Source organism: Phaeobacter sp. BS52 (genome assembly GCF_045040595.1).
Classification (GTDB): Bacteria; Pseudomonadota; Alphaproteobacteria; order Rhodobacterales; family Rhodobacteraceae; genus Phaeobacter; species Phaeobacter piscinae.
In genome coordinates, this window is sequence record NZ_CP090662.1 from 2591536 (window position 1) to 2706878 (window position 115343).

At 60.3% G+C, this 115343-nt stretch carries 88 protein-coding genes, 2 tRNA genes and 13 pseudogenes (2 of these 103 only partly in view); 49 read left to right on the plus strand and 54 right to left on the minus strand.

What is annotated here, in order from left to right; genetic code table 11:
• The 19 genes and pseudogenes from L0Z65_RS12510 to L0Z65_RS12600 form a co-directional block, all read right to left on the minus strand.
• Positions 1-627: the beginning of a phospholipase D-like domain-containing protein gene (locus L0Z65_RS12510; RefSeq protein WP_405108055.1), read on the minus strand. It extends 690 nt beyond the left edge of the window; 627 of the gene's 1317 nt are visible here — the first part of the coding sequence; its start codon is at positions 625-627; the stop codon falls past the left edge of the window.
• 69 nt (positions 628-696) lie between these two features.
• Complete coding sequence (locus L0Z65_RS12515; RefSeq protein WP_405108058.1) at positions 697-2505, minus strand: DUF2326 domain-containing protein; 1809 nt, start codon at positions 2503-2505, stop codon at positions 697-699.
• A complete protein-coding gene (locus L0Z65_RS12520; RefSeq protein ID WP_405112546.1) occupies positions 2495-2746 on the minus strand; it encodes an ABC-three component system middle component 8 in 252 nt (83 codons plus the stop codon). Before L0Z65_RS12520 ends, L0Z65_RS12515 begins: the two co-directional genes overlap by 11 nt.
• A 2-nt stretch (positions 2747-2748) precedes the next feature.
• A complete protein-coding gene (locus L0Z65_RS12525) occupies positions 2749-3705 on the minus strand; it encodes an ABC-three component system protein (protein WP_405108061.1) in 957 nt (318 codons plus the stop codon).
• Between the two features lie 239 nt (positions 3706-3944).
• Positions 3945-4019: transfer RNA gene (locus L0Z65_RS12530), tRNA-Phe, on the minus strand.
• An 81-nt stretch (positions 4020-4100) separates the two neighbouring features.
• Complete coding sequence (locus L0Z65_RS12535) at positions 4101-4283, minus strand: DNA gyrase inhibitor YacG (RefSeq protein ID WP_014881230.1); 183 nt, start codon at positions 4281-4283, stop codon at positions 4101-4103.
• Positions 4280-5302, minus strand: a complete 1023-nt coding sequence (locus tag L0Z65_RS12540; protein WP_405108064.1) for a ribonuclease E/G — start codon at positions 5300-5302, stop codon at positions 4280-4282. Before L0Z65_RS12540 ends, L0Z65_RS12535 begins: the two co-directional genes overlap by 4 nt.
• Complete coding sequence (locus tag L0Z65_RS12545) at positions 5299-5880, minus strand: Maf family protein (RefSeq protein ID WP_405108067.1); 582 nt, start codon at positions 5878-5880, stop codon at positions 5299-5301. Before L0Z65_RS12545 ends, L0Z65_RS12540 begins: the two co-directional genes overlap by 4 nt.
• Before the next feature lie 200 nt (positions 5881-6080).
• Positions 6081-6299 carry a translation initiation factor IF-1 gene (gene infA / locus L0Z65_RS12550; RefSeq protein WP_005978431.1) on the minus strand — a complete coding sequence of 73 codons (219 nt, stop codon included), beginning with the start codon at positions 6297-6299 and terminating at the stop codon, positions 6081-6083.
• Positions 6300-6383: 84 nt separating this feature from the next.
• Positions 6384-7262, minus strand: coding sequence for a carbon-nitrogen hydrolase family protein (locus tag L0Z65_RS12555; RefSeq protein ID WP_405108071.1), 879 nt, complete (start codon positions 7260-7262; stop codon positions 6384-6386).
• 23 nt (positions 7263-7285) lie between these two features.
• Positions 7286-7876, minus strand: coding sequence for a GNAT family N-acetyltransferase (locus tag L0Z65_RS12560; protein ID WP_405108074.1), 591 nt, complete (start codon positions 7874-7876; stop codon positions 7286-7288).
• A complete protein-coding gene (locus L0Z65_RS12565) occupies positions 7876-8271 on the minus strand; it encodes a ketosteroid isomerase-related protein (RefSeq protein WP_405108077.1) in 396 nt (131 codons plus the stop codon). Before L0Z65_RS12565 ends, L0Z65_RS12560 begins: the two co-directional genes overlap by 1 nt.
• The gene (locus tag L0Z65_RS12570) at positions 8268-8726 is read right to left on the minus strand and encodes a low molecular weight phosphatase family protein (protein ID WP_014873302.1); all 459 of its coding nucleotides are present in this window, start codon (positions 8724-8726) and stop codon (positions 8268-8270) included. Before L0Z65_RS12570 ends, L0Z65_RS12565 begins: the two co-directional genes overlap by 4 nt.
• Before the next feature lie 3 nt (positions 8727-8729).
• Positions 8730-9209: a UPF0262 family protein gene (locus tag L0Z65_RS12575; protein WP_405108080.1), complete on the minus strand. Its 480-nt coding sequence runs from the start codon at positions 9207-9209 to the stop codon at positions 8730-8732.
• 162 nt (positions 9210-9371) lie between these two features.
• Positions 9372-10674: pseudogene (gene hisD / locus L0Z65_RS12580) on the minus strand (histidinol dehydrogenase).
• 69 nt (positions 10675-10743) lie between these two features.
• A complete protein-coding gene (locus L0Z65_RS12585) occupies positions 10744-11283 on the minus strand; it encodes a GNAT family N-acetyltransferase (RefSeq protein WP_405108083.1) in 540 nt (179 codons plus the stop codon).
• A complete protein-coding gene (locus L0Z65_RS12590; protein WP_405108086.1) occupies positions 11283-11759 on the minus strand; it encodes a DUF2948 family protein in 477 nt (158 codons plus the stop codon). The genes L0Z65_RS12585 and L0Z65_RS12590 overlap by 1 nt, the downstream gene beginning before the upstream one ends.
• Positions 11759-13032: pseudogene (murA, locus tag L0Z65_RS12595) on the minus strand (UDP-N-acetylglucosamine 1-carboxyvinyltransferase). Before murA ends, L0Z65_RS12590 begins: the two are co-directional and overlap by 1 nt.
• Positions 13033-13038: 6 nt before the next feature.
• Positions 13039-13218 carry a hypothetical protein gene (locus L0Z65_RS12600; protein ID WP_096870393.1) on the minus strand — a complete coding sequence of 60 codons (180 nt, stop codon included), beginning with the start codon at positions 13216-13218 and terminating at the stop codon, positions 13039-13041.
• 85 nt (positions 13219-13303) lie between these two features.
• On the opposite strand from L0Z65_RS12600, the gene L0Z65_RS12605 reads away from it, so the two are divergent.
• Together L0Z65_RS12605 and L0Z65_RS12610 are read left to right on the plus strand one after the other, a co-directional pair.
• A tRNA-Thr gene (locus L0Z65_RS12605) sits at positions 13304-13378 on the plus strand.
• 1133 nt (positions 13379-14511) lie between these two features.
• Entirely contained in the window at positions 14512-15132 is a 621-nt protein-coding gene (locus tag L0Z65_RS12610) for a hypothetical protein (protein ID WP_405108089.1), read from the plus strand.
• Between the two features lie 7 nt (positions 15133-15139).
• Here L0Z65_RS12610 and L0Z65_RS12615 read toward each other — a convergent pair whose 3' ends face one another.
• Both L0Z65_RS12615 and L0Z65_RS12620 read right to left on the minus strand, forming a co-directional pair.
• Positions 15140-16246 carry a DUF3131 domain-containing protein gene (locus L0Z65_RS12615; protein ID WP_405108092.1) on the minus strand — a complete coding sequence of 369 codons (1107 nt, stop codon included), beginning with the start codon at positions 16244-16246 and terminating at the stop codon, positions 15140-15142.
• A gap of 152 nt (positions 16247-16398) precedes the next feature.
• Positions 16399-17466, minus strand: coding sequence for a hypothetical protein (locus L0Z65_RS12620; protein WP_405108095.1), 1068 nt, complete (start codon positions 17464-17466; stop codon positions 16399-16401).
• 398 nt (positions 17467-17864) lie between these two features.
• Between L0Z65_RS12620 and L0Z65_RS12625 the strand changes: the two genes are divergently transcribed.
• Positions 17865-21275 (plus strand): glycosyltransferase, encoded by a 3411-nt coding sequence (locus tag L0Z65_RS12625; protein ID WP_405108098.1) that lies wholly within the window; start codon positions 17865-17867, stop codon positions 21273-21275.
• 100 nt (positions 21276-21375) lie between these two features.
• Here L0Z65_RS12625 and L0Z65_RS12630 read toward each other — a convergent pair whose 3' ends face one another.
• The 7 genes from L0Z65_RS12630 to L0Z65_RS12660 all read right to left on the minus strand — a co-directional run bounded on the left by L0Z65_RS12630 (position 21376) and on the right by L0Z65_RS12660 (position 29801).
• The gene (locus L0Z65_RS12630) at positions 21376-22701 is read right to left on the minus strand and encodes an ABC transporter permease (protein ID WP_096870389.1); all 1326 of its coding nucleotides are present in this window, start codon (positions 22699-22701) and stop codon (positions 21376-21378) included.
• Positions 22698-23618: an ABC transporter permease gene (locus tag L0Z65_RS12635; RefSeq protein ID WP_040171588.1), complete on the minus strand. Its 921-nt coding sequence runs from the start codon at positions 23616-23618 to the stop codon at positions 22698-22700. The genes L0Z65_RS12630 and L0Z65_RS12635 overlap by 4 nt, the downstream gene beginning before the upstream one ends.
• 13 nt (positions 23619-23631) lie before the next feature.
• Positions 23632-24744, minus strand: a complete 1113-nt coding sequence (locus L0Z65_RS12640; RefSeq protein ID WP_040171590.1) for an ABC transporter ATP-binding protein — start codon at positions 24742-24744, stop codon at positions 23632-23634.
• A gap of 153 nt (positions 24745-24897) precedes the next feature.
• Complete coding sequence (locus tag L0Z65_RS12645; RefSeq protein ID WP_040171592.1) at positions 24898-26022, minus strand: PotD/PotF family extracellular solute-binding protein; 1125 nt, start codon at positions 26020-26022, stop codon at positions 24898-24900.
• A gap of 306 nt (positions 26023-26328) precedes the next feature.
• A complete protein-coding gene (locus tag L0Z65_RS12650; RefSeq protein ID WP_040171594.1) occupies positions 26329-27168 on the minus strand; it encodes a DMT family transporter in 840 nt (279 codons plus the stop codon).
• Between the two features lie 39 nt (positions 27169-27207).
• Positions 27208-28884 (minus strand): Na/Pi cotransporter family protein, encoded by a 1677-nt coding sequence (locus L0Z65_RS12655; RefSeq protein WP_405108104.1) that lies wholly within the window; start codon positions 28882-28884, stop codon positions 27208-27210.
• A 98-nt stretch (positions 28885-28982) separates the two neighbouring features.
• Positions 28983-29801: a DeoR/GlpR family DNA-binding transcription regulator gene (locus L0Z65_RS12660; protein ID WP_405108107.1), complete on the minus strand. Its 819-nt coding sequence runs from the start codon at positions 29799-29801 to the stop codon at positions 28983-28985.
• Positions 29802-30006: 205 nt separating this feature from the next.
• Here L0Z65_RS12660 and L0Z65_RS12665 point away from each other — a divergent pair, with 205 nt between their 5' ends.
• Positions 30007-31584 (plus strand): sulfatase-like hydrolase/transferase, encoded by a 1578-nt coding sequence (locus L0Z65_RS12665; RefSeq protein ID WP_405108110.1) that lies wholly within the window; start codon positions 30007-30009, stop codon positions 31582-31584.
• Positions 31577-32851, plus strand: coding sequence for a glycerate kinase (locus L0Z65_RS12670; protein ID WP_405108113.1), 1275 nt, complete (start codon positions 31577-31579; stop codon positions 32849-32851). The genes L0Z65_RS12665 and L0Z65_RS12670 overlap by 8 nt, the downstream gene beginning before the upstream one ends.
• 9 nt (positions 32852-32860) lie before the next feature.
• Here L0Z65_RS12670 and hpaR read toward each other — a convergent pair whose 3' ends face one another.
• Positions 32861-33295 (minus strand): homoprotocatechuate degradation operon regulator HpaR, encoded by a 435-nt coding sequence (gene hpaR, locus L0Z65_RS12675; RefSeq protein ID WP_096870384.1) that lies wholly within the window; start codon positions 33293-33295, stop codon positions 32861-32863.
• Positions 33296-33524: 229 nt separating this feature from the next.
• On the opposite strand from hpaR, the gene L0Z65_RS12680 reads away from it, so the two are divergent.
• The 7 genes and pseudogenes from L0Z65_RS12680 (at position 33525) to L0Z65_RS12710 (ending at position 40944) form a co-directional block, all read left to right on the plus strand.
• Positions 33525-34937 carry a pyridoxal phosphate-dependent decarboxylase family protein gene (locus tag L0Z65_RS12680; RefSeq protein WP_405108116.1) on the plus strand — a complete coding sequence of 471 codons (1413 nt, stop codon included), beginning with the start codon at positions 33525-33527 and terminating at the stop codon, positions 34935-34937.
• Positions 34938-35075: 138 nt separating this feature from the next.
• Entirely contained in the window at positions 35076-35846 is a 771-nt protein-coding gene (locus tag L0Z65_RS12685; RefSeq protein WP_405108119.1) for an HpcH/HpaI aldolase/citrate lyase family protein, read from the plus strand.
• A 142-nt stretch (positions 35847-35988) separates the two neighbouring features.
• A pseudogene (locus tag L0Z65_RS12690) lies at positions 35989-37175 on the plus strand (substrate-binding domain-containing protein).
• A gap of 92 nt (positions 37176-37267) precedes the next feature.
• Entirely contained in the window at positions 37268-38044 is a 777-nt protein-coding gene (locus tag L0Z65_RS12695) for an ABC transporter ATP-binding protein (protein ID WP_405108122.1), read from the plus strand.
• Positions 38037-38786, plus strand: coding sequence for an ABC transporter ATP-binding protein (locus L0Z65_RS12700; protein WP_405108125.1), 750 nt, complete (start codon positions 38037-38039; stop codon positions 38784-38786). Before L0Z65_RS12695 ends, L0Z65_RS12700 begins: the two co-directional genes overlap by 8 nt.
• Positions 38787-38845: 59 nt before the next feature.
• Positions 38846-39877 carry a branched-chain amino acid ABC transporter permease gene (locus L0Z65_RS12705; protein ID WP_040171613.1) on the plus strand — a complete coding sequence of 344 codons (1032 nt, stop codon included), beginning with the start codon at positions 38846-38848 and terminating at the stop codon, positions 39875-39877.
• A complete protein-coding gene (locus tag L0Z65_RS12710; RefSeq protein WP_405108128.1) occupies positions 39874-40944 on the plus strand; it encodes a branched-chain amino acid ABC transporter permease in 1071 nt (356 codons plus the stop codon). Before L0Z65_RS12705 ends, L0Z65_RS12710 begins: the two co-directional genes overlap by 4 nt.
• An 8-nt stretch (positions 40945-40952) precedes the next feature.
• Here L0Z65_RS12710 and L0Z65_RS12715 read toward each other — a convergent pair whose 3' ends face one another.
• From L0Z65_RS12715 to L0Z65_RS12730, 4 genes and pseudogenes are all read right to left on the minus strand, one after another.
• Positions 40953-42626 (minus strand): DUF4139 domain-containing protein, encoded by a 1674-nt coding sequence (locus L0Z65_RS12715; protein WP_405108131.1) that lies wholly within the window; start codon positions 42624-42626, stop codon positions 40953-40955.
• Between the two features lie 127 nt (positions 42627-42753).
• Positions 42754-43089, minus strand: coding sequence for a hypothetical protein (locus tag L0Z65_RS12720; protein WP_405108134.1), 336 nt, complete (start codon positions 43087-43089; stop codon positions 42754-42756).
• Between the two features lie 129 nt (positions 43090-43218).
• Positions 43219-44241 (minus strand): aspartate-semialdehyde dehydrogenase, encoded by a 1023-nt coding sequence (locus tag L0Z65_RS12725; RefSeq protein WP_024095654.1) that lies wholly within the window; start codon positions 44239-44241, stop codon positions 43219-43221.
• 78 nt (positions 44242-44319) lie between these two features.
• Positions 44320-45497 (minus strand): annotated as a pseudogene (locus L0Z65_RS12730) (MFS transporter).
• 174 nt (positions 45498-45671) lie between these two features.
• Between L0Z65_RS12730 and L0Z65_RS12735 the strand changes: the two are divergent.
• Positions 45672-46826, plus strand: a complete 1155-nt coding sequence (locus tag L0Z65_RS12735) for a DUF3095 domain-containing protein (protein WP_405108138.1) — start codon at positions 45672-45674, stop codon at positions 46824-46826.
• A 33-nt stretch (positions 46827-46859) separates the two neighbouring features.
• Here L0Z65_RS12735 and L0Z65_RS12740 read toward each other — a convergent pair.
• Positions 46860-47511, minus strand: a pseudogene (locus L0Z65_RS12740) (carbonic anhydrase).
• Positions 47512-47649: 138 nt separating this feature from the next.
• On the opposite strand from L0Z65_RS12740, the gene L0Z65_RS12745 reads away from it, so the two are divergent.
• The 3 genes and pseudogenes from L0Z65_RS12745 (at position 47650) to L0Z65_RS12755 (ending at position 50594) form a co-directional block, all read left to right on the plus strand.
• Positions 47650-48045, plus strand: a complete 396-nt coding sequence (locus tag L0Z65_RS12745; RefSeq protein WP_192870574.1) for a hypothetical protein — start codon at positions 47650-47652, stop codon at positions 48043-48045.
• Between the two features lie 296 nt (positions 48046-48341).
• Positions 48342-49737 (plus strand): annotated as a pseudogene (locus tag L0Z65_RS12750) (leucyl aminopeptidase family protein).
• 11 nt (positions 49738-49748) lie between these two features.
• On the plus strand, positions 49749-50594 hold the full coding sequence (locus tag L0Z65_RS12755; RefSeq protein ID WP_096870373.1) for a C40 family peptidase: 846 nt from the start codon (positions 49749-49751) through the stop codon (positions 50592-50594).
• 37 nt (positions 50595-50631) lie between these two features.
• On the opposite strand, the gene L0Z65_RS12760 is transcribed toward L0Z65_RS12755, so the two are convergent.
• Positions 50632-50976 carry a DUF2794 domain-containing protein gene (locus L0Z65_RS12760; RefSeq protein ID WP_405112549.1) on the minus strand — a complete coding sequence of 115 codons (345 nt, stop codon included), beginning with the start codon at positions 50974-50976 and terminating at the stop codon, positions 50632-50634.
• Between the two features lie 68 nt (positions 50977-51044).
• Positions 51045-51746 carry an ArsR/SmtB family transcription factor gene (locus L0Z65_RS12765; RefSeq protein ID WP_405108142.1) on the minus strand — a complete coding sequence of 234 codons (702 nt, stop codon included), beginning with the start codon at positions 51744-51746 and terminating at the stop codon, positions 51045-51047.
• A 163-nt stretch (positions 51747-51909) separates the two neighbouring features.
• Here L0Z65_RS12765 and L0Z65_RS12770 point away from each other — a divergent pair, with 163 nt between their 5' ends.
• The gene (locus tag L0Z65_RS12770; protein ID WP_405108145.1) at positions 51910-52458 is read left to right on the plus strand and encodes a c-type cytochrome; all 549 of its coding nucleotides are present in this window, start codon (positions 51910-51912) and stop codon (positions 52456-52458) included.
• 27 nt (positions 52459-52485) lie between these two features.
• On the opposite strand, the gene L0Z65_RS12775 is transcribed toward L0Z65_RS12770, so the two are convergent.
• A complete protein-coding gene (locus L0Z65_RS12775; RefSeq protein ID WP_096870370.1) occupies positions 52486-53109 on the minus strand; it encodes a TetR/AcrR family transcriptional regulator in 624 nt (207 codons plus the stop codon).
• A 358-nt stretch (positions 53110-53467) separates the two neighbouring features.
• Here L0Z65_RS12775 and L0Z65_RS12780 point away from each other — a divergent pair, with 358 nt between their 5' ends.
• The 7 genes from L0Z65_RS12780 to L0Z65_RS12810 all read left to right on the plus strand — a co-directional run bounded on the left by L0Z65_RS12780 (position 53468) and on the right by L0Z65_RS12810 (position 59961).
• Positions 53468-54406 (plus strand): AEC family transporter, encoded by a 939-nt coding sequence (locus tag L0Z65_RS12780; protein ID WP_405108149.1) that lies wholly within the window; start codon positions 53468-53470, stop codon positions 54404-54406.
• A gap of 177 nt (positions 54407-54583) precedes the next feature.
• Positions 54584-55417: an S-formylglutathione hydrolase gene (gene fghA, locus L0Z65_RS12785; protein ID WP_405108152.1), complete on the plus strand. Its 834-nt coding sequence runs from the start codon at positions 54584-54586 to the stop codon at positions 55415-55417.
• A gap of 3 nt (positions 55418-55420) precedes the next feature.
• Positions 55421-56914 (plus strand): Si-specific NAD(P)(+) transhydrogenase, encoded by a 1494-nt coding sequence (sthA, locus tag L0Z65_RS12790; protein WP_102897844.1) that lies wholly within the window; start codon positions 55421-55423, stop codon positions 56912-56914.
• Complete coding sequence (locus tag L0Z65_RS12795) at positions 56914-57366, plus strand: YaiI/YqxD family protein (RefSeq protein WP_096788418.1); 453 nt, start codon at positions 56914-56916, stop codon at positions 57364-57366. The genes sthA and L0Z65_RS12795 overlap by 1 nt, the downstream gene beginning before the upstream one ends.
• Positions 57367-57446: 80 nt before the next feature.
• Entirely contained in the window at positions 57447-58412 is a 966-nt protein-coding gene (locus tag L0Z65_RS12800; RefSeq protein ID WP_405108157.1) for a DMT family transporter, read from the plus strand.
• An 11-nt stretch (positions 58413-58423) separates the two neighbouring features.
• Positions 58424-59044, plus strand: coding sequence for an HAD family hydrolase (locus tag L0Z65_RS12805; RefSeq protein WP_405108159.1), 621 nt, complete (start codon positions 58424-58426; stop codon positions 59042-59044).
• Entirely contained in the window at positions 59041-59961 is a 921-nt protein-coding gene (locus L0Z65_RS12810) for an ornithine cyclodeaminase family protein (RefSeq protein ID WP_405108162.1), read from the plus strand. The genes L0Z65_RS12805 and L0Z65_RS12810 overlap by 4 nt, the downstream gene beginning before the upstream one ends.
• A gap of 18 nt (positions 59962-59979) precedes the next feature.
• Here L0Z65_RS12810 and L0Z65_RS12815 read toward each other — a convergent pair whose 3' ends face one another.
• A complete protein-coding gene (locus L0Z65_RS12815) occupies positions 59980-61221 on the minus strand; it encodes an MFS transporter (protein WP_405108165.1) in 1242 nt (413 codons plus the stop codon).
• Positions 61222-61445: 224 nt separating this feature from the next.
• On the opposite strand from L0Z65_RS12815, the gene zapE reads away from it, so the two are divergent.
• Positions 61446-62516 (plus strand): cell division protein ZapE, encoded by a 1071-nt coding sequence (gene zapE / locus L0Z65_RS12820; protein ID WP_405108168.1) that lies wholly within the window; start codon positions 61446-61448, stop codon positions 62514-62516.
• A 127-nt stretch (positions 62517-62643) separates the two neighbouring features.
• On the opposite strand, the gene L0Z65_RS12825 is transcribed toward zapE, so the two are convergent.
• The 4 genes and pseudogenes from L0Z65_RS12825 to L0Z65_RS12840 form a co-directional block, all read right to left on the minus strand.
• A complete protein-coding gene (locus tag L0Z65_RS12825; protein ID WP_405108171.1) occupies positions 62644-63912 on the minus strand; it encodes a bifunctional folylpolyglutamate synthase/dihydrofolate synthase in 1269 nt (422 codons plus the stop codon).
• A gap of 95 nt (positions 63913-64007) precedes the next feature.
• The gene (accD, locus tag L0Z65_RS12830; protein WP_040171652.1) at positions 64008-64952 is read right to left on the minus strand and encodes an acetyl-CoA carboxylase, carboxyltransferase subunit beta; all 945 of its coding nucleotides are present in this window, start codon (positions 64950-64952) and stop codon (positions 64008-64010) included.
• 62 nt (positions 64953-65014) lie between these two features.
• Positions 65015-65935, minus strand: a complete 921-nt coding sequence (locus L0Z65_RS12835; RefSeq protein ID WP_405108175.1) for a CPBP family intramembrane glutamic endopeptidase — start codon at positions 65933-65935, stop codon at positions 65015-65017.
• Positions 65925-69145: pseudogene (locus L0Z65_RS12840) on the minus strand (ABC transporter transmembrane domain-containing protein). Before L0Z65_RS12840 ends, L0Z65_RS12835 begins: the two are co-directional and overlap by 11 nt.
• A gap of 257 nt (positions 69146-69402) precedes the next feature.
• On the opposite strand from L0Z65_RS12840, the gene L0Z65_RS12845 reads away from it, so the two are divergent.
• The 3 genes from L0Z65_RS12845 to L0Z65_RS12855 all read left to right on the plus strand — a co-directional run bounded on the left by L0Z65_RS12845 (position 69403) and on the right by L0Z65_RS12855 (position 71390).
• Positions 69403-70047, plus strand: a complete 645-nt coding sequence (locus tag L0Z65_RS12845; protein ID WP_405108178.1) for a hypothetical protein — start codon at positions 69403-69405, stop codon at positions 70045-70047.
• Between the two features lie 182 nt (positions 70048-70229).
• Complete coding sequence (locus L0Z65_RS12850) at positions 70230-70991, plus strand: DUF6478 family protein (protein WP_096870357.1); 762 nt, start codon at positions 70230-70232, stop codon at positions 70989-70991.
• 21 nt (positions 70992-71012) lie between these two features.
• The gene (locus L0Z65_RS12855; RefSeq protein ID WP_405108181.1) at positions 71013-71390 is read left to right on the plus strand and encodes a hypothetical protein; all 378 of its coding nucleotides are present in this window, start codon (positions 71013-71015) and stop codon (positions 71388-71390) included.
• A 61-nt stretch (positions 71391-71451) separates the two neighbouring features.
• Here L0Z65_RS12855 and L0Z65_RS12860 read toward each other — a convergent pair whose 3' ends face one another.
• Entirely contained in the window at positions 71452-72384 is a 933-nt protein-coding gene (locus L0Z65_RS12860) for an ABC transporter ATP-binding protein (protein WP_096870355.1), read from the minus strand.
• 71 nt (positions 72385-72455) lie between these two features.
• Here L0Z65_RS12860 and L0Z65_RS12865 point away from each other — a divergent pair, with 71 nt between their 5' ends.
• From L0Z65_RS12865 to polA, 4 genes are all read left to right on the plus strand, one after another.
• The gene (locus tag L0Z65_RS12865) at positions 72456-72638 is read left to right on the plus strand and encodes a zinc-finger domain-containing protein (RefSeq protein WP_096870354.1); all 183 of its coding nucleotides are present in this window, start codon (positions 72456-72458) and stop codon (positions 72636-72638) included.
• 210 nt (positions 72639-72848) lie between these two features.
• Positions 72849-74525: a diguanylate cyclase domain-containing protein gene (locus tag L0Z65_RS12870; RefSeq protein WP_405108186.1), complete on the plus strand. Its 1677-nt coding sequence runs from the start codon at positions 72849-72851 to the stop codon at positions 74523-74525.
• Positions 74443-74904: an EAL domain-containing protein gene (locus tag L0Z65_RS12875; RefSeq protein WP_405108189.1), complete on the plus strand. Its 462-nt coding sequence runs from the start codon at positions 74443-74445 to the stop codon at positions 74902-74904. The genes L0Z65_RS12870 and L0Z65_RS12875 overlap by 83 nt, the downstream gene beginning before the upstream one ends.
• A gap of 240 nt (positions 74905-75144) precedes the next feature.
• On the plus strand, positions 75145-77958 hold the full coding sequence (gene polA / locus L0Z65_RS12880; RefSeq protein ID WP_405108192.1) for a DNA polymerase I: 2814 nt from the start codon (positions 75145-75147) through the stop codon (positions 77956-77958).
• Between the two features lie 209 nt (positions 77959-78167).
• Here the strand turns inward: polA and L0Z65_RS12885 are convergent, their stop codons facing one another.
• The 3 genes from L0Z65_RS12885 to L0Z65_RS12895 all read right to left on the minus strand — a co-directional run bounded on the left by L0Z65_RS12885 (position 78168) and on the right by L0Z65_RS12895 (position 80233).
• The gene (locus tag L0Z65_RS12885) at positions 78168-78437 is read right to left on the minus strand and encodes a DUF2798 domain-containing protein (protein ID WP_405108195.1); all 270 of its coding nucleotides are present in this window, start codon (positions 78435-78437) and stop codon (positions 78168-78170) included.
• A gap of 148 nt (positions 78438-78585) precedes the next feature.
• The gene (locus L0Z65_RS12890; RefSeq protein ID WP_096870351.1) at positions 78586-79338 is read right to left on the minus strand and encodes a hydroxypyruvate isomerase family protein; all 753 of its coding nucleotides are present in this window, start codon (positions 79336-79338) and stop codon (positions 78586-78588) included.
• Between the two features lie 277 nt (positions 79339-79615).
• Positions 79616-80233, minus strand: a complete 618-nt coding sequence (locus L0Z65_RS12895) for a DUF1285 domain-containing protein (RefSeq protein WP_405108199.1) — start codon at positions 80231-80233, stop codon at positions 79616-79618.
• Positions 80234-80297: 64 nt separating this feature from the next.
• Here L0Z65_RS12895 and L0Z65_RS12900 point away from each other — a divergent pair, with 64 nt between their 5' ends.
• The 4 genes and pseudogenes from L0Z65_RS12900 to L0Z65_RS12915 all read left to right on the plus strand — a co-directional run bounded on the left by L0Z65_RS12900 (position 80298) and on the right by L0Z65_RS12915 (position 87217).
• Complete coding sequence (locus L0Z65_RS12900; protein WP_405108202.1) at positions 80298-81305, plus strand: AAA family ATPase; 1008 nt, start codon at positions 80298-80300, stop codon at positions 81303-81305.
• Complete coding sequence (locus tag L0Z65_RS12905; RefSeq protein WP_405108205.1) at positions 81302-82225, plus strand: DUF58 domain-containing protein; 924 nt, start codon at positions 81302-81304, stop codon at positions 82223-82225. The genes L0Z65_RS12900 and L0Z65_RS12905 overlap by 4 nt, the downstream gene beginning before the upstream one ends.
• Positions 82222-85140, plus strand: a pseudogene (locus tag L0Z65_RS12910) (DUF4159 domain-containing protein). Before L0Z65_RS12905 ends, L0Z65_RS12910 begins: the two are co-directional and overlap by 4 nt.
• A gap of 15 nt (positions 85141-85155) precedes the next feature.
• Positions 85156-87217 (plus strand): annotated as a pseudogene (locus L0Z65_RS12915) (hypothetical protein).
• A 34-nt stretch (positions 87218-87251) separates the two neighbouring features.
• Here the strand turns inward: L0Z65_RS12915 and pbpC are convergent.
• Both pbpC and L0Z65_RS12925 read right to left on the minus strand, forming a co-directional pair.
• Positions 87252-89279 (minus strand): penicillin-binding protein 1C, encoded by a 2028-nt coding sequence (gene pbpC, locus L0Z65_RS12920; protein WP_405112552.1) that lies wholly within the window; start codon positions 89277-89279, stop codon positions 87252-87254.
• 59 nt (positions 89280-89338) lie between these two features.
• Complete coding sequence (locus tag L0Z65_RS12925; protein ID WP_405108208.1) at positions 89339-94648, minus strand: alpha-2-macroglobulin family protein; 5310 nt, start codon at positions 94646-94648, stop codon at positions 89339-89341.
• A 309-nt stretch (positions 94649-94957) separates the two neighbouring features.
• Here L0Z65_RS12925 and L0Z65_RS12930 point away from each other — a divergent pair, with 309 nt between their 5' ends.
• Positions 94958-97252 (plus strand): response regulator, encoded by a 2295-nt coding sequence (locus L0Z65_RS12930; protein WP_405108211.1) that lies wholly within the window; start codon positions 94958-94960, stop codon positions 97250-97252.
• A 27-nt stretch (positions 97253-97279) separates the two neighbouring features.
• On the opposite strand, the gene yaaA is transcribed toward L0Z65_RS12930, so the two are convergent.
• The 3 genes and pseudogenes from yaaA to L0Z65_RS12945 form a co-directional block, all read right to left on the minus strand.
• The gene (gene yaaA, locus L0Z65_RS12935; protein WP_405108214.1) at positions 97280-98044 is read right to left on the minus strand and encodes a peroxide stress protein YaaA; all 765 of its coding nucleotides are present in this window, start codon (positions 98042-98044) and stop codon (positions 97280-97282) included.
• A gap of 29 nt (positions 98045-98073) precedes the next feature.
• Positions 98074-100154 (minus strand): annotated as a pseudogene (gene recQ / locus L0Z65_RS12940) (DNA helicase RecQ).
• Positions 100155-100378: 224 nt separating this feature from the next.
• Entirely contained in the window at positions 100379-100666 is a 288-nt protein-coding gene (locus tag L0Z65_RS12945; protein ID WP_014873231.1) for a YggT family protein, read from the minus strand.
• 134 nt (positions 100667-100800) lie between these two features.
• Between L0Z65_RS12945 and L0Z65_RS12950 the strand changes: the two genes are divergently transcribed.
• The 11 genes and pseudogenes from L0Z65_RS12950 to L0Z65_RS13000 all read left to right on the plus strand — a co-directional run bounded on the left by L0Z65_RS12950 (position 100801) and on the right by L0Z65_RS13000 (position 111028).
• The gene (locus L0Z65_RS12950) at positions 100801-101421 is read left to right on the plus strand and encodes an acyl-CoA thioesterase (protein WP_405108218.1); all 621 of its coding nucleotides are present in this window, start codon (positions 100801-100803) and stop codon (positions 101419-101421) included.
• A gap of 43 nt (positions 101422-101464) precedes the next feature.
• On the plus strand, positions 101465-102829 hold the full coding sequence (locus L0Z65_RS12955) for an MFS transporter (RefSeq protein ID WP_405108221.1): 1365 nt from the start codon (positions 101465-101467) through the stop codon (positions 102827-102829).
• On the plus strand, positions 102826-103749 hold the full coding sequence (gene mepA / locus L0Z65_RS12960) for a penicillin-insensitive murein endopeptidase (RefSeq protein WP_118069419.1): 924 nt from the start codon (positions 102826-102828) through the stop codon (positions 103747-103749). The genes L0Z65_RS12955 and mepA overlap by 4 nt, the downstream gene beginning before the upstream one ends.
• On the plus strand, positions 103722-104651 hold the full coding sequence (locus L0Z65_RS12965; RefSeq protein WP_405108224.1) for an esterase-like activity of phytase family protein: 930 nt from the start codon (positions 103722-103724) through the stop codon (positions 104649-104651). The genes mepA and L0Z65_RS12965 overlap by 28 nt, the downstream gene beginning before the upstream one ends.
• Positions 104652-104821: 170 nt before the next feature.
• Complete coding sequence (locus L0Z65_RS12970; RefSeq protein WP_405108227.1) at positions 104822-105454, plus strand: queuosine precursor transporter; 633 nt, start codon at positions 104822-104824, stop codon at positions 105452-105454.
• A gap of 365 nt (positions 105455-105819) precedes the next feature.
• Positions 105820-106239: an alternative ribosome rescue aminoacyl-tRNA hydrolase ArfB gene (arfB, locus tag L0Z65_RS12975; RefSeq protein WP_096870338.1), complete on the plus strand. Its 420-nt coding sequence runs from the start codon at positions 105820-105822 to the stop codon at positions 106237-106239.
• A 66-nt stretch (positions 106240-106305) separates the two neighbouring features.
• Positions 106306-107068, plus strand: a pseudogene (locus L0Z65_RS12980) (SDR family oxidoreductase).
• Between the two features lie 125 nt (positions 107069-107193).
• On the plus strand, positions 107194-108231 hold the full coding sequence (locus tag L0Z65_RS12985; protein ID WP_405108231.1) for a P1 family peptidase: 1038 nt from the start codon (positions 107194-107196) through the stop codon (positions 108229-108231).
• Positions 108232-108385: 154 nt separating this feature from the next.
• A pseudogene (locus L0Z65_RS12990) lies at positions 108386-108853 on the plus strand (c-type cytochrome).
• A 258-nt stretch (positions 108854-109111) separates the two neighbouring features.
• Positions 109112-109660: an isopentenyl-diphosphate Delta-isomerase gene (gene idi / locus L0Z65_RS12995; RefSeq protein ID WP_096870334.1), complete on the plus strand. Its 549-nt coding sequence runs from the start codon at positions 109112-109114 to the stop codon at positions 109658-109660.
• A 102-nt stretch (positions 109661-109762) separates the two neighbouring features.
• Complete coding sequence (locus L0Z65_RS13000) at positions 109763-111028, plus strand: flavin-dependent oxidoreductase (RefSeq protein ID WP_405108234.1); 1266 nt, start codon at positions 109763-109765, stop codon at positions 111026-111028.
• Positions 111029-111111: 83 nt separating this feature from the next.
• Here the strand turns inward: L0Z65_RS13000 and glpK are convergent.
• From glpK to panB, 3 genes and pseudogenes are all read right to left on the minus strand, one after another.
• A pseudogene (glpK, locus tag L0Z65_RS13005) lies at positions 111112-112597 on the minus strand (glycerol kinase GlpK).
• 67 nt (positions 112598-112664) lie between these two features.
• Complete coding sequence (panC, locus tag L0Z65_RS13010) at positions 112665-113522, minus strand: pantoate--beta-alanine ligase (protein WP_405108237.1); 858 nt, start codon at positions 113520-113522, stop codon at positions 112665-112667.
• A 7-nt stretch (positions 113523-113529) separates the two neighbouring features.
• Positions 113530-114393, minus strand: a complete 864-nt coding sequence (gene panB, locus L0Z65_RS13015) for a 3-methyl-2-oxobutanoate hydroxymethyltransferase (protein WP_405108240.1) — start codon at positions 114391-114393, stop codon at positions 113530-113532.
• Positions 114394-114553: 160 nt separating this feature from the next.
• Here panB and L0Z65_RS13020 point away from each other — a divergent pair, with 160 nt between their 5' ends.
• A protein-coding gene (locus L0Z65_RS13020; protein ID WP_405108243.1) for an ABC transporter substrate-binding protein crosses the window boundary here: on the plus strand, positions 114554-115343 show its 5' portion. Its footprint extends 689 nt past the window's final position; 790 of the gene's 1479 nt are visible here — the first part of the coding sequence; its start codon is at positions 114554-114556; the stop codon falls past the right edge of the window.

Here is a 115343-nt window from a genome sequence, read left to right on the forward strand (position 1 = left end):
CACCTCGTCGTATTTGCGACGAAAGCTCTGGATGAACGAACGTTCCTTCGTTTTCTTCTCACTCCCCACGACGACACTTGTTGGGGCTGCAGGTTTCACAAAGTTATGAATGAACTTTTCAAACGCTTCTTCGCCCTGCGGCTTTTCCTTCGATTTGAACGCCTTGGTATACTCGCGCAGCACTCCCTCGTTTAGGACGTCAGCATCACTCCACAAGTCATCGAAGATTTGGGGTAAATCGTAGAATGCCTCGTCACGGTCCTGCCTCAACAGAACGGATAGTTCGCGGTTCGCCTGCAAGCCACTTGTCGTGAGATTGGCTGACCCAACAAGGGCCACGTCATCGACGATGTAAAGCTTAGTGTGAAACTTTGCATCGGTGAAGTATCTCACTTTCACCTTCGGGTTTTCGAACGCAGCGCGCAGGGCCTCTGGTGTGGTGGCCGGAGAGAACCTGACAACAAGGCGAACTTCGCAACCCCTGTTGGTCAGCGCGTCGATGGGTGCTGTTGTCGTGAAGAACGGAGCGGCCAGAAGCCCTGCTCTTGGATTTATGCCCGCTTCCATAAAAAAGCTTATGGTGAAACCGGTACCAGAAGTGTTGCCGTAAAAATCCCTCAGCGCCATAGTATCCCCGTTGCATTAGTCTATTCACGGTATTGCAGGTGGATTTCAAAATTCAGAAATCGCAGTCAGTCAGAATTCGGCCATTTTGAACAAGCGACCATCCCGACCGTCATCATGCAGTCGCGCTACAACCTCTTCGTCCGAGAACCGAATGGGTTTGTCCTCCAAGTCACGAGGTAAATCAGTGTCAATTAGCGTGAAAATGTATTGGCATTTCGCAGACGCAATCTGTTCTCGAATTACGGCTAATAGGCTGTTTTTCTTTCGATTATCTAAACCTTCGAACACACCGTCATGGTACACAAACCGAAAGAATGGTGCATCCTCATACACTTTTAGAAGCGCTAAATCGAAAAGAACACAGATCAGTTTCTGGTAGCTTGTTCCGTCTGACAAGTTGGATGTAGTGGTTGAACTTCCTTGCAATGACAACCCAACCTCATAATCGAAATTGTTTTGCTTGTTGACGCGGAAGTAGACTATCCCGTCGTGGTTCAACACACGCTTGCAGTAAGCATTGAAGGTATCTCTAAAACGTTCGAAAAGAGGGTTAGCTCTTTCAATCATTACCTTAAGTTCATCCGCAACTCGGCCACGTGTCCGTTCAACTTCACGTAGGTCCCTCGCTGCTTCTGCAACAAATTCTAGTTTACGCTTTTGCTCCTCCAAGTACACCAATCGGGCCTTGTGTTCGGCAAGACCTTTTTGCAATTCCTTGAATTTTTCAAACGTGTCGGTAGCCTGCATGAATTGTAGCCGGTGCGACCGCTGCGCATCCAGTTCACGCTTCCTTTCAGACAGCGCCAGCCTTTTGTCCTCAAGGTTTGTTCTTTGCTTGCGAAGTGCGGTATTTCGCTCTCTAGTAATCTTCCTATTGAATGCCACCAGCTGCTCATAGTCGCGAGATAGTTGCTCCGGGAAATGCAGTTCAACTTCCTCGAAAATGGATTTCACATCATTCAGGTCAAACTTGTCTTTGTGGCTTAGTGCCTCGTCGATCTGCCGAATATCAAATCTCAAGTTATACAGAGATGATGAAATTGCAGAGATTTCGGTTTCGATCTCATTTACTAGATCACGAACCAGTTTCTTCTCTTCCTCATCGAAACTGAAAGCGTCCAACGCCTCTTCGCTCGATCTAATATCTTGAATTAATGATGAAATTTGTGCATTCAGTTGGGGCAGCTGATCCTCTGAAAACTGCACTTCTCCTTGGAGATGGTCTAGTTTTGCTTTTTGCTCAGAGTACTCTTCGTCTAGACTATATTTCTGCTGCACTAACTGATCATTGAAGGCAAAAAGCCTAGCAATGAACGGCTTCCAAGTTTGGTCCTTAGAAGATGCGAATTTCTGGAGCTTAAGCTCATCATCCCAGTCACTTTGAGCGCGTAGAAAGTAGGTTATTGCCTTTCTGTAGGTGAATGGTTTCAGAATACGCAGATCGAGCCAGCTATCCAAAATAACCACAGCATCGCCTCTACTGAGTTCAAAATGATCCCAGCCGTCTTCCGAAACATCAATAAATGATTCCTTTGGTTCGTCGTGTAGAGCAAGCGAAACCAAGTTTGGATCATCCACCCCACGGCGCACGGTCGCAAATTGCCCACTGTTCAGCGCAATCTCAATAAAGAACTCAAAGCCTTCGAACAGATTCTTGTTTTTAAAAAGAAAGTGGCCCTGCGACATACCTTTCAACATCAGAAAGTCGATTAGATGAAGAAGCGTAGTCTTTCCAAGATTGTGGGAGTCACGAGCATCATCTGACGGGTGGCGAATTTCGCCGAGGACGGCGTTTAAGCATGTCGCGTCTTCCCCAAAATTGAACTCGATGGGAGTGAAGACTTCATCACGGTTGCTGTACAAGCGGCTAATTTGCATTAGCAACTCCTACTAACTCGACCACATCGTTCTTAGTGTGGTACTCCACGCGCCCTAGCAGAAACAGAAAGCGCAGCGCTGGTAGAAACATCAGTTCACCATCTTCGCCGACGCGCCGTACGATCAGCTTTCGCAGCCCTTCAAACGTGGCGGCACCTTTGCGCTTTAGTTCCTTCAGGATCACACCGGCTACACGGACCAGAGAAGTATCGAGGTCCAAATGTTTTTCAGCTGTCAACATCGTCAAGCCACCAACTCTTCTTCGCTTTTCACGCCGATATCGCAGTTGCAGTACATGTAGTGCAAGAGGATACCTACGAGCCTTCGTTTGCCTCGCAGGGCCATTCTCTGGCTCTGCACCTTGTCATAGAGAAAGGTGAACACCCTGTCGAAATCCTCAAAGTGCACACGTTCTGCGATAATCTTCTGTTTCAGTTCGTCAGCGGCATCATGATACAGCTCCCTGAACTCTGAGTTTCGCGGGTTTTTTAAGAAGCGTTCAATTTTTCCGAAGTGCAGCATGGATTCAGCTTCAATTACCTGCTCATAAAACTCTTTAGACAGGCCGTTGATGGGGTTTTTCTTCGCCTTGATCGAAATGGTGTCAAACGACTGGGCGCTATCGAAAGCCTCATCGATATGACCGTCAGAATAATCATGTAGCGCTGAAATCACTTCTATTATTTCGTCTGGCTCGAACGAGAACGGCTGTGTGTCTCTAGCGTTAGGCAAAGATTTTGCCAAATTTGGTTTGTTTTCAAGCTCTAGGTGCTGCCGCTCAAGGCTGATGATGTGCGCGGATTTCAATCCTAGGGCGATCAATTCGGCATGGATTTTTTCTTCCGCCCCCCCTGTCAACTTGCGGTTGGCGAAGAGAATGTAGTGATCGCACAACTCGTTTTCGATGAGCTTTTTGACACGAGGGTATTCCTTTACCTTCAATTCTCGTTGAAATGGCTTGTCAGAATATGAGGCTATCGGCGACGATGCATGCTTTGCTTGAAGGACTACTTTGCCTTCCAATGGCTTACTTCTGCTGGGGAACGAGTTTGCAGTACCAGTGAACTTTCCGTCCCGCCCTCCGTCTGGCCCTGCGGCAAATGGTGTTACACCTTCACCAAGCCATTCGACTGCTATCTTTACGATGAGATCTTCGAAGTCATCGTCACTCAGTTCGTACAGTCGAAAATCTCTGCGCATGTGTTACTCAAAAAATGATTTTTAGTTTCAACCATGACGTTAGAGACCCTAGACTCGTGCGGTCAAGTGGTTCAGCACAAATCTAATGCAGTCTTTGGGTGGGGGTTATGAAAAGCTTTGGGTGAGGGTTATGAAAAGCATCTGACCGAATTTTGCACCCATAAGGCACCCAGCCAATCGAGCGTTTAAGCGTTGCACATGTGAAAAAGTTGCAAGAACTTGTTTTCAATCGATTTAAATGGTGCCCGGGGGCGGAATCGAACCACCGACACGAGGATTTTCAATCCACTGCTCTACCCCTGAGCTACCCGGGCACGGAAAGGCTGTTCGCCTTGGGTGTGGGCCTTCTATGACGTGTGCATGACCGTGTCCAGAGGCTTTTTCAAAGAAATTCGCTAATGTTTCGTTTCGCGGGAATTTGCGGCTTCTTCCAGAGCGTTTTCAATGTCTTCCGGGTCCGTGCTCGGGGTCGCGTAAGCGCCGTTCAGCCACTTCGCAAGATCAATGTCAGCACAGCGGCGCGAACAGAACGGGCGGTAGTCCTTTTGGGTTTCCTCTGCGCAAATCGGGCAGCTCACGCCAAGACCTCCTTCAGCGGGATGCGGCCACGTTTCCGCTGCAACTCGAAGTGGCCAAGCGTGGTCCAGCCCACCAGTACCGTGTCTTCGCTATCGCTGCGGAAGCTGGCCCGCAGAGCCGTTTCAAAGGCGCGGCGATCCTTCTTGGGCATGGGAGCGGGATCGATCACAATCTGCCCCCCTAGCCCGCGCAGGCGCAGAGCCCGGGCGAGGGATTTGGCGCAGGCCATGTTCGCCTTCACCCCAGCGGCCAGCGAGGTGTCCGCGCCGGTGTTCACATCCACCGCAACCAGGGCGCGGGTCTGTTCGATAAACAAAAACGCGCCGCCGCTGAGAGGTTCGCGAATACCCCGCACTGTCTCCAGAGCATCTAGCACGCCCAGACGTTCAAATCCGCCAGCCTCGCGCTCAATATCTGCCGGATCGGTCCAGTCACGCCACGCCAACAGGTGCGGTGTATCGCCCTCTGCCAGGGCCTCTGGCCCGCTACCGGCATCCTCCAGCACCTGGGACGCCAGCGAAACCATAGCAAGAATGTCTTCTTCAATGTCAGCACTATCAGCGCCGTCGCAGGCGGATCGCAGGATCAGGCCATAGCCGCTGTCACCCATCGCGTCATGAGCAATTTCCAACAAGCGGTCACGCTCCTCCTCGTCACGGATCGAGCGGGAGATATTGAGCCCGGGAGCCTCGGGTGTGATGATGGCGTAGCGGCTTTTGAACAGCAGCTTTTGAGAGACAGGCAGTGCTTTGCCCGCTTCGGCATAGCCCGTCAGCTGGACCAGCAACTCCTGTCCGGGCGCCAGACCTTTGACTTGGCGTAAAAAGGCAGGACCATCCGGCGTTGTCAGGAACATGCCTCCCTGCCCCTTGACGGGTCGATCAGCCCGGGCACGGTAGATCGTCCCGGGGGTCGGCGCATCGCTGTCGATCAGCAAATCCTCAAGCTGGCCATCCACCATGAGTGCGGCGGCTTCGCGGCCGTCGATGTGGTCGAGAATGATTGTACGGCCCTTCATGCGGCGGCCTCCTTGTTTGGTGTCCAGCCCGCCCCGCGCAACAGGGCAGCAGTTTCGGCCAATGGCAGGCCGACAATTCCCGTAAAAGATCCATTGATCCAAGGGATAAGCGCCCCCGCAGGCCCCTGAATGGCATAGGCACCCGCCTTGCCATGCCAGTCCCCGGTCGCGAGGTAGCCGTTCAGCTCTTCATCCGAGAGCCGCTTCATCTTCACAGCACTCACCACATCGCGGGACCAGATCCGATCCCCCCGTCGTACGGCGACAGATGTGATCACCTGATGACGGCGGCCGGACAGGGCCAACAGAAATTGGGCGGCCTCTGCAGCATCTTCCGGCTTTCCAAGGATCCGACGCCCAAGGGCGACAGTTGTGTCGGCACAGAGGATCACATCCTCTGAAGCGGCAGAAATAGCCTCAGCTTTCTGGCGGGCAATGCGAGCGCAATAAAGACGCGGCAATTCCCTCGGCTTTGGCGTTTCGTCGATGTCCGGCGGGCAGACCGCATCCGGGGTGATTCCCAATTGGGCCAGTAACTCCAGCCTGCGCGGACTGCCCGATCCAAGAATGAATGCCATGTCTGGCCCTTTTGTCCTATGGCGCAGCGGGGCTGCACTTAATGTTGGCTTTAGCCCAGTCATATCCGGTTCATCGAGGCTGAAAAACCCCAACTGGTCATCGCAGTGGGTGCGTTCAAATGACACTTGGTCGATTGCAGGCGCCCCAAAACAAAAGCCCGGCTAAGGCCGGGCTTGTGTTACTTGATGGATACCAGCGCTTATTTGAAGCGATAGTTGATCCGTCCTTTGGTCAGATCGTATGGTGTCATCTCGACCTGTACCTTGTCGCCAGCCAGAACGCGGATGCGGTTTTTGCGCATCTTGCCTGCCGTATGTGCGATGATCTCATGGCCGTTTTCCAGCTCGACCCGAAACGTCGCATTGGGCAGGAGTTCCTTCACGACACCGGGAAATTCGAGCGTATCTTCCTTGGCCATGTTATCTCCATAATGATGGTTTCCCGCGAGTCTGCGGGACGTGCGCTTAAATGAGCGCTTTTTCCCTGATTTTCAAGGGCGCAATCACCGCAGCGGACATATTGTGACTGTTTTCCCCGGTTCGGACCTTTCATCCCAATGGGTTCGGTTGCGTACGACACCGTTGCGGCGCACCTCGGCGATTGCCTTGAGGTCGACATCAGCATAGGTCCAGCCTGGTTTGTTCAGCACCCCTTCGGCCAGCACGCCGGTGGCCGGGAATCCTGTGTCAGGGGGACCGAATATGCCGCCCATGCCAGTGTTCTGGTCCACCGCTTTGGACCAGTCAGCGGGGCCGACGATAGATGACATGACTGAAACACACTGGTTTTCAAGCGCGCGGGCCATGGCGCCAATGCGCACCCGCCAGTAGCCCGCCAGCGCCTCCGTGCAGGACGGCACCAGCAACAGATCCACATCTGCTAGCGCGCGGCCCAGCAGAGGAAACTCACTGTCGTAGCAAATCAGGATACCAATCTTTCCCAGTTCGGTGTCAAACACCCTGAGTGCATCTCCACCGGTCACATCCCAGGGGGCGCGTTCGAACATGGTCATGATCTGTTTGTCCTGAACTCCCTTGTGTCCATTCGGCGCATAAAGGGTCGCGCGGTTGACAGGACGTGCACCGCCATCAAAAACCGGCGCAGATGCACCAAGGATATGCACATTGAATTCAGCCGCGAGACGCAAGTGCAGTGCATCAACATCCGGTATGCGCCGGGAGACCGCATGCAAGGATCGCTCCAGATCGCCCGCCACCGCTGCGCCGTCCAAAGTTGACAGTTCCATCGCGCCATATTCGGGAAATACCAGAAGATCTGCGCCTTCCTCTGAGGCCTCCTGCACCCATCGGACGATCTTCGCCTCATAAGCGGACCAGTCATCGAACCAATCAAGCGGATAGGCAGCGGCAGCAATTTTCATCAAAGGGTCCATATTCGTTGGTGTCAGGTCAGACGGCGAGACCAAAACTGAAGCGGTTTTCGGGTCTCGTCCACCTCTCCCACATCCCGCCAGGAGAAACCGGCGACCACGCCGGGCATGGGTTCATAACCGCGCTTGCGCCAGAAATCATCCAGAGCGCGATAGTTCAGCGGTTTGGCCGGATGGTCAGCCGATCGCTGCACGCTGCAAAATGCCGAAACCGCATAGCCAAACTCCCTGGCATGCGCCTCCCGCAGGTCAAAGAACCGATGCCCCAAGCCCATTCCGCGATACTCCGGCAAAAGAACAGATTCGGCGCAATAAAAGACGTCCTTTAGCGCCAGACCTGTCCCCGCGAAAGCGGCTGCAAAATCATCGGCATGATCAATGAGAGGCGCGCCGGTTGAGGCCCCGATCAGCCGCTCCCCGTCCCATGCGCCGACCACCACAGACTGGTCACTGTCCAGATAGCTTTGAAGATAGCTGCGTTCATAAGCCAGATCCCCATCGTAGAGATAGGGCCAATCCCGGAATACAGCGATCCGCAGGCGGGCGACGTCGTCCATCACCTGCGCCAGCGCTGCGCCGCGCAGGCTCTGCAGACGCAGCCCCATCAGGCTGAGACCTGTGCCATCCAATCCGCAAGGTTATAGTACGTCGTCACACGCGTGATCTTGCCATCTTCCAGATCAAAGAACGACCCGGCAGGCAGGCGATAGGTTTGCTGACGCGCCTCCGGTAGCCCTGCATCTGTTTCAAGATAGGTGCCGTTCACGACATACTCGGCGGCTGCGCGTTTGCCATCTTCGTTGGCGAACACCACCATGTCGGTGAGGGATTCATCATAGCAGCGGCTCATGTGGTTGCAGAACTCCGCAAACAGCGCCTTGCCGATGCGGATCTTGCCCTCATTCACATGGTGGGCCACGTCGTCCGACAGGCAGTCAAGCATGGCGTCGGTGTCTTTTGCGTTGAAGGCCTCAAAATAGCGGGTGACGGTGCTGTTCATTTTATCTCCAACGGGTTGCCCCAGCGCTCTGTCAGGCGCTGGATAATCTGGGATCGGGTTTGCCTGTAACTGTCTAGCTTGGCGTCCCGGGTTTCCCCCAGTCCAGTTGGGTCCATAATTGGCCAATATTCGACATCAAGGTGGAAAAACCGCGTCAGTTCCAGCGCCCGGCGCTGACTGGCGGGGGACAGCGCCACCACCAGGTCGAAGGAGGACAGGTCGTCCCCCCACTGTTCCATCTCGTCGAAGGACCGTGACCGATGGCGCGACAGTTCCACACCGATCTCTTGGCAGACCGCGATGCAGAAGCCGTCAATCTCCATATCGTTCTTGACGCCGACTGACTGTACATAGGTGCCGGAGCCATAAAACTGTTTCATAATCCCCTCTGCCATCGGGGATCTGACCGCGTTGTGGTCACAGCAGAACAGGATCGACTGCGGCAACTCGCTCACGCTTCAGCCTCCAAAATGCAATACGCAAATCAGGGTGAAGAGACGGCGCGCCGTGTCGGTATCAATTTCCGCCTTGCCCTCCAGCCGCTCCTGCAAGACACGGCTGCCTTCGTTATGAATACCCCGGCGGGCCATGTCGATGGTTTCGATCTGACTGGGCGGCAGGGTTTTGACAGCCGTGAAGTAGCTCTCGCAGATCTGGTAGTAGTCTTTGACCACCTGACGGAACGGTGACAGCGCCAGGTGAAATTCCGCCGCCTTTTCGCCAGCCTCAGATGCAACATCAAAGACCAGCCGTTTGTCGCGGATGGCAAGCCCCAGATGGTAGGGCCCCTCAGGCGCCGCTCGCTCACCACGCACCGGTAGCGCAAAACTGTTGTCCTCGATCAGGTCGAAAATCGCGACCCGACGCTCCTGCTCAATTTCGGGCGTCGGCGGCGGCAGGTTGCGGTCATCAAGGTCGATTTTGCTGATGCGGCTCATGGGTCAGGTCTCTGTGCGCAGATTATGTGGATAACTGACTAGCCGATGGTCGGTGCCACGGCAATCCGCAGGGCACAGTTGTGCCGTAACGATGTGCCAGCGCCACCATCCATACACACGGGCAGCCCGCAGCCTGCCTCCCCGCACTCCTGCTCCCTATGCTCAGCGGTTCAGCCGATCCAGGCGCGCCCGGATTGACAGGCCATGCGCTTCCAGGCTTTCGCTTTTGGCCAGCGTTTCGGCTGCCGGGCCGATTGCGCGCAACGCTTCCGGCGTCATTTCGCTCAACGTGGTGCGCTTCAGGAAATCCATCACCGACAGGCCGGACGAGAACCGCGCCGATCGGGCCGTTGGCAGCACATGGTTCGGCCCGCCGATATAATCCCCGATCGCTTCGGGTGTGTACGGGCCAAGGAAAATCGCGCTAAGCGTGAATGGTTTTCTCACTGAGCGCACGAGCGTCTGCAACGCAGAGCTCCAGGTGTTCCGGGGCGATGCGATTGGACAGCTGTGCTGCCACATCCAGATCAGGCACAACGATCACCGCGCCGTAGTCCCGCCAGCTGGGGTCGGCGATGGCGGAGCGGTCCAGTGTCTGCAGACGCGCCTCTACCGCATCAGCCACAGACCGGCCAAATGCCTCGTCATCCGTAATCAGGATCGATTGCGCACTTTCATCGTGCTCTGCCTGGCTGAGAAGGTCGAGCGCAATCCAGTCGGGATCGTTGTCCTTATCCGCAATGACCAGAATTTCCGACGGGCCAGCAATCATATCGATGCCGACCTTGCCAAAAACCCGCCGTTTCGCTGCCGCGACAAACGCATTGCCGGGGCCGGTGATCTTGTCGACTGGAGCGATAGTCTCAGTCCCATAGGCGAGGGCCGCAACTGCCTGCGCGCCGCCGACACGGTAGATTTCATCGACACCGGACAGGCGGGCCGCCAGCAATACCAGCGGGTTTATCTGTCCATCCGGCGTGGGAACCACCACTGCCAGTCGTTCGACACCCGCCACTTTCGCCGGAACTGCATTCATCAGGACCGATGACGGATAGCTCGCCAGACCACCCGGCACATAAAGACCAGCCGCCGACACTGCCGACCAGCGCCACCCGAGTGAAGCCCCGGCGTCGTCCTGCCATTCGGCGTTCTGAGGCATCTGCCGCACATGATAGGCGCGGATACGCTCCACCGCCAGCTCCAGTGCGGCGCGTTCCTCAACCGATACGTCCTCAATCGCGGCATCAATCTCAGCGTCCGAAATGCGCAGTTGATCCGCAGTCAATGGCAAACGGTCGAATTTCGCGGTCAGCTCAATCAGCGCCGCATCGCCACGGGCACGCACATCCGCGATGATGTCGGCAACCACCGCATCCACATCGGGGCTGTCTTCGCGTTTTGCCCCCAGAAGGGTTGCAAACGCCTGATCAAAATCAGCATCGGACGCGTTCAGAAAAACGGGCATTATGGCTCTCCTTTGAGCCTGCAATATAGCCCCCTGCCCGCAGTCTCAAGATGGTTGCACATATTGACGTCAGTCGAGCGCCTGCCGCGCAAGCGACGGGATTGCATCTGCCGCCAGAGCATTATCCAACGGGCATAGCATCAGCACATCGTTTCTCGGCTGGCCCTCCACGACAACAGAGCGCGGGCGCAGGCCAAACGGACGGAACCCTGCGTCTTCATAAAGCCTCCGCGCCGCATGGTTTTCCTGATCCACGCATAACTCCACCTGCTTCAGCCCCCGCGCGCGGGCCTGATCCAGGACCCGTGTCAAAAGGGCTTTGGCCAACCCCCGACGCTGATAGGACGCTGAGATGTAGAAGGGGCCAAGATCCGCTGTATGCGAAAGGCGCGACAGCCCGCCCTGACGCAAAACCGCAAAGCCCACCAATTGATCGCCAAGAAACGCGCCCCAGTAAGCACCGCTCTCAAACCCGTTGATCAGGCTCGCATCCGGGATGCCATCCGCCTCTTCTGCAGTCATCAAGAACGAGGCCGGAAATGCGGTCAGACCTTCGCGCCACAAGACACGAAGATCGGCAAGATCAGCGCCCACCAACTGGCGCAGCATCATGTCTCGTGCCGAGGAGCCTGCCCGGACGGCGCCTGATAGGGACGTGTCACATCGCGCAGGGTGACCTCAACCGCCTCAACGGCAAGCCGGATGGCCCCATCACCGGCAAGGGTCAGAACAATATGCCCGTCGCCATCAGACCCCGGCTCAAAACTCAGCGACAGCAACGACAGGATCAGGTCGCGCTCCTTCCGATCGATGCCCTGCGAGGCCACCGACAACACCTGATCGACGACCAGCACACTTTGCACCCGTTCATAAGGTCGACCACGCTTTTCGGCAGAATCTTTGTCTTCCCACCGGAACCGGTTCAACAGCAACGCAAAGCGCCGCTCCGCAGGTCGCCAGCTGATCTCCGTCACCGGAAACACAGCATCCTGCGCGAGCGAGGCAATAATCTCCAGATCCTCAGCGCCAAGCGCGCCAAGGTTCAGCGGCGCCTCGCGCCCGTCGTCGAAGGTTGCATCTGACATTACTGCTCCTGGATCCGTTCAATCTTGGCACCGACCGAGGACAGCTTGCGCACCACATGTTCGTACCCACGGTCCAGATGGTAGACACGGCTAACGGTTGTCTCACCTTCAGCCGCAAGACCTGCAAGAATCAAGGAGACCGAAGCCCGCAGATCGGTCGCCATCACTGGCGCACCCTTCAGTTTTTCGACGCCCGTTACCGTGGCGTGACCACCTTGCACGTCAATCTGTGCGCCCATACGTATCAGTTCCGGCGCATGCATGAACCGGTTTTCAAAGATCTTTTCTTCCAGGACACTGGTCCCTTCAGCGGTACACATCAGCGCCATCATCTGTGCCTGCAAATCGGTCGGAAAACCGGGAAAAGGTTCAGTCACGACATCTACCGCTTTCACCCGGTTGTCACCACGGCGTACCGTCAGGCTGTTCTCATTCTCGGTAATTTCGACCCCAGCCGCCTCCAGCTTGTCGCAGAAGGCTTCGATCAGGGATCGTTTGCCGCCCAGCAGCTCCACCTCGCCACCGCAAATGGCAGGCGCCAACATATAGGTCCCCAATTCGATCCGGTCGGTGACAACCGGATGCGTGGCACCATGCAGGCGATCTACACCTTGGATCGTAATGGTGGATGTCCCCTCACCTTCGATCTGCGCGCCCATCTTACGCAGGCACTGTGCCAGGTCGACAATCTCCGGCTCACGCGCCGCGTTATTGATGACAGTCGTTCCCTTGGCCAATGTCGCGGCCATCAGCGCATTCTCAGTGGCGCCGACGGAGACCAGCGGGAAATCAATGACCCCGCCCTTCAATCCGCCCAGAGGCGCCTTGGCATGAACATAGCCATCCTTCAGATCCAACTGCGCCCCAAGCGCCTCAAGCGCCTTCAGATGCAGATCCACCGGTCGCGCACCGATGGCGCAGCCGCCGGGCAACGAGACAACAGCGTGACCATCACGCGCCAGCATCGGGCCCAGCACGAGGATCGACGCCCGCATCTTCCGCACGATATCGTAGTCGGCGGTGTGATTGTTGATGTCATGGCTCGACATGGCCAGCACTTGGCCATCCTGCAGTGTTGAAACCTCGGCCCCCAGTGACTGCAACAGCGTTGTCATGGTGCGAATGTCAGAAAGCCGCGGTGCGTTTGTCAGTGTCAGCGGCTCCTCGCTCAGCATTGTTGCTTAAGCATAAGCGTCAGGCAGGCGTTTTTTGCACCCGCGATAGGGATCTGCCCTTTCAGTGGGCCATTCCCCGTCACCAAAATCGAATCCATCTGCCCTTACTCCTTAGAACTGCCTGTTGTGGGGTCGTCTGCCGGACCGCCGGTTCCGTCATCTTTGACCGCACGCGCCTTCGCCTGGGCCTTGCGACGGCCCATATTCGCCTTCAATGCGGCCTTCAACCGATCTTCACGCGTTGACGCTGACCCGCCATGTTTTGCTGTTTTCTTCTCTGCCATAGATCTTCTGTACCGGAGTGTGAAAAAACCGTCCAGAATGCTCTTGCGCCCCAGTTCGTTTATGCCTAAAAGCCCCCTCACCGGCGCTGCTGTAGCTCAGAGGTAGAGCACTCCCTTGGTAAGGGAGAGGTCGAGAGTTCAATTCTCTCCAGCAGCACCAGTCTCCCGATCAAAGACATTTCAGATACTTAGATGATGACGCATCTATTCTGAGTGCTGATCGCCATGCGTGCTCATCTGCTTGCGCCCGGCGTTTTCCGGCCTTGGACATGCGGCACATATGAGACCGTCCGGACCAAGTGGAGCCAACCCCCACGCCCAGATCCGAATCGAGTTGACGCTGCAGCGACATTTGATTCGGGCAGACTGTTGTCCGCTCAGAGACAACAGCCCAGCTTGCTCATGACTGTCAGCGGTTAACCGCCGTTGAATCAATTTATTTGCAATTTCCAGCTCTCGAATCGCACCGGTTAAGGCCGATTTTAATTTCCATCCGCCAATCTGGATCCCGCAGGCTCACCCCTTTGCAAGTCGGGGCGGGTGCGAGGCCGCAACGATATTTGGTGCAGGAGGGTTGAATGACAGATGCAAAACAACATTGGCCGCCTGCGCCGAGACTGCGGATATTGACAGTTTCGCTCGGTACCAAACGCCAAACTGAGAAACTAGGTCATTTGAGTCACGCAAAAAAATGGGGGCCGCTGCAACGGTTTTCCAAGCACTATGCCACACGGCAGATCATACAGGCACATACTCAGTGGCTCTGGCCACTCACTAATTTTGACACGGACAAAGGCGTCTGGCTGTCGAAGATCTGCGGCCCTGACGACGGGGCGGATCTGCTCAGATCGCCAAGGTTATCTCGCCTCAGATCATGCTGGAAACGACGACGGTGCTGCACCGTGTTTGCCAAACGACAAAAAGATCAAGTGGCCTCCTGAAGCTGCTCCGCCTGAAATCCGCTTATCCATTGGAAAGATCCCGCCAAGTCCAGCGGGCTCCCTTTGAGCGCGATGCCACATCCGGTGTATCCGCTTTGCTTCAGTCGTAAGGCGCTGAAGGTCCGCCCCACCACAAGGGGCAGATCAACGCCTCGCGTCCGAACTTCTGCAGGATCGGTCTTCAAGCCACCAAAAGACGCAAATTACCGCCGACAGGGCACAACCAAACCCGACCGCCACCAAGATGAGCCGACAACCGGTCGGCCAGCCTGGCGATCAATAGAGACACCAGTGCGCAGCCTGAACCAGGCAAGCGCGAGAACCCGAGGCCGCCCTCGATAAGGAACATGTCATGTCGACGATATGGAACTCCATTTTCAGAAAAACCGCCGTGGCCGCTGCTGCTCTGACCGTGATGAGCGTTTGCGCCGGTATGCTTCCTGCACAGAGCATCAACAACAATATCAAGAGCCAACTGGACCAGTTTGTTCGCCGTGGTACCGAAGTCAGATTTGAGGGTTATCTGACGGGCTATAGCTATTGGGATAACACACCCCCTGGCAGTGCTGCCATCGCGCGCCCGGTCTTGCGGCGTCAGGCCGGTGGCACCGGGACTTATAGTGACCCGGTCACCATCGCCGTGGGCCATGCCATCCGGCGGGGACGCCAGACGTTGGATTTTCCGGCAGGCACGCGGTTCTACATAGAACGCCTGCGCAAATACGCGATCGTGGAAGACGTCTGCGGTGACGGTCATCAACCCCAAAATGGCCCCTGTCATACCGGCAAGAATGGCCGCCCGTGGCTCGATATTTATATCGGGGGCAAGCGGAATTCCGTCCGCGACACCGAAAGATGCATGAACCGACTGACCGGGATGCAGCCGATCCGCCTCAACCCCCGACGCGGCTACCCGGTGGCACGTGGTGAGATTTCAGCCAGCGGATGTCAGGTTTTTGGCCCGGTGAGCTGACACTGCTCTAGCGGGTGCGGCGCTTCAGATGCGCCAGCGCCTGCAAGACGATCCCATTTGTGTTAAGGTCGGCATGGTTTTTCATTTGGGCATACCCATCAAGGAACAAGCCACTGCTCATGCCAAAACCATCAATCCGGGCGTGCTCTTGTGCCATATTCAGCATTTTACGGGTGTGCCTACAGGGTCTGACCGCGTACCAAAGATAAGCTGCCTTGGTCGAGAAAATTCCATACGGGCTGCTGGCAACCGGTTCAAACACCACCTCGCGCTCCTTCCGATAGCTGACGTTCCAACGCGTTTCATGACCCAAGTCGAAGCCTTGGTAGACAAACCAGGGTGACGTGTCGATTGGCGTCTCAGATGGTGCAAGCAGCTGCCCGGTCTGGTCAAAGTGGTGCTTCATCGCACCCAGAAAGACATCCGTTAGCACGGCGCATTCCGCAGATGGCCCCAGCTCCACATATTCGAGCAACAGCGGCTCAGTTGGCAAGATGCCAATTTTGTCGACTGCATAGAGCAGGCTGACCGTTCTATCAGCAACGGTTTCGCCGACAAACGCCTCCCGGTAAGGAGAGCGGGTTTCCGACTGGCCCAGAGCTGGCAAAACCCGGGTCTGATAGTGCGCACAGTGTGACTGATAAGATGATTGAATACGTGTCTTAAGGATATTGTTAAGGACACCCCCCTGCATCAAACCCGCAATCCGCCATTTCCCAATCAATTGCGAGCAGGCGTCCCCAAGGGCGGTGTGCTGCGCTGCCCGTGTCACTGCGCTGGTAAGCCGGGCGAAATCACAGGCGTCGAACCCTCGTCTTTCGATCGAGGCATCCCGGACATTGATCAACGTCGGCGGGTATGCTGCGTCGCCATCCTGAATAACCGGCAGCGACGCCATGATTTTTCTGATCCGGCGATAAATCCTGTCAGCTGGCGCCAACTCCAACTCAACTGCTGCCAACAATCCAAGGATCAGGCTCCCGACATCCCACATCGTGATTTCGGAGTTGTTGAAGGACTTGCCGTTGATCTGCTTTCTAACCGTCAACGCCAATCCGGTGGCATTCATTTCTGCCTGTTCAAGATAGCTATAGGCCAGCTCGGCATCAGCCATCATAGCCGCATCGAAAACAGGTGCCTCCGGCGCCAGGCTGCTCTCACGTAGCGTGTCACGTGCCTCAAGCAGAAGCTCATGAGCGGGATCAACTATTCCTGTAGGATAGTTGAGACAGATACCATTGGCTGCTAAGCACTTTGGCAGAGAGCCTAGCTGATCGTCTGCGCTTTATGGACAAAGACCGCATCCGGATGGCGCACATCTCCACGTTGCGGGGCGACATCATCTGCAAGAAAAATAGGACCTTCGATCGGCTCTCCATCAGGTCCCAACCCTGGAGCCCCAAGCCGACGCTGCTCTCCATCACGGGTTTCGACCAGAAATGTGCCATCGGCCCGACGTTCCCCGCCACGCACCAAGGTCACACAGTCGGTGCCCAGCCGCGTCCGCGCCTGATCCAGCACCCCGTTGTATCCCTCCGCATCACCCGGAAACTCAGGCAAGATAACATAGTGTCTGGAGTGGTTCGGCAAGAAGGCACAGCACCGTTTGTAAATTTCGCGCGGCAGAACAGACAGAAGATATCCTGATAGCCGCGCCCGGTTAACGCTTGCGGCAATGCGCTGACCAACCTCATAGGCACGCGCCGGGTCAATCGGCAACTCGGCAACATCCACGGCAAGAACAGTGCCATCCCCCAATTGGGAAAACAGCCCTGATGTCATCCTCTCCTGCGCGGACCTCAGATCCAGGCGCGCCTTCAATGGCAACATCAACACGGCAGCAGGGCCAAGCAGAGCCTCGCGTTCAGCTGCCTCGACCGCATCATAGATCACGGTCGTGCACCCCCCGGTCCGCAGACCGTCCTGCCGCAACTCGCCCTCAAGCTCATTGGTCGACACCGTCGAAAAATGCGCTGGCTGAGCGGCGGCCGCCATGGCACCGGGCAGCTGCTGATCGATTTGCGAACGCAGCCCCCAAAGGCTCCGCGCCTTAAAATAACCCGTCTTGCGCATCAGATTCCGCGATGCAGGAACGATCTCGACAAATGTCCGATTTTGGGAGGCGGTGTCACTCAGCATCGCCAGAAGGGGATGGGTGCTATCCGGTGTGTGCTTGGCAAAGTCTTCGAATGCGACCTCAACGGATAGGGCGACCCCCTGTGACAGAAACGCAAAAATCAGAGAGCCAAGCGCATTTTCCGGCAGCGATGGATGCACGCCGGTCAGCAATATGGAAAACGCACGTATCCCCTCGGCCCGCTGGGTCTGCGCCAAGGCTAAGCCAGGTCGTGCTTAGCAGGCCACCCGAGGCCAAACCCAGAAACTCACGGCGTTTCCACGACATTACTTGTCCAACTTTCTGGTCCCGGCAGTGTTTACCATAACCTGAAGGATCTACGATGCCCATCTTGAAATATCATTAGGACTTTGTTAAAAACTTAATGAGCGGACGCGGAATCGAAATGGTTCGCGCGAAAGTCAATCTGGCGAAAATCGCCTGCCCCCCAAACGAGTGAATGAAAAAGTAACACGTTATTTGAACGGGTTGGCAAGTGATGCATACGACGACGAAAAATCGGACGGCGCCAGTGGCAAGGAAACGCAGATCAAAACCGTCTGCGCCCAAGGCCCGTGTGCACAAGACATTTCCGACTGAAATTTTACCGGCAGAGATGACCATCTCCACCGACGCCCAAAGGCAGATTTTCAAGGCCGGGACGGCAACCCGCCCGTTTCTCGCCGCGTTGTTTTTCGTGTTGGGATTGGCCCTGGCTGCGGCCATGATCATCGCGGTCACACAGAGTGTCATCACCGAGTTTAAACTGGCCCGCTCATTGTTTCAGAACAATGCGCCGACAGATGCCGTCAATGCGGACTGGCGCCGGTTCTTGCCGCAAAGCGACAATCTTGAGGGTGATGGTGGCTATGACAAGCTGGACAGCGATGGTCCGGGCGTCGCAACGGCGACGAAAAATGCCTGCCAGACACATACATCCGCAGCCCGCAGCGCCAGCAACAATCCTTCAACGCTCTATGCCTTCGTGACAGCCGATCTGGAAGACGTGTCCAACTCCGTTCAACGGACCTGCGACACGATCAATGTGTTTGTTCCAGAGTGGTTGATCATCAGTGACGAGGGGATTGACTGGCTGCAATCCGGCAATCAGGATTTTGGCACGCCTTACGTCGTGCGAACCAATCAATTTGGCGATCATCCGATTCAGCCGTTGATGCATGTTCAGGCCACCGCACTTGAGGATGGCGGCAGCCGTCACTGGTCCAAGGCTGCAGAGCTCGCAACACGGCACGGATGGTCCGGTCTGTGTTTCGATATGCGCCGGTTGGAGGTGCAGAACCTACAGAAGGCGCTGACCCATTTGGATGGCGTGCAGGATGATTTCGCGGCCAGAAACCTTGAGTCCTGTGCCGTCATTGCTCCTGATCAGATTGAGGCCCTTTCCTACGGGATCGCCTTACCTGACCGGGTCATTCTACCGGCGGTTCAAAACAGCTATCGACTCGGAATATATGAAGAGTCACCGGCCCCTCTGGATTGGTTCCAGACCGTTCTGGAACGCGCGCGCAGCACCATTCCCAAGGAAAAACTGGTGATCGGCATGGCGGCTGGCGGGGTGCATTGGACAACTGGCGCGCTTGCGCCCGAATTCATCAGCTACGCAGATGCGATGTCTCAGGCGGATCAATACGGGGCCTTTGCAGGCTATGCGCCTGAGAAAGGCCATGGGCTTATTTCCTACATGGATGCGCGCGGCGAGCGGAACATGATCTGGTATCTGGATGCCGTGAGCCATTACAGCCAACTTCTGAGCATTGCGGAGGCCGACATCGACGGCGTTGCAATTTGGGGTTTGGGGCAGGAAGATCCCTCCATCTGGCCGCTGCTCGCCGAAGAAGATATTCTTTCGGACAGTGCCTTTGACACCCTACGCGACATTGATCTGAACAGCTTCGTCTCATATCGCGGCACTGGGCCCTTCCTCCGGTTCGCTCAAAAAGAGATCCTTGGCCGCCGTCATGTCACGCGGGATGCCGAGACCCTGATGGTGACCGATGCGGTCACTGATCCTTTGCCGCTGCCGGTCATTGCTGACCGCTACGGTACCCTTCCGGAAAAATCTATCCTTCTCACATTCGATGATGGACCCGCCCAGGATCACACGCAAGATATCCTCGATATCCTGAACGACGCCAAGGTGCCCGCAACCTTCTTCATGGTGGGCAATCAGATGTTCGAGCAGAAGAATGTCGTTGACGCGTTGGCCCGGTCCGAGTTCGATTTTGGCCTCCACACCTTTTCTCACCCTCGGCTCGATCGAGCTTCTCCGGCACGGGTTCAGGTTGAACTGGCGTTGCAGTCCCGGATCTTCTCCTGGCTGACAGGTCAAACACCTGTGGTGTTTCGCGCGCCCTACATGCGCGGCCCCGGGCCGCTTGAGGGGGATCTAGCGCGCCGGCTGAAGACCATCATTGACCAACGCTACCACCTTCTCGGCGCCGATATCGTGCCACCCGACTGGCGCAGCCTCAGTCCCAAGCAACTGGTCGACTACACGCTGGACGCATTGGATGGCAGCGGTCAGGCCCTGCTGCTGCATGACGGCGGCGGCGCCCGAAGTAACACGATCAGCGCACTACGTCTGCTGATCCCTGAGCTGAAGGCGCGCGGCTATCAGTTTCTAACATTGAAACAAGCCATGGCAGGGGTCGGCAGCCCCTATGAAACCCGTCAGGCCGCCAGTCTCGAACCGTTTGAGGCGCTTGCCTTCACCGGTTTTGGAAACAGCGCAACATGGGTGGCCTTCCTGGTGCCCTTCGCGGTGCTGCTCGGGGTCATTCGTGCTCTTGTATTGTTTGTAATGGCGATCCGGTCCCGCCGGGCTGACCGTGCCGACCTCCGCCATCGCACGGGTGATTTCTCCGCCCCGGTCACGGTTGTGATCCCCGCTTACAACGAAGAGAAGAGCATTCTGAAGACAATCTACAGTGTGCTTCAATCAGACTACCCAAATCTGTTGGTGCTAGTGGTGGATGACGGATCAACCGACGACACACATGGGCTGGTGAGCAAGACCTATAAAGACAATCCAAACGTCCAGATCCTGCGCCAACCCAATGGCGGCAAGTGGAAGGCCGCCAATCTCGCCTTCTCGCATGTGACAACGGATTATGTCGTCGCAATCGACGCCGATACCATCGTCGGACCGGATGCAATCCGCCGTCTGATGCAACCCCTGCGCAACCCCAAGGTCGGCGCTGTCGCCGGCAAGATCATGGTGGGCAATTCAAACAACCTGCTGACCAAGCTCGAAAAGCTGGAATACACGGTTGCTCAGAACATTGACCGTCGCGCCTATGAGACGATCAATGCGATCATGGTGGTCCCCGGCGCCTTTGGTGCCTGGCGCACTGAAGCAGTGCGCAAATGCGGCTACTACTCCAGCCAGACTTTGGCGGAAGACACCGATCTGACGATATCGCTTCTAGAGCAGGGCTATGAGGTCCGCGCGGCCGAGCGCGCCTATGCCTACACCGAAGCGCCAGCCTCTGTTGGCACCCTGATGAAGCAGCGGATGCGCTGGTCCATTGGTATTCTGCAATCCGCATGGAAGCACCGCAGCACCATCCGCAAGGGGCACGCCGTCGGGTTGGTCGGGCTCACCGATCTTGTGATCTTTGGGGTGATCATGCCCCTGCTTGGCCCGATCATCGACTTGCTGCTGGTGCTCATGCTGGTGCGGTTTGTCTCCAGTTTTGATGGAACCACCTTTGATGCCTTCACAGTGCGCGATTACGCCGTGCTTTCTATCTTCCTGGCGTTGCCGCTGCTGGAAATGATCATGGCCGACTATGCCGTGCGGTCAGAGCCGACCATGCCGCGGTCGATGGTGTTGTTGCTGTTGCTGAACAGATTCATTTACCGCCAGCTTCTGATTATTAATGTCTACCGTTCGCTGTGGCGGATCCTAACAGGGCGGCTGACAGGTTGGCACAAGCTGCGCCGATTTGGGTCTGTTCAGGCGCCTGTCCGACCCACGGTTGCCGCCCGGGCGCGCCTCGGCTGACCCTGGCGCGCTGTTCCAGCAAGCTGCCAAGGCATTGCACATAGAAAAACCTGCCCAAGCATGAGGCCTGGGCAGGTTTGTTGTTGGCAATGACGACGTATCAGTTGTCGTCTGACGTGCTACTACCGGAGAGCGCATTTGGATCGAAGGCCCCTCCGAAGGCGGAGCTACCGCCTGTCGCGGGCGCTGGAGCGCTGCTTTCGTCTTCGCCCTCGGATGTAGCTGAATCACCGCCCCCGAGCGCGTTGGGATCAAAGACCCCGCCGAAGCCAGAGTTGTTCCCACCGCTGGGTGCGGGCTCAGATGTTGTTGCCCCACCAGCATCCGACGCACCGTTTTCGGCCTCTTCCGCAGCCCGGCGGGCCGCTTCATCGGCACGACGCTGGCGCAGTTCCTGAATACGCAACTCGGTTTCCAGGCGCTTCTGCTCTTTGACCTCCGCGATACATTGGGCCGGGCTATAAACAGTCGCAGTGCCGACAATCACGATGGTGAAACAGGCAACCCCAACCAACCCGAGAGCTGCCCAGTTGGAACTGAGAAACCCCGGAAGCCGCAGACGACCGCTCTCAAGCTCTTCTACCGTCGCATCCTTACGCGCAGCCGCCACAAGTTCCCGTCGACGAATTGTCGCCTCGTTGAACAGCGCGGCAAAAACTGTCAGCACAACAATAATGAATGCCAGGGCAGAGATTGCCGGTGTGATGCCATAGCGCACCTTCTGCGCCAGCTCGATGGTGAGCGTTGGATATTCTCCGAAGGTGAAGGTGGTGGTGTTGTAGTTCTCGAAGCTGGCGAGAAAGGCCAGGACTGCTGCTGATGCAATTGCAGGCTTCATGAACGGCAGCAGCACCTTGCGGAACGCCTGCGCATGGGTGGCCCCCAAATCAAGCGCCGCCTCGGTCAGCGCGATATCATAGCGCTGCAGACGGGCCACCAGCACCAGCATGCAGTAGCTGGCAATAAAGGTGGACTGACCAATGATGGTCAGGAACAAACCATTCGACAGGAAACTATCTGCCCCCAGCCCGACCATGCGATTGATGCGATCCCAGAACACCAGTGTTGAGATACCAATCACCACACCGGGGATCAGGATTGGCGCGATGATCACCGTGTAATAGGTGGCACGCAGCTTTGGCCAGATCTGGGTCAGCATCAGCGCCCCCGCTAGGCCCATCGCAACCGACAACACGACGGTACCCGCCCCGACCAGGATCGAATTCTTGATCCCATTCAGAATGCGTTCATCCTGGAACAGCGCAGAAAACCATTCGAATGTCAGACATTCCCATGGCGTCGCCTGCGGAAATCCAGGTGAGTTGAACGCCGTGACCGACATGATCACCAGCGGCCCCAGCAGATAGGCGAAGAAAATCGCCAGATAGAACCAGACGCTCAGGCGCAGAAAGGAGAGGTTTTTCATTTGCCGATATCTCCCATGTTCACCTTGAACAGGCGCATGACGGCCAGAACCAACAGGATACAGGTCACCAGAAGAACAACTGCATAGGCAGCACCCTGTGGCCAGTCGCTGTTGTCATTGAACTGCTGATAGATCAGCTGTGTGAACCACAGGGACGACGGACCGCCAAGGATCTGCGGCGCAGCCAACGCGCCCGCCGACAACATGAACACCATAGTGCAACCCGAGCTGATACCGGGCTTGGCATAGGGGATCACAACGCGCTGATGGATCTTGGTCCAACTGGCCCCCATATCACGGGCAGCCTCAATCTGGTTGCGGTCCAGACTCTCGATCACATTGTAGATCGGGAAAATCATCAGCAGGATGTAGGCATACCCAAGCCCTGCATAAAGCGCGATATCGTTCCGGATGAAGTCAAACGGGGTGTCAAACACTCCCATCCCGACCAGTGCGGTGTTCAAAACCCCGCTTTCGCCAAAGATGATGCGCAGCGCAAAGGCGCGCAGGATTTCGTTGATCCAGTAGGGAATGATCAGCATCAACGCGAAGATGCGGATGTGATTGCCCTTGGTCTGGGCTAGATAATAGGCAATCGGATAGCACAGGATCAGGTTGAACAGTGTCACACAGACTGCCGCGACCAGCGTGCGGAAGAACACGCGCAGATCCACCGCATTATAATCCTGGCCACCGCCCTCGGGGCCGAAAACCAGATATTTGTAGTTCTCCAGCGTATAGACGTCTTTCGGCCCGCCGATTTCTGGCGGCGGCAGGTTTGGCCGGAATGAAAAGTCGAGCATCGACAGCTGCGGCAGGATGATAAGACCAATTGTCCAGAACAGGACGAGCCCCAACATCAGAGAGCCCAGCCCATAGCCGTTGCGGTTAAAAAATTCCCTCAGGAATCTTGGCATGGTCCGGGCCTCCTTATTCTGCGGCCAGTTCACCCGCGGGTACGATGACAGCGTTCTGCGTCTCGTATTCCAGGGTGATTGTCTGACCTGTGTGATCTTCAAAGGACTGGCCAAGGTTGGGGATTGAAACCTTCAACTCCTTGCCCCCGTCGCCCTCCATGAAGATATTGAAGGCATTGCCCTCAAATTCCTCGTGGTTGACCTTGGCGCTGACCACATGGTCGCCAGTGGCGCCCTGCGGTGCCAGGGCAAAGGCCTCCGGGCGTATGAACATCATCGCGTCATCCCCCTCTTTCATCTTGCCCTGATTGGCAGAGGAAATTCGTGCGACCAGATCACCCGACCGGTTGGTCGCGATGAGTGCTTCGTTGCCCATCACCCGCTTGACCTTCCCCCGGAATACGTTGTTTTCGCCCACAAAAGACGCGGCAAAGGCTGTTGCGGGGTCGTTGTAGACCGCCTTGCCATTGCCAATCTGGTCGATCACCCCGGCGCGCATCACGGCGATATTGTCTGACATGGTCAGCGCCTCACCCTGGTCGTGGGTGATGTAGATGAATGTGATGCCGACACGTTGCTGAATCTCGCGCAGCTCGGTCCGCATGTGCTGACGCAGTTTCAGATCCAGCGCTGACAGCGGTTCGTCCAGCAACAGAACATCCGGTTCGGCGCATAGCGCGCGCGCGATAGCGACCCGCTGACGTTGGCCACCAGAAAGCTCCGAAGGCAGTTTGTCGCCCTGCCCCGGCAGCGCGATCATATCCAGCAGCTCATCTGCACGCTTGCGACGCTCCTTGGCCGAAGCCCCCCTGATCTCCATCGAAAACGTGATGTTTTCCCAGACTTTCATCAGCGGAAACAACGCAAGATTCTGGAAGATCAGGGCGGTTGGCCGCTTGTTCGGACCAATCCCGCGCATATTGTTGCCACCGATCAGAACATTGCCTTCGCTTGGCTCCAGAAACCCGGACACCGCACGCAAGATGGTCGTCTTGCCACAGCCAGACGGGCCCAGGAACGAAAAGAAATCGCCCCCATTGATTTTGACATTCGCGTCGCGCACCGCAACGAAATCTCCAAAGCGGATCCAGAGCTTCTCAAGATCTACGCCTACCCCAGCACTCATGTGGCCTCTCCCTCGGTGCAACCGTCCGTTCGGAGGCGAACCCCCGGCCGATGCAGATAGCATCCGGTTGATAATATGTTGAATTTACGCCCTCAGGCGTGTGGCTGGCCCCCGCATGAAACGGGAGCCAGATAGGGTCGCGCGATCAGGTAATCAGGCGCTCTTGAACTTGTTGACGAATTCGGTACGCACATCCGCATACCAGGGGGCCTCAGCAGGCCAAGGGTTCAGATTGGCCAGGCTGTTGCCCGGATAGGCTTCCGCGAAGTTTTTCTTGTAGACATCGCCGGAGTAATCATCGGCCTTCAGCACCGGTGAGTTGTAGCCGTGGCTGTCGATGGCCTTGCCCGCAGGTTCCTGCTCGTAAGCATAATCGATGAACGCATAGACCTGCTCTTCGTTCTTGGCACCAACCGGCATCGACATCCCGTCGACCCAGGCCATCGCCCCTTCAACCGGCGCCTGATAGTGCACAGGTTCGCCTGCGGATTTCAGCGCCAGCGGCGGACCATCCCAAGTCTGGCCAACAACGACACCTTCGTTCAGCAGACCATTCTTCTGCGAATCCGCATCGTTCCAGATCAGCTTGATGCGGTTTTTACGCGCCACGCACCAATCAGTGACCTGGCCCCAGACCTTGCGCATGGTCTCTTCGTCATCATAGGCCGCCCAGATTGAGCCCGGCTCCATTTCACCGGAGGCTTCCATATAGAGACCTGCGCCCAGCATCATCGAATGCGCGCGGCCCATGGTTTTGCCTGCGTTTTCTTCGCTCCAAACGTCGCCATAGGACGGTGCATCTCCAGAAGGCAGCCATTTGTCCGTACGGTAGGCGATGCCCTCAGTGCCCCAGATATGCGGCAACCAGTGCGCGCCATCATCGTCGAAGTTCCAGGCGTCGGTACCGATCTTGGCCATTGCCGGGTTCACCGCATCCATATTGACCTTGTTGAGGTCGAATGGCTTCAGCAGCTCCAGCGGCCCCCATTGCAGGGACCGGTTGTTGGTCGGCGAAACGATATCGAACCCCTGACCCTTCGTTGCCTTCATCTTGTTGATGATTTCTTCGTTCGACCCGATACCGGTGTAATTCACCTTGATCCCGGTTTTGCCCTCAAACCCGGCGATGAACTCGGGCGGCAGATAATCGGACCACATCAGAATGTTGATCTCACCTGAGGATGCCAGGGCGCTCTTGGAGTAGAGCGGTGCTGCCAGCGCTGCCGCGCCTGCCCCTTTCAGAATGGAGCGGCGGGTTACTTTGGACTTTGCAGTCATCTTGTCTTTCTCCCTATGGAACTGTTGGTCTTTTGTTTTTTGCTTTTGGTGGTGAAACTCTGCGGAACACACTCCTGTTGCTACAGTGACAGATTCAGAATTCGATAAGGCCAGACGATGTCGGGCAAAGACACTTATGGGGCCAGTTTTAGCGCTCCATCGTCAACGATCAGACCAAAGCGGTTACCCGCTTTTCGATGATGATGCCGACTCTCATGTTGTTTCACACGGATCAGTCTGCGCCTCGAAGGCCCCTCACGTCAACGCTGCAACACTGTGGAAGCGTTCACAAAATCGCCGGGCTGCTCAAACCGCCATGCCAATAAGCGCAACCCCGACCGCCATCAGGACAGCCGCCCCGAGGCGGCGCTTCCAATTGCCCTCTTTCAGGATCAGGAAACCAATCAGCGCGGCGAAGATGACCGATGTTTCGCGCAAGGCCGAGACCGCGCCCAGCGGCGCAAAGTTTTTCGCAAACAAGACCAACCCATAGGCGCACATCGACACCAGACCGCCCGCAATTCCCAATGCCCAAACTTTAAGCGGCAATCCCGGCAAGGTCTCTCGCTTTCGCAGGATGACAAACACCGCGACAAAGATGTGCAAAAAGGCACCCCAAGCCCAGTAGCTGACGGTATTCTGTGACAGTCGCACCCCGACACCATCAACCAACGAATATACCGAAATGCAGAACCCGGTGCCCAGCGCGTACCATAGCGCGCCCCGCCCAACACCGGATCGCAGCGCTTTCCAACTGCTGAGTTGGATTCCCACCGCAATAAGCGCAATCCCGAACCAAGCCTGTAAGGGCAGCATTTCCCCCACGAAAATCATCGCCCAGAGCGAAACCAATGCAGGCACAATTCCGCGCGCGATCGGGTAGACCACGCTCAGGTCGCCATGCTGATAGGCACGCCCCAGCATATAGAAATACCCGAAATGCACGACGGTCGAGAGGCCGATATAGGGCAGGCTCGCCACTGCAGGTAATGGCAGCGACACCACCATGACCGCCCCGGGAAGAACATGACCCAGCGCCACCAAACCCAATGTCGTGGTCCGATCTGTTGCGGTTTTGACAATGGCATTCCAGATCGCATGCAACAGCGCAGCCGACAGGATAATGGCGATCACAAATGGAGTCATGTCAGGCTTTCAGATCTGGCAGGTCGCTGCGGGGAGGCATCAGTCCATTTCCTCGGCAGGCATGTCTTGTATCAAGCGCGTTTCCAGCAACTGCCCGTTCCGATAGAGAATCGGATAGGCGATGGCAGCGATATGGCTGTTGAATTCCCGCAGTGCGCGCAGGGTCTCAAGATGGATATCAGAACTCTCGAAACTCTCCGCAGCCCCTCTCTGGAGTCTGCGCAGATGGCGTTTGCGGCTGTCGCGTTCCATACGCTTCACCTCGGTCTTCTCAAGGCTCAGCAGACGCGCGCTTTCCAGATCGTCCGAGATCAGCACGTTGGAGGCCAGCTGCATATTGGCGACAATGACCTCGTGCATACGGGTGATCTCTGCCCAACCTTCTTTCGAAAACCGCACGCCCTTCTTGTGCATTGACGTGGCAAGGGTGGCGAGACGTTCGTCCACTACATCCCCGGCCGTCTCCAGCCGGATGGCATATTCCACCAAGTCGCGGGCCACTTTGGCGTTTTCCTTGCCGACCCCCTCGCTCGGCATGCCCGCCACATAACTCCGGATACCTGACAGGCAATTGTTCACCTCCCGGTCCAACGCCTGCACCGCCCTGATCTGAGTGCGATCACCATGCTGGTAGAGGTCTGGAACAGGTCGGAACATGGCGCTGACCAGATCCGACATTCGCAACAACTCCCGCTTGAGACTGCTGATCGCCTGATTGGGCTGCCGATAGTCGTCCGTATTCAGCACACTAACAGGCATCCCATGCGCAGTATCCTGCGGCGTTGCCGGGTCCGGCACCAGACCTGTCAGAACGCCGTGCAACATACCGCAAAACGGCAGCGCCAAAATCAGCAGCGATGTGTTGAACAGCAAATGCGCATAGACCAGCGTCTGCCCGCCCTCAGGTGCGCCCAGAGCACCGGCTCGCAACGCCATATTGACACCAAACAGACACAGCACAGCCCAGCTCCCGCGCAGCCCCAGATTGGCCAGCGGTATTCGCCGTCCCGACGCTGGCATCCCGCGGCTCAGCCAAACGGGAATGAACGCAGAGCCGAAATTCGCACCCAACACCAAAGACAGGCCAGCCGCAAAGGGGATCGCATCAATCTGCACCAAGGTGACACACATCAAAATAGCCGCCACCGAGGAGTGCATGACAAAGGCGAGTGCAGCCCCGACAAGGAACGCGGTGATGTAGTCCCGCGCCAGGTATTCTGCAATCGCGGGCAGAAACGCGCTTTCCCGGATCGGGTCCATCGCCTCACGCAGGAAACGCAAGGAAATCAAAATGAACGCAATCCCCATCAGGATGCGTCCCATCTGACGGGCTTTTTTTGCCTCGACCTTGACGAACAGATAGCCACCAACCGCCAGCAGCACCGGCACCAGCCAGTCCAGACGGAACGACAGAAGCTGAATGATCAACGCGGAGCCCAGATCCCCGCCCAGCACAATCGCCAACCCGGAGGCAAAGGACAGCATCCCTCCCGCCGCGAACCCGGACGTCAACAAGGCAACCGCGGCCGAGCTTTGCAACACGATGGCCATGCCAACACCAACGAAACTGGCCTGCACGAGGCTGCGCTGTTCGGTCAAGAGACGCTGAAACGTGGCGCCATAGCTGCGTTCGATGCCCGTGCGCACCATACGCACCGCAAAAAGCAGCAGCATGACAGCACCGGCGAGGCTGGTAAGAAAGCTCAATATGGCCATAGGCTCGTGTCTTTTCCTTCTGTCGGGCAGTCTCTAACGGCTGCCGATCTTTATCTTGGCGCTCAACGGAACTCCGTCTGCGCAACTGTTCGCGCGGCTCACTCCATCGAGGGGGCCCGTTTCTTTGCCTTCACCTCGCTCGCCGCGTCAGCGTCCCGCGTCGGCGCCAGTTCGAGGCCAATTCCCCAGGTCTCCAAGGCACGGCGGTACTTTCGGCCCGGTAAGGCATCAGTCATCAGCAGGTCCAGCATCTCCGGTTGCGGCCCCCGGTGCGGCGCCATGTCATCGAATTTCGGATGGGCCAGCAACAACAGCGTCCGTTCGGCGGCCTGCGCAACCACCGCCGCAAGCTGGGCCTCTGTCGCACTGTGGTAGAGGGCGCCGTGTTTGGCAGAAAACGCATCAGCCGACAACACCGCCAGGTCCAATGCAAATGCACGTACCTGCTGTTCGGCAACATGGCCAAACGTGCCACGTTCATTACTTTGGATTTCCCCGCCGAGGAAATGCACCCTGTTGCCGTTGTGATTGGCCAGCGTCTGCGCGACGCCAATAGAATTGGTCACCACTGTCAGATTGGCGCGGCGACGCAGTTCCTTTGCGACAAACGCTGTGGTGGATCCCACATCGAGAAAGATCGCCATCCCGTCTGTGATCTGCGGCAGAACTCCGGCGGCGATGCTCTGCTTTTCTTCGGTATATTTGGAGATCCGCCGATAAAAGCTATCCGCCGTATCCGGCCCGCTCAGATAGGCGCCACCATGGACCCGCTGTACCAACCCCTGCTTGGCCAGTGCCTTGATCGTGCGCCGCACGGTTTCTTCCGAAACGCCCAGCACCTTGGCCAGTTCGCCACTGCGCGCCGAACCGCCCAGACGGCGCAAGGCCTCTAGCAGTTCAAGCTCGCGATGGGACATTTTCTGGTCTGCTGGCACCCGGGAACCTCTGTACAGGACTGATGAATCTACCGGGCAGTGAACCACAGCTCAATCAAAAAAATCAAACAGGAAAACACAAAAACCCACATTAGCGGTCAATTTCGACGGTGTTGAGCCCGAAAACCCTTTGCCACGAAGACACTTTCGGGCTTATCTGGCGTCAATTGCCGCGAGGAAGATCTCTATGAGCCGATGTTCAGACCAGCGCAGGAATGTCCTGTTCATCCTGATTGATCAGATGCGGGCCGACTGCCTGTTTGGCGCCTTAGCGGAGCATGTGGCGCTGCCCAATCTTCGGGCGCTGATGGGGGATGCCGTCACCTTTCAGAAGAACTACACAGTCGTGAACCCCTGCGGGCCGTCGCGCGCCTCTATCCTGACCGGCCAGTATGCGATGAACCACCGCTCCGTCCGCAATGGCACCCCCTTGCGGCATGACACACCGAACCTCGCCTCGGAGATGCGCAAGGCAGGTTATCTGCCGATGCTGTTTGGATATACCGACACCTCGCACGATCCCCGCGTTCACCACCCAAGCGACCCGGCGATGCAAACATACGAATACCCGATGAGCGGGTTTCATGAGATGTTGGAGATGCGGATGGAAATGTCGCACCCATGGCGCGCGCATCTTCTGAACAAAGGTTACACATTCGACCGCTACTGGGACATCTACAAACCGGTATCGCCAACCGGGGATGCCCCGCGTCTTAACGATCCGGCCCCGTATCGGGCTGAGGACAGTGATACCGCATTCCTGACCGACCGATTTCTGGCAACCCTGCCCGGCTACCGCGACCAGAGTTGGTTCGCGCATCTGACCTATATACGCCCGCATCCACCGCTTGTTGCGCCTGCCCCTTACAACCGGATGTATGATCCCGCGTCCCTGCCGCTTCCGCACCGTCTTGCCACTGTTGAGGACGAGCGCGCGGTTCATCCATTTTTTGATCCAGCCACCCGTGCCGCCTCCCCGGCGTCCTTTGTGGAGGGGTTCCCCGATCTTGAGCCCAGCGACGAGGTAATCCAGACGCTTCGCTCGATCTATCTGGGTCTTGCCAGCGAGGTCGACGCCCATATCGGTCGGGTTATGGAGTACCTCCGCGACAGCGGCCAGCTGGAGAACACGCTTGTGGTGCTCAGCGCAGATCATGGGGAAATGCTGGGCGATCGGCACAGCTGGGGGAAATTCTCGGTTTATGAGGCGGCCTATCACACGCCTCTGATCATTCGCCAACCGGGCAACGCAGCGCGCGCCGGCGCTGTGGTGCATGATATCACCGAATCCATCGACCTCGCACCGACCATTCTGGACTGGGTGGGCCAGCCTATTCCAAACGCGATGGACGGGCGCTCCCTGCTACCGCTGCTTGCCGGACACACTCCAGACAACTGGCGCAGCTACAGCTATTCGGAGTTGGATTTCGCCGAGCCTGAGCGCCCTAGCATCTGGCAGCAACATCTGGGCACGGATGCGAGCTGTTCCTGCCTTGCGATCCTGCGCGATGCGCGATTCACACTGGTGGAGTTTGCAGCCGACCTGCCGCCCCTGCTGTTTGATCACGATGATCTGGGCGAGGCCGTTAACGTAGCAGAGCACCCCGACTATCAATGCGATCTGGCCCGGCTGACGCGACAGATGTTGCGCCATCGTATGCGTAACATGGATCATACGTTATCGCTGGACACCATCACCCCACAGGGGCCGCGCAGGCAGCTGCGCCATAGGCCGACATTCGCTGCAGGCCACCAAGATGGCTGATCTGCGCAGGACTGCCCGCGCCCTCTTTGCGGCGGCTGTTGCCCGTGCCAACCCCGCCATGGCACTGGCCGAAAGCCTGCGAAAACACCCACCGGCCCTGCCGCAACCGGGGGGACGCCTGATCCTTGCCGCCCTTGGGAAAGCCGCCGTTCCCATGATGCGTCAGGCGATAGAGATGCTGCCGCCCCCGGATCGCGCAATCGCTGTGACCAATCCAGAGAATGTTGCGGACCTCCCTGATGTCGAGGTGTTGGCAGGCAGTCACCCTGTTCCGAACCACATGAGCCTGGCTGCGGGGGCCACCCTGCGCGCGGCACTCAGCAATCTGAACGCCAAGGACAGGGTCGTCGCGCTGATATCGGGCGGCGGCTCCGCTCTGGCGGTCGCGCCAGCGGGAGGTCTCACGCTGGCTGACAAAACCGCTGTGACGGATCTGCTGCTCGGGGCCGGTGTCGACATCACCCAGATGAACCTGATCCGCCAGCAACTGTCGGAGCTGAAGGGCGGCGGCCTATTGCGCGCGGCGCAGCCTGCACGGGTGTTCAGCTATATTCTCTCGGATGTGATCGGCGATGATCTGAGAGCCATCGCCTCAGGCCCCACAGTGGCACCGCTGGGCGCGCGGGCAATGGCGCGCGATTTTCTTCTGTCCCAGAACCTGTGGGACAGGCTGCCTCCCGCGGTTCAAACCCATCTGGCAACACCAGAAGACCCGCAACAATGCCCCGCGAACTCCAGCGTGGCGTCAGCCCATCTAATCGGGTCGAACCGCCATAGCCTGATTGCCGTGCGCGATCAGGCAAAGCGCGATGGCTGGGCCGCACATATCATCAACGATGCGCTTACGGGAGATGTTGAAGCGGCGGCCACGACCATTCTCTCGGCAACCAAAGCATACGAATCCGGTCACCCGACTGCGCTGATTTTTGGCGGAGAAACCACAGTGCAGCTGACTGGCAGCGGGCGTGGTGGGCGGAATCAAGAGCTGACTCTGCACGTGGCCCGCCTGGGGCGTCGCGCCCTCAAAGAGCGGTGGATCTTCCTCTCCGCAGGCACGGATGGTCGTGACGGTCCGACAGATGCGGCGGGCGGCATTGTCGACAGTGGTACCTGGCAACGGATCAGTGACAACGGCGGCAATCCCGATGCCCTCCTCAGAAACAACGACAGCAACGCTGCGTTGAAGCTGGCGGGCGATCTCCTGATAACAGGTGGAACCGGCACCAATGTAGCCGATGTCCAGATTATGCTGCTGTCACCGCAGTAGAACAGGCCCCTATTCGTCCAGTTGATGCAGCTCGTTCAGCAAATCCAGCAACGCCTCATAGCGATCCTCCCCCATTTGGGCACGGGTACGCTCAATAACGGCAAGGCTTGCATCCAGATTATCGTCAATGACCTGTGTCCCCGCCGATGTGATGCTCACAATCTGGCGGCGGCGATCTATCTGATCCTTCGTACGCTGGATCAGCCCCTTATCCTCAAGCTTCTGCAAGATGCGTGTCAGGCTTGGCAGCAGAAGGCAGGCCCGTTCAGAAATCTGCGTTGGGTCGATCCCTCCGGTTTCCTGAACAACACGCAGCACGCGCCACTGCTGTTCGGTCAAACCGGCGTCGCTCAGCAGCGCTCGGATAGGGCCCATTACACGCTCGCGGGCGCGCAGCAGGGCGATGGGCAAAGATCGGTCAGTGCTTGGTAACTGCTTGGTCATGGCCAATTATCGCCGCCCGGGCGCACAAAGGCAAATCTTCAATGTCAGCGCCAAGCAAGAGAGTGCTTCTGAAAACGGAACGATCAGGGAGGCGTCCGCAAAGACGAGCGAAATGACGCTCAAGCAATCGCATCTATTGATATAATTCCCCAAAGTAGACAGGTTTTAATACACATGTTAATCACATAATGTCTCATGGGTTTCCCCTCTCAGCGCAAAGGACGGCACAATGAACTGGACTGATTTTTCCCATTGGGGGCGCAAGATTGCCGACTGGACCCAACACTACCATCAGACGGTTGGTGACAGGCCGGTGCGCGCCAGAACCGAACCCGGTGACGTTCTGAATGCGCTTCCCGCCACGCCGCCCGAAGCTGGCGAAGGCATGGAGACCATCTTTGCCGATTTTGAAACCGTCGTGATGCCCGGGATCACCCATTGGCAGCATCCACGGTTCTTTGCCTACTTCACCTCCAATGCGGCTGCCCCATCGGTGCTTGCGGAATTCCTCACCTCTGCCATCGCGCCGCAATGCATGCTCTGGCAGACCTCTCCTGCGGCGACCGAAATGGAAACCCGCATGATGGACTGGCTGCGCCAGGCACTTGACCTGCCAGAAGAGTTTCAGGGCGTCATTCAGGACAGTGCCTCTTCCGCCACCCTGGCAGCCGTCCTCACGATGCGGGAAAAGGCGCTAAACTGGCAGGGCAATGAGCAGGGGCTATTTTCCCAGAAGACTTTGCGCATCTACTGCTCTTCGGAGGTGCACACCTCCGTCGATCGCGCCATCTGGGTTGCCGGTATCGGCCAGCAAAATCTTGTCCGTGTTCCAATCAAAGGGGACTGGCGCGGCATGGACCCGGACGCGCTGACCGCAGCAATTGAGGCCGACATCGCGGCTCTAGGCCACCAGCCCGCCGGGGTCATCCTCTGTGTTGGTGGCACGGGAGTTGGCGCCACCGACCCGGTCGATCAGATACTCGATATTGCTGAAAAATATGGTCTCTATACCCATGTGGATGCCGCCTGGGCTGGCTCCGCCATGATCTGCCCCGAATACCGCCATTACTGGCCCGGAATTGAGCGCGCAGACAGCATCGTTTTCAACCCCCACAAATGGCTGGGGGTGCAATTTGATTGCTCTGCCCATTTCTTGAAAGATCCCGACGATCTGCTCCGAACGCTGGCCATAAGCCCCGAGTATCTCAAAACCCATGGCAAAGACAGCATCATCAACTACTCTGAATGGTCGGTGCCCCTGGGCCGCCGTTTCCGTGCGCTCAAAATCTGGTTTCTGATCCGGACCTACGGTCTGGAAGGGCTGCGCCAACGGTTGCGCAACCATGTGACATGGTCACAGCAATTGCATGATCGGCTCCAGTTAGAGCCTGATTTCGAGATCGTAACGCCGCCAATGTGGTCTCTCTGGTCCTTTCGGTATCAACCCGATGGAGCCAAGGATCTGGATGATCTGAATCTGCGGTTGGTGAATGCGATCAACGACGATGGCCGCATTTACCTGACCCAGACCCGCGTCGATGGCGCACTGGTGATCCGTTTTCAGGCAGGGCAATTTGAAACAACCGAAGCCGATGTCATGATGGCACATGATGTCATCACCGAAATCGCCCGAACGCTATAGCACCGACCAACCCGCTCCGCCGAGGCTGGTGCGTGGCCGCTGGACAAGCTGCGGCGCGGGGCGATACCTTTTTTCCTCAGTCGTGACCGCTCCGAACAAACACAAGCGATCGCGCCCAATCCAGACCGGAGAGTTTCTATGCCCGCACACAAAAACACCTTCAAACAGGCGCTGGCCAACGGGGATCGTCAAATCGGCTGCTGGATGAGTTTTGGCGAAGCAGCCGTCGCCGAAATCATGGGGACCTGTGGCTTTGACTGGCTGGTGATCGACGGCGAACATGCCCCCAATGACATCCGCTCCATTCGGGATCAGTTGATGGCACTGGCAGCATCGGCCAGCCATCCGGTGGTGCGCGTGCCGGTGGGGGAGACATGGATCATCAAACAGGTGCTGGACGCCGGTGCGCAAACCGTTCTGGTCCCCATCGTGGAGGACGCAGATCAGGCCCGCGAACTTGTACGCGCCTGCCAGTACCCGCCACATGGCACCCGTGGGGTCGGCGCGACAGCAGCGCGGGCGACGCTGTTCGGAACGACCAGCGACTATATTCAAACCGCAGATCAGCAGATCTGCCTGCTGTTGCAGGTCGAAAACCGTAAAGGCATCGAAAATCTCGACGACATTCTGGCGGTGCCGGGTATTGATGGTATCTTCATCGGGCCCGCCGACCTCTCCACGGATATGGGACATCAGGGCAATTCGGCCCACCCGGAGGTGCGTGCCGTGATTGCCAACGCGCTGGCGCGGATCAAGGCCGCAGGCAAGGCGCCGGGCATATTGGGCACCTCACCCGAGGCCACACAGGCCTATTTCGACATGGGAGCGCAGTTTCTCGCCGTCGGGATTGACGTTATGCTGCTGGCGCAGAGCGCGCGCGCCCTCGCCACGAACTGGACATCGAAGTAGCCACCGGCACCCCAAGAGAGAAAACCGCGTGAGAAAATACGTATTTTCGCGCAATTGACCGGTTTGACACCCCGCCGCTAGCCTGCCACGACAGGAGCGAGACCGCGCCAGATAGCTTGGCGCGCCACGAGGGAGTTACAGGATGAAACGCACATTTGCTGCGGGGATGGTCTCCGCACTGATGCTGACGTCAGCTATGGCCACCGCCGCCTTTGCTGATATTAAAATCGCCCATGTCTATGGCAAAACCGGCCCGTTTGAAGCCTACGCCAAACAGTCACACGACGGTCTGATGCTGGGGCTGGAATACGCCACCGACGGCACCATGGAGGTGAACGGCGAGAAGATCGTGGTGATCGAAAAAGACACGCAGCTGAAGCCCGAGAATGGTAAGGCCCTGCTTGAGGAGGCCTATGGCGACGATGAGGTCGATCTGGCCATCGGGCCGGTCAGCTCCGGCGTTGCGCTGGCGATGCTACCGGTCGCCGAGGAATACGAAAAATTGCTGATTGTAGAGCCGCAGCGGTTGCTGACTCCATTACCGGGTCGAACTGGAACCGCTATATTTTCCGGACCTCTCGCAACTCCTCTCAGGATGCCGTAGCCAGCGCCATCGCTTTGGCTGGGGACAACGTGCATATCGCAACGCTGGCCCAGGACTACGCCTTTGGTCGCGACGGCATCGCCGCATTCCGCGAAGCCCTTGCCGCGCAGGGTCACGAGATCGTCCACGAAGAATTCGCACCGACCGACACCACCGACTTTACCGCGGCCGGGGAACGGATCTTCAACGCGATGAAAGATCTCGAAGGCGAAAAGAAGCTCTTCATCATCTGGGCCGGTGGCGGCAACCCCTGGGCCAAAATCAACGCCATGGATCCCAGCCGGTTCGGGATCGAATTTGCCGGTGTCGGCAATATCCTTGCCGCTCTCAAGGGGTTCAAGGATTTCGCGGGCATGGAAGGCGGCACGTACTACTACTATGAGCTGCCTGACAATCCTGTGAACGACTGGCTCGTCAAAACCCATTTTGAGCGGTTTGACAGCCCCCCGGATTTCTTTACCGCAGGCGGCATGGCCGCAGGAATCGCGGCTGTGGAAGCCATCAAGAAAGCCGGGTCTACCGACACCGAAGCGCTGATCACCGCAATGGAAGGCATGGAGTGGGAAACCCCGAAGGGCACCATGCAATTCCGGGCTGAAGATCATCAGGCGCTACAGCCGATGTATCACTTCAAACTACGCGTCGAAGATGATGTCGAATGGGCGATCCCCGGGCTGGTTCGCGAGCTGAGCATCGACGATCTGCCGATCCCGGTGCGCAACTGATCGTACCCTTCTCTCAGGTCCGGCGCATGTGGTGCCGGACCTGATGCGAAGCGGATAACCGCGATTCAATCCTACTCCACACGGATCCGTTCATGACCGCCCCCCTTCTGACCACCGATGATCTGACTGTACGCTTTGGTGGGCACGTGGCTGTCGATGCCGTTACTTGTGCCTTTCACGCCGGTGAACTGACCGCCATCGTCGGTCCCAACGGCGCTGGGAAGACCACCTATTTCAATCTGATTTCCGGGCAGATCCCTGCCAGCGCCGGACGCGTCACGCTGAACGGTCAGGACATCAGCTCCGCATCCGTCTCAGCCCGCACGAAGGCTGGTATCGGACGCGCTTTTCAGATGACCAACTTGTTTCCCGATCTGACCGTTCTGGAAAATGTCCGCCTGGTGGTTCAGGCCAAAGCCGGGCGCGGATTCAACCTTTGGTCCATGGTAACAGGCCACGCCGACCTTATTGATCAGGCCGAAGATATCCTAGCCCGTGTGCGCCTTCTGGAGGAGCGTAACCAGATCGTCTCAGAGCTGTCCCACGGCAATCAGCGCAAGCTGGAAGTCGCTCTGCTGATTGCCCTCGACCCGCTGATCTACATGTTTGACGAACCAACCGCCGGGATGAGCGTCGATGAGGCCCCGGTTGTGCTGGACCTCATCGCGGATCTGAAAGCGCAGAGCGACCGCACTGTCCTATTGGTGGAGCACAAGATGGATGTGATCCGAACGCTCGCCGACCGCATTATCGTTCTGCACAATGGCGCGCTGGCGGCAGATGGTGCCCCGGCCGAGGTGATGGCCTCGGACATCGTGCAAGAGGCCTATATGGGGCGCGGACTTGAGGGAGTACTGGATCATGTCTGATCTCCCTCACACTGAGACCATCGGCGATCCCATCCTTCGGATTGAAGGGATCTATACGAATATTGCGCAGTACCATATTCTTCAGGGCGTCGATCTCAACGTCCCGCGCGGCGGCGTTACCATGCTGCTGGGGCGCAACGGCGTCGGTAAAACCACCACCCTGCGCAGCGTGATCGGGCATTGGCGGGCTCATCGCGGGCGTATCCTCTTTGACGGCGATGACATCACTCGGATCCCCACCGCCAACATAGCGCGCTCAGGCCTGGGATTCGTCCCCGAAGACATGGGCATTTTTGCAGATCTGACCGTGGAGGAGAACATGGTGCTGGCCGCTGTCTCCGGCCCCATTGATCCCGCGCGTCTGGACTGGATCTTTCAAGCTTTTCCGCCGCTGAAGACATTCTGGACCTCCGAAGCAGGCAATCTATCCGGTGGGCAGAAACAGATGCTATCGATTGCCCGCGCCATGATCGAAGAGCGCAAGCTCTACCTGATTGACGAACCAACCAAGGGGTTGGCCCCTGCGATCATTTCCACGATGGCCCGCGCGCTCAAGGATCTAAAGGATCAGGGAGCCTCAATCCTGATGGTCGAACAGAATTTCGCCGTCGCAAAGGCACTTGGCGATACCGCCAACGTGATGGACGACGGCCGCGTGATCTGGTCCGGAGAGATGGCCGAACTGGTCGACGATCCCACCCTACAGGAACGGCTGATGGGCCTCAGCATGGAAGCGAAGTGAATGATGTCTGACGGTCGATACATATCCCGCAATGGCTGCATCGGACAGGAGATAACCCGATGAGCACAGCCCCTGAACACAGCCCAACAATGGCTCGGTCTTCGGTGGCCGACAGGCTGGCGCCTTATGCGCCGCTTATGCTGGTTCCGGTCTTGGCAATCGCCGGTCTGATCGCGGTGCAGAACCCGGCCAGCTGGCTGACCCTGACCGTGTCCGGTCTGGCCATGGGGATGATGATCTTCCTGATGGCGTCAGGGCTCACCTTGGTGTTCGGCCTGATGGACGTTATTAACTTCGGTCACGGCGCCTTTGTCTCGGTTGGAGCCTTCATCGGGATCTCCGTCCTGCTGACACTGGGTCATCTGACCAATGCCCCCTCGCTGGGGCTGAATCTGCTGGCAATCCTGGCTGCGGTTCTTGCCGCAATGGCTGCAACCGCCGTCATGGGCTGGGCTTTCGAACGGGTGATTGTCAAACCTGTCTACGGCAACCACCTCAGTCAGATCCTTGTCACCATGGGGGGGCTGATCATTGCAGAGCAGCTGATCATTGTCCTGTGGGGGCCAGAGGAAATCTACTTCACCCGCCCCGAAGCACTAAAAGGCGCGCTCACCTTCGGCGATGCCGCGATTGAGAAATACCGGCTGGTCACAGTCGGCGTTGGGTTGGCTGTCTTTGCCGCCATGCGGTTTGTCCTGCGCCGCACCAAGATCGGCCTGATCGTCCGGGCCGGTGTACAGAACGGGGAGATGGTCGCGGCGCTGGGATACCGGCTGAGGCTGGTTTTTATCGGTGTGTTCATCGCCGGATCGGCATTGGCCGGACTTGGGGGCGTTATGTGGGGCCTCTATCAGGAGGTGATCACCGCCCATATGGGCAATCAGGCGATGATCCTGATCTTCATTGTGGTGATCATCGGCGGGCTGGGGTCGGTTGAGGGCTGCTTCATCGGCGCGCTGCTGGTCGGGCTGCTGCAGAATTACATCGCCTTCGTAGAGCCGAAACTGGCCCTTGTTTCCAATATCGCCTTGATGGTGGCCATCCTGATGTGGCGGCCGATGGGCATGATCCCGGTGGTAAAGGCAAAATGATCCGTACCCTTCTCTCTGGCGATCTGCCGCGTTCCCGCATTCTGGCCCTGCTGCTTGCGGTTATCCTGATCTGTCTGGCCTTCGCGCCCTTTTTGTTTCCCGGCGTTCGCACCGTCGACACAGCCGCGCGCATCTGTATTTTTATCGTGCTGGTGGCGAGCTACGATCTCTTGCTGGGGTACGGCGGTATCGTCAGCTTTGCGCATACGATGTTCTTCGGCATGGGCGCCTATGGGGTCGCTCTCACCTCAACCCATATGGGGCGTGGCTTTGACGCGTTGGCAATCGGGTCTATCACGGGGGCGGCGCTCGCTGCGGTTCTGGCGCTGCTGATCGGGTTATTTTCCCTGCGGGTCCGAGCGATCTTCTTTGCCATGATCACGCTGGCTGTTGCCTCAGCCGTGGCGGTTCTGGTCAGCCAGCTTTCAGGACTCACAGGAGGCGAAGATGGGCTGACCTTCAAGACCCCACGCGAATTGGGGCCTGCGTTCAAATTCGGCAAAGAGACGTTTGACGGCGCATTGTTCGGGGTCAAACTGAACGGAAAATTGCTGACCTACTACCTGATTTTCGGCGGCAGCGCGCTGCTGTTCCTGGCTCTGTTGCGGGTTGTGAATTCGCCGTTTGGCCGCGTACTGCAGGCGATCCGGGAGAATGATTTCAGAGCGGAGGCGATTGGCTACCGTGTAGTCTACTATCGCGTCACCGCCACCTGCCTCTCAGCTGCGATCGCCGCGTTGTCGGGATCTCTCTACGCGATCTGGCTGCGCTATGTAGGGCCGGACACCACCCTGTCGATGACAATTATGATCGACATTCTGCTGATGGTCGTCATTGGCGGCATGGGCACCATCTACGGCGCGGTCATCGGCGCGACCCTGTTCGTGCTGGCACAGAACTATCTGCAAAACCTGATGGGCGTTCTCTCCAGCATGACCGAAGGACTGCCTCTGCTGCCCGAACTGCTCAGCCCGGACAGGTGGCTCCTGTGGCTTGGTGTGCTGTTCATTCTCAGCGTCTATTTCTTCCCCAGTGGCGTGGTCGGCCGCTTGCGCGGCCAACGTTAGCGCGCAGATCAGCGCAGGATCTGGCCTTCGGGCCAGCTCAGCTCCGTCTCGATCTCGATCACTTCGGTCGCACCCGCCGCAATCTCCATATCCCAGGCCAAGATGCCACGCTGTTTCTCGACGTTTTCCTCAGTCGGTGCAGGGCGGGCGTCCCAGGTAATCTCCAGCGCGTCCTGCTGAGAATAGGGGACACGGTCCAGCAGGCGCAGCGGCCAGGCACGGTTCGTGAGGTTCTCCACTTCAATCTCGACCCGGCGGACCTGTTCAGTGTTGCGCGAAATCAGCCCCTGCTCCCCCTCGCTCTGGTCAAGAATATCGCGGCTTAGGGTAAGACCTTTGATTGCGCCAAAGCCCAAATCCGCCTCTGCTCCCGGTGCCAGCCCGGCAAAATCTGCGACGGCAACCAATTTGCCATCGACAAAATGGGCCGCCTGCGTCGCAGCCAACAGCTGTTCACCAAACTCATTAGTAAAGCGTACCATCCGGTAGGCGGTCTCATTGCGCAGCGGCACCGCTTGGGCCGTGAGCGTCGCGGTGGTCTTCAGGCTATCCATCTCCAACCGCAGCGCCTCTGCCCCTGATGCGACGGAGACCGGCGTATCAAACCCATAGACCGCGGCGACACCACTGCGGTCGACAGACCATTGCCGAAATATCTCCTCAACCACCACAGCCGCTTCGATAATAGGCTCGTTCGCAAGATCCAATTCCATATCAGATGACAGCCGCTGTTTCGATGTTGGCGCGGGCATTGGCTTCTCGATCCGCCGCAGCTGTGGGAAAAGCCGCGAGGGCGCTGATTGCCCCATAGGTTCCGCCGTCGACAGCGTCAGCGCAACATCCTGCCAGTTTTCGCCCGTGTCCTGAGACAAGATCACGCTGCGGTTCAACGTCAGCTCCGGATCACTGCCAGTAGCGAGATGCAACTCATAGCTCGGAGACCAGCCGATATTGCCAGCCCCTTCAGTCAGATACTGCATCCGGATTGAGACCTCACCCGCAGTCGCTGCCTCAACCGTTACCTCAATGTAGAGGCGGTCCTCGTCCTCTAGCGACAGAGCCGCAAGCGCAGTGCGCGCCTCGTTCAAACTTTCCTGCAAGGTGACGAGCGCTTGCTCCTTATTGCGGGCCTCAGCCTCGGCATCAACGATCTGGCGGTGATTTTCGGCTGCACGACGGCTGATCATCAGAGCGATATCGGCAAGCGCAGTGGCATCCGTACCCACAAGCCCGTCATTGCTGCCAAGCTGCTCCAGGAAATGAATAGAACTGCGCGCCGCATGGGCCGCGGACCGTGCGCGCGCCACCTCATCTTCCACCGCGGCGATCTGTGCTTCGATCTCATCTATGCGCGCTTCGGCGGCTTCAATCTCCGGTGTCGACGCGTCACGTGGCGGAACGAACTCATCTCGCACCCGGGTACTGATCCTGCGGGCGCCGTCTATTTGAACCTGCAGGCTCGCGGTCTCCGCACTTTGCGGCACGCCTTGCAGGATCAGCTCGTGCTGCCCCTCAGGCAACACCACATCGGCGGTCCGGGTAATCTGCGCCAGCCCCGGATACAGCGTGACCGCTGAAATCTGGCTGTCGACTTGTATCACGTCAGAAACCGCAGCTGTGGCAACACATGTGGTCACGGCAAACGTCGCGCCAAAGGTCACATTTGAAAAAGCAGATCGCATAATTTCTCTCGACTGATGAACACTGCGGGGCAATGCCTCGCCTGTCACCGAACCTAGAGATGCATCGGCGCTGTGACCAGTTGCATCCGCGACTGCCTGCCTGCCACCCCTTTGTATCTGGGGCCTCTCAGAGATATTCAGGCAAAGGTTCGCCGAAACGCGTTTCCAGATCTCGGCCTGGGAAGCCCAGAAACCGGCAGGTGCAGATTTCAACATGGCTATGGGCATCCCGCAGGCGAATACGCCCGTCTTTCCGCTCCAGGTAGAATCCCTTACTGCGCAGTGCGCGGATCAGATCCAGCCAGGTCTTTGCGGTGCGGAAACTCTCGCTCAGGACCATTCTCAGCTGTGCCGCCATCTCAGCGTCCAGCCGCGAACTATTGCGTGCGGAGGCCCAGGCGCTTTCGCCCGCGCGAACGCGCTCACTATCTGCGATCTCTTGCGCTGATCGTTTTTCCATCATGGTCTAACCCCCCTTTACCGTTGTCTAACCCCCATCAGACTAGTGGCATCAAGGCTGGCAAGAACAGCTGTACAAACGGTAAAGGGGCCGCCTCTTTCGAAGCAGCCCCTTACCTGAATGGATAGGTTTTTAGCCTTTTTTCAGAACTTCACGTCCAAGAAGCTCGGCGATCTGAACCGCATTCAGAGCAGCACCCTTGCGCAGGTTATCGCTGACACACCACAGGTTCAGACCGTTATCCAGGGTCGAATCCTGACGGATGCGGCTGATGAAGGTTGCAAAATCACCGACACATTCGACGGGCGTCACGTAGCCGCCGTCTTCGCGCTTATCGATCACCATGATCCCTGGTGCTTCACGCAGGATGTCACGGGCCTCATCTTCATCGAGGAAGTCTTCGAATTCGATGTTGATCGCTTCGGAGTGACCGACAAAAACCGGCACCCGCACGCAGGTCGCGGTGACCTTGATTGAGGGATCAACGATCTTCTTGGTCTCAGCGACCATCTTCCACTCTTCCTTGGTCGAGCCGTCGTCCAGGAAAACATCGATGTGCGGGATCACGTTGAAGGCGATCTGCTTGGTGTAGACGCTCGGCGGTACGTCCTGTGTCGGGTTGTAGACCGCTTTGGTCTGATCCCACAGTTCGTCAATCGCATCTTTGCCGGAGCCGGACACAGACTGATAGGTCGACACCACAACGCGTTTGATCTTGGCACGATCATGCAGCGGCTTCAGCGCCACAACCATCTGCGCGGTGGAGCAGTTGGGGTTGGCGATGATGTTCTTCTTGGCATAGCCGTGCACCGCCTGCGGGTTCACCTCAGGCACGATCAGCGGCACGTCATGATCATAGCGGTACAGCGACGAGTTATCGATAACGACACAGCCAGCCGCAGCCGCTTTCGGCGCGTATTTCTTGGTGGCGTCGGAGCCAACGGCAAACAGCGCCATATCCCAACCGGCGAAGTCGAACGTGTCCAGATCCTGGGTCGTCAGTGTCTTGTCGCCGAATGTAACTTCGGTGCCGAGGGATTTGCGGCTCGCCAGAACTGCAATCTCATCCACAGGAAACTGGCGTTCCGCCAGAATATTCAGCATTTCGCGACCCACGTTACCCGTGGCGCCCGCGATAACGACGCGATAACCCATTTTGTTTCTCCAATTGTATCCGGCCTCGTGACCGGCTGCGGTGTCTTATCGGGAAAGCCCGCGCGAGGGAAGGCTAGATCAATCCAAGCTGTCGCGGCTGAGCAGATATATTGCGCACCCGGCCGCCAAAAACGCGAGGAGGAAACCAAAAATGACAAAATACGGTAAGGAAAGCTCCGCTCCGGTTGTTTCCGCATGCAGACGCCCACTGGCAAACTGCATGATTCCCACGCCGCCAATGCCAAAGAAGTTGAGCATGGTCACCCCCCGCCCCACCAGATGCGGCGGCACAAAGGCGCGTCCTTGCGCCAGGATGACCGGGAAGGCCGCACCAAAAAACCCAACAGCCGCCATCAGAGCCACCACCAATGGCACCGGCCCGTCGATGAACAGCATCAGGCCACCCAGCGCCGCACAGGCCAGAAGATTACCGCCAAGCACCACACCTTTGCGTGTTCCCAAAAGCCGATCCATCGGACCATAGGCAAAGGTGCCGAGAATCATCGCAACCCCCATCACCAGACTGGCAACCCCGATCGCCTCAGATCCAAGGCCAAAGACATCACTCATATACGGGCCGATCCACAAGCCACGGAGCGCAGCCGACGGGGCATAGGCCACAAACATCATGATGAATATCGGCCAAAGCACAGGCATGCGCAGAATATCCAGCACAGAACCCCTGGGGCCGCCGCTCATCTCAACCCGCGCCGGCCCTTGACTGTGAGGGCAATACCAAGCGCTACCGCAGTCGAGATCCCCGCGAGCCCAAACAATGTGCCGCGCCATCCCAGCACCTCAACCGCAAGCGCGGTTGGATAAGACGCCACCAGGTTCCCTAGGGAACCAACACCCAGCATCAAGGCCGCCAGTGTCGCAAAGCGGCGCGGCGGATACTCCCGCGCGAATATGTAATAGGATGCCATGAGGACAGGCGAACATCCCACCCCGATCAGGACCATCGCAAGGCTGATGTGAACCGGCTGGCTGGCCAGCGCAAACACCAGCGTCCCGCCGCCGCCGCCCAGGAGCAACAACGCCGCGGCAGTACGGCTTGGCCCGATACGATCCAACGCCCACCCCACCGGCAGCTGCATGACGGCGAAGGTCAGGAACCAAAGCCCGGAGGCAAAGGCAAGATCCTCAGGCGAGGCGCCCAGATCGGTTTGAAGGGCAGAACTGAGCACTGCCAGAAATGCGCGAAAGAACTGGCTGAGCACATAGCCCAGACATAAGATAATCAGCCCCACCTGCATGAAATCCCCCCGAATGAGCTGCGCGACCCCGGCACATGACCCGGACCGGAAATCTGATCGGTCCACAGTGGCGATTTCGCACCAATTCACAAGAGCGCGAAACCACTTAGCCGTGATTGGTCGTGCGTCACAGTCGCGCTAGGCTATGGTGTCTGCAGGATGAACGGATCGCATATGACACAGGATGGTTTCTACCAAAGCCTCTCGCCCAGCCGCGATTTCGCTGGCCTGACACGGGCGGGCGCTTTTACACCGCTGCCCAGAGACTGGATGGTGGGATGCTGCGATATCGTCAATTCCACCGATCTGATCGCATCGGGGCGCTACAAAACGGTGAATACCATCGGAGCCTCGGTGATCGCAGCCATGATAAACGCCTTGCAGGGGGTGCCGTTTCCCTATGTGTTTGGCGGTGACGGAGCCTCCTTTGCAGTTGGTCCCGAACATGCCGACATTGCCCGTGACACCTTGGCTCGCTTGCGCAGCTGGGCCAGTGCGGAGTTTGACATCGACTTGCGGGCGGCTCTGCTCCCGGTGTCCTGGATCCGGGCCGAGGGGCTGGATGTTGCTGTGGCCCGCTATGCTGTATCCGAAGCCGCTGACTATGCGATGTTCGCGGGTGGTGGCCTGAACTGGGCCGAACGGCAAATGAAGCTCGGCGGCTTTGAAGTGCCGCCCGCCCCGCTGCCCGATCCACCGGATCTGACCGGCCTGTCCTGCCGCTGGAACACAATTCCGGCCCGCAACGGCCTGATCCTTTCGGTGGTGGTGCAACCCGAACCGACCGCCTCTGCCAAGGATTTTGCAAAAATTGCCAGTGATATTCTCGCCGTGGCGGACCAGCTACAGCGCAATGGCCATCCGGTACCGGAAGGGGGGCCAAGCTTTAGCTTCCCGCCGCCAGGCCTTACCCTTGAGGCCAAGATCTCACGCGGGAAGACTGCTCTGATCCTGCGCAAGGCTCAGCTGTTTATTCAGACAACATTGGCCGCGTATGCCCTTAGCCGAAAGCGCCCGCTAGGCAGTTTTGATGCGCAGCATTATCGCAGGATGTTGGTGGCCAATGCCGATTTTCGCAAATTCGACGATGGCCTTAAGCTGACGCTCGACTGCCCACCACAAGTGCGCGACGACATTACGCGGATCTTGGAGAAAGCTGCGACCGCCGGTCATGCCCGATACGGGCTCCACGAACAGGATGAAGCGCTGGTGACCTGCATTGTTCCATCGGTGATGCGTGACGATCATGTCCACTTCATCGATGGCGCCTCTGGCGGCTATACCCAAGCCGCGCTGCGGATGGCGGCCTCAGGCCCGACGACGGCCTGAGAGCCACCCCGACCCGCCGTCCAGCTGCGCGACTCAGACTTGCTGGAAATTTCCGCTTCGCGGTTCATAGCACTCCAGCCCGCCTTCGCCGATATCAGTCCACAGACCATGCAGGCTCAATGTGCCATCACGTACGGCACTGTCGATGAACGGGAAGGTCATCAGGTTTTCAAGCGATGCCACAACCGCCTGACGCTCAAACTGACGCGCCTGGGTATCGGTGTCCTCAATATCCTCAACCAGGGAAAATTTCGGTTTCAGGATATCCATCCAACGCCCCACGAAGCTCTCCTTGGCATCCAGGGCTAGGCGCGTGGCCTTTGCACATATCGATACAGCCCTGCACGCCGCCGCATTGTGAATGACCCAATACGATCAGATGCGCCACTTTCAGAACGGTGACGGCATATTCGACGGTCGCACTGGTCCCGTGGTGGTCACCGTCCGGCTGATAGGGTGGCACCAGATTCGCGATATTGCGGTGGATGAAGAACTCGCCCTGATCGGCGCCGAAAATCGAGGTGACATGCACCCGGCTGTCACAGCAGGAGATAACCATCGCGCGCGGGCGCTGGCCCTCACTGGCAAGCCGCCGGTACCAGCCCTGATTGTCGCTATAGGTCGTGGCTTTCCACCCGTGATAGCGCGTCACCAGATAGCTCGGCAGGGGTTTGGCAAATTGCATCTGTTGTTCCTCGATTGACCTTTGGCAGGTCTGTTATCAAGGATTGTTAGCAAATTCGAGAGATTTGACCACCTGCTTGGAAACCTTTTGACAACTTCTGAGGCGCAAGTTTGGCCCGTGCCGTGGGGGCATGAATAAATGGGGTTTAATGTGGTGGCTCAAATACTCACTGTAATACACAAAGAAAACGTGCGCCTGGACTCCGACAAATTGTCGGATCTCTATGCGCAACTTGGCGAAGCAGGGGCCGAAGATGTGGTCTGTCGCGCGATTGAGGAACTGGCCGTGCGCCTATCTCATTGCGAACGGCTGTGGCGGCAAAACGATATGGCCAACCTGCGAAAAAGCGCGCGATCGCTGATCGCTATCGCTGATCAGATCGGAATGACAGCTATGGCGCGGGTGGCCCGTGACGTGACCGGGGCAATTGATATCGACGATTTCGCTGCGGTGTCTGCAACCCTTTTCCGACTGATGCGGATAGGAGAGCGGTCCCTGACTGCCGTCTGGGAACAACAAGACCTTTCAGTCTGACGCGTGATCCTGGGGGGACACGTGCTTAGATACGTCTGACAGCGGATCTGCCGCCGACGGAGCCTGTCTCCACCTGTCAGACCCAAGGTAGACTGCGCACCACCGATTGGTTTCGTTGTGACGTATATAATGCGTCCGGGCTCTTTCCAGGGCCCTTGTTGGCGTTCTATCCACAACAATTCACCGGTGGCACCCGCTGGAAACAGCGGGTCGCCCCGGCAATTGCAGGGCTTGCAGACAGCGCTGTGGCAGATACTGTGACGATCAAATCGCCCCCCGAGCCGGAGTATCCTGCTATGCCCTCTGCCAAGCATCCTGCCTTTGCCAAACCGGACACCGCAAGCATCGCTTTGCATCTGCTGGATCAGAACACCTGCGAGGGATGGTTGGCCAAGGCACCGGCCGAGACTGCGACCTGGGCGCACGCCAACGGGTTTAGCGGTGCCATTGGGCAAGTCCTTACCCTCCCGGACAAAGATGGCCAGCCACGGCAGGCCTTGGTCGGATATGGTACGGAGAAAGACCGCGCGCGGCGCAGATTTATCCTGGCCGGTGCACTGTCCAAACTGCCCAAGGGCACATACCATCTCGCCGAAGGCATTGCCCAAGAGGACCGCCCGGCAGAGTGCCTGGGTTGGCTGCTCGCCCAGTACAGGTTTGACCGCTACAAAAGCGGGCGAGACCCCGAGACCCATCTGATTGCGCCCGAGGGTGTGTATAGCGCCCGGATCGAAGCCCTCGCTGCCGGGGAGTTCCTGACACGGGATCTGATCAACACACCGGCGGCAGACATGGGCCCGGCAGAGCTGCAGGCCGCGGCACAGACCCTTGCCGACCAACATGGCGCAAGCCTCGATGTGATCGCAGATCAGCGACCTTCTGGCGCAGAATTTCCCGATGATCCATACCGTCGGCCGCGCCTCTGATCGCCGCCCACGCTTGCTGGAGATGCGCTGGGGCAGCGCTGGTCCCAAGCTGACACTTGTGGGCAAAGGCGTCTGTTTCGACACTGGCGGACTGAACCTCAAACCCGGCAGCAGCATGGGGCTGATGAAGAAAGATATGGGCGGCGCGGCCAATGTATTGGGACTGGCCCATATGATCATGGCGCTGCAGCTGCCCGTCGCGTTACGTGTGCTTATCCCGGCGGTCGAGAACAGTGTCTCTGCCAACGCGTTCCGCCCCGGCGATGTGCTGACCGCCCGCAACGGGTTGACCGTCGAGATCAACAATACCGATGCCGAAGGTCGGCTGGTTCTGGCCGATGCACTTGCCTATGCGGCGGAGGATACGCCGGATCTATTGATTTCCATGGCAACACTGACCGGTGCGGCCCGCGTTGCCGTCGGTCCGGATCTCGCGCCGTTTTATACAGATGTTGACGCTGATGCGGATGCCATCAACGCGGCAGCAGCTACGGTCGCCGACCCGGTCTGGCGCATGCCCTTCCACGCCCCTTACGAGGCAATGATCGAGCCGCAAATTGCCGATCTGGACAATGCACCCAGCGGCGGTTTCGCTGGCTCAATCACCGCAGCCCTGTTCCTGCGCCGTTTTGCCGGAGAACACCGCTACATGCATTTCGATATCTATGGCTGGACCCCCAGCGCAGCACCGGCGCGCCCCAAAGGTGGTGCATTGCAAGGCGCGCGCGCTGTGTTCGAGGCGCTCCCTCAGATGCTGAAACTCTGAAGGATAGGACGATGGATCCCCGCCGCACGCCCGCAAACGACCGCGTAGTCGCCGCACATCTGGCCTTGGATGCCAATGGCAGGAAAATCGTTGAGGGGCGGCCTGCACAAGTTTGCCTACCCGTGGTAAATCTGCTGCGGCGCCCGGACGGACCAAGAGACCGGCAACTGCTGCTCGGGGCTGAAATCACCATCTATGATGACCACGACGGTTGGGCCTTCGTGCAGGCCGTTGCAGATCGCTATGTCGGCTATATCCCGACCTCGGCGCTGGAGCAGTCCCCCGAGCCCGTCACGCATCGGATCTGCACCCCGGCGACCCATGCCTATAGCACTGCAAATATGAAATCTGCAGATCTCTGCAGCCTCAGCCATGGCAGCAGGTTGCGCGTCTCCAGCCTCGGCGAGAAATTTGCTGAAACAAATCAGGGCTACGTCCCCCGGCATCATCTGCAGCCAATCTCGCAGATCGACAAGGATCCGGTCGCCGTTGCGCAGCTGTTCCTTGGGACCCCTTACCTATGGGGCGGCAACAGCCGCTGGGGCATTGACTGTTCCGGTCTGGTTCAGGCGGCGATGCTGGCCTGCGGGGTGGCTTGCCCCGGTGACAGTGACCAGCAAGAGCATGAGTTGGGCGACAATATCCCGCTTGGCAACGCAGCCGTGCCCACCGATCTGCAACGAGGTGACCTGCTGTTCTGGAAGGGACATGTGGCACTGATGCAGGACCCCGAAACCATGATCCATGCAAACGCCTATCACATGGCCGTCGCCCTGGAGCCTGTTGCTGCAGCCGTGGAACGGATCATGTCACAGGGTGATGGACCGGTCACCGGCCATCGGCGCGTCATCCTCTGAGGCGAAGCCCGCCGCCGTACAAAGGCGTGTCAGGCAGTCAGGTCACCGATCTGATCAGCTTACGCTCAAGCACCCGCAGCACCATTCGCAGATCATGTCCACGTTTCAGGATCTGACCATCCATGCCGACAACCGCATATTGTCCTTGCCGGTTGCGCAGCTTGGGCCGCTTTTCGATCCGGTACAATGGGTGCTCAGCCGTGCGGCGAAACACCGAAAATACAGCCAGATCCCGCAGGGTGGAAATGCCGTAGTCCCGCCATTCCCCGGCGGCAACCATACGACCATAGAGCGACAGGATCACCGAAAGTTCGGTCCGATGAAAGGCAACCTGCTGCGGGTCAGAAAACGATGAGAAGGGCTGCACGTGGTCAAAGCTCATATCAACAGGGTCGCGCCAAACAGCCCGCAAATCAAGCATTATTGCTGATCCACCGCGCCGCGCCGCCCTCAGGACGGCGAAAGTTCGGGCACGACAGACCGCGTATTCAGACCAATGATCTGCTCAAATGCCGCGCGACCGGGCGTCGTCAGCAACAGCCCCCGTTTAACGGACTGGCGCTTCACCCACCCCGCATCCAGCGCGTGGGACAGCAACTGACGCCCTAAAGCGCCTGAAATATGCAGACGCCGTTCGGTCCAGTCCATACAAGGGCGGGCAAATGGCTGCCGTCCCGGCTGGTCAGGCAGCACCACACCAAGCCTGTCCCATTCTGTCGCCGGGATCACCTCAAACCCGCCGTTGCGCTCAACCAGAAGGCCCAGCTCGATGAAACGCGCGGTCATCGCCACAGCCAGAGGGCCCGCAAAATGGTCGTAGCAGCTACGGAGCGGTGCCAACTGACCCGCCTTGCGCTGCTGTGCGCGATGCAGATGATCCGACGGCGCAATCGCCGCCAGCTGTTCGAGGGTATGGGCCACCTCCGCACTGGCCAACCGGTGAAACACACAGCGCCCGCGCTTTTCGGCCACCACCAGACCTGCGGACTGCAACATCTGCAAATGCGCGGTGGCAGTGGGCGGGGTGACACCAGCGGCTGAGGCCAGCTCCTTGTTGGTGTAGGACCGTCCATCCAGCAATTCGCACAACATACGAGTGCGGCTGGCATCAGCCAGGGCCTGGCCCAGAATATCAAATCGTGGCGTACTCATGCACAGAGACTAACCCAACGCCCGGGATCAGGCCCAGTACAAACATTTCGCCCGCCGTCGAACGGTTCGCTGTTGGAAGTCCGTTTGCGCATTAACCGCGATCTAACCTGATCCGCCTAATCTGGCGGCCTTGCGACACATCTGGTTAGGGAAACAGCAGGCGATGACACTCCACCTGACAAAGGCAAGCACCCACCCGGCGCGGGTCGTCGCAGTGTCTCCGAACACCCGCCAACTTCTGATGCCTCTCTTTGCGGTGTTGAGTAGTCTGTTGCTGATGGCGGCATTGCTATTGCTCGCGGGCAAGGTTGAGGCAGAAAGCCCCGCACCGAACAAATATGTTGCCGAGCGCATCGCCCTGATGAGTAGCCAGAAAAAGGCGCTTCAGGATCTCACCGCAATGACGCGGGATTATATTGCGTTTGATCGGTCCGGCGCCCGTGCGGCGCGACGGACCCTAATCCGGTCGACACGCCGCATTCCGCGCCATTTCCGCCGCGACGTGACAGATCTCTCGTCCCACGCGCGCGGTGGCATTTGGACGAACTGGGCTGATTTCAAACGCCATGCCGATGATGCTGAAAAAGCGGCGCGCGCGCTGAATATCCGCTCCGCCTCAGGACTAAGACGCAGTTTGCCAAGGCTGATCTCTGCCTGTCACAACTGCCACCAGATCTATCGAAACACGCCAAGGGAATTCACCACCCACTAAGGCCGCGATCGGCCCGTCGTCTAAAATTTAGGCAGACACACCATAACGGGCGAGGAATGTCGTGATCGCCGCATCGACCACCCGCTCCCGCTCCTGCAGTCCGATCTCAGCTTCGATATTGAACAGCAGGCGCAAGAACATATCCGCGCGACACAATTCGGCAAACTGATCCGCAGCCAGATCCAGATCGTCGATCTTCAGTTCGCCACGTGATGTTGCCTCCGCCAGATACTCTCGCAGCTGGGACCGAACGGTCGCAGGCCCGCTTTCATAGAACCGCCGCCCCAGGTCGGGAAACCTGTCCGCCTCGGCAACGCAGATGCGAAACATCTTCACACCGAATTCCGACAGGATCACTGAGAGGATATGATGACCCGCCTCGCGCAGCGCCGTTTCAGGCTCGTAACAGCCTGACGCGATGGTCACCGCCCTATCCGCCTGACGGGCACACCCGTGGCGGGCAACCTCCATGAACAGCAGCCGCTTGTCCGGAAAATAGCTGTAGAGCGTCGCCTTCGAAACACCGGCTTTGCGGGCGATGTCATCAACGCTGGCGCCTTCAAACCCATGGGCCATGAATACATCCCGCGCGCCCTGAAGCACCTGGTCATATTTTCGGCCCTTACGGGGAATGGCGGCTGGCTGGTTCATTCATACTCTCTGCTGTGGCCTCGGGTGCGACCGGATCTGTCGCAGATCTCGGGTCCAATCTACACATTCGCAAACGAGGTCAAGCGTTGCCTCACGCCCATTTGTAACACCTTGATAGCCTGTGAGTTAGCGCTCCGGACGCTGAAGGGAAATAAACCTGCCGTCAGAACGTTGCGACACAGGCAACAGCGCTGCCACCAGCACGGCTGCGCGCCAGACCCATCGGCATTGCAGTGCCGATGGATAGGGCAGTGCGTGGAAACCCAAGTGCCAGGTTCGATACGGGACCAAACACTCGTTCCCGACGGAGACAGAACCCTCTTTCCGCGTTGGTCAATTCAGGTTACCAATTGCGGCGATGCTCGATATATTTCTGAGAACACTTCCGTTTTTTGCAATTATTGGCCTTGGATATTGGGCCGGGCGCAGCCGTTTCTTCTCCGAGGAGGCAACTGCGAGCCTGACCAAATTTGTCTTCTACTTTCCATTGTCGGCGATGATTTTTCGGTTTGCCGCCAATCTGTCCTTCTCCGAAATCTTCGACCCCCGGCTGATCCTCGGTTACCTGCTGGGCACGATGGCGGTCTATGTCCTGACCACGCTGATAGCGCTTCTGCGGCGTCTCGATATGCAGACCGCCGCGGTTGAGGCGCAATGTGCAGCCATCGGCAATGTCGGTTTTCTTGGCTTGCCGATGATGGTTCTGCTGTTTGGTCCTGCCTCAGTAGGACCAATGATGCTGATCCTCAGCGTCGATCTGGTGGTGTTTTCCTCCCTGATCGTGGTTCTGATAAACGTCGGGCGTGGCAGCGGGTTCGGCGGTGATACGCTTCGGCTGGTTGGGCGGGGGCTGCTGCAGAACCCGATGATCCTGTCCATTTGCGCCGGGCTGATATGGTCAGCCCTGGCCCTGCCGATTCCGACGCCTGCCAATGCGTTTCTGGCGCTGCTTGGCGATGCGGCAACGCCGGGGGCTCTCTTTGCCATCGGCGCCTCTCTGGCGTCGAAATCCGCAGAACGGGTCCAGATCGCCAGCTGGCTCAGTTTTGCCAAACTGGTGTTGCATCCGACCGCTGTGGCCCTCTGTCTACTGCTGCTTATCCCGGTCGATCCTTATGCCGCGGCGGTTGCAATTGCCGCCTCTGCGCTGCCGGTTGCCGGCAATGTCTACATGCTGGCCCAGCACTATGGCGTCGCACCGCATCGGGCCTCCGCCGCAATTCTGCTCTCAACGACCCTCTCTATCCTGACATTGCCGATGGTGATCGCCTGGGTTTCAGTCCTGACGCTGCCCTAACAGGGGCCAAGCGTCCTGATGGGCGGATCAGGCCAGCACTTCAGACCGCCAGAGACCGCAGTCTTCAGGTTTTTGCAATCATATGTCGCAAAAACAAGAGCCGCAGACGCGCAGTCACTGGACGCTATGGCTGACCACAGGTAGCGATAGACCAACAAGGAACAAAGGAGTCGCCCCATGGAAACCGTCTCGGAAAATGCCGCCTTCGGAGGCGTGCAAGGCGTCTATCGCCATGCCAGCAGCAGCACCAACTGCGACATGACCTTTGGGCTGTTCCTGCCGGAGGAAGTCGCCGACGGCCCGGTTCCGCTGCTGTGGTATCTCTCCGGGCTAACCTGCACCCATGAAAACGCGATGACCAAGGCCGGGGCGCAAGCCTGGTGCGCCGAACAGGGCATCGCCATGGTTTTCCCCGATACCTCCCCCCGTGGCGAAGGGGTCGCCGATGATGAGGCCTACGATCTGGGTCAGGGCGCTGGTTTCTACGTGAATGCCACACAGGCCCCCTGGGCTTCGCATTTCCAGATGTGGGACTATATCACCGAAGAACTGCCCGCTCTGCTCGGCGAACAGTTTGCGCTGGATATGGACCGCCAGTCGATCACCGGCCATTCCATGGGCGGACATGGCGCGTTGACCATGGCGATGAACCTGCCGGGCCGGTTCCGGTCGGTGTCGGCCTTCGCACCAATCTGCAACCCCTCCGCCAGTGACTGGGGTCGCAAACAGCTGTCTGCATACCTTGGCGCAGACCAGGCGGCCTGGGCCCGTCACGATGCCACCCTGATGATGCAGGATAGCGGCTTTGACGGGCCTATGCTGATCGACACCGGAACATCAGACCAGTTTCTCGATCTGCTGCAGCCCGAAGCACTGGCGCAGGCAGCCGCGGCGCGCCGCCAGCAGGCGGTCTTGCGGATGCAGCCCGGCTATGACCACAGCTATTTCTTTGTCTCCACCTTCATGGAGGATCATGTCTCCTTCCATGCCGAAGCGCTCTACCGGGGCTGAACCATGACAGACTACAACTATGATCTCATCATTATCGGCTCTGGCCCCTCTGGCCGGACTGCAGCCATTCAGGCCGGGAAGCTGCACCGCCGCGTGTTGGTGATCGACCGCAAGGATCGGCTCGGCGGTGTCTCGGTCCACACCGGCACCGTCCCGTCCAAAACCCTGCGTGAAACCGTACTGAACCTCTCCGGCTGGCGCGAGCGCAGTTTCTACGGACGTGCCTACCGGGTCAAAGATCAGATTCAGGCCGAGGATCTGAAGGCACGCCTGCATATGACGCTCGACCATGAGGTTGACGTACTGGAACACCAGTTCAACCGCAACCATGTTGAGGTTCTGCCCGGCCTGGCCCGTTTTGTCGGCCCAAACGAGGTCGAAGTTGCAACCGAGGCAGGTGATACCACCCGTGTGACTGGCGAGAAATTCCTGATCGCCACCGGCACGCGGACCTATCGCCCGGACTACGTGCCGTTCAACGGCAAAACCGTAGTCGATGGCGATGAATTCCTTGAGATGGAGGAAATCCCCCGCTCGCTCGTTGTTGTTGGTGCGGGCGTGATCGGCGTTGAATATGCCACAATGTTCTCCGCCCTTGATGTGCGCGTGACCTTGATCGAGCCGCGCGACACCTTCCTTGATTTCATCGACAGCACTCTGATCCAGGATTTCACCCATCAGATCCGCGAAAACGGTGTCGATCTGCGGCTTGGCTCGGCCATCACCAAGATTGAGGATGAGGGCAGCCATATCGAGGTCAGCCTAGAGAACGGGCGCCATGTGCGCGGCGACATGCTGCTGTTTGCGGCGGGCCGCATGGGCAATACCGAGGCGCTGAACCTTGAAGCCGTCGGGCTGGAGACGGATCATCGCGGCCGTCTTAGCGTGGACCGCAAATCCTACCAGACCACCGTGCCGCATATCTATGCCACCGGCGACGTGATCGGTCACCCCTCGCTGGCCTCGACCTCGCTGCAGCAGGGCCGGGTCGCGGCCTGTCATGCGCTGGAGACCCCAACCCTGCCGGAAAGCCCCTGGTTCCCCTACGGGATCTATTCAGTGCCCGAAATGTCCACCTGCGGCATGTCGGAGGAGGAATTGCAGGAACGCGGCATCCCCTATGAGATCGGCATCGCCCGCTTCCGCGAAACCTCACGCGGGCACATCATGGGGCTTGAGCACGGCATGCTGAAAATGCTGTTCTCCCTCAAAACCCGCCGGGTTTTGGGCGTCCAGATTGTCGGCGAAGGCGCGACTGAGCTGATCCACATTGCGCAGGCGGTTCTGAACCTCAAAGGCACGGTGGACTACTTCGTTCAGAACACCTTCAACTATCCAACCCTGGCGGAGGCGTACAAGATCGCTGGCCTTGATGCCTTCAACCGGATGCCCATCCCTGATGAATTCAAGGTGAAGAAATCAGACGCGGAGACATCCAAGCCCGCTGCCAAGGGTAAATCGACAGCCAAGGCAAAGCCCACCAAGGCTGCGGAGTAATGGCGCTCTATATCGACGCCGATGCCTGCCCGGTCAAAGCCGAAGCCGAGCGCGTGGCAACCCGCCATAAGGTCACCATGTACGTGGTCTCCAATGGCGGGCTGCGCCCGTCGCAGAACCCGCTGGTGGAAACGGTGATCGTATCAGAAGGCGCCGATGTGGCGGACATGTGGATCGCGGAACGCTGTGGTGCGGGCGATGTGGTGGTTACCGGAGACATCCCGCTGGCCGCCAAATGTATCGAGGCTGGCGCCCGAGTACTGCGCCATAATGGCGAGCGGTTCACGGAGGCCAACATCGGCCAGCAACTGGCGATGCGTGATCTGATGGCAGACCTGCGCGCCGCCAATCCACTGGGTGCGGGCGGCAGCGGCAAGGGGTTTACCAAGGCGGATCGCTCCCGATTTCTGGATGCGCTGGAGCGCGAAATCCGCGCCGCAGCTGCCAACTGACCCACGCCGGTTGCGCAGCCCTTGCCTCTGGCCTCTCTTTGCGCCACTGATCGCAGGGCAGACGACCAGAGGGGGCAGACGTGACGCAGCAACAGGCCAGCCTTTCAGTTCTTGGCGTCTTTGCCGCTATTGGCGCCGCGGTCTGCTTCTCCATCATTGATGTGATCTTCAAATTCCTGTCCGGGGACTATCCGCTCTATCAGGTGGTGATGCTGCGCTCCGTGGTGGCAATGGTTGTGTTGCTGGTGCTGATTATCCCGCTCGAAGGCGGCTACGGTATCCTGCGGACGCGTCAACCTCGCCTGCATTTGCTGCGCAGCCTTGCTGTGCTGTTTGCCAACCTCTGTTTCTTCACCGGTCTTGCGATCATGCCAATGGCTGAGGCGGTGGCCATTGCCTTTGCCACGCCACTGGTGGTGACCAGCCTGTCGGTTCTCTTCCTGAAGGAACGGGTCGGCCCCTGGCGCTGGACGGCAGTCGCAATTGGCTTTGCCGGGATCCTGATCATCATGCGCCCTGGTCCCGGCACCTTTCAACCGGCTGCGATCCTGCCGTTTCTGGGGGCCTGCGGCTACGCCACGCTGCATGTCCTGACCCGACGTGCGGGCGGCGCGGACAAGGCGGCAACGCTCTCCTTTTATCCCACGTTGGGCTTCTTGCTGGTGAGCACCCTCGTGGGGCTGACAACCGGCGTTGGGCGCTTTGCCAGTTCTGACAACGCCGGGGTACAGTTCATTCTGCGCGCCTGGATTTGGCCTGCACCGCAGGACTGGATCCTGTTCCTCATCGTCGGGCTGGCGGGCTCCATCGGGGGCTACCTTGTCAGCCAGGCCTACCGCCAATGCGAGGCCGGTCTGGTCGCCCCATTCGAATATATCGCCATGCCAATGGCTGTAATCTGGGGGGTTCTGGTGTTTGATGAATGGCCTGACGGGCCTGTTTGGATCGGATCCACCTTGATCATTGGCGCCGGGCTTGTTTCAGTCTGGCGCGAAACCCGCCGCAGTCGCCCGGCGCCACGCCCGCGGCCGCGCTCGACCGGATAGGAGAGCTGAAGATGACCATTCAAGCCGTCGTTTTTGATATCGGCCGTGTGCTGATCGAATGGGAGCCCGAGCGCTTTTATGATGCCAAGATTGGCAAAACCCGTCGCGAAGCCCTGTTTCGCGAGGTCGATCTGCATGGCATGAACCTTGGCATAGACCGAGGTGATGACTTCAAAGGCGCGGTTTACGCGCTTGCCGATCAGCACCCCGAATGGGCTGAGGAAATTCGCCATTGGCACGACAGCTGGCTCCAGATGGCCAGCCCTGAAATCCCACACTCCGTCCGCCTGATGCGCGCGCTGCGGCAGCGCGGCGTACCGGTGTTTGCGCTGACCAATTTTGGCGTCGGCACCTTTGATCTGGCCAAGACCACCTACCCGTTCTTCAACGAATTCGATCAGGCTTTTGTGTCTGGTCGTTTGCAGACCCTGAAACCGGAAGCGGAGATTTACGCCCATCTGGAGCGCGACACGGGCGTGGCACCAGAACGGCTGCTCTTCACGGATGACCGCCCCGAAAACATCGAAGCCGCCGCCGCACGTGGCTGGCAGACCCATCTCTTTACCCACCCTCAGGGGTGGGCCGATCGACTGGTCTCCGAGGGCTTGCTGACAGCGGAGGGCGCCCGATGACCACGATCCTGCAGATCCCCTTTGATCAGGGGGAAGCCAATCTTGACTGGCTGTCATTCTGCGACGCGCTTGCCGCCGGTCACCAGTTGCAGAAGGCCGAGGTCACCGACAGTTTCCTCTATCGGGGCAACGACACGCTGCTCAATCGCGCGGCCTGGATCGATGGTCTGGGTCTGGCGGTCAAAAGTGCCACAATTTTTCCCGGCAACCCGGATCGGGGCCAGCCAATGGTCAACGGCGCTGTCTGTCTATATGCGGATCAGTCCGGCATGCTGGAGGCTTTGGTCGATTTCCATCTGGTGACCAAATGGAAAACCGCAGGGGACAGTCTTTTGGGCGCTCTGCGATTGGCCAACCCTGACAGCCGAGAGATCCTGATTGTTGGGGCCGGGACCGTTGGCGCATCGCTGATCGAAGCCTTTGGGACCGCCTACCCCAAGGCACAGCTCCGCATCTGGAACCGCACCGGGGAGAAAGCCGAAGCGCTGGCCGACCGTTATCCAAACGCCAAAGTTGCAACCGATCTGGAAGTTGCCGTGCGGGCGGCTGATATCGTCGTGACATGCACCATGTCCTCCAGCCCTGTCATCAAGGGCGCGTGGTTGCGACCTGGTCAGCACCTGAACCTGATCGGCGCCTACCGTCCAGATATGCGCGAAGCCGATGATGAAGCGTTGCAACGCGCGGACATCTATTGCGACAGCTTTGACACCACCTTAGATCACATCGGTGAATTCAAGATCCCTCTCGTACAGGGAGTGATCAGCCGCGATGACGTGCGGGCAGATTTCTACGATCTGACGGCCTTCCCCCAGTTCGATCCTGCCAGGATCACCCTGTTCAAAAACGGGGGCGGCGCCCATATGGACCTGATGACCAGCCGACACATTCTGGACCGCTGGCAAGGGGGAACATAGTCTCCCGCCGCGCCACCATCAGGCGGCGGTCAGCACAGTGCGCGGATGCTCACGGATCGGCAGGTGGACAATGGCGCTGAAGGCTCCGATCCCAACGCCGATCCACCAGACCAATGTGTAGTCACCATAGATGTCATACATCCGTCCCCCCAGCCATACGCCAAGGAAACTGCCCAGCTGGTGGCTGAAGAACACAATCCCATAAAGCGTGCCCATATAGCGCAGCCCATAAAGATGTGCGACCAAACCGGAGGTCAGCGGCACCGTGGCCAGCCACAGAGACCCCATAACGATGGAAAACACGATCACAGTGACTGGCGTGATCGGCACAAGGATGAAGGCCGCCGCCGCAATCGTACGGCCGGTATAGATTGCCGCCAGAAGATATTTCTTGGAGTACCGGTTGCCGAGCCAGCCCGCCAGCAACGTCCCGCCCACATTTGCCGCCCCTATCAGTGAAATCGCCACCGCCCCAAGCGCCGAGGTGGAGGTGATCCCGATGGAATACAGCGCACCGCCCGGCAGGATCGGTCCGCACATCTCTGTCACAAAGGCCGGGAAATGCGCGGTGACAAACGCCAGTTGATAGCCGCAGCTGAAGAAGCCAAGGAAAATCAGCGTGTAAGAAGGATCCTTGAACGCCTTCTTCAGGATCGCACCCATGCTCTCTTCCAGCTCAGCCTTAGAGGCCGCCTCAGGCGCCCGCATCAGCGGCAATGTTGCAATCAGCGCCAGAACTACGCCCGCGAACACCAGAAATACGCTCTGCCAGCTGAGGAATGTCAGCAGCCACTCCGCAGTTGGAGCGCCAAAGATCTGCCCGGCAGACCCCGCCGCCGTCACAATGGCCAGCGACATCGACCGGTTCTCATCCGAGCTGGCACGACCAACCACGGCCAGCACAACACCAAACCCTGTGCCTGCAATGCCGAAGCCCACCAGCCATTCATAGGCCTGCATCTCAAACGGTGTGGTGGCCCAGGCGCTGAACACCAACCCGGCAGCATAGACCAGTGCCCCGATGATGATCGCCTTGCGGTCGCCGATTTTCTCGGCAATCGCGCCAAAAATCGGCTGGCCGATCCCCCAGGCCAGGTTCTGAATGGCAATCGCCAGCGAGAATTCAGACCGCAACCAGCCGAACTCCTCGGCAATGGGGATCTGAAATACCCCAAAAGACGCCCGCACAGCAAAGCTGACCATGATGACGACACAGCCAACGATCAGAACGGGGGTGAACAGCGGGGCAGATCGGGTCATGGGCAGGCTCCTTCGCCGGGATATGTCCGGCCAGACGACGGTACGGAAAAACCACATCCGGTCAAATCAGGATTTTTGCGAGAATAGGCAAGAATAATTGATGTGTGAGCCACTCCGCTTTCCAAATGGCTCGCCCCCCGGTCACAGCGCCTGCCAGGCAAGCCCGTAGGGACCTGTCGGGACATCTCTTCCCATCCGCAGCCCTCCACGCTATCCCTTGCGGCATGACCCATCTGACCGCGCTCTATCAGCAGAAAATCGACGCAGGCCTGTTGAAACCGGATCCAGCACAGGAAGCTGTGCTCCCCCATTTCGACCGCATAGCCGAAGGTCTCAAAGCCCCCCCTGTCAAGCGGGGCCTGTTTCGCAAGGCCACCTACGAGACGGTGAAGGGGCTGTATCTCTGGGGCGGGGTCGGGCGTGGCAAATCGATGCTGATGGATCTGTTTGTCGACAGTCTCCAGGATATTCCATCGCGCCGCGTACATTTCCACGCCTTCATGCAGGAAATCCACGGCAAAATGCACGAGGCGCGCCAACAAGGGGTCGAGGATGCCCTCGCACCAGTCGCGGCAGAAGTGGCCGGATCGGTCCGGCTCTTGGCCTTTGACGAGATGCAGATCACCGATATCACCGATGCAATGATTGTTGGGCGGTTGTTTGAGGCCTTGTTTGCCGCCGGTGTCACCGTGATCACCACATCAAACCGGGTGCCGGACGATCTTTATAAGAACGGACTGAACCGACAGCTGTTCCTACCCTTCATTGATCTCATCAAGCAGCAGATGCAGGTCCATGAGATGGTCAGCCCGGTCGACTACCGTCAGGATCGGCTAACTGGGGCGCAGGTCTATTTCTCGCCGGTGAATGCCGAGGCCAACGCAAAGATCCGCGCGATCTGGGAGGATCTCTCCGGCGGCCCCGCCCTTCCCCTGACGCTGGAGGTCAAGGGGCGCGAGGTCACTCTGCCAGCCTTTCGCAACGGGGTGGCACGAGCCGGGTTCTACGATCTGTGCGGCAAGATGCTGGGGCCTGGCGACTATCTGGCCATTGCGGAGGTTGTCAAAGTTCTGGTTCTTGAGGACATCCCCCGCCTGTCGCGTAACAACTTCAACGAGGCCAAGCGGTTCGTGACGCTCATTGATGCACTGTATGAGGCAGGGGTGCGCCTGATCTGTTCCGCAGCGGCAGAGCCAGAAATGCTCTATGTTGAGGGCGAAGGCACGTTTGAGTTTGAACGCACCGCCTCGCGTCTGCGGGAGATGCAGGACAAGGACTGGGGTCAGCAGAGCTGAACGAAGTGGTGGAAACGGGCGACGTTGTCGGGGGCGCTGCCCCCTCGAAAGCAGAGCTTTCTCACCCCCGGAGTATTTTGGGAAAGGTGACAGGCGGGGTACGCAGCAGGCATCCCGGCTTTCAGCGTCACCCGTTGTCGCGCAGAATATGACCTGCCAGATAGAGCGAGCCGCAGATCAGCACCCGTGCGTGCGGATCCTTGGCGATGATTGCCTGCAGTCCCGCGATTGTGCTCTTTGCCGTTCCTGCTGCAATGCCCACGGACTTGGCGGCGGCTTCGGTCTCTTCGGCGCTGAGCGTATTTAACTCGTCCGGGATCGAAATCGCCGTGAGGCTTTCAACATGCGGGGCCAGCGGGGCCATATAACCGCTTACGTCCTTGGTGTTCAGCATGCCGCAGATCAGATGTGTGGGCCGCGCGGGCAATCCCGCCAGCACCTCCGCCAGCGCAAGACCTGCCGCCGCGTTGTGGCCGCCGTCCAGCCACAGCTCTGCCTCGGGTGCCGCATCCACAAGTGGACCCTTTTTTAGCTTCTGCATGCGCGCAAGCCATTCGGCATTGGCCATGGCCGCCTCGCAGGCCGCCTCATCGGCGCCCATGTGGCGCAGAACAGCCAGCGCGGCACCCGCGTTCTGAATCTGATGCGCGCCCAGCAAGGCAGGCAGCGGGAGATCCAAGAGCCCGGCCCCATCCTGAAACACCAGCCGTCCGCGTTCCTCCCAGACATGCCAGTGTTGGCCATAAGCGATCAATGGCGCGCAAAGACGGGCGGCGGTGGCCTCGATCACCTCCATCGCTTCCTCTGGCTGGGGGCCAACCACAACCGGCACGCCGCGTTTGATGATGCCCGCCTTCTCCGCAGCGATCTTGGCCAGCGTATTGCCTAGGAACTGTTCGTGATCAATGGAAACCGGAGTGATCACCGAGATCTCAGGCGTGATGACATTGGTTGCATCCAGACGCCCGCCAAGGCCGACCTCCAACAGCGTGTAATCCGCAGGCGTGCGCGAAAACGCCAGAAGGCCCGCCACCGTGGTGATTTCGAAATAGGTGATGTTCTCGCCGCCGTTCTTGGCGTAGCACTCGTCCAGCACCTCGGTCAGATGCGGCTCGGAGATCAACTCCCCCGCCAACCGGATGCGTTCGTGGAACCGTGCCAGATGCGGCGAGGTATAGGCGTGGACGCTCTTGCCCATCCCCTCAAGGCCCGCCCGGATCATCGCCTGGGTAGAGCCCTTGCCGTTAGTGCCCGCCAGATGGATCACCGGCGGCAGCTTGTCCTGTGGATTGTCCAGGGCCGCCAGCAACCGCCAGACCCGGTCCAGCGTCAGATCAATGATCTTGGGGTGCAGCGCCATCATGCGGGCAAGGATCGCGTCGGAGGTCTGGGTCATTTTGCGGCTCACTGATGTAGGCGATTTTACGAGGGCAATATAGAAACGGCCCGCGCGCAGGACGAGCGGGCCGTAATATCACAATTCTAGCAGGATCAGGTCCCTGATACCGGTGCGTCTGCGGCACCGTTGGCATCATTCGCGGCCTGCTCGCTTTCATCCGGTGCAGGCAGGTCGCCAACAATCTGCGGTGGCAGACCCAGAAGCATCCGGGTGATCTTGATCAACTCTTCCCGCATTTCGGTGCGCGGTGTCACGCGATCCAACATGCCGTGATCCAGCAGGTATTCGGCGCGCTGGAACCCTTCGGGCAGTTTTTCGCGAATGGTCTGCTCAATCACGCGCGGACCGGCGAAGCAGATCAATGCGTTGGGCTCAGAAATATGCACATCCCCCAGCATCGCATAAGAGGCGGTTACCCCCCCGGTTGTCGGATGGGTCAGCACCACAATATAAGGCAGACCTGCCTCTTTCAGCATCTGCACCGCAACCGTGGTCCGGGGCATCTGCATCAGCGACAGGATTCCCTCCTGCATGCGCGCGCCACCAGCGGCGGAAAACAGCACCAGCGGGCGTTTCAGTTTCACGGCCTCTTCAGCAGCGGCAATGATCGCGTTGCCAACATACATGCCCATGGATCCCGCCATGAAGGAGAAGTCCTGCGCGGCGGCTATGATCGGGGTCCGGCCAATTTCACCGGCGGCCACCAGCATCGCCTCTTTCTCGGAGGTCGTCTTCTGCGCTGCTTTCATCCGGTCGGGGTAGCGTTTCTGATCCCGGAACTTCAGCGGATCCGCCAGTGGCTCAGGCACGGCAACCTCGGTGAAGATGCCACCATCAAACAGCGCCAGAAAACGGTCGCGGGGCGTGATGTGCATGTGATGCCCGCAGTTGTTGCAGACATTCAGATTGTCGCTCAGCTCGCGGTGAAACAGCATCGTGCCGCATTCATCGCATTTGCGCCAAAGGTTCTCGGGAACTTCGCGGCGCGAGAAGATCGAATTGATCCGCGGCCGGACGTAGTTGGTGATCCAGTTCATAAGCCATGCCTTTGTAGGGGCGGTTTGGACCTTCAAATAAGGCCCCGCGCGTCTAAATGCAATCAGCGCCGGATGGCAAGCCGCGCAACCAGCCAGCAAAGCCCCACAACCGCGAAGTCGAGCCACAGCATCTGCCGCAATATGACAGGGTCAGACAGCTCAAACGGCACCAGAAAAAGGGCCAGACCAGACAGGCTGGTTGGAGAGCCAAACAGCAGGATCGCAATGATGTTATTGACAAAATGGACGGCCATTGCTGGCCCCAGCGTGCCCGCACGCGCGGTCAGATCGGCCATCAGAAGACCAAATCCGCCAGCCCAAAGCGCAATCAGAGGCGCATTCACCCCCGCGTCCTGCGGCACATAGTGACCCACCGCAAAAATCGCAGATGGCACCAAAAGCCAGATCAGCGGGTGCAGACCCCGCGCAGCAAGTGTCTGCTGAAGATAGCCGCGAAACAGGATCTCCTCTGCACTGATCTGTATAAAGATCGCAATCAACGCCAGCGGCAGCAGGCGTAGCCACTGATGCAGCGCAAGATTCGGTGTCAGATCTGAAATCACGCCAGCGTCAAGACCACCCGGCAGGATCAGCCAGAGCAGCGCCAGCGCTGCCATCAGACTGGCGAGACGCAAACAGGTGCGGCCAAACTGTTGCAGAGCCAGCGGCATGGGGCCGATCACGCTGCCTAAACTACGCCGATGCAACAGCCGCAGTGTACAGGCGACAGCGATGGTCACACAGAGAAAGCTACTCAGAAGCACCAGCATCGCGACCGGCGATCCACCGGCTGGCAAATCGCGGACCCACGTGCCCGGAAAGGCTGCGATCAGCGTCTGTACCGCGACAGCGGTCAGCGCATAACTCAGCACGCCAATGAGAAGCAGACGCAGCACCAGGCGCCAGAGTTGCGGCGCAGACCGCGCCGGATCGACCAGCAGGTCATGGGCGGCATAGGCGGGTGTCGCGGGCTTAGTGGACATTGCCGGGCCGCTCCTCCGCGACGATCGCGGCAGCTGCCACCGCTGGTGTGTCACCGCCGGTGACATTCTGATCCGCTGCCCGTGCCACGCCTGCGACCTGCACCAGGTGCCGCGAGACAGTCTCCAGCAGTTGCACGGCAACGCTGCAGCATCAGCCTCGATCACAGCGCGGTATTCTTCGGCACCAATCCTGAGAAAACGGCAATCCTCCACCGCGATCAGATCAAGTTGCCGTGTGTCGCGCAGGATCACGGCCAGATCCCCGATCAGCCGCCCCGGTTCAATCTGCGAAATCGGTGTGCTCTCCGCAGTGCGGTCCGGCCAGAACAAATCCGCCTTGCCGGACAGGCAGAGGAACACCGCGTCGTCGGCGTCTCCATATTGGAAGACGTAGTCGCCCTTGGCCACATCATGCCAGCGCGCCGAGAAGGCCAGCAGACGCTGGTTTCGTGCATCCAGTTTCGAAAACAGCTCTGTGCTCTGGATCAGTTCGAGCCGTTTGCCCAGATCGTTTCGTGCAGCACTCTCCATTGGATCGGTCAGATTGCCCTCAACGCCATCAATCCGGCCATTCTGGATTTTCACAAAAATATCATAGCGTTCCGGATGGTTGAACTGGTCCTCCAGAAACAACATCGTGGCATTTGGCATCAGCTTGGAGAGCCGCTCGCGGGATTTGAGCCTGCTGGCGCTGTCATGGCTCGCCAAGGCGCGGTCCAGAATCAGGATATCGGGCCGCTTGATCGCCGCCCGGGTAAAGGCCGCGCGTTCCTGAAACACAGGTTCCAGTGCAGTTCCGCCCAGTCCGGCGGGCAAGTCATAGAGGATCAGCGCCAGACGCTTGCGCAGCCCGTGTTCTTCCAACACTTCGGCGACCAGATCCTCGACCTGCTTGGCCTTGGCCCCCGCGCTGAGCGACAGCCGCCCATAGAGCACGTTTTCCAACACGGTCAGCAGCGGCAGATAGGCGTCCGGCGTAATGGAGACAAAGAGATCGCCCAATTGCGCCTGCAGCGCTGGTGCCACATCACGTCGCATATCCAGGATGCGCTGCTTGAACCGCTCTGGAAATGCTGTGCCGATCTGCTCCTCCGAGATCAGAAACGGCACCGAGGCCAGCAGAACCCGTTCGTCCTCGCGCAGCCCGGACACACCCAGCGTGGCCTGGCGGTCGGCAACCTCGGCGATGCGTTGATACAACCCCTCGTCCAGCCCAAGCCGTTTGAACAACGGGTGATTTGTATCCTCCCGACCAAAGGTCTGCCGCAGGGTGTCCATCACCCCAAGACCGAAGGTGATCACGTCTTGCTGCAGGCCATGATTCCGCAACGCGCTGATAATCGGCCCGTCTTCCGCAATCAGCTCCTCGGGCGCAAGCGGGCGGGTGGGCGCCGCAAAAAGGATATTACCGCCGAGCGGAACCGCTGGATTGAACACCTCCGGCTCAAACCGATGTACCACATCGGCAAGACCCGCCCGCGCCAACCGCTCCGCCACAAGAGGGCGCAAGGCAATGATCTGCTGCACAAGGCCAAGATGCGGACCAATCTGAAACCGGGTGTGGAGGGTGCGACGGAACAGCTGCTCGTCGATGCCCATCGCCTCGACCAGCTGAAACCACCAGTCACGCAGTTCGCTTTCGGATCCAAGCCCTGCCAGCGCCGGGTTGATCCAATCCGCAGCCAGCGGATCCGGGCTGTTTCCGGCGCGGCAAGCTTCGGTCATCACACGGCTTTTGCCACGGGATTCGCTGCCTGCAGGCATATGCGGTTGATCGCGCAGCGACATCAACACATTGTCGCCAAGTGAGCCGTTGAACAGATAGGGCCGCGAATAGGCATAACCGACGCGCGCCGCGATCACCCCCTGATGCAGCTGGTCCAGCCGATGCCCTGCAATCGTCACCGACCCGCGAAACGGCACGACCTCCCGCGTCAGCAGTGCTGCAAAGGCCGCGCGCTCCGCCTCGCTGCTGCTCTGGATCGCGACACGCCCACCGGGGGGATCGTCAGTGACAAATCCTCCAGCACCATATTTCCGTCGGCATCTTTCACCGACACATTGCGCAGTTCAATGGCGCCGCGCAGATGCGGGATATCCGTCGGCGTGCCCTCGATCAGTTCCTCCGGGATCATGCCCTTGGGCGCGAAACGGTCGGTCATGATCGACCAGCGCAGGCTCATATCCTGCACCTGATTGTAGTAGGTCAGCAGCTCCCGCCATGGGGCTGACAGATCTTTGTAAGCGGCCAAGGCGGCCACCAATGCGCCCACCGTGATATCGCCGCGGATCGCCAGCACACCAGCCGGCGGAATAAAACACAAACGGCGTCAGGTGACCGATCATGTTGTTGAGGAACTTCATGAAGTATTTTTTGGTGTAGATCCGCCGTCGAATATCGAACAGCCGTCCCAGACGTGCCGATATCTGCGCCAGCCGATACCGGCGGCCACCATTGATCCGCAGATCCCCGATCCCAGCGGCGGTTTCGCCAATCTCAGCTGAAAAAGCCCGCACCTCCTGGATGCGATCCTTGTTCAGCAGGTTGATCTGACGTTGCAGCATCGGGATCAGCCAGGCCTGCAACGGGATCAGCGCCACCGAGGCCAGTCCGAACCACACGCTTTGCATGAAGAGAAACGCGACAATCGTCAGCATCTGCCCGGCCTGAAACACAGGCTGCGCCACGGCGTCGCCCATCAGACCACCCATCGGTTCTGATTCCGAGGTGATCATGGAGACCAGCTCACCCTGGCTGGTGGTCCGAAAATACGGCGCTGGAAAGCGCATCATCCGGTTGATCAGCGTGTACCGCAGGCGCCGCAGCAGACGTTCGGCGACAATGCCCTTCATGGTATTAAGACGCATCTTCAGCAGGCCACTGATCAGAACCGCCGCTAAAAACCCGACACAAAGCAAGAGCAGATAGTCGACCTGCCCGATCTGCTGCCCCAGAACCTCAACCTGATCCATCGGCGCACCGATAGCGTCGTTGATAATCCGCTTGGGCAATTCCAACGCCGCATAGAGGAAGGGGAACGTGACCATGGTCAACGCCAACAGACCTATCTGCTGGCGCCGCGAATAGGTCCAGATGAATGAAAACAGGGTGGATTGCATCCCCTGCTCCTTTTGCGTGTCGGAGGATCTTAGCGAGAAATCGCTTGCTGGCTGTGCAGCGGTCAGACCGTAATCATTGCCCCCTGACATTACAAGGCAACACCCGGTCGACTTTTGCGTGAGATGCTTGCTCCGACAGGCCCCTCGGACTATGCCAAGGGAGAGCAGGACAACGACAGGCAGAGACCACTGTGACCATCGTAAGCAACGGAAAGAAAGCAACTATTCAGGATGGAGAACAGGCTGAACGACAAGCGGAAAACGGGTATGTCTCTATTCAAGCGGGCAGATCCAACTGTGGCTTTTCTACCGCCTTTGCACAGTGGCTTTGCAGTAGCGCACAGCGGATGTCATCAGCGATTAGGCGATGCGGGCTGGTACGACTGGCGCTGATGGTGGTCGCCCCTCTCGCGCTGGCGGGATGCACTGCCGGAACCGGCGCATCACTGGTCGCGGGTACTGCTGATCCTCAACCCGGCGATATCACCCGCATGAGCTTTGCCAGCGACACCATTCACCTGGTTCCGCCAACCGGATTTTGCATCGATCCCCGCATGACCGGCCACCGGGCCGAAGGGGGCTTTGCCATCGTGGTCCCTTGCTCCAGCCTGCGCCCCGGCCCGTCAGGCCGCAACCGCGCCTTGATTACGGTCGCTGTTGGACCCGCCGGGTCGGCGGATGAAGCCCTGACCAGCGCGGATCTGTTGAAAAATGCGCCCGGCGCGCGGCTGCTGACAGAGCGGAACGATATGATGCTGCCATTGGTCAAACTGAACATGCCGGATCACCGCGCCCGAGGCGCCAGCCCGGTCCATTGGCGCGGTGCATTTGTGCTGAACGATCAACTGGTGGCGCTTGCGCTTTATGCCCCCGGCGGCAGTCGTAACCTCGGCGGGCGCGGCGCCCGACTGCTGAATGAATTGACCGCAAAAACGCTTGAAGCCTCCGTAACTGCAGATCTGCCCCCCAGCCCCGATGCCCCCGCGCAATAGTGCCCCGTATCCGGGCTGAAAACAGGTCGGCGCCCCCGCCAAGACCATCGCCCGGCAAGATTACCGGCCCTGAGGTTTGTCAGCGCCCATCGCTTTGGCTAGGGTCAGAAAAAACAATACGCATGTCGCCAGGTGTTGCATCGCGCCAAAAATGACAGGGCGCAGGACAGGATATTGAGCCTATGGGCAGGACGATTGAAAAGCTGCTATTCAAACGCGTGCTGAAGCGATGGCGACGCCTTGCGCAACAGGCCCCCAAAGCATCACTCAGCCGGTTGAGAGAGCAGCGCAATCGCGCCAGAACACTGCGCCTGCATCTCGATCGGCTGATTCATATTGCCGAAAGCCGGCTGGCACTGCCGCAAATCGGCTCCAACGCCTTTCCGCGCCCCCATGGCACAGACTGGGGCTGGCGCCCCGAACTTTGGCGCGGCCCGCTGCCTGTTCCCGGTGCCTCCGCGGTTCCCAGCAAGACCCGGCTCGGTGATGAGGTGCAGCTGTTTCATGACTGTGCCGTCTCGGAACTCACCCTGCGCCAGCTGCGCAACAACCGCGAGGAAGACCTCGCCCCCTATGGCGTCCGCCTGGATGTGTTCCGCTTTGACGGCTCATTCCTGTCGCTTGTCATTGAGCTGCCGCAAGAGGTGACCCACGGGCTAAGCCGCGATCATCTGTTACGGGTGGATTGCACGGTGGAAACCGAAAACCCGATTGAAATTTTCGCCCGGCTCAACATCAAGCATGGCCCGAACACCGAACAGATGGTGCGTGAGATGCCTATGGGCGACAAGCGAACCCATGTCGAATATGACCTCGCCTACGCCGACCTGAACGAAAAACGCGTCGAGCGGCTGTGGCTGGAGCTGATCTTTGAAGCTCCGGAAATGAACCAGGTGACCCTGCGCGATCTCACCTTATCCCGCAGCCGTCGCGCCAGTCTATAATCCACCTTCGAAAGGCCCGACATGAGCCAGCTGACATTGACCAAAATTCGTTTTCGCGACGGCCTGTGGGAGGGGCGGATCGCAGGCGCAGGAGCTGCTGGCGCCATGCCTGCGATTGAGGTGCGGCACCTGGACCGTCTGGTGCCAAATGTCACCCTTGAGGAAAGTGACACCGCCAACGAATGGTCCCTCACCATTCCAATTCCAACCGAAGCGATTACCGATGGTGTCCAGAGTTTTGTGATTTATGATCTGACGACCGATGCAAAACTCGGCGATTTCACCCTCATCTGCGGCGAGTTGACCGGTGATGATCTGCGGGTTGAGGTGGAACTGCTGCGCGCCGAGCTCGACATGCTGAAACGTGCCTTCCGCCGTCACTGCGTCGAAACACAATGACGGCTCGCACGAGGAAAACTAGGCTCTAACAAGGGCAGAATGCTGACGCGCCACCGCGCCATCAGCTCCGCGATTTTGTCAGCGCCAGAAACACATCTTCCAGATCGGCCTCTTCGGTTTTAACGTCCCGGATCGAAATCCCGGCCTCACGTACCGCCGACAAGACCTCTTCTGCGCTTGTCTGATTGCCGTGGTAGCGCAGGATCACCGCACCATCGCTGCGCAGCTCCGATGCGATCCCATCGCCCACCGGCAATGTCGTCACCGGATGCGCCGGGTGGACCACCATCGCCTTTGCATCCAACCGTCCCAGCAGATTTGCCGTGGTGTCACGCGCCACCAGCTCACCCTGATTGATGATCGCGATTTCATCACACATTTCCTCGGCCTCTTCGAGATAATGCGTGGTCAAAATGATGGTCATGCCTTGCGCGTTCAGCTTGCGGATATTCTCCCACAACATCTGGCGCAATTCGATATCCACACCTGCCGTTGGTTCATCCAGCACCAGGATATTGGGATGATGAACCAGCGCCTTGCCCAGCAGCAACCGCCGCTGCATTCCGCCCGACAGGGTCCGGGCATAAGCATGCGCTTTGTCCTCCAACCCGACCATGCGCAGAATATCATCACTGCGGCGTTCGGATTTCGGCACCCCGTACAATCCGGCCTGCACCTCCAGCGCCCCACGCGGGCTGAAGAACGGATCCAGGTTCAACTCCTGCGGCATCACCCCGATGGAGGCACGGGACTGGCGCGGATTTTCATCCTGATCGAAACCCCAGATCGTGACCTTTCCCGCCGTTTTCAGTACCAGCCCGGCCAGGATATTGATCATGGTGGATTTACCGGCGCCGTTGGGGCCGAGAAGACCAAAGACCGATCCACGCGGAATGCTCAGATCCACGCCTTTCAGCGCCTCTTTGGCAGGTTGCCCCCTGCGGCCCTTGTAGGTTTTCTGCAAACCTTCGATACGGATTGCGTCCTCAGTCATTGCGGCCCTTGCCCCCGGTTTTCCCTTGGCTCATAAAAGCCACTAACTGATAACCAAGAGGACCGCCAGAGATGACCATCGAAGCGCCGGAAACCAAGATCGTGGACAGCTACCGCGTCGCCTGCGACGGCAGCGAAGGTGCGCTGGGACATCCGCGGGTCTACCTGCAAATCCCCGAGGCCGAAGGCTTTGTCGAATGCCCCTATTGCGATTGCAAATTCATCCATAAGGACGCTGTGGACAAGCAAGCGTAACGGCCTGCCACGCCTCTCTGTTCTGACAAGACGCCGCCAACCTTGGCGGCGTTTTTCGTATGCGCATATTCTCAGGCCCACCATCAAAAATAGACGCCGGTTGTAACGAATTTGAAGCATCAAGACTGCAACGATCAGGGCATGGTAGCGGTTTCTTTACGATGATGATGCACAGCATAGAGGGTGTATCTGCTACTACCGGAGATTGAGATGTACAGCGTCGTTCAATGCATTACGCAAGAACACAGCCTGGGCCTTGTGGCCGTGGCTGCGCTTGTCTGCGTCATCGGTTCCTGCCTGTCGGTACAGATGACCCAGCGCCTCGGCCGGACGGCGGGCACGCGCAAACTCGTCCAGCTCGCTCTCACCAGCCTGATCAGCGGCGGCACCGTCTGGACCACCCATTTCATCGCCATGCTCGCCTTTGATCCCGGCTATGCGCATGGGTATGACCCGCTGCTGACCGGGGTATCGCTTGCGGCTGCGGTTGTGGGCATGCTCATGACGAATGGCGTCTACGCATTTGCACATTCGACCAACTATCGGGTTGCAGCCAGCGGCGCGATGTTTGGTCTCAGCGTTTCAACAATGCACTATCTCGGGATGAGTGGGTATTTGCTACCGGGAGAAATCGTCTGGCAAACCACCCCGTTGATTTCGTCAATTCTGCTCGGCGCGGCGCTGGGGGTGGCGACCTATGAATATCTGACACGCTATGCAACCGGGCGGCACTGGATTGTCGCAGTTGGCCTGATGACACTGACGATCTGCGCCATGCATTTCACCGGGATGTCGGCGATCACAGTGCAACTCAGCCCGCTCTATTCCGTCCCGCCGGAAGTGATTTCTGACGCGACACTTGGCTTGTTCGTGCTGGGCACGATGGCGATCATCCTGATGATCGGTTTTGCGGCACTGAGCATTGAAACCAATATGGAGAGCGAGGCCCGCAATCAGCTGCAGCACGCCGCGTTGCATGACCCGCTGACCGGCCTGCCCAACCGGATGGCCCTGACGCGCAAAATGGCCAGCCTGACCGAATTGCTGGAACGCGACGAGACAGAGCGCGTGGCCGTGCTGACCCTGGATCTCAATCTTTTTAAAGAGATCAATGATCTCTACGGGCATTCTGCCGGAGACTCGGTTTTGACGACGGTGGCAAACCGGCTCAACTCCGTGCTGGAAAAAGACGAGTTTATCGCCCGTGTCGGCGGGGATGAATTTGTCGCTCTGAAGCAGGGGTTCCGCCGGGTCGATCAGGTACTGGCCTTCGCCGAACGGCTGCATGCGCTCACCGTGGAACCGGTGGATTTTGACAACACATCGGCCATTATCGGGGTCGCGATCGGCGTTGCCACCAGCCTGGAAGACGGGCGCGATATCCGTGACCTGCTGCATAAATCGGACGTGGCGATGTATCGTGCCAAGGCGGACGCCGACCGGCATATCTGCCTGTTCAACGCCCAGATGGAGAAACACAACCGCGCGCGTCTGGAACTGGTCAGCGATCTTCGGCAGGCCTGTATCGCAGGGGATCAGTTCGAACTGGTGTATCAGCTACAGAACGATCTCAGCTCCCTCGCACCCGTCGGTTTTGAGGTGCTGCTGCGCTGGAATCACCCCACGAAAGGCCGGATTTCTCCGGACACATTCATCCCGATTGCTGAGGAGACAGGCTTGATCCGTGACATCGGTCTCTGGGTTCTGCGCACGGCCTGTCAGGAGGCCAGCAGTTGGCCAGGGAGTTTCAACATCGCCGTCAACGTCGCTCCGCAGCAGTTGATGCAGCCGTCCTTTGTTGAACATGTTTCGGACATCCTGCTGGAAACCGGCCTGCTTAGCCGAACGGCTCGAACTGGAAATCACCGAGGCCAGCATCATCGATGATCAGGTCCATACGCTAAAGGTCATGCAGCAACTCAAGACCATGGGTTTGCGCATTGCCATGGATGATTTTGGCACCGGCTATTCCTCGCTGGCGATGCTGCAGACATTCCCTTTCGACAAGATCAAGATCGATCAGAGCTTCGTTCAGAATGTGCATAACGACGCCCAGCGGGCGGCCATTGTACGCTCGACCCTGCTGCTCGGCGCGGCATTGAACATCCCCGTGCTGGCCGAAGGTGTCGAAGTCGAAGACGAGCTGCAGTTTTTGCGCGTGGAAAAATGTTCTTCGGTTCAGGGGTTCTATTTCGGCAAGCCAATGACCCGCGACGAAATGCGCGAAGTCGTGCAAGCACATCAGCCGAAAAAGAAAACCGCCTGAGGCCAAACCTCTGAATGTGATCGCCACAGCACCGGGGCCAGCGCAACTCTGCGCCCTTGCCGCGATGCTGGATTTCACCGCATCAAACATGGCAGCGGGATCATCAGCAGCGGCACTCTCTCATGACAGCGAAATGCGCCTTGCGCGTTTGACGGCGCCACGACGGACACGAAACGGCAATTGCTCTCGCTCGCGCGATCACCGATAACGGGGACAACGCGAAACACCGGAGCATCGGCCATGACAACCACCCCCTTTGGCACCGGCTGCCACCTGCATCTGATCGACGGATCGGCCTTCATCTTTCGCGCCTATCACGCGTTGCCGCCCCTCACCCGCAAATCCGACGGGCTGCCCATCGGCGCTGTGGCGGGCTTCTGCAACATGTTGCACCGCTATGTTGAGGGCAACACCGGCCCGGACGCGCCAACCCATGTTGCGGTGATTTTCGACAAGGGATCGCACACCTTCCGCAATGATCTTTATGATCAATACAAGGCCAACCGCGAAGCCATGCCCGAGGATCTGCGCCCGCAGATTCCGCTGACCCGCACCGCCACTGAGGCGTTCAACATTGCCTGCAAGGAACAGGAAGGGTTTGAGGCCGACGATATTATCGCCACGCTTGCCTGCCAGGCCCGCGATGCAGGCGGCCGGGTGACGATTATCTCCTCTGACAAGGATCTGATGCAGCTGGTCGGCGGTGGGGTCGAAATGCTGGACGCGATGAAGAACAAACGCATCGACAGCGATGGTGTCTTCGAGAAATTCGGTGTCGGTCCGGACCGTGTGGTGGATGTCCAGTCGCTTGCCGACGACTCGGTCGACAACGTGCCCGGTGCGCCAGGGATCGGGATCAAGACAGCCGCTCTGCTGATCAACGAATACGGTTCGCTGGAGGACCTGCTGAACCGCGCTGAGGAGATCAAACAGCCCAAGCGCCGCCAAACCCTGATCGAAAACCGCGCGCAGATCGAACTGTCAAAGCAGCTCGTCCAGCTGGACAACAATATGGAGCTGGATTTCACACTGGATGATCTGGGCGTGCGCGACCCAGATGCGAACCAGCTGCTCGACTTTCTGGCTGAGATGGAATTTCGCACTCTGTCCAAGCGTGTCGCCGATCAATTGGGTAAAGAGGCGCCAGCTATTGTGGACGCCCCCGCGCAAAGCGCTGACACCGCCGAGGCGCCGACCGTGGCGGATATCCCCTTCGACAGCGGCAGCTATGAATGCGTCCGTGACGCCGAGACGCTGAAAAAATGGGTGACCCAGATCCGCGAACGCGGCTGGGTGGCGGTGGACACGGAAACCACTGGTTTTGACGAGATGGTGGTGGATCTTGTGGGCATCTCGCTCTGCGTGGAACCGGGCCGCGCCTGCTACATCCCGCTCACCCATAAATCCGGCAGCAGTGATGATCTCTTCGGTTCGGACGATCTGGCGGACGGGCAGATGCCGCTGCAGGACGCACTTGATCTGCTAAAGCCCGTGCTTGAGGACGACAGTATCCTCAAGATTGGCCAGAATATGAAATATGACGCCAAGATTTTTGCCCGCCGGGGCGTCAATGTGGCGCCAATCGATGACACGATGCTGATGTCCTATGCGATGCACGCAGGCCAGCACGGGCACGGCATGGACACGCTGTCGGAACGCTATCTGAACCACACGCCGATCCCGATCAAACCGCTGCTGGGCACCGGCAAATCCGCAATCACCTTTGACCGCGTGCCGATCGACGATGCCGTCGCCTATGCCGCTGAGGACGCCGATATCACCCTGCGTTTGTGGCAGCTGTTCAAACCACAGCTGCATCAGGCGGGCGTCACCACGGTTTACGAGACGCTGGAACGCCCGCTGGTGCCCGTGCTTGCCCGGATGGAGCGCGAGGGTATCAAGGTAGATCGCGATACGCTGTCGCGCATGTCCAACGCTTTTGCCCAGAAAATGGCTGGGCTGGAGGCCGAAATACATGAGCTGGCCGACCAAAGCTTCAACGTCGGGTCCCCCAAACAGCTGGGCGAGATTCTGTTTGATAAGCTTGGCATGGAGGGGGGCAAGAAGGGCAAGACCGGGGCCTATGCCACCGGGGCGGATATTCTTGAGGATCTCGCCACCGAACACGCCCTGCCGGGTCTGGTCTTGGACTGGCGCCAGCTGAGCAAGCTGAAATCGACCTATACCGATGCGCTGCAGGATCATATCAACGCCGAAACCGGGCGCGTTCACACCTCTTATGTGCAGACCGGGGCGAACACCGGGCGTCTGGCCTCGACCGATCCCAACCTGCAGAATATCCCCATCCGCTCCGAGGAAGGACGCCGCATCCGCGAGGCCTTTGTTCCGGAGGAGGGCAATGTGCTGCTGGCGCTGGACTACAGCCAGATTGAATTGCGTATCCTCGCTCATGTCGCCGGGATCGATACCCTCAAACAGGCCTTTGCCGAGGGGCAGGACATTCATGCGCTGACCGCATCAGAAATGTTCAACGTCCCGCTGGAGGAGATGACACCGGACATCCGCCGACAGGCCAAGGCGATCAACTTTGGCGTAATTTATGGCATTTCCGGCTTTGGTCTGGCGCGCAATCTGCGCATTCCCCGGGCCGAGGCGCAGGGCTTCATCGACCGCTATTTTGAGCGGTTCCCCGGCATTCGCCGCTATATGGATGAGACGGTTGCCTTCGCCAAGGAGCACGGTCATGTGCAAACCCTGTTCGGGCGCAAGATCCACACGCCGGAGATCTCCGCCAAGGGACCGCGCGCCGGCTTTGCCAAACGCGCCGCAATCAATGCGCCGATCCAGGGCACCGCAGCCGATGTGATCCGCCGCGCGATGATCCGGATGCCTGCTGCCATCGCTCACTTGCCTGCACGGATGCTGCTGCAGGTGCACGACGAACTGCTGTTCGAGGTGCCAGAAGCCGCCGTGGAAGATACCATCGAAACCGCCCGTCGCGTGATGGAAACAGCGGCAGACCCGGCGGTTCATCTAGACGTGAAACTGGTGGTGGATGTCGGCAGGGGCCAGAACTGGGCAGAAGCCCACTAAGCGGCCTGCCCCATCGCACCGACATGGCTGGCTTCCGCTCCTTTTGATCGGGGCGGCAGCGGCGTGATCCAGGCCTAACCGGGCAAGGCCAGCCATCGGCCGGGGCCGCAACGCGCCATGCCCCGGCATGGCGCCTGGCCCAACGGGAAGACCGTCATCTTTGATGCTGAGATGACGGGCGGGAGGAGCGCGCCCCATGGACTGCGGTGCTAGTCTTTTACGCTGGGAGGTCCTGCTGGGCTGGCTGTTTCTGCCGACGGCTTCACCATCCAGGCCACCAATCGGCGCACCGCAGGTGCCACCCCCAGCACAACGACGAAGGCCACCGGCCAGCCGAAACTCCAGGCCGACATCCAGAGCCCCGGCGCCTCTGCGCTCAGGCCAACCGCCTTCAGCGTGGCAACACCTGTGACGATGCAGGACATAACGCCAGACAGGATCAGTCCAAACAGGACAGGGGCGAATCGCGCAGGGAACATGATGGTCTCCAGTCTTGGATCGAATACCGCCTTATGCCCTGCGGTCAGTCACATTTCAATTCGCGAATATGTTATGACACCGCAACCGGACCTTTGGCCGCAGCCTTTCCATCCTGACAGTGACTGGCGTACCCGGATGCGTCCTCCGTCAGCCCATCCAGGCCAGACTGTCTTCTGTCCGTTTGGTACTTGGGGTGTATTCGGCACTGACCCAGCCTTCATAGCCGCTTTCGTCAATTGCCGCGAAGAGCTGTTCGAAATCCACCGGTCCGGTTCCTGGCTCACATCGCCCGGGCGCGGCGCCGATCTGAACATGGGTTGCGCGGTCGCCAAAGGCCTCCCAGACCTTGACCGCATCCCCATGGATGAGCTGCGCGTGATAGGCATCATATTGCAGGCCAACGTTCTTGCGGTCCACGGCCTCCAGCACCTCAACCGCGAGATTGTAGTCATCCAGAAAATACCCCGGCTGATCACCGCTGTTCAGCGGTTCAATGGTGAATTGCTGTCCCGGCGCATAATCAGCGGCCCATTGCAGATTGCGGATCAGCGTGTCTTTGGCCACATCGCCTTTGGCATAACCGGCCATGATGTGGATCATACCGGGTCGCAGCACCTCCGCATAGCGCAGCACCCGCCGGATATCGCGTTGAAACCGATCCGCCCCCATCGGCAACGCCGCATAGCCCGGCATCCCACCAGTATAGTTCGGGGGCGGTGCGTTGATCAGCAGCAGCTCCAGCCCGTTGGCCAACAAGGCCCGCTGAGTTTCTTTCGCAGCCAACTCATAGGGAAACAGGATTTCCACCGCTTCAAACCCGGCCCGCGCGGCTGCAGGAAACCGATCCAGATAGGGCAATTCCGCAAACAGCAATGAAATATTGGCCGCAAATTTCGGCATTGGAAAACCTCCTTTGGAGCCACCCCCGATTGGCGGCCAAATAGACATGTGCCGGACGGTCTCATCTCAATGGCTCCGCTCAGCCCCCGCCAAGTTCACCATTGACCCATCCAGGATCACACCGCCTCAATCTGCCTCAGATCTCCACCGATTTTGAGCAGGTTTTCACAAGAATTTTCGCTAATTTTACAATACACTCAACTGGATCAGCGGCTTCCCGCCGCATCACCGCACGACCGGCAGCCCTCTGCCGACGACGCTACGATGTGGGTCAGGATCAGTCGTCCGACAGCTCATCCGATGGGATGATGCCAAAGAACGCACCACCCGACCACAGACCAAACCATCCATCCCGGTGACACCCAAGCTCCACAAGCCGGTAAAAGCTCTTGCGATCAATCAGCGCCTCCAGACCAGCCCGCACCATCACATAGGGTGCTGGCTCACCTGTCTCTTCGTCCCGCACCACGCGGATTTTATGCGCAGGCCCGGCCTCAACCCTGTCGCCAACATGGGTTTCAAAACGCAGCACCTGCGCCTCATCCGTGCCGTCCACCTCGAAATCGACCGCGACAAAGGGAGCATCCTCCACCGTGATGCCAACCTTTTCGACAGGCGTAACAAGGAAATACTTGCCGTCTTCCAGCTTCAGAATGGAGGAAAACAGCTTCACCAGTTCAAACCGCCCGATTGGCGTGCCGAGGTAGAACCAGGTGCCATCACGGGCAATCCGCATGTCCAGATCCCCGCAAAACGGCGGATTCCACAGATGCACAGGCGGCAGACCGCCTTTGCTCGCCGTCTTGGCCGCAGCCGCCAGCCCCTCGGCGCTGGGGGGTTCTGATCCTGTTTCGGGGGTGTTGCTGCCGGAAGTCACGGGATTTTGTCCGCTCATTGCTTTTGCCATTTTCTGTCAACGCGATACAGTATCACTATATATTCGCCGTGAAGGGAAAGTCATGTCCGAACCCGACGATCTGCTGGCCGAGATTGAAGCGCTTGAAGACAAGCTGACACAGGCCAGGTCCTCTATCACCCGGCGCTTTATCGGTCAGGAGCGTGTGGTCGATCTGACGCTGAGCACGCTGCTGTGCGGTGGCCACGGGCTGCTGATCGGTCTGCCCGGACTGGGCAAGACCCGGCTGGTGGAAACCCTGTCTACGGTCATGGGGCTTGCAGGAAACCGGGTGCAGTTCACCCCGGATCTGATGCCCGCCGATATTCTGGGCTCCGAGGTGCTGGACACCGCCAAGGACGGCAGCCGCGCCTTTCGCTTTGTGCCGGGGCCGGTCTTTTGCCAATTGCTGATGGCGGATGAAATCAACCGCGCCAGTCCCCGCACACAATCTGCGCTGCTGCAGGCAATGCAGGAACGGATGGTGACCGTGGCTGGTGCCGACCGTCCCCTTGGCACCCCCTTTCACGTGCTGGCCACGCAGAACCCGATTGAGCAGGAAGGCACCTATCCTCTGCCAGAGGCGCAGCTGGACCGCTTTCTGTTTCAGATTGATGTCCCCTATCCGACCCGCCAGACCGAACGCGACATTCTTCTGGCCACCACCGGGGTTGAAGAGGGCAGCGCGCATCAGGTCTTCACGGCCGATGATCTGATGGCGGCACAGACCCTGCTGCGCCGGATGCCTGTGGGGGACAGCGTTGTGGAGATGATTCTGGATCTCGTCCGCGCCTTCCGCCCGGAGGATCCCGCCGCCTCTGAACGGGTGCAGCAGACCGTTGCCTGGGGCCCGGGGCCAAGGGCGGCACAGGCGCTGATGCTGGCGGTGCGGGCCTGCGCGCTGCTGCAGGGGCGCCTCGCCCCCAATGCGGATGATGTGCTGGATATGGCGCAGCCCGTGCTCAGCCACCGGATGGCGCTGAACTTCGCCGCCCGCGCCCGTGGCGAAAGCCTGACTGATTTGATCACCACCACAGCCGAGACCCTGGCACGACCAGGCGTCGCCGCGTGACACAGGCGCGCGCCCCTCAGCCAGACGGACCCGCTGGCAGCGGCCAAGGCTCCGCAGCGGATCTGCGCCACCGCGCAGAAAGTGCGGCCAGTCGCTTCCCGCCGCTTCTGGTTCGGGCGCAGCAATTGGCCGGGTCCGTGCTTTTGGGCGAACATGGCCGCCGTCGTGCCGGCATGGGCGATGATTTCTGGCAATACCGCCCGGTGCAGGCCGGGGACAGCCGCCGCATGATTGATCACCGCCGGTCCGCCAAGGGGGATCAGCAGTTCGTACGTGAACGAGAATGGCAGATCGCCCAGACGGTGCACCTCTGGGTCGATCAGGGGGCGTCCATGCGCTTTGCCTCCACCCCGGCGTTGCCGCAGAAAATTGACCGCGCCCGACTGCTCGGGCTGGCCGCCTCTGTGATGATGCTAAGAGCGGGGGAACGTGTCGGTCTCACCGGTGGCCGCCTGCCGCCCCGACGCGGCAATGCCCAGATCCTGCGGTTGGCCGACGCACTCAGCCTAGATGACGACGGCGACTATACCCCACCCGAAGATCGCGCCATGTTGCCACACGCGCGGGTGCTGTTTCTCTCCGATTTTCTGGGCCCCTTCGCACCGCTGGAACAGGCACTGGCCAAGGCCGCAGACCGCGGGGTCCATGGCGTATTGATGCAGGTGCTTGACCCGGCGGAGGAGGAATTTCCCTTCGACGGGCGCACCATTTTCGAAAGCGTCGGCGGCGGGCTGCGCCATGAAACGCTGAAGGCTGGCGCCCTCAAACAGCGCTATCTTGATCGGCTTGCCGAACGACGCGACGCGCTGGATCACCTGTGCCGCGCGGCAGGCTGGCGTCTGGGCACGCATCACACAGGCGATAGCGCGCAGGTTGCCCTGATGTGGCTGTTTCACGCCATGGAAAGAAGCGGCTCATGACGACCATTGCCGGCATCGGCTTTACGGCCCCCTGGCTGCTGCTGGCGCTTCTGGCGCTGCCGCTGTTGTGGCTGCTGTTGCGGGCGGTGCCCCCCGCCCCGCGCAAACGCCTGTTTCCGGCGGTCACCCTGCTTTTGGGGTTGCGCGATGACGACAGCCTGTCGGATCGCACCCCATGGTGGCTGTTGCTGCTGCGACTGCTGGCGGTGGCGGCCGCCATCGTCGGACTGGCCGGGCCGGTTCTCAACCCCACCACAACCCCGACCGGGCGCGGCCCGTTGCTGGTGGTGTTGGATGGCAGCTGGGCTGGCGCCCCGGACTGGGACCGCACCCGAGAGGAAATCGACCATCTTTTGGCTGAGGCCGGACGCGCGGATCGCCCGGTCGCCGTGCTGCGGCTGACCGCACCTCAGACGCCTCAGTTCCAAAGCGCGGCAAGCTGGCGTCGTCAGATCATCGGTGAGCCCCCGCAAGCCTGGCAGCCCACGCCAGAGCAACTGGACCGCGCCCGGACCCAGATAGATGCAATTGAGGGTGGGTTTGACAGCCTCTGGTTCAGCGACGGATTGGAATATGCTGGTCGCGACGATCTGCTGGCGGCGCTGCGCCAACGCGGCAGGCTGACCGTTTATGAACATGCCACCCCCCGGCTGGCGCTGCGCCCGGTTGTCTATGTGGATGGTGCAATGGAAATCACCGTCGCTCGCCGCGGCCCGCAGGCCACCTCAGGTGACGGGGCTGTAACAACAGCCCTTGGCGCAGGTGCGGATCAAACCGTGACTGTCCTTGCCAAGGGGCCAGACCCGGGCGGCACCATGCGCACCCTCGGCTCGGTGACCGTGGATTTTGCCGACCCGGACAGCACCTCCGCCGACGGCAGCGAAGCCACCGCCCGCCTGTCTCTGCTCGGCAGAGCTGCGCGCGCGCATCCGCCTGTTTGAGCTGCAGGGCCAAAGCAGCGCCGGGGCCGTATCGCTCGCCGATGACGGGCTGCGCCGCCGCGAAGTGGCACTGATCTCAGCCCAAAGCGGCAACGAAGGGCTCGCCCTCCTCTCGCCTCTGCACTATCTGCGCCAGGCGCTGGCACCGACCGCTGACCTGCTGGAGGGCGGGCTAAGCGATCTCCTGCCTGCCAATCCTGACGTGATTGTCCTTGCCGACACCGCCCGTCTGCCCCCCGATCAGGAGGCGGCAGTGGTGGATTGGGCCGCTGACGGCGGGCTGCTGCTGCGGTTCGCCGGTCCGCGACTGGCTGCAAGCGATACCGCCCGCACCGATGAGGAACCGCTGCTGCCCGTGCGCCTGCGGATTGGGGGCCGCAGCATCGGCGGCGCCATGAGTTGGGGGGAGCCAAAAACCCTCGCCCCCTTTGCCGAAGACTCTCCCTTTTTCGGACTGAACATTCCCCCTGACGTCACCGTCAGCTCGCAAGTGGTCGCCCAACCCGACCCCTCACTGGCGGAGCGGGTGATTGCGGAGCTTTCCGACGGCACACCGCTGGTCACCCGCAAGCCGCTGGGCAATGGCCAGATCGTATTGTTTCACGTGACCGCCAATGCGGAATGGAGCAGCCTGCCGCTCTCCGGCCTGTTTGTGCAAATGATGGAGCGGCTGGCGATTTCCTCCGGCTCCAAACCGGCGGAGGCCGTCGATCTGGACGGCACCACATGGGCGCCGCTTCAGGTGCTGGACGGTTTTGGCGCGCTCTCCGATGCTGATGCCCTCCCCGGTGTGACCGGGCCGGACCTGATCGCCGCCCCTGCCGGACCTGAGCTGCAACCGGGGCTCTATCAAAACGGCGATCGGCGGATCGCACGCAACGTGATGCGCGCTGAGGATCAGCTGACCCCGACGCAGTGGCCGCTCGGCGTCCCTGTCAACGGCTATGGAGCCTCCCCCGAGCGCCCGCTGGGTGGCCTTCTGATCAGCCTCGCCCTCATCCTGCTGGCCGTCGATGTGATTGCGGCGCTGTTGCTCTCCGGGCTTCTGTCGCGCCAGCCCCGGACCTCCGCGAACACCATCCGCAACCTGACCTCGCTGCTGCTGTTGGCCACCTCTGTCTGGGTCATCGCCCCCGGTCACGACATGCGCAGCCACGCCCAGGGCAACGCCACTGCGATTGAGGAGGTAACCCCCTCCCCCCATCTGATCCCGCAGCCGATGCCGTGGCGGCAGAGCGGGCAGCCGAGCTGACATTGGCCCATGTACTGACCGGCAATCCGCAGGTCGATCAGCTGGCCCGCGACGGTCTGCGGGGGCTGTCAAACACGCTGCGCTTCCGCACCTCGGTCGAGCCCGCACCCCCCGCCGCTGTTGATCTGGAGCGCGACGAGCTGGCCTTCTATCCGCTGCTCTACTGGCCGGTGACCGCCAATCAGGCGATGCCCTCAGGTGCGGCCTATGACCGGCTCAACACCTATCTGCGCACCGGTGGGATGATCCTCTTTGACACCCGCGATGCCGATCTGACCCGCGCCGGCGCCAGCAGCCCCGCCGGGCGCCGCCTGCAACAGCTCGCCCTGCGGCTGGATGTACCACCGCTGGAGCCACTGCCCGCCGACCATGTGCTAACGCGCGCATTCTATCTGCTGCAGGATTTTCCCGGACGTCACAGCCGCGGCGCCGTCTGGGTCGAAGCCGCGCCCGCTGACGCGCAACAGGTCGAGGGCATCCCATTTCGCAACCTCAATGACGGTGTGACACCGGTTGTGATCGGCGGCAACGATTGGGCCGCCGCCTGGGCCGTGGACGACAACGGCCGCCCCCTGCTGCCGGTTGGGCGCGGCTACGCGGGCGAGCGTCAGCGCGAACTGGCTTACCGTTTTGGTGTCAATCTGGTGATGCATGTGCTGACCGGGAATTACAAATCCGATCAGGTGCATGTCCCGGCTCTGCTTGATCGGTTGGGGCAATGATATGAGGCTGGATAAATGACGCAGACCATCCTCTTCGACCCGCTGGTCCCCTGGCCGGTGATCTGGCTGCTGGCAGCCCTTTCCACGGCAGTACTCAGTCTCGCGGTCTGGAAACGCTTGGCCGGATGGCCCCTGCGTGCTCTTGCTGCCCTCGTCCTGATTGGCGCCCTCAGCGGTCCGGTTTACCAGATTGAGGACCGCGCCCCGCTCAATGACATCGTGCTGGTGCTGGAGGACAAAACCGCCAGCCAGTCCCTTTCCGACCGCCGCGAGCAGACCAGCGCCGCCGTGACCGCGCTGGAAGCCGCCCTCGCCCAGCGGACCAATACCGAGGTCCGTCGGATCCCGATCAACAACGTGCCCGCCCGCGAAGGGCGCAGCGACAACAGCGGCACCCTCCTGATGGGCGCGCTGGCAGAGGCGCTGGCCAATGTGCCACGTGGACGGGTCGCCGGGATCATTGCGCTCAGCGATGGTCAGATCCATGACCTTGCACAAACTCCGGCCCTCGCCGGCCCCGCTGCATCTGCTGCTGACCGGCCGCCCCGGTGATTGGGACCGGCGGCTGATCGTGAAAAATGCCCCGAGTTTTGCCATCATCGGCGAACCGGTGACCCTGACCCTCAGGATCGAGGATCAGGGCGACGCCCCGCCAGCGGGCGCACTGGCGGAACTGGCAATTTCCATCGGCGGCGCCGAGCCTCAGCGCTTCAACCTTCCGGTTGGCGTCGATTTCGACCTGCCGCTGACGCTGCCTCATGGGGGGCGCAACGTGATCCAATTCACCGTCCCCACCGCCGAGGGCGAGCTGACGGATCGCAACAATGCCGCGCTGGTCCAGATCAATGGCGTCCGCGACCGCCTGCGTGTGTTGCTGGTCTCGGGTGAGCCGCATCCCGGCGGGCGCACCTGGCGCAATCTGCTGAAATCCGACAGCGCCGTGGATCTTGTGCATTTCACCATTCTGCGCCCGCCGGAAAAACAGGATGGCGTGCCGGTGGATGAACTGTCGCTGATCGCCTTCCCCACGCGGGAGTTGTTTTTGGAGAAGATCAACGACTTCGATCTGATCATCTTTGACCGTTATAAGCGCCGTGGCATTCTGCCCGCGATCTACCTCGACAATGTGGCCGACTACGTGCAGCGTGGGGGCGCTGTTCTTGTCGCCGCCGGGCCGGATTTTGCCAGCGCCGATAGTATCTATCGCTCGCCGCTCTCCAGTATCCTGCCCGCCAGCCCTTCGGCGCGGATCTTGGAGCGGGCCTACCGGCCCGAGATCACCGATCTCGGCCAGCGCCATCCTGTCACCGCTGACCTGACCGGCGCGGCTGATTGGGGCCGCTGGCTGCGCCAGATCGAAGTCGACGTGCCCGAAGGCCATGTTTTGATGAGCGGCGTCGACGCCCGCCCCCTGCTTGTGCTGAACCGTGTTGAGGAAGGGCGGGTAGCGCTCTTGGCCTCCGATCATGCCTGGCTCTGGAGCCGGGGATATGAGGGCGGCGGCCCGCAGCTGGAATTGCTGCGCCGTCTGGCCCATTGGATGATGAAAGAGCCAGAGCTGGAGGAGGATGTCCTCTCCGCCGAGGCCACCGGCCAGCGCATGCGTATCCAGCGCCGCAGTCTCGACGCGGATGTCGGCGAGGTCACCATCACCACTCCGGATGGCAGCACCGCCACGGTCGCGCTGGCACAGACCGCCCCCGGTCGGTGGGAAGGCCGCTATGAGGGGCCGGAACCCGGCCTCTACCGGCTGGAAGAAGGGAAGCAATCCACCGTGATCGGCCTCGGCCCTGCGGCCCCGCGCGAATTCGAACAGACCATCGCCACCGGAGAGGTCATGGCCGCCGCCGTAGCGCAGAAACGCGGCGGTGTGCGGGCGTTGCACGACGGTATACCCAGCCTGCGCAATATACGCGCCGGACGTGTTGCAGCAGGGCGCGGCTGGATCGGTCTGACGCCACGCGACGCCTATCGTACCATTTCGGTCAGGCAGACACCGCTGCTGCCCGCCTGGCTGGTTCTGCTGATGGCCAGCGCTGCGATCATCGCAGGCTGGCTGCGCGAGGGTCGGCGCTGATCCCACATTCCGGGGCCTGACAGTGCGCTGAGAATTACTCGTCCGGGCGGGTGATGCGCACCCGCACCTGATCCGACCGGCCGTTACGGTCGACAACAACCAGCGTTGAAAACCCGCGGTCCAGTCCAGGCAAATCGATGCTGCGACGGCGGGCACCGGTCACCACAGGCGCCTGATTGGCCAGCACCAGAAACGGCGCCTCGCCGCCCTTGATCCGCAGGGTCATCTGCCCGCCCTCCGCCAGCAGCAGAGCCGCCCCATTCGGAGGAAAGGCCAGCTGCAGCCGCGCGCCGGGTGGGCCACCAACACCCCCCCTGTCAAAGCGCTGCAGTGGCAGCGGCAACTCCGCCGTCGCAACGCGCAGGGTCGAGGCAGGCGCCGCTGGAAAAGGTGTAAACCCGCGACCAATCAGCCCAAAGGCCTCAAACAGCAGGGGCGCCGCCAGTTCCGCACCAAAAGCTCCCGGCACCGGCGTGCCATCCGCCCGCCCCAGCCAGACACCCACCACATAGCGGCCATCCCATCCGATTGCCCAAGTATCGCGGTGCCCGTAGGATGTCCCGGTCTTATAGGCCACCATACCCGCAGGCGCCCCTGCGGGAGGCGGCACACCGCGTAGAATATCGCCGATCTGCCAGGCAGAAACCTTGCTCATCAGACGCGGCATCCGCTCGTAAGGGGCATCCAGACGCGCCCTTAGCCGGGGGCCTTGCCCACCAGCCGCCAGCCCCGCGTAGACCTGCACCAGATCCCGCAGCGACACGCCAACCCCACCGAGCGCAACCGCCAGCCCTGGCTTGCCGCCGGGCAGCCGGGGGTGCGCGCCGCCCCGCCGCAACGCCGCCATCAGCCGCGCCGGGCCCAGTGCCTGCATCAGCTGTATCACCGGTGTGTTCAGCGACAGCTGCAGCGCCCGCCGGATTCGCAGATCCCCCCGAAAGCGGCCATCGAAATTCTGCGGTGCATAGCCATCAATATCAATCGGACCATCGTGGATCAGTGTCTCCGGATGGGCCAGCCCCTGATCGAAGGCAAGACCGTAGACCAGCGGTTTCAGCGTCGATCCGGGGGACCGTGGGGCGCGTGTCATATCAACAAACCCCTGCCGCAGATCATCGCGGTACCCCGACGATCCGACAGAGGCGAGGATCTCGCCACTTTGGTGGTCCGCCACCAGCACCGCCGCCGAGAGCCTCGCATCCTGCCGCGCCACACTCTGCGCCAGAAGCTGCGCCAGACGCTGCTGCAGTCCTGCCTCAAGCGTCAGATCAATCCGCGCCTGCTCCGGTGTCTCTGCCACCAGATCATCCGCCAGATGTGGCGCCAGCTGCGGAAAACCCCGCATGCGCCGTGGCATCGGCGCCCTCGCTGCGGCCTCTGCTGCGTCAGCCGTCAGCACCCCGGCATTACGCATCCGCTGCAACACCCGGTCGCGGGCCAACCGTGCCTTTTCCGGCGCGCGATCCGGGCGGCGCGCCTCAGGGGCCTGCGGCAACGCCACTAGCAGCGCAGCCTCTGCCGGGGTCAACCGCGACGGCTCCTTGCCGAACCAGGCATAGCTCGCCGCCCGCACCCCTTCGAGATTGCCTCCAAACGGCGCGTGGATCAGATACAGCTCTAAAATCTGCGCCTTGCTGAGGCGGCGTTCCAACGCCAGCGCCAGCCGGATCTGCCGCAGCTTGCCCGCCCAGCGCCCGGTACTGCCATCCTCCAACAGCCGCGCCACCTGCATGCTCAGCGTTGACCCGCCTGAGACCACCCGCCCCCGCCACAACGCCTGTGCCGCCGCCCGCAACAACGCCAGCGCATCGACACCGCTGTGGTCATAGAATCGCTTGTCCTCATAGCGCAGCAACATCGCGCGATAGCCCGCGTCGACCTGATCCACCGTCACAGCCATGCGCCAGATCCCATCCGCCACCGGATAGGCCCGCAGCAATTGCCCGTTGCGGTCGCGAACCTCTGTCGCGGTCTCCGCCAGCGTCGCGGGCATCGGCGTCTTCTCGACCCAATCATCAAAGGCGACACCGCCGATCACCGCGACCGCACATAGGCCAATCAACGCCGCAGTGATCCAACGCCATCGCCGGAAACGACGCCAGGCTGGAGCCAACGGGCGGATCACCGGACCTGGACGCGGCCCGTCGCGGTGCGGGCGCGATAGGCAGGCCGGTACATATCCTCAACCGAGGCCGCCGGATGATGGAACAGACCCGGCGTTACCGCGCGCGCCACATAGGCCAGCGTCACGGGCGAGCCCGCCTCGCCATCGCGCCCACGCCGCAGGTCGATCGCCGCTAGAAACCGATCCGCACGGAACTCGGCATGGCGGGCCTCGCTCAGCGTGAGCCAGTCGAGACCGCGCACATCACCGGACCGCAGCAGGCTCGGGTTGTCGATCTCCAGCCCCGCAGGCAGCGGATCATTGATCATCAATCGCGCGCCAACCGGCTCAAACGGAACCACCCGCAGCACCGTGACAAACCGGTCACCAACGGTGAACTGATCCGGCGTCAACGCCTCACCTTCCATCGAATAGTACCTGCGTTCGATACTGTATCCGGTCCCTCCCGCAGGGGCCGCAACCAGCGGCACACCCAGCGTGGTCAGCGTGATGTCCACATCCTTGCCGGAGGCAGCGGTCAGCGCCAGCGGATCCCGATCCTGATCCCCCTTCAGCACCTCAACAATGGGTCCACTCACCGTTTGCCCATTGACCAACAGCCCGGATCCGCCATCCCCACCAATCAGCGCATGGGCCGCTATAAGCGTCCAGGCGCTTTCCTGTGTGGAGAGCCCCCGACCATCCCCGACCAACCCCGCACTCAGCGCACGACGATCCACAGCGTCGGACCCGACCTCACTGGCAAGGGCCAGAACCCCAGCCTGATCACGACGCAAGCTGCCATAGTCGGCCCGCCATAGTGCCGGATCGGGATCAGCGCCTTGCAGCATCGCAGCGGCACGGGCAAACATCTGATCTGCCCGTCGCTGGTCGCCATAGCTCGCCAGAGCCGCCCCCACCTGCGCCACTGCCAGCGGCGTGGCGAAATCGCCCGCCTTCACATCCGCATAGTAGCGCAGATCCCCCATTGCCGCCTCACCCTCGCGGGCCAGTACCAGCAGCGCATAGGCGATATCTTCGCCGCCCGTGTCAAAATCGGGCGCGTAGTTGACCCGGTTGCGCAGATTGTCCAGCGCCTGACGAAACCGTGTGTCGGCCACCTGATAGCCCTGCGCCCGCGCACGGCTCAGAAAATCGCTGGCATAGGCATCCAGCCAGAAATCACCACTTTCGGCGCGCCACAGACCAAAGCCACCGTTGCTGGCCTGTCGCGCCAGCACCTGCCGGATGGCGCCGTCGATCTTTGCGGTGATCTCAGGCGCATTCCCCAGCCCCGCTGCCTCCGCCACCGATGACAGATACAACAGCGGCAATGCGCGCGAGGTCACCTGTTCGGTGCATCCATAGGGGTAGAGATCCAACCCGTTGAGCAGCCCCGGCACATCAAATCGCGCCAATGGTCCCGCAGACATCACCGCCCGCGCGCCCTCTGGTCGCAATCCGGTAAAGACGTCAGAGGAGAATAGGAAACTGTTCCCCGCCGCCAACTGGAAACGGCGGGTGGTCGCAACCGCTGGATCATTGGCCCGCACCGGCAGGCGCAGGGTCTGGATCAGGGTTTCCCCCTCAGCCGTGGTCAGCGTCAGCTCTATCTCCGGGTCGCCAACGGACAGCGCCGCAACGGGCAGGATCACGGTCTCGCTGCCGCCCGGCGCCAGGTCAAGCGATTGAGGCAGCGCCCCGATTTCCAGCCCCGCTCCAAGGGTGCGGGCCGCAAGCTCCAGCCGACCAGCAGGGCCATCCGCATGGGTGACCTCGATCTGCACCCGACTGCTATCGCCCGGCGCCAGGAACCGCGGTGCCGATGCACTGACCACAATCGGATCCCGGACCAGCATGTCTTCGGCAGCCTGCCCCACCGCGCTTTGCGACCAGGCCACCGCCATCACACGCACCGTCCCGTTAAAGGGCGGCAGCGCGATCGGCACCTCGGCGTGCCCCTCCGCGTCAAGCTTTACCGGGCCGGAAAACACGGCCATCAGATCCTGCGTCGGCGGTGGTGACTGCAACCGCATCCCCGCGCCCGCATCCCCGCCCGAACGCACCCGGCCAAGCGCTCCGGTGCCAGTCTCAATCAACCGTCCGTATAAATCGCGCAGCTCCATCCCCAGCCGCCTCTGGCCATAGTAATGCGCCGATGGGTCCGGGCTCTGAAATCCGGTCAGATTGAGGATCCCCAGATCAACCGCCGCCAGTGTCAGCCAGACCTCTTGACCGGGGGCGGCACCGCGCACCTCAACCTTGGCCAGCTCGGTCCTGCGTGGCCGGGCCACCTCGGGCAGGTCTAGCGCGACCTGCAATTCCTGCCCCGGCCGGATGACCGTTGCATGCGCCAGCCCCAGCGCCCGGGTCGGGTTTTGATCTGCCTTGCCAATCAGCGGCTGTACCACCATGGCAGAGACATAGGCGCCACTGCCCCAATCAGCGGTAACATTCAGCGGGACCACGGTTTCCCCCACAGGCACCTCGACCATCTGGCGGCTGATCAACCGGTTCGACATCACCGACACCAACGCGGTTCCGGCCGCACGGCTCACCACGCGCAGGCGGGCGGTATCCCCCGGCTCATAGCTGTCACGATCCAAGGACACCTCCAGCTGGTCGGGCGTATCCGCCCCGTCGTCCGGGACGTACCAGCCTGCATAGAAATCGCTGGACGCCGCGACATAAGGCACGCCCTGATGCTCTACCACCAACTCATATCTGCCCCAATCGACACGCTGGTCCAGCACCAGTGGCGTGGTGGCATTCACCTGCGCCACGCCGGTTGCAACACGGCTTCGGCGGGTCGTGGGCTCCCAGTTCCAGTTGCCGTAAAGCTGGTACCACTGGTAGCGCGTTTCCACCCGGTTCAGCGTCCACGTCACCGACATATCCTGCGGGCTGCCATCCGGAGCCAGCGCGACAATGGAAAACCGCGCCGCATCGCCCTCTGCGACAACATCCTCAAACAGCGGTTTGATGCCAATCACCGGGCCGTCCGGCTGCAAGGGGACACTCAGCTGCCGTTCAACCGGGCGTGCGCTGCCATCACTCAGACGGGTGGTCACCTCCGCGACAAGCGGCTGCCCCAGCGCCTCAATCTCGGGGAGTGCCACCGAAAGTGTCCCGATCCCCTCCGCGTCCGTGCGCGCGCCGCCGAAATGGCGGCTTTGTGGGGATACCACATCGTCGTAGCGGCCAAAGCGGTAGCCGTCCCAGCCCGCCACCTGATCCGCCGGGCGCAGCGTGACCTCGCCGTCGATACTGAGATCCCGGCCCGGCGCACCAAACAGATACCGCGCCTCAATCCGCAAGGGGCTGCTGGTACCGGGGCGCAACGCCTGCCCGTTCGCGGCTGTCAGAGTCTGGGTGAAATCAATGCGCTCAGGCAGAAAATCCTCAACCAAAATCTGTCGGCTCGCCAGCGCCGGTGCCTTGGGATCGGACAGGATCGACAATCGCCAGGTGCCACGCGGCGCGGTCTCGCCCACCGGCAACGCAAAGACATGCCCCCCAGCCACCCCCTGATCCGAAATCAGCCGGGCATATTCGACCCCATCGGGGCGGGTCAGAACCGCGATCAACGGCAGGCCCGCGATCGCCTGCGCCGTCGCATCACGGGCAAGGGCTGTGGCATGGATCACCTCTCCGGCGCGATAGGCGCCGCGATCCGTGGTCAAAAACACATCAACCGGCCCTGGCGCCACGCGCCCCTCAACGCCCCGATCCGACAGGTCAAAGGCGGCATCCCGCAGCGAAAGAAAGGCAAAATCAGCGGTAGCCTCACCTGCCGCGCCCGTTTGCGCCATCAAGACAGCCGGAGCAGACGCGCCCTGTCCACGGGTCAGACCCGCATCAAATTGCGCATAGCCCTCGGCATCACTCACCGCAGTTCCCAACACGGCGTTGGCGTTGGAGATCAGCTCTACCCGCACACCAGCACGCGGCGCGGCATCGGAAAGCCCCTGCACCTGCACATGCAACCCGTCACTGCCCAGCATCGTGCTTAGCCCCAGATCGGTCAGCACAAACCACTGGGTCGCGGCCGGGCTCTCATAAGGATCGGCGCCGGGCAGCTGCGCACTCAGCGCGTAGATCCCCACCGGTTGATCCGCCAGCGCCTGATCCAGCGGCAATCGCGTGGTCACCGTTTGGTTCAATGTCTGCGAAACCTCGGCGGTGCCGCTCCAGATCTCCTCGGCGATATCGCTGGCGAACTGTTCCTCCTGCCATTGCGACAGCGGTCGGGCAAAGTAGTCCTCCTGCAGACTGCGCAGCAGGTTGCGGTCACTGACACGGCGCAGGCGCAGCTCCAGCGTGGTGGCATTCACCGTCTCCACCGGCACCGCCACCTGATCGCCCTTGGGCAATACGTATGACCGACCGGAGAAGCGGACACTCGGCCCGCGATCCCGCACGTAGTGGGTCAGCGTCACATCCTTGGCCAATGTCTCACCGCTGCCCGCAGGCAGCCCCCGGCGCAGCGTCAGCCGGTAGCGGGCGCCGTGATCAACCCCATCCACGCAAAGCTCCCGCCCTGCCGACTCAGCTACCAGACGCGGATCCGCCAGCTTGATGAAATCATCGTATGCGACCCCGCTTGGTGCCAAATCTTCGGAAAATTCGACACATATACGGGGCGATGCGCTGTCGCTTTCTACCCGGCTTCCGGTGACCCGAAATCCATATTTGGCAATTGCGTCGTCCAGACGGGCCGCCAGTTTCGGGCTGTTGTCCCGCTCTGCCGCCAGCCGCAGAACTGCCAGCGCAGCACGCCCGCGCCCCAGCTGTTCCAATGCCTTGGCCGCAGTGGCCAGAGCCTGCGCCTCAGCGGCTTCATCCGGGCCACGCAGATAACTGTTGAGCGCCGCCGAAAGGGCCGCCTCATGGGCGCGCCGCTGCGCCGATCCTTGCGCCTCCTGACGCATCAGCCGCCGGGCATAGTCCAGCCACAGATCGCTCCGGTCACTCAGCACCACCGCTTCCGCGATCCAACGCAAGCCTGTCGCGGGCGACGCGCTCTGTGCCGCCGCAACCAGGTCATCAACGCTGGCGCCCCCGGTGGGAAAGCGTAATCCGAGGTTCTGGGCCTGTTTTGCCGCCTGCGCCAGATCATCTTCCTGCAGCCCCTGCAAGGCAGCGGCGCGCGCATCTGCCGCCTGCCTCTGTGCGCGGTTACTGGTCAGTTTGAGTGCCGAAAACGCACCCTCATAGGGAGACGGCTGATCCATCGCGGATTTGGGAAAACAGGCGTTGGAGCGGCTGTTGAACGCAAAACCGGCACAGTCCGGTTGCGCCGAACAGGCCCGCGCACAGCTGCGCATATCGGTTTCAAACAGTGGCCCAAGGTCAGCCCCGAAATGATCGGTATCTCGCTGAATGACATACCGATTTTCCGGAAAAATTGAATCAGCAAAAACAACTAAAGGTTGAACAAGCCAACCGCACAAAAGTACAATAAGTGAAATGAACACACGCACCATGGAACCCTCCAAACCTGCCCAGAGGCTGGCACGGGGTTAACGCCATAGCAAGGTATCGCAACGTAACAGATGGGCTAATCTCAATTTAATCTCTGCTCCTCTAAACTGGGGCAGGTCAGTCGTGTTGGTTTTTAAGTGGAGTTTGCAGGGATGAACCTTGCTGACAAATTGACGGAAGAACGACGCGCGCGTCTCGCGGCGGAGCGCCTGCTCGAACTGAAGCAGGCGGAGCTTTCGGCAGCCAACCGCAAACTCGGGCGCCATGCGCTGGCCCTGACCCGCCAAATCGGCGTCACCCAGGCCGAGGTGGCCACCGTCCGCGACGAAAACGCCAAGGTGAAATCGGATCTCTCCACCGCCAACGAGAAGGTTGAGCGCGCCGAGCAGCGCCTCTGGCATTCGATCCAGGCCTTTCAGGACGGATTTGCCTTTTTCGATTCAGACAGCAAACTGATTGGCGCCAATACCGCCTATCTCGATCTGTTCGACGGTCTGGAGGAGGTCACGCCGGGCGTCTCCTACGTGCGGATCCTGCAGATCCTCACCGATGAGGGGCTGGTCAACACCGGCGAACAGGACCCGGATCACTGGCGCGCGCAGATGTCGGAACGCTGGTTGTCCCCCTCCCCGGAACCGGTGGTCGTGCGGATGTGGGATGATCGCTACCTGCGGCTCCTGGATCAACGTGGCCACGGTGGCGATATGGTCAGCCTTGCGCTCGATATCACCTCCACCGTTCAATATGAGGAAGAGTTGCAGGCCGCCCGAGAACGGGCCGAGGCTGCAAATCGGGCAAAATCCGCCTTCCTTGCCAATATGTCCCACGAGATTCGCACCCCGATGAACGGGGTTGTCGGCATGGCGGAGCTGCTCAGCGACACCAACCTGAGCGAGGAACAGCAGCTCTACGCCAACACGATCAAGAATTCCGGAGAGGCGCTGCTGGTCATCATCAATGACGTGCTCGACTATTCCAAAATCGAAGCGCAGAAACTGCAGCTGCACCCCGAACCCTTCGATCTGGAACGCAGTGTCCATGAGGTGCTGATGCTGTTGCAGCCCACCGCGCGGGACAAGGGGCTGACACTGCTGCTGGATTATGACCTGTTCCTGCCGACCAGCTTTGTCGGGGATCCCGGACGCATTCGCCAGGTCCTTACCAATCTCGTTGGCAACGCGGTGAAATTCACCGCCGAGGGGCATGTCGCGCTGCAAATCACCGGCATCTCCAACGCGGATGACAAAGTCTCCTCAATCCACGTCACGATTGAAGACACCGGCATCGGCATCCCGGAGGAGAAAGTTCAAGACATCTTTGGCGAGTTCAATCAGGTCGAGGATGAGCGCAATCGCCAGTTTGAGGGCACCGGCCTTGGCCTCGCGATCTCCAAACGCCTGATTGAGCTGATGGACGGTGAAATCTGGGTCGAAAGCCAGGAGGGCAAGGGATCCTGCTTCGGCTTCCGCATGGAACTGCCGCTGGCGGAAGGCGCCTCCACCAGTATTCCCGCCCTGCCCAAGGGGCTGTGTCAGATCGCCGTCATCGATTCGCAATCGGTGATGCGCGATGTGCTCAGCAAACAATTGGCCATGCTGGGGCTGGAGGTCACCGTATTCGACAACGGCGCCGCTGCGATTGCCGGTATGCCAGACGACGTTGATCTGGTGGTCTGCGACGAACAACTGCCAGATCAGAATGGTATCGAACTGGCACAGAAACTGCGCTCCGGACCTTTTGCGCAGGTGCCGATCCTGATGCTCAGCAGCGATCCCACTGCATCCAGCAACTCAGATGTACAATCGGTGACGGACAGCGTGCTTCTGAAACCAATCCAGCGGGATGAGCTGTTCCAGAGGCTGGTCGATCTGCCCAGCGGCGGATCGGCGACCGGTACCTCCGCCGCTCCTGAAACCATGGGGACGCCACCAGAGCTGAGCAGCGTCGCAACAAATCCCGCTCCACCCCAGCCTGCTCCAACTGCGCCCCCTCCTCTCGCCGCCGTCAGCACGCGCCCCACCCAGCGGCTCATGCGGGTACTGGCCGCAGAGGACAATCGCACCAACCAGCTTGTCTTCCGCAAGATGGTGAAGGATCTGAACATAGACCTGCAATTTGTCAGCAACGGGATAGAGGCGGTGGAGGCTTATCAGTCGTTCCAGCCGGATCTGATCTTCATGGATATCTCCATGCCGATGATGGATGGCAAGGAAGCAACCCAGAAAATCCGTGCGCTGGAACACGGCACCGGCACCTATGTCCCGATCATCGCGCTGACCGCCCATGCGATGGCCGGTGATTCCGATGGCATTCTCGCAGCCGGGCTGGATCACTACCTGACCAAACCCCTACGCAAGGCGCTGATCCACGAACGCATTCACGCCTATCTCCCGGCGGAGGCGGCGCCACTCACGCATGAGGCGGTCACCCAGACCGGCGCCGCCTGATCCGGCGGTCCCACGCGCCCGTGGCGATCAGCCCGCGCGCAGGAACACCGGCTGATCCGGCTGCGACATCTCCGGCATGTAGCGATAGCCGCCGCTGTCAAAATCCAGCAATGCCGCAGGATCGGTAAGCCGGTTCTGAATGATGTACCGTGCCATCGCGCCCCGCGCCCGTTTGGCGTAGAAGCTCACAACCTTGGGCGTGCCGTTCTTGTCTTCCATGAACACAGGCGTCACCACACGCAGCTTCAGCGCATCACGATCCACGGCCCCGAAATATTCCTGGCTGGCACAGTTCACCAGCACATCGCTGCCCACGGCCTCCCCCTGCGCATTCAGCGCATCAGAGATCGCACGCCCCCAATAGTCATAAAGGGTCTTGCCCTGCTCGGTTTTCAGACGCGATCCCATCTCCAGCCGGTAGGCCTGCATCGCGTCCAACGGCCGCAACAGACCGTATAGGCCCGACAGAATGCGAAAGTGATCCTGCGCCCACACCATTTCCTCCGGCTCCAGCGTCGCCGCCTCCAGCCCCTGATAGGTATCGCCCGCAAAGGCCAGCGCCGCCGGGCGAATGTCATCCGCGCCAGGATCAGCCGCAAACCTCTGGAACCGATCATAGTTCAGCTTTGCCAGATCCTCACTGATATGCATCAGCTTCATCAGATCGGCGACCGACAGATCGCGCGCCACCGACGCCAGCTCCACCGCCGCGTCATGCATGGCGGGCCACGTCATATCCGCGTCGCGTTCGCTCCAGTCCAGCTTTTTCGCCGGAGAAGTCACTACCAGCATTTTCTGCCCCCGTTTGTTCTGGTCAAGACCTAGCCCGCGCCGCGCAGGACGTCCAGAAACGCCGCCGCAAAACGTTCGGCGCGGCGCTCCCCTAACAGCCTTGTGATCGCCATTTCGTCCTGAGGACGCATCTGCGCCAGTTTCGCAAGCTGCGCCGCGGAACAGCTGAGCGGTTTGTCGGTGCCGTCATCGCCCCGCGCCAGACGGGTCTGCGTCTCCATCAGCGCATCATAAAGCGACCCGGCATCGCGCCCGGCCAACTTGCGCCGCATCGGGTGCAGCGCCTCACTCTCGCCAGTGATCACCGCCAGGAATGCGCTGCCATAGCGCTCCAGCTTCTTGGCGCCGACACCGCCAATCCGCGCCATTTTGTCCAGCGTATCGGGACGTGTTTCTGCCATTTCGATCAGGGTTCGATCTGGAAAGATAACATAGGCTTAAGCACTTTTTGCGCCTCCGCCAGCGCGCGGCGTTTGGCTTTCAGCGCTGATAGCAGCGGCGCGTCCTCATCAGACACCAGCGCCTTCACGGCGGGGCTACGCTTGGCCGAACTGATGGTGTCGCGGCGCAGCGCAATATCCTGCTCGCCGCGCAGCACCGGCAGCGCCGCCTCGGTCATCCGCAAGGCACCGTGGCGTTCGGGATCCGGGCGCACCAGATCATGCCCCATCATCTGCCGGAACACCGCCTGCCACTGCCGCTTGCCGTATTCCTTGCCACAGGCAAAGACCGACAGATCATCATGCCGCTTGTCGCGCACCCGGTCGGTGATATTGCCCACCAGAATGTCGATCAGATGCCCGGATCCATAGGTCTCATTGGTGCGCAGGATCGCCGACAGCGCCTTGCGCACCGCCGTGGTGCCATCGAACACATCCACGGGCTGGTCGCAGAGATCACAGTTGCCACAAGGCTCAGCCCCCTCGCCGAAATACGCCAGCAGGGTTTGCCGTCGACATTTCAGCGCCTCCGCCAGCCCCAGCAAGGCATTGAGCCGCGCGTGGTCTGCCCCGCGCCGCTCCGCAGGCGCCAGCCCTTCGTCAATCTGGCTGCGGCGCAGGCGAATATCCTCCGGCCCGAACAGGGTCAGCGTCTCAGCAGGCGCGCCATCCCGGCCACCACGGCCGATTTCCTGATAATAGGCCTCGATGGATTTGGGCAGATCTGCATGGGCAACCCAGCGAATGTCTGGCTTGTCGATCCCCATGCCAAAGGCCACCGTCGCCACAACAATCAACCCATCTTCGCGGGCAAAGCGGGTCTCCACGCCGCGCCGGTCTTCGGCGTCCATACCGCCATGATAATAGCAGGCCGCGTGGCCCGCCTCGCGCAGCCCCGCCGCCAGTGCTTCGGTCTTGGCGCGGGTGCCACAGTACACGATGCCGGACTGGCCCTTTCGCGCGGCCGCAAACTCCAGGATCTGTCGGCGCGGGCTGTCTTTGGTGGCAAAGGCGAGATGAATATTGGGCCGATCAAACCCCCGCAGGAAACTGCGCGGCGCCTCACCATCAAACAGCTTCTCGACAATCTCCTCGCGGGTTTCCTGATCTGCCGTCGCGGTAAAAGCTGCCAAAGGCACATCCAAGGCTCGTCGCAATTCCCCGATACGCAGGTAATCCGGGCGGAAATCATGCCCCCACTGGCTGACGCAATGCGCCTCATCCACCGCGATCAGACTGACACCGATGCGCCGTAACATGCCCATCGCCGCCCCCGAGGCCAGACGCTCCGGCGCCATATAGAGAAGCTTCAACCGCCCCTCCTCAATGGACTGCCAGACCGCTTCGGTTTCTTCGTCGGTATTGCCGGAAGTCAGCGCCCCGGCGGTCACGCCCACCTCCTGCAGTGCCCGCACCTGATCCCGCATCAGCGCTATCAATGGCGAGATCACCACCGTAATCCCCTCGCGCAGCAGTGCGGGCAGTTGGAAACACAGGGATTTGCCGCCGCCGGTTGGCATAATCGCCAGAACATTCTCGCCAGCCGTCACCGCATCAACGATCTCTTCCTGACCGGGGCGAAACCCGTCAAAGCCGAAGATCTCGCGCAACAGCGGTGTTGCATCGGTTGCGGACACGGCAGGTGACGTCGCACCACTGGGGGCGGTCATTTCCGGCGAAACTGCGGACATGGGGGCGGTGGGCCTCGTTTTTGGTGATCTGCTCGTCTTACCGTCACAATCCCACAACCAGATTCAGGCGGCAAGGGCCGGACCCCCTATGCAGAATGCCGCACAGACAGAAAAAGACCGCCAGCGGCCCATGCCGTGGCGGTCCAACTGTAGATCGAAACGCGCATGATCTCTCTGACCAGCGGCGCTGCGGCCTGCCTAGCCTAGTAGAACATCGCGATATTGTTGGTCAGAATGATCCGCAGCGCGTAAACCGCGATCAACACCACCAGCGGCGCCAGATCCAGCCCCTGCATATTCGGCAGGATACGGCGAACGGGGGCATATAGCGGCTCTAACAAGCGGTTCAGACCATACCAGACCTGCGCCACAAATTGCTGATTGAGGTTCAGAACCTGAAAATTGATCAGCCAGCTCATGATCACATGGGCAATGATGAAGAACCAGACGATGTCCAGGATCAGCATCAGAATTTGAAACAGCGACAGCATCTCTTTGATTTCCCTTTTTGGAGCTTGTCCACAGGTAAGCGCGCCCGCGCAAAATCGCAAGACTGCCGCGAGGTTGCGGTTGACGTGCTGTAAACACATGGCAACACGGGCACATCACACAGGAGAGCGCGCCCATGTTTCCCATCGTCCGCCTGATCAAGGATCTGCTGGTTGCCCGGCGGATGCCGCCGCTGGATCTGACTGAAACCCATGTCTCGCGCCATATCTGCTGGCCGTGGGATCTGGACATCTGGATGGAGCTGAACAACGGGCGCGCCATGACGCTGTATGATCTGGGCCGCACCATGCTGGCGCAGCGTGTCGGCCTGATCGGGGCTTTGCGCAGCCGTCGCTGGGGCATGACCGTGGCGGGCACCACTGTCCGGTTCCGTCGTCGCATTCGCGGGTTTGAACGGTTTGAGATGCGCAGCCGCGCGGTCTCCTGGGACGATCGCTTCATCTATCTGGAACAATCCATGTGGAAATCCAATGGTGACTGCGCCAGCCACGTGATGCTGCGCACCGCGATCACCGACGCCAAAGGGATCGTCTCTCCGCAGGAGGTGCTGAAAACCATCGGCCGCACCGACCGTGCCGCGCCGGAGATGCCCGATTGGATCAAGGCCTGGTGCGAGGCCGATGCAGGCCGCCCCTGGCCACCGATGATGCCTGAGCACAAACCGTGGCTTCTGGCGTGTCGGCTGCTGAGGACACGCTTGCCTAACCCCACACCGGCCTGTCATACCAAAAGGTAACGACAAAAGACCACGACAGGCATCGGGCGAGGGAAGACGAGGCATGACGCAGATTTCCATGCGCAAGCGCATCTGGGGCTGGTGGGCCTTTGACTGGGCCAGCCAGCCCTATCACACGCTGCTGGTGACCTTTGTCTTTGCACCTTTCTTTGCTGCGGTGGCCGCCGATTACTATCTCACCCAAGGGCTGGCGGAGGAGGCCGCAAAGGCGCAGGCGCAGACGGTCTGGTCGATGTGCCTCACCATCACCGGGCTGCTGATTGGTCTTGGCGGGCCGTTCCTTGGCGCCCTTGCCGATATTTCCGGGCGTAAACTGCCGTGGATCATGGTCTTTTCGCTGATGTATATCATCGGCGCCTGGGGGCTGTGGTTCATGGATCCCGGCGGCGCGAACCTGTGGTGGATGCTCATCAGTTTTGGGGTTGGCTTCATCGGTGCGGAATTTGCGCTGATCTTCGTCAACGCGCAGCTGCCGTCGCTTGGCAGCAAGGAGGATGTGGGCACCATCTCGGGCACCGGTTTTGCCATCGGATATCTTGGCGGGGTGATCGCGCTGTTTCTGATGCTGACGCTGTTTGTCGAGCAAGCCGACGGCAAGACCCTGATCGGCATCGATCCCATTCTGGGACTGGATGCAGCACTTCGCGAAGGCACCCGCGCCGCCGGTCCGCTGACAGCGATCTGGTTCGCGGTCTTCATCATCCCCTATTTCCGCTGGGTGCATGATGATGCCATCACCGGCACACGAGGCCGGTTTCGCGATGCCATCCGCTCCGTCGGACGCGCCATCGCCAACCTGCGCCACCGCGCCAGCCTGACCGGCTATCTGATTTCGTCGATGCTCTACCGCGATGCGCTGAACGGGCTTTATGCCTTTGGCGGAATTTACGCGCGGTTGGTGCTGGGCTGGGAAATCACCCTCATTGGCATCTTCGGTATCATCGCGGTGATCTCCTCGGCGCTGTTCAGCTGGCTGGGCGGTCTCGCAGATCGACGGTTTGGCCCGAAACCCGTTATCACCCTGTCGATCCTGATCCTGACGGCTGTGTGTTTTCTGGTCGTGAACATGTCGCGCGACCAGTTCTTTGGCGTCACCCTCGCTGCAGGCTCCGGCCTGCCTGACACTGTGTTCTTCGCCTGCGGCGTGCTAATCGGCGGCTTTGGTGGCATTCTGCAAGCCGCCAGCCGCAGTCTTATGGTGCGCCACACCACCCCGGAAAACGCCACGGAGGCCTTTGGACTCTATGGTCTTTCGGGGCGCGCAACTGCCTTTCTTGCGCCTGCATTGATCGGCATCGCCACCACCCTGACCGGCAGCGCCCGCCTTGGGATTGCACCGGTTATTCTATTGTTCATTATCGGACTCATCGTCCTGCGCTGGGTCAATGCAGAAGGAGACCAGAGTTGAAGTTCAGTCGATACATCACCCTCACCGCCCTCCTGTTAACCGCCTGCGGCCCCGCCGCAGACAGCCGCTCGCCCACCGTAAACCCGGTGGTCAGCCGCTCTGCCGACACCGGCGTGCCCGCAAAACAGCTGTTCGGGGCCAAGCGTAGCGGCTCAGCCCAGAAACCTGCGCCGCATGGCTCCTACGCCAAGGGCTGTGTTGCAGGCGCGGAACAGCTGCCCCAGACCGGCCCCACATGGCAGGCCATGCGCCTGTCCCGAAATCGCAACTGGGGCCATCCCGAGACCATCGACTTCATCAAGGATCTGAGCCGTGTTGCCGCCCGCCAGAGCGGTTGGAACGGGCTTTATGTCGGCGACATCAGCCAGCCACGCGGCGGGCCGATGCTGTCGGGTCACCGCAGCCATCAGATGGGCATGGATGCCGATATCTGGATGCTGCCAGCCAAACGCCTTGATCTGTCCGTGGCCGAACGCGAGAAGATCTCCTCGATCTCTCTGCGCCGGGCGAAGGGCGCCTATACCAATTCCAACTGGACCCCCCAGCATCACGCCATTCTGCGCGCTGCCGCCAAGGATGATCGCGTCGCCCGGATCTTTGTCTTTCCGGGCGCCAAGGTGCAGATGTGCAACGACGAGAAAGGCAACCGGGATTGGCTGCGTAAAATCCGGCCCTGGTATGGCCACCACTACCACTTCCATGTGCGCCTGAAATGCCCGCCCGGTGCGCGCGGCTGCGTCAATCAGGATCCACCGCCCCGCGGTGATGGCTGCGATGATGCCCGCCAATGGGTCAAGGACATCCTGAGCCCACCACCCCCCAAACCCCGCGACCCCAATGCGCCCAAGCCCAAGCCCCGGCGTGACTACACCCTATCGGATCTGCCACAGCAATGCGCCGTCGTTCTGCAATCAAACTGAGCCTCGGCGTCGCGACCGCCCTTGGCCTCGCCCTGACCGCGCTGGTGGCTTATCGCCCTGTCGCCTCCGCCGCCCAGCCCGGCGGGGCGCAGTTCGTTGCGGCCTATCGCTGGACCCACCCTGCCAAATGGTTCGGCGGGTTCTCGGCGCTCTCCCTGTCGGCGGACGGGCGGCAGATGACCGTGGTCAGCGACCGCGCCACCATCGTCACCGCCCGGATTGAGCGCAGCCCGGAGGCGATGCAACCGATCAAGGCGGTGACCCCGACCGAAGCCCATCGGCTGCGCGCCTCCGATGGCGCGCTCCTGCGCGGGCGCATCGTTGATGCCGAAGGTCTGGCCGTGGCGCGAGACGGCACTCTGTTCATCTCCTTTGAGGGGGTCTCGCGCGTGGCCCGCCACCGCCGGGGCGACAGCCGCGCCGAGGCCCTGCCGCGTCCCAAGGCGTTCCGCCGCCTGCCTCTGAACAAGGCGCTTGAAGCCTTGGCCATCGACACCAGGGGCCATCTCTACACCCTGCCGGAACGCGCCCTGACTGCGGCGGGTGATATTCCGGTCTGGCGTTGGAACGGGATCCGCTGGGACCGCCCTTTCGTGCTGCCCAGCCGAGGCAATTTCCTGCCCGTGGGGGCGGATTTCGGGCCTGACGGGCGCTTCTACCTCTTGGAACGCAACTTCGGCCTGATCGGGTTTCGCAGCCGTCTGCGACGTTGGGATCTCACGCCGGATGGCATCAGCGGTGAGGTTACATTGCTGGAAACCGGCCTTGGGCTGCACGACAATCTGGAAGGCGTGTCGATCTGGCGCGATCAAAGCGGCGCGCTGCGTGCCACCATGGTCTCCGACGACAATTTCAAATCGCTGCAACGCACCGAACTGGTGGAATACCGGCTGCCTGACTAGCTCCTCAGACGCCGCGCACCGGCATCAACACAGGCACCTACACCGGCACCAGCACAGGCGCGCGCCCTGACAAAACCCTTGCCCAAACCGCAGCTTTTCCGCTATTGGGCCTGATCTTTCGCATTGGCGAAACAAGTCTCCGCGACCTTGTCTAAAAAACGGACTGCAAAATGACACGCTCTTATCTTCCTGGCATTCTTGCCATGGCCGCCGTTGTTGTGGCCTCCAACATTCTGGTGCAATTCCTGTTCGGCCAATGGCTGACTTGGGGCGCCTTCACCTACCCCATCGCCTTTCTCGTCACTGACGTGACCAACCGCGTCTACGGCACCGGCCCCGCCCGCCGGGTGGTGCTGGCCGGTTTTGTCGTCGGCGTCATCTGCTCGCTGATCGGCACGCAGATCATGGGCGAATTCGGCCCGCTGGTGACCCTGCGCATCGCCATTGCCTCTGGTCTCGCGTTCCTCACCGCACAGCTGCTTGATGTCTCGATCTTTGCTGCCCTGCGCAATGGCGCCTGGTGGCGTGCGCCGCTCGCCTCCACCCTGATCGGGGCCTCCGTTGATACTGCGCTGTTCTTCAGCATCGCATTTTCCGGCGCGCTGGTCTGGCTGGAACCCGGCAATGACGTCAGCTGGGCCGGAGAAATGCTGCCGATTCTCGGCACTGGTCCTGTCGCCCCGCTCTGGGTCTCGCTCGCGGTGGCCGACTGGGGCGTAAAAGTGGCGCTGGCGCTGCTGGCTCTGGTGCCTTTCCGCCTGATCGTGGCCCGCCTGACCCGCGCCAAGGCGGCAGCCCACTGACCGCTCTGCTGACACCTGAACTGACACCATAAATAAGAACACTGCAGTTTTTATTTGGAGATCCGCCCGTTCCGTGCCACCATCAAAGGTAACGGAAACAAAGAGAAAAGGAGGTGATCCAGTGTCAAGAAAGGTATTGGAGCAAGGCGTAGCAACAACCGGAGCGGCGGGCCTCTGAGGCAGCCCTCTCTGGCAGCAGCCATCCGGCTGGGTCGCAGACCCTAACCTGCCTTTGCTCTTACAGACTTTCGGAAAGGGCCGCCTCGCAAGGGGCGGCCCTTTTTGCGTGGCGCAGAGCCCACAGTGACGGCACCACCCCGGCTTTCGCTTGGACCTCCCGGACCAGCGGCCTTATGCTCCCTCTCATGTTGCGTATCACCGACACCATCGCCCTGCAGGACTGGGAACTGACCGAAAGCTTCATGCGCGCCTCCGGCCCCGGCGGGCAGAACGTGAACAAGGTCTCCTCAGCTGTTGAACTGCGATTCGAGGCGGCGCGCTCTCCGGCGCTGACGCCTGCGGTGAAGTCCCGCCTGAAACGACTGGCCGGGCGCCGCTGGACGAAAGAGGGCGCCATCATCCTGCAATGCGACGAAACCCGCTCGCAGCAACGCAATCGCGATCTGGTCCGTGAGCGGCTGGCCGAGCTGATCCGTCAGGCTCTGGTCCCGCCAAAACGCCGCATCGCCACCAAGCCCACGCGCGGCTCTGTGCGTCGCCGCCTTGATGCCAAACGCCAGCGCAGTGATGTCAAAGCGACGCGCGGTAAGATCGACCTCGACTAACACAGGCAATTGCACTGCCCGCCGCGCTCGGCCAAGCTGCCGCAAAGTCAATCGGGGAGAGAGCATATGCGGCTGGCAGGAAAATGCGCCATTGTAACCGGCGGGGCCTCGGGCTTTGGCGCCGAGCATCACCACCAAATTCCTGGCAGAGGGCGCGCGGGTGATGATTGCGGATATCAACGGCGACGCCGCCGCAGCTGCTGCAACGGACGCTTGCGAAACCTATGGACCCGACCAGGCCATCGCCCAGACAGTCGATGTCTCTGACCGCGCCTCGGTCGATCAGATGGCGCAGGCCGCACTCAATCACTTTGGTCAGATCGATATTCTGGTGAACAACGCCGGTGTCAGTCATCTGCCCACCCCACTCGAAGATGTCAGCGAGGAGGACTTCGACCGGGTCGTTGCGGTGAATATGAAATCTGTCTACCTGACCGCCCGCGCCCTGGTGCCGCATATGAAATCCCGTCGGTCCGGTGCGATCCTCAATGTGGCGTCCACCGCCGGGGTATCGCCGCGCCCGAACCTCAACTGGTACAATGCCTCCAAGGGCTGGATGATTACAGCCACCCGCACCATGGCAGTGGAACTCGCCCCCGCAGGGGTGCGCGTCAATGCGATCAACCCGGTTGCGGGCGAAACCCCGCTGCTGAAAACCTTCATGGGGGAGGACACGCCAGAGGTGCGCGCGAAATTCCTCTCGACCATCCCCATCGGCCGCTTCTCCACGCCCGAGGATATGGGAAATGCCGCCTGCTACCTTTGCTCTGATGAGGCCAGTATGGTCACCGGCGTTGCCCTGGAAGTAGACGGCGGCCGCTGCATCTGACCACGGCCCTTGGCGGCAGGGCGGGCCCGTCTGTCATCTTTCCCCAAATACTCCCGCCGGAGGCCGCGCGCGCCAGCGCGCCCCTGCCACAGGCCCTCACAGAACCAACGACAAAGGACACGTCCATGCACCCCGGCCCTCTGAACCTGATCACCGATGTGCCCGGCCTCAAGGTCGGCAACGCCGAGGACCGGCAGTTGAAATCCGGCACGACGGTGCTGACTGCCGATCAGCCCTTCACCGCCGGGGTTCATGTCATGGGCGGTGCACCGGGAACACGCGAAACCGATCTGCTGGCGCCGGACAAATCCGTCGCCCAGATTGATGCGCTGGTACTATCGGGCGGATCCGCCTTCGGACTGGATGCCTGCTCCGGTGTGGTTGCGGGACTGCGCGCTGCCGGGCGCGGCTTTGCGGTTGGGCCTGCCCGCGTGCCTATTGTGCCGGGTGCCATCCTTTTTGATCTGCTGAATGGCGGCGACAAGGACTGGCCCGACAATCCTTATCCTGCCCTCGGCCGCGCCGCCTATGAGGCCGCAGACCACCAGTTTGCGCTTGGCACCGCCGGGGCGGGCACCGGCGCCCTCGCCGCGCGGGTGAAGGGTGGGCTTGGGTCGGCCTCCTTTGTGCTGCCGGATGGCACCACGGTGGGCGCCCTGGTGGCGGCCAATCCGCTTGGCTCCGTCACCACGCCGGGGGATCGCCATTTCTGGGCCGCCCCTTTTGAGATCGACGGCGAATTCGGCGGCGCGGGTGTGGATCCCGCCTCCGGCTTCACCACCCCCGCCCCCAGCCTGAAACTCGCCTCAATGCAGAAGCTGGCCGCCGACGCCGCGATCCCGGCAGAGGGCAGCAACACCACCATCGCCATCGTCGCCACCGATGCGCCGTTGACGAAATCGCAATGCCAGCGCCTTGCCATTGCTGCCCATGACGGGATCGGGCGGGCGATTGTTCCGGCCCATTCCCCCGGCGACGGCGATCTTGTGTTTGCCGTCAGCACCAGCGATCCGGGCGCGGCAATCACCGATGGCGAACACGGCGCTGATCTTGGCGAAATCGGCCACGCCGCCGCCCTCTGCCTCAGCCGCGCCATCGCCCGCGCCGCCGCCTTGGCCCGCCCAGAGCCCGGTGACCTGCTGCCCTGCTGGCAGGAGATTTGACCCCGCGGCCATCCCTCCCTTGACCTGACGCAGATCAGATACACTTCAACGCATTGAGCGTATAGCAGAGAGCGGACGCGGCAATACGCCCGTTTGACTCTGCGCCGCATCACGCGCGTATTGATCAAGCCAACTCAATATTGGAGCAAGCGAAATGAAACTTCTGACTGCTGTAGCGGCCCTGGGCCTGATTGCGGCCCCTGCCTTTGCCGAAGGCGATGCCGACAAGGGCGAAAAGGGCTTCAACAAATGCAAATCCTGCCACATGGTTGTCTCCGACAGCGGTGACGTGATCATCAAGGGCGGCAAGACCGGCCCGAACCTCTGGGGCGTCGTCGGCCGCACCGCTTGGCACCTATGAGGGCTACAAATACGGCAAGGACATGGTCGCCGCTGCAGCGAAGCAGGCCTGGCCTGGGACGAAGCCTCCTTCACCGCCTATACCGCCGACCCCAAAGCCTTCTTGCGCGACTACCTCGGCGACAAGAAAGCCAAGTCCAAAATGTCCTTCCGCCTGAAGAAAGGCGCCGAAGACATCTACGCGTTCCTTGCAATGCACGGTCCTGCTGATGCCGCCGACGCCGATGGCGAGGCCACCACGGAAGAGACCGCAACCAACTGATCCTTGGTCAGCAGACAAACTGGCAAAAGCCGCGCGCCCCCGGCCGCGGCTTTTCGCACAATTGATTTTCATATTTCTCTGCGATATTGACCGTCCCGCGCAGGCCTTTGGCCCCTGCATCCAGTAACCCGCCGATCCGGGCAGCCTCATTTGTGGGATTGATCTCCACCTGATGACCACCATATCTGCCCGATCCCGTGCGCCCGGCCCGATGGCTTGGCCGCCCGCCTCCTTGCTCAATCCTTGCGAGTTCCTGCAATGACCCACAAGATTCCCGCCTGGGTGAATGGCACCCTGACGCCGGTTGATAAGCTGGCCGCCCATGAACAGGGGCTGAAGCACAAAGCCGTCTCGGTCTTTGTGGTGAAGGGCGGCGAAATCCTGATGCAGCGCCGCGCGCTCGGCAAATATCACACCCCCGGGCTCTGGGCGAACACCTGCTGCACCCACCCGCAATGGGGGGAGGCCTCCTCGGCCTGTGCGGTCCGCCGCATGGAAGAAGAACTCGGCATCACCGGGCTTTATCCTGAGTTTCGCCACCATCTGGAATACCGCGCCGATGTCGGCAACGGGCTGATCGAACATGAGGTGGTGGATGTCTTTCTCGCCCATGCGCACCGTGCGCCGGATCTCTCGCCCAACCCCGAAGAAGTGATGGAGACCCGCTGGGTCGACTATCACGACCTTCTGGCCGAGGTGCAGCGCCACCCGGATCGCTTTACCCCCTGGCTCAAGATCTATCTCAACAGCTACTCCGACGTGATCTTTGGCCCCGACCTCAGCCTCGGCAGCAATGAGGACGGGTAGACGCGCAAATATCAGGCTCTAACCGCGGCATTTCCCCGTCTTGTTCCGTCGCGCGCATCATGGTTCTAATGCCGCAAAGCGCGCAGAAACGGGGAGTGCCAGATGACGGTGATGATTGCAGGCGCAGGGATCGCCGGGCTGACACTTGGCCTCACCCTGCACGAATTGGGCGTGCCCTTTCACATCTATGAGGCCACAGAAACGCTGAAGCCGATGGGCGTCGGCATCAATCTGCAACCCAATGCGGTGCGCGAACTCTTTGATCTGGGGCTTGAGGCCGAGCTCTCCGCCATTGGTGTGCGCACCCGGCGCCTGGGCTTTTACTCCAAGCTGGGCAAGACCATCTGGGAGGAGCCGCGCGGCGAGGCCGCAGGCTACAGCTGGCCGCAGTTTTCCGTCCATCGCGGCGCGTTGCAAATGATGCTTTACCACGCGCTGCTGGCGCGCGCAGGCAGCAGCGTCATCACAACAGGTGCGCGCGCCACCGGCTACGACACCTCGGATCAGGGCGCCTGCCTGCATCTGGAGAATGGCCGCTCGGCCCGTGGTGATCTGCTGATCGCCGCCGATGGGATCCATTCCGCCATCCGCGCTCAGATGTACCCGGATGAGGGCGCGCCGATCTGGAATGGCCGCATCCTCTGGCGCGCCACCACTTTTGCCCCCGCCTTTCACGGCGGCGCGGCCATGGCGATGATCGGTCATGACCAACTGCGCCTTGTCGCCTACCCCATCAGCGCGCCAGACAATACAGGCATCGCCACCATCAACTGGATCGCGGAAAAACAGTTTGACCCATCCGCGCACTGGAAACGCGAAAGCTGGAACCGGGCGGCGGATATCCGTGATTTCCTGCCTGATTTTGCCAATTGGCGGTTTGACTGGATTGATGTCCCCGCGCTGATCAACAGGGCAAAGATCGTCTACGAATACCCTATGGTGGATCGCAACCCGCTGCCCCACTGGCAGGATGGACCGGTCAGCCTGATGGGGGACGCCGCCCACCCAACCTACCCCGTGGGTTCCAACGGTGCCAGCCAAGCCATCGTCGATGCCCGTATCATCGGCGCGCAGATGCTGGCCCATGGCGTCACACCTCAGGCCCTGAGCACTTATGAGGCGGCGGTCCGCCCGGTGACAACAGCCGTCGCCTTGACCAATCGCGCAGGCGGCGGCCCCGACGGCGTGCTGCAACAGGTCGAAACCCTCTGCGGGGGTGATTTCAGCGATATAGGCGAGGTAATCCCTCAGGCGGAGCTGGCCGCCCATGCCGCAAAATACAAATCCATCGTCGGCTTCTCGATCGAGGAGCTGAACGCCCGCCCCCGCACCATACCCGCAGGCAGTCGCCTCACCTCAGGCGACTGACGCGCGTCTCAGCAACGAGAACGCCGCGCATCGCGCGGCGCAACCCCAACTGTGCAGGCTCAGTCCCCGACTGTGGCGGAGCCTCAGACCCCGATCACAGCCTCAACCGCGCGCTTCCAACGCGCATAGGCAGCGCTGCGACGATCCTCGTCCATCTCAGGGGTGAACTGCTGATCCAGCGCCCAGGTCGCGGCAAAGCCCGCCTGATCCGGGTAGACCCCCGCTCGCATTCCCGCCAGCCAGGCCGCACCCAGCGCGGTGGTTTCCTGCATCACCGGACGATCCACCGCCGCGCCCAACAGGTCCGCAAGGCTCTGCATGGTCCAGTTGCTGGCACTCATGCCGCCATCCACCCGCAGGGTCACAAGGCTCTCACCGTCCCAGTCTGCCCGCATTGCCTCCCATAGGTCACGGGTCTGATAGGCCACGCTTTGTAGTGCCGCGCGGGCAAATTCCGCCGGTCCTGAGTTGCGGGTCAAACCAAACATGCCGCCCCGGCAATCCGGTTTCCAATACGGCGCACCAAGGCCGGTAAAGGCTTGGCACCAGAATGACGTCCTGACCCGGATCGGCATTGCGCGCCAGGGCACCGCTTTCCTGCGCTGAGCCGATAACGCCAAGCCCATCGCGCAGCCATTGCACCGCCGCGCCCGCGATGAAGATCGAGCCCTCCAGCGCATAGGTCGGCGCGCCCTCCAGCTGATAGGCGATGGTGGTCAGCATCCGGTTTTGCGACACAACCGGCGTATCGCCGGTGTTCAGCAATGCAAAACATCCCGTGCCATAGGTCGATTTCATCATCCCCGGCTGGAAACAAGCCTGTCCGATGGTGGCCGCCTGCTGATCGCCAGCCACCCCCAGAATGGCAATCTCGCCGCCCAGAAACTCAGCCTTGGTGGTGCCGAAATCAGCGGCGCAGTCCTTCACCTCCGGCAGCATATCGCGCGGCACGCCGAGGAAGCCACAGATCTCGCTGCTCCAACGGCCCTTGCGAATGTCATACATCAGGGTCCGCGCAGCATTGGTGGCATCGGTCACATGCGACGCGCCACCCGTAAGGCGCCAGATCAGGAAACTGTCGACAGTGCCAAACAGCAGATCCCCGGCCTCAGCCCGTGCGCGCGCCTCCGGCACCGTGTCCAGAATCCATTTCAGCTTGGTACCAGAGAAATAGGGGTCCAGCAGCAGGCCGGTTTTCTGCCGCACGCTGTCTTCGTGCCCGGCGGCCCGCAGCTCTTCGCAGATGGCGCTGGTGCGCCGGTCCTGCCAGACAATCGCATTGTGGATCGGCTTGCCGGTATGACGATCCCAGACCACCGTGGTTTCGCGCTGGTTGGTAATGCCGATCCCGGCAATCTCCGCCGCCGTAACGCCCTGCTCTGCCATCACCTTGCGACAGACATCCAGCGTTGTGGACCACAGATCCTCCGGGTCATGCTCCACCCAGCCCGCCTGCGGAAAATGCTGGGCGAACTCCTGCTGGGCCGAGCCCTGCGCCTGCATCTTATCATCAAACAGGATCGCTCTGGTCGAGGTTGTGCCCTGATCTATCGCCAGAATATACGTCATCTTGCCCCTCCCCTGGGTCGTTTGGGGCAGAGATTAGACGCAAAAGTGCTATCGCTACCAGCCCCTACTAATCATTTAGTTGGTCAACCGCGATATTGTCGATCAACCTGATGCCATCCAGCCATGCCGCGACCAGCAGGCGGGCCGGACGATCAGGCCGCGACAGTGGCGCCAGCGTTTCAGCGCAGCGCAGGTCCAGATATTCCAGATCGCCAAACCCGGCCTTTGTCAGACGCGCCTTGGCCGCCGGAAGAACGTCGTCAAACACCGCCCCTGCCCGTAACTGATCGGCCAGATCCCGCAGCACCGGATAGAGCTGCCCAGCCTTGCCCAGCGCCTCAGGCGAGAGCCGCAAATTGCGCGACGACATGGCCAGGCCAGAGGCCTCGCGCACGGTGGCGCAGCCCTGCACGGTGATCGGAATGTCCAGATCCCGCGCCATACGGGTAACCACCATCAGCTGCTGATAGTCCTTCTCGCCAAAAAACGCTGCATCCGCACCGCTTTGCAGGAACAGCTTGGCCACCACCGTGGCCACCCCGTCGAAATGACCGGGGCGAAACTCGCCCTCCAGCACATCAGTCAGCCCCGCCACCGACACAGTGGTCGCGTAGCCCTCCGGGTAGATCTGATCGGGATCCGGCACATAGATCGCATCGACACCGAAGGGGGCCAGTTTCTCTGCATCCGCCAGTTCCGTACGGGGGTATTTCGCCAGATCCTCGGCGTTGTTGAACTGCTTGGGGTTCACAAAAATCGTGACGATGACCCGGTCGCAGGCCGCCTTGGCCGCAGCGACCAGCGACAGATGCCCCTCGTGCAGCGCGCCCATGGTGGGCACCAGACCAATACGGGCCCCTTCGCGGCGCCAGTCGGAATGCAACGCGCGCAGGTCGCTCAGGCGGCGCAGAATCGGGGCAGTCATGATGGGGTCAGTCCTTTTGCGGGGCCGTGGATGCGGCCGTCTTGGCGGCAGCCGGGGCCTGGTCTGCAAACACATGCTCGGGCGCGGGGAAGCTGCGCGCGCGCACCTCGGCTGCATACTCGGAAATCGCCGCCTCTGCCAAGGGGCCGAGATCGGCATAGCGTTTCACGAACTTCGGCTTGAAGGCGGTGAAAAATCCCAGCATGTCATCCACGACCAAGATCTGACCATCACAGCCCGCACTGGCCCCAATGCCAATGGTGGGAATGGCGACCTCCGCCGTGATCCGATCCGCCAGCCCCTGCGGCACCTTCTCCAGCACCACCGAAAACGCGCCAGCTTCCGCCACCGCATGGGCATCGGCCAGCACCGCCTCCGCCTGCGCATCGCGGCCCTGCACCTTGTAGCCGCCAAGCGTGTTGATCGACTGCGGCGTCAGGCCAATATGCGCCATCACCGGAATGCCACGTTTGACGAGGAAGCGGATGGTTTCTGCCATCTCCACGCCACCCTCCAGCTTCACCGCGCCGGCGCCCGTCTCCGCCATCAGCCGCGCGGCATTGCGAAACGCCTGCGCCGGGCCTTCCTCATAACTGGCGAACGGCATGTCGATCACCATCATCGCTTGGCTCAGCCCGCGCGCCACCGCCTGCCCGTGCAGGATCATCATCTCCATGGTGACCCCCAGCGTGGACTTCAGCCCATGCAGCACCATGCCGACGCTGTCGCCCACCAGCACAAAATCACAGTGACCATCCATCACCTGTGCCATCGGTGTGGTATAGGCGGTCAGGCTCACCAGCGGGGTGCCGCCTTTGCGGGCGCGAATATCCTCGGCATTGGGTGCCATTTTGCGGGCCGTTGCACTCATGATGCTGTCCTCTCCGTTCGCATTGCGCACCGCTAGCAATTTACGCTGCGCGCTTCTAGTGGGCGAAATGTCCCGTCAACCTTGATTACCTGACGGAAAATGCGGAACAGTTTTCCGAAAGGTCACAAAAGACCGCCACCACAGTAGGGAGACACCACCGATGACACGACTGCCATTCCTGTTTGCCGCCAGTTCCGCGCTGGCCATTCTGGCCGGGACCGCCTCCGCGCGCGACACCGTCACCGTCGCCCTGCAACTTGAACCGCCGCATCTTGATCCCACCAGCGCCGCCGCCGGTGCCATCGATCAGGTGCTTTACTCCAACGTCTTTGAGGGGCTGACCCGCTTCATGGGCGATGGCGCGGTAGTGCCCGGCCTTGCTGAGAGCTGGGAAATCTCCGAGGATGGCCTGACCTATACCTTCGCCCTGCACGACGGCGTGACCTTCCATGATGGCACCACAATGGACGCGGAGGATGTGAAATTCAGCCTCGACCGCGCCCGCGCCGAGGAGAGCACAAACGCCCAGAAAGCACTGTTTGCCGATATCGCCAGCGTCGATGTCGTCGATCCGCTGACGGTGCGGCTCACCCTGTCACAGCCCAACGGCAACCTCCTGTTCAACCTCGCATGGGGGGACGCCGTCATCGTCGCGCCAGAGAGCATCGACACGATCAAGACTGCCCCCGTCGGCACAGGTGCCTTCACCTTCACCAACTGGGTGCAGGGCGACCGCATCGACCTTGCCCGCAACCCGGATTACTGGGGGGAGGCCCCGGCGCTGAGTGCGGCGACCTTCAAATTCATCTCCGATCCGACCGCCGCCTTCGCCGCGATGATGGCTGAAGATGTCGATGCCTTCTCCGCCTTCCCCGCGCCAGAGAACCTGCCGCAGTTTGAGGCCGACCCGCGGTTTCAGGTGCTCATCGGCTCGACCGAGGGGGAGACGA

Bases quoted from the DNA above. Each gene is read 5' to 3' on its own strand.
- L0Z65_RS12515 (WP_405108058.1), bottom strand. From the start codon at position 2,505: ATGCAAATTAGCCGCTTGTACAGCAACCGTGATGAAGTCTTCACTCCC.
- L0Z65_RS12520 (WP_405112546.1), bottom strand. From the start codon at position 2,746: ATGTTGACAGCTGAAAAACATTTGGACCTCGATACTTCTCTGGTCCGT.
- L0Z65_RS12525 (WP_405108061.1), bottom strand. From the start codon at position 3,705: ATGCGCAGAGATTTTCGACTGTACGAACTGAGTGACGATGACTTCGAA.
- L0Z65_RS12540 (WP_405108064.1), bottom strand. From the start codon at position 5,302: ATGAAGGGCCGTACAATCATTCTCGACCACATCGACGGCCGCGAAGCC.
- L0Z65_RS12545 (WP_405108067.1), bottom strand. From the start codon at position 5,880: ATGGCATTCATTCTTGGATCGGGCAGTCCGCGCAGGCTGGAGTTACTG.
- infA (WP_005978431.1), bottom strand. From the start codon at position 6,299: ATGGCCAAGGAAGATACGCTCGAATTTCCCGGTGTCGTGAAGGAACTC.
- L0Z65_RS12555 (WP_405108071.1), bottom strand. From the start codon at position 7,262: ATGAAAATTGCTGCCGCTGCCTATCCGCTTGATTGGTTCGATGACTGG.
- L0Z65_RS12560 (WP_405108074.1), bottom strand. From the start codon at position 7,876: ATGGGGCTGCGTCTGCAGAGCCTGCGCGGCGCAGCGCTGGCGCAGGTG.
- L0Z65_RS12565 (WP_405108077.1), bottom strand. From the start codon at position 8,271: ATGAACAGCACCGTCACCCGCTATTTTGAGGCCTTCAACGCAAAAGAC.
- L0Z65_RS12575 (WP_405108080.1), bottom strand. From the start codon at position 9,209: ATGAGCCGCATCAGCAAAATCGACCTTGATGACCGCAACCTGCCGCCG.
- L0Z65_RS12585 (WP_405108083.1), bottom strand. From the start codon at position 11,283: ATGCTGCGCCAGTTGGTGGGCGCTGATCTTGCCGATCTTCGTGTCTTG.
- L0Z65_RS12590 (WP_405108086.1), bottom strand. From the start codon at position 11,759: ATGTCAGATGCAACCTTCGACGACGGGCGCGAGGCGCCGCTGAACCTT.
- L0Z65_RS12600 (WP_096870393.1), bottom strand. From the start codon at position 13,218: ATGGCAGAGAAGAAAACAGCAAAACATGGCGGGTCAGCGTCAACGCGT.
- L0Z65_RS12610 (WP_405108089.1), top strand. From the start codon at position 14,512: ATGTCGACGATATGGAACTCCATTTTCAGAAAAACCGCCGTGGCCGCT.
- L0Z65_RS12615 (WP_405108092.1), bottom strand. From the start codon at position 16,246: ATGGCTGATGCCGAGCTGGCCTATAGCTATCTTGAACAGGCAGAAATG.
- L0Z65_RS12625 (WP_405108098.1), top strand. From the start codon at position 17,865: ATGACCATCTCCACCGACGCCCAAAGGCAGATTTTCAAGGCCGGGACG.
- L0Z65_RS12630 (WP_096870389.1), bottom strand. From the start codon at position 22,701: ATGAAAAACCTCTCCTTTCTGCGCCTGAGCGTCTGGTTCTATCTGGCG.
- L0Z65_RS12635 (WP_040171588.1), bottom strand. From the start codon at position 23,618: ATGCCAAGATTCCTGAGGGAATTTTTTAACCGCAACGGCTATGGGCTG.
- L0Z65_RS12640 (WP_040171590.1), bottom strand. From the start codon at position 24,744: ATGAGTGCTGGGGTAGGCGTAGATCTTGAGAAGCTCTGGATCCGCTTT.
- L0Z65_RS12645 (WP_040171592.1), bottom strand. From the start codon at position 26,022: ATGACTGCAAAGTCCAAAGTAACCCGCCGCTCCATTCTGAAAGGGGCA.
- L0Z65_RS12650 (WP_040171594.1), bottom strand. From the start codon at position 27,168: ATGACTCCATTTGTGATCGCCATTATCCTGTCGGCTGCGCTGTTGCAT.
- L0Z65_RS12655 (WP_405108104.1), bottom strand. From the start codon at position 28,884: ATGGCCATATTGAGCTTTCTTACCAGCCTCGCCGGTGCTGTCATGCTG.
- L0Z65_RS12660 (WP_405108107.1), bottom strand. From the start codon at position 29,801: ATGTCCCATCGCGAGCTTGAACTGCTAGAGGCCTTGCGCCGTCTGGGC.
- L0Z65_RS12665 (WP_405108110.1), top strand. From the start codon at position 30,007: ATGAGCCGATGTTCAGACCAGCGCAGGAATGTCCTGTTCATCCTGATT.
- L0Z65_RS12670 (WP_405108113.1), top strand. From the start codon at position 31,577: ATGGCTGATCTGCGCAGGACTGCCCGCGCCCTCTTTGCGGCGGCTGTT.
- hpaR (WP_096870384.1), bottom strand. From the start codon at position 33,295: ATGACCAAGCAGTTACCAAGCACTGACCGATCTTTGCCCATCGCCCTG.
- L0Z65_RS12680 (WP_405108116.1), top strand. From the start codon at position 33,525: ATGAACTGGACTGATTTTTCCCATTGGGGGCGCAAGATTGCCGACTGG.
- L0Z65_RS12685 (WP_405108119.1), top strand. From the start codon at position 35,076: ATGCCCGCACACAAAAACACCTTCAAACAGGCGCTGGCCAACGGGGAT.
- L0Z65_RS12695 (WP_405108122.1), top strand. From the start codon at position 37,268: ATGACCGCCCCCCTTCTGACCACCGATGATCTGACTGTACGCTTTGGT.
- L0Z65_RS12700 (WP_405108125.1), top strand. From the start codon at position 38,037: ATGTCTGATCTCCCTCACACTGAGACCATCGGCGATCCCATCCTTCGG.
- L0Z65_RS12705 (WP_040171613.1), top strand. From the start codon at position 38,846: ATGAGCACAGCCCCTGAACACAGCCCAACAATGGCTCGGTCTTCGGTG.
- L0Z65_RS12710 (WP_405108128.1), top strand. From the start codon at position 39,874: ATGATCCGTACCCTTCTCTCTGGCGATCTGCCGCGTTCCCGCATTCTG.
- L0Z65_RS12715 (WP_405108131.1), bottom strand. From the start codon at position 42,626: ATGCGATCTGCTTTTTCAAATGTGACCTTTGGCGCGACGTTTGCCGTG.
- L0Z65_RS12720 (WP_405108134.1), bottom strand. From the start codon at position 43,089: ATGATGGAAAAACGATCAGCGCAAGAGATCGCAGATAGTGAGCGCGTT.
- L0Z65_RS12725 (WP_024095654.1), bottom strand. From the start codon at position 44,241: ATGGGTTATCGCGTCGTTATCGCGGGCGCCACGGGTAACGTGGGTCGC.
- L0Z65_RS12735 (WP_405108138.1), top strand. From the start codon at position 45,672: ATGACACAGGATGGTTTCTACCAAAGCCTCTCGCCCAGCCGCGATTTC.
- L0Z65_RS12745 (WP_192870574.1), top strand. From the start codon at position 47,650: ATGGGGTTTAATGTGGTGGCTCAAATACTCACTGTAATACACAAAGAA.
- L0Z65_RS12755 (WP_096870373.1), top strand. From the start codon at position 49,749: ATGGATCCCCGCCGCACGCCCGCAAACGACCGCGTAGTCGCCGCACAT.
- L0Z65_RS12760 (WP_405112549.1), bottom strand. From the start codon at position 50,976: ATGAGCTTTGACCACGTGCAGCCCTTCTCATCGTTTTCTGACCCGCAG.
- L0Z65_RS12765 (WP_405108142.1), bottom strand. From the start codon at position 51,746: ATGAGTACGCCACGATTTGATATTCTGGGCCAGGCCCTGGCTGATGCC.
- L0Z65_RS12770 (WP_405108145.1), top strand. From the start codon at position 51,910: ATGACACTCCACCTGACAAAGGCAAGCACCCACCCGGCGCGGGTCGTC.
- L0Z65_RS12775 (WP_096870370.1), bottom strand. From the start codon at position 53,109: ATGAACCAGCCAGCCGCCATTCCCCGTAAGGGCCGAAAATATGACCAG.
- L0Z65_RS12780 (WP_405108149.1), top strand. From the start codon at position 53,468: ATGCTCGATATATTTCTGAGAACACTTCCGTTTTTTGCAATTATTGGC.
- fghA (WP_405108152.1), top strand. From the start codon at position 54,584: ATGGAAACCGTCTCGGAAAATGCCGCCTTCGGAGGCGTGCAAGGCGTC.
- sthA (WP_102897844.1), top strand. From the start codon at position 55,421: ATGACAGACTACAACTATGATCTCATCATTATCGGCTCTGGCCCCTCT.
- L0Z65_RS12795 (WP_096788418.1), top strand. From the start codon at position 56,914: ATGGCGCTCTATATCGACGCCGATGCCTGCCCGGTCAAAGCCGAAGCC.
- L0Z65_RS12805 (WP_405108159.1), top strand. From the start codon at position 58,424: ATGACCATTCAAGCCGTCGTTTTTGATATCGGCCGTGTGCTGATCGAA.
- L0Z65_RS12810 (WP_405108162.1), top strand. From the start codon at position 59,041: ATGACCACGATCCTGCAGATCCCCTTTGATCAGGGGGAAGCCAATCTT.
- L0Z65_RS12815 (WP_405108165.1), bottom strand. From the start codon at position 61,221: ATGACCCGATCTGCCCCGCTGTTCACCCCCGTTCTGATCGTTGGCTGT.
- zapE (WP_405108168.1), top strand. From the start codon at position 61,446: ATGACCCATCTGACCGCGCTCTATCAGCAGAAAATCGACGCAGGCCTG.
- L0Z65_RS12825 (WP_405108171.1), bottom strand. From the start codon at position 63,912: ATGACCCAGACCTCCGACGCGATCCTTGCCCGCATGATGGCGCTGCAC.
- accD (WP_040171652.1), bottom strand. From the start codon at position 64,952: ATGAACTGGATCACCAACTACGTCCGGCCGCGGATCAATTCGATCTTC.
- L0Z65_RS12835 (WP_405108175.1), bottom strand. From the start codon at position 65,935: ATGTCCACTAAGCCCGCGACACCCGCCTATGCCGCCCATGACCTGCTG.
- L0Z65_RS12845 (WP_405108178.1), top strand. From the start codon at position 69,403: ATGTCATCAGCGATTAGGCGATGCGGGCTGGTACGACTGGCGCTGATG.
- L0Z65_RS12850 (WP_096870357.1), top strand. From the start codon at position 70,230: ATGGGCAGGACGATTGAAAAGCTGCTATTCAAACGCGTGCTGAAGCGA.
- L0Z65_RS12855 (WP_405108181.1), top strand. From the start codon at position 71,013: ATGAGCCAGCTGACATTGACCAAAATTCGTTTTCGCGACGGCCTGTGG.
- L0Z65_RS12860 (WP_096870355.1), bottom strand. From the start codon at position 72,384: ATGACTGAGGACGCAATCCGTATCGAAGGTTTGCAGAAAACCTACAAG.
- L0Z65_RS12865 (WP_096870354.1), top strand. From the start codon at position 72,456: ATGACCATCGAAGCGCCGGAAACCAAGATCGTGGACAGCTACCGCGTC.
- L0Z65_RS12870 (WP_405108186.1), top strand. From the start codon at position 72,849: ATGTACAGCGTCGTTCAATGCATTACGCAAGAACACAGCCTGGGCCTT.
- L0Z65_RS12875 (WP_405108189.1), top strand. From the start codon at position 74,443: ATGTTTCGGACATCCTGCTGGAAACCGGCCTGCTTAGCCGAACGGCTC.
- polA (WP_405108192.1), top strand. From the start codon at position 75,145: ATGACAACCACCCCCTTTGGCACCGGCTGCCACCTGCATCTGATCGAC.
- L0Z65_RS12885 (WP_405108195.1), bottom strand. From the start codon at position 78,437: ATGTTCCCTGCGCGATTCGCCCCTGTCCTGTTTGGACTGATCCTGTCT.
- L0Z65_RS12890 (WP_096870351.1), bottom strand. From the start codon at position 79,338: ATGCCGAAATTTGCGGCCAATATTTCATTGCTGTTTGCGGAATTGCCC.
- L0Z65_RS12895 (WP_405108199.1), bottom strand. From the start codon at position 80,233: ATGAGCGGACAAAATCCCGTGACTTCCGGCAGCAACACCCCCGAAACA.
- L0Z65_RS12900 (WP_405108202.1), top strand. From the start codon at position 80,298: ATGTCCGAACCCGACGATCTGCTGGCCGAGATTGAAGCGCTTGAAGAC.
- L0Z65_RS12925 (WP_405108208.1), bottom strand. From the start codon at position 94,648: ATGCGCAGCTGTGCGCGGGCCTGTTCGGCGCAACCGGACTGTGCCGGT.
- L0Z65_RS12930 (WP_405108211.1), top strand. From the start codon at position 94,958: ATGAACCTTGCTGACAAATTGACGGAAGAACGACGCGCGCGTCTCGCG.
- yaaA (WP_405108214.1), bottom strand. From the start codon at position 98,044: ATGCTGGTAGTGACTTCTCCGGCGAAAAAGCTGGACTGGAGCGAACGC.
- L0Z65_RS12945 (WP_014873231.1), bottom strand. From the start codon at position 100,666: ATGCTGTCGCTGTTTCAAATTCTGATGCTGATCCTGGACATCGTCTGG.
- L0Z65_RS12950 (WP_405108218.1), top strand. From the start codon at position 100,801: ATGTTTCCCATCGTCCGCCTGATCAAGGATCTGCTGGTTGCCCGGCGG.
- L0Z65_RS12955 (WP_405108221.1), top strand. From the start codon at position 101,465: ATGACGCAGATTTCCATGCGCAAGCGCATCTGGGGCTGGTGGGCCTTT.
- L0Z65_RS12965 (WP_405108224.1), top strand. From the start codon at position 103,722: ATGCGCCGTCGTTCTGCAATCAAACTGAGCCTCGGCGTCGCGACCGCC.
- L0Z65_RS12970 (WP_405108227.1), top strand. From the start codon at position 104,822: ATGACACGCTCTTATCTTCCTGGCATTCTTGCCATGGCCGCCGTTGTT.
- arfB (WP_096870338.1), top strand. From the start codon at position 105,820: ATGTTGCGTATCACCGACACCATCGCCCTGCAGGACTGGGAACTGACC.
- L0Z65_RS12985 (WP_405108231.1), top strand. From the start codon at position 107,194: ATGCACCCCGGCCCTCTGAACCTGATCACCGATGTGCCCGGCCTCAAG.
- idi (WP_096870334.1), top strand. From the start codon at position 109,112: ATGACCCACAAGATTCCCGCCTGGGTGAATGGCACCCTGACGCCGGTT.
- L0Z65_RS13000 (WP_405108234.1), top strand. From the start codon at position 109,763: ATGACGGTGATGATTGCAGGCGCAGGGATCGCCGGGCTGACACTTGGC.
- panC (WP_405108237.1), bottom strand. From the start codon at position 113,522: ATGACTGCCCCGATTCTGCGCCGCCTGAGCGACCTGCGCGCGTTGCAT.
- panB (WP_405108240.1), bottom strand. From the start codon at position 114,393: ATGAGTGCAACGGCCCGCAAAATGGCACCCAATGCCGAGGATATTCGC.